Below are 115,343 nucleotides of genomic sequence, written 5' to 3'. Positions count from 1 at the left end.
TTAAGAGTCTCATATATGTTTTATGGTTGTTTTTCTAATAAAGCACTACAATCCTGCGCGGTTGCTACGCTTGCTGCCGTGAGGTCCTTATTCTCGCGTCCGTTTAAACACAGGTATAGACAGGATGGCAGTAAATCTAAATAAAATTCCTACACAATAGCCACGTAAATACACCTGTTTTAAACCTGTAGGTAGATTCTCCACCACAGCGCAATACTATCATGTGGGATAAAAAAACTTACCTTAGCGCAATGAACCCAGAAGATATAAAACGATATTTTCAAAAGAACCCGCCCCCGCAAGAAGTGGCATGGAAGTCATGGGCTTAGATTACCGATACGCAAAAATTGCTGTAAAGTTGTTACGTAAGCATTGCCAACTTCAAGGGCAATATAGAAACCTGCCCAGCCTGGTGGCACCTCAGGGAATTCCATACCGATATGCTTAAAAATGTAAACCAAGAATAAAGGGGCGCCTTCACGCGCACTCCGCTGTATCTTTTCTCACGAAAGGATGCCGCTGCGGTGACGGGCGCAAGGTAAAGAGACTTCCTACTTTTACACCCGATGACGCCAGATTAATTTCTATCGCCAGACCAGACGCATTAGCCGCCTTTAATAGGGCACAAAGATAGCCCCGCGGAAATGTGGTACTAGCGGGCTTGCTTTTCAGCGGAGTGACTGTTGCCGTTTAAACGGTATTTTCACAACTAAGTATACTCTCGACTTCCTCCATAGTAAGGTTAGGGTTATTCATAATTATAGCAATGACTTTATCCATGTCTCCCTTTGCCAAAATGCTGAATTGTTTGATAATGACCTCTTTTACTTCCGGGTCAGAGGTCATTTTAGCAAATTCTTCAAAACTCGGCTTTTCAATGCTTTCAGGCATAATATTTATCATAACTTCATAAAACTCCAGGTTCAGGTTCTGAATCTCTTCGTCAGAATTTTGGTTGGCCAGGTAAGCTATCTTCTCGTCAATTTTTTTCGCAGTATCCCGCGAAATCTTCTTTGCCGTCTCGCGCAGGTGTTCTTCGATTTCGTTAAGCAATCGGTCCATAAATTGCCTGTTGATACCATTACCGAAGTCTGAAGGTCTGTGGCTTTGCAAATAAGGCATAACATATACCGACTTAAAGTAATCGTAGCGTTTTCCAAGGCCTTCCAACTCGAAATAGCTTACAGCATCATACCGCTTCAGGAGCTTTATATTCTCGTCCAGTTCACGAAAACACACGTCATTTAGAAGTCCGGACCTTAAGGCGAGGAAAGGTAAATATTCCCTTGGGAAAATTAATTTATCCTCCTTGGCCTCGAAATAGCTCAAAACATCACTTAATTTTAAAAGGTAATGCCATGTGTTTAACATATCCGACAATACCGTATTAAGTTCTTTTACCTTTTCAATATCCACTTCAACACGCTTACCTCGATTTCCCAAGAGGTAAGCAATGTAAGCCAATAGTATAGGTAGGCCAAATTTTTCCAAAAAGTCAACAATCATCATGAAGGTAATTTTTATAAGTCGTTTATATACTTATCTGTGTTATTATTTATGAGACTATATTGGTTTGGTAAACATTCTTTGGCGCTCCCAATCGGCGCTTGCTATTGCGCTTTCAATTCTCTGGTTCAGGAGTTTATTGATAGGCAGCAGCTTAAGCCCCAAATTGAGTTTATTTACTAAAGCCTGTATGTTCCGCCATTCAGCGGCTTCTATATCGCCAAAAATAACATCGCCTGCAACAAATCCACCGCCATTACCACGCCAACGGATACTTGAAAACAGCTCAGCATCCTGACTAAGTGTAACATGCTGGTGTACCAATCGCTCAAAAACCTCTCTTAAGGAGTGCCGGGCTACATCTACCGCTATATTCATGCGTCTTTTGTCTTGATAATTATCCCTCGCATAGGCCAGGATAAAAGTAATTGCTGCTTCCCGTTCTTCAGGTTCCTTTATTTTCTTAAAAAACACGTTACAAAAATGTTCGCTAAGTCTTATAAAAGGATCCTTTGTGGTGATCGTATTAAATATACTCGCTAATACCTGATGGGAAACAGGCAATGACCAAACCAGGCTAAGGTCTTCGCCTCGTCCATTGTATTGTCCCCGTTCATCGGAATACAGGCTATCAACGTAATCCTTCAGAAAGTTCTGGTCCCGCAGTAATATGTTTTTAAGCCCGGAACAATTGTAATCAAAATGAGATTGTATTTCATCTTGCTGTAGGTAGGTGGCCTTGATCAGCTCAAGGTCATCACCCAAGTAATCAAAAAAAGAACTAAATGTATTCATCCATAGGTACAGGCGGCAGCCTTCCTCTCTATTTTTAATGAGGATCAAATGAAGAAGCTCCCTGGTAAAGGATGTATCATTTGTGTCTTTGATAAGGTTTTCAAGGTGGATTGTAAGTTGCCTCTGGCTTTCGCTGATGGTCCTGAGTATATACCCATTTCGTTTGCCTTCAAAGGGATCCGCCTTTTGCCGCTCATAGAAATTCATCTCCCATACATCTTTATCGGGATACTCATATGATGCTATAACATCCCAGAGCTGATGTGCCTTTTCCCGGGTTTCTAGATGATTGCCGAAAGCAAGCCATGGCTGATAGCCAAGCACGTTACGATTTTCCAGGATACAGCGAATTAGTATTATCCCAAGCTGAAAATCATTCTTAAGATTTTCGTCCACGATGATATCCAAAGAACTACCATAATGGTAATTCTTAACCGGGCGGTATCGCGTTAGTTCTAGATATGATGTGTGAAAATCTTCGACAGCCCTCTTATCTTTAAAGCAGTAGGCCGAACGTATCTCCTGTTCTTTGCGTATATTAAATTTGTCATGGTCAATATTGCCATAGTCTTCACGCCCCCTGAAATAGTCCCAATCAAGCAATAGAAACATTTTGTAAATCGGGTTAGTAAAGCGTTTCTTCAGTCTCGCTGTCTCTAAAGTTCCGATTTTCTTTCGACGCAACGACCGTAACTGGTCCTGGACGTATTTGCAGTGCCTGAAATTATTTGGATCCAGGTGTTGATCGATAAGCTGAGCGACATAATCAAGGTCAAAGCTTAATAATGCCTTATTCGTATGGAACGACCTCTGACCACACGATTTCAGCATCTCGAAGCCCTGCTCTGGAAAGAAGCTAAAATATTGCAATGCCGCATCCCAAATCCTTTTCCTGAAATTTCGGGTTGTCGCATTGTTAGGTAAAGGCACCCGATAGAACTGAATTGTAAGCTTCCGGCCGCCTCGGTGCTGGTCAAAGCTATGTTGAAGGAAAGACCCGGAGAGTTCATAAAAAGCCAGCGATGTAATTTCATCGCCACCTTGCAGACCGGCTATGAGAAAATCAAATAGTTCCCCCTGTCTGTAATAATTACTATAGAGGTCCTCGAGGTCGACAGAGAGGTGTTCCCTAATAGTATAAATTAGCTCGGAAAGCTTATCAGGCCTTTTAAAAACGTATATAAAAGAAAGTTCAATGGCCTGCTTAAGATAGGTGTCGGGATGATGGAAAAAGTTGCTGAGTAACTCAAGAACCGTATCCTTTTCATAAGCAAACTCATTCGTTTCATAAGTAAGTTTATATACTTGCCGCGGTGCATTTTCAGATAGGTTAAGCTCGCTGTACAGGTATTCTAAAGTCTCAATTTTAAGGTAAAACCAGTAATCTTTAAAAAAAGGCATCACAGGTTTTCCCTGTAATTCAAGTTTTTGCAATTGCCCTTTGAGCACCGGACGTAGGCGATCCATCACTTTCTGTGCCCCGAAGGTGTTGTTGGCGGCAACGATACACTCCTTTAGCCTTTCACGCTTACTTTCGTAAAAATGTTCTACAAGAAGTGAGGGCGATAAAATTTCTGTATCAATAAAAGCCCTGTAAAAGAAAAATGTAGCTAAATTTTGTTCCGGGATTTTAACATGGTCAAACTGTATCTCAACAGCCTCAAGACGGTCCAGGTATTCTATACTGTCCGCAAATTCATCGTATGTCAGCTCGAAAAGCGCTAACATCGGGGTTAATAGGGCTCGGTCCTTATAAGGAAGTGCATAAAAAAGCGCTATAAGCCCAAGTACCTTTGTATTTACTACACCGGATAATTCATCTTTATCCTTAACGAATGTCGAAAAATAGTTCTCAAACAAAGAAGACACATCATGCAATACCGTGATATCTTTATGTGCAAGTGCCAGTTGTGCAGCCATGATGGCAAGCCTGGGATTGCCATCCGCTATCTCCGCTATGTTATCAAGGTAAGCAGGGTTGCTGATATTCCATGGCTTGCCCTTAATGATATCTTTGATTTGGTCGTCAGCAAGCTTTTCTATGTTTACTTCACAAGTCGAAAAGCCAAGACACATTTTCCTTAGGTCGGCCAAGGCATAGTCCCGCACCGTCATCACTACTTTAAGGGCACCCGTGCGCAATTCTTTCAAAAAGCCCAAAACCTGCCCGAAAGCGTCAATACGGTTGGCGTCGTCTACGAAAAGTATATAATTGCCCGATTTGTCTAAATGGGTCTGGAGGTCATCAAAAAGGGTTACATGTTTATAGGAAAGACAAAACGATGCATATCCGGGATTGCTCGCCTGAAACACGGCAATAGCCTCCAGGGCAAGTTTTGTCTTGCCCACCCCGGCTGGACCACAAAGGATAACCAAGTTTTCCCGGCCCACAACCTGGGTCAGTAACGCAAGTTCTTCCTCCCTGTGCAGGAAGGGGTTATTTAACGGTGTAGCTATAGAGTGGTTCGCTTTATTATATTCCTTAACAAAACGGTCTGAACTAATGAGCTGTCCCGTATCAATTGGGATATCAAGATACCGGTGGGCAAGGTCGCGATGGTTCAGGTGTAATTCAAGAGAGAGCGCATCAAGATTATAAAGTGTCAGGCGGATGTCTAAATGCTCGACCAAGCCTTTAAGCTTTTCAATATCTTCATTGATAATATTGAAATTGAATACCACCACAATTTCTGTAATCTTCTCAACGGGAATTTTTACAAATTCCGCATTCAGGCATTTTTCTATGTCCTCAGCAAGCTTTTTTACGCCCCTGCTCACATTAGTGGAATATTCCAGGCAGATGTAGTGTCCGCTATGTAAAAGCAAAAGGGAGTCCGGGGTACCTTTACGGCTCTTCTGTTTGCCGCTTTGGCTTCCTACCCGTGAGAATGTCGCATAATCCGGATACCTCCGTAGTATGAAACCATCACACAATTCCTGGAATACCATGTCATTTATTGCCGCGAGTTGCTTTTCGATTATCTGTAGCCTACCCATAAAAATAGCTGTTTTTTTAAACCTTAAATGTAAGAAAATGTGAGTGTAAAACTACGGTAAGGGTACCGTAGACTTTTAGATATGGACTGCGTAAAACTTAAACCTTTACAGTCACGCTGGAGCTCTTAGCCTTCTTGTAATTGCAATGTGGATAGTTGGAACAACCCATAAATGTGCTGTAGGGTCCTTTACGCTCCACAAGCCGGCCGCTGCACTCCGGGCATTTGGCAGCCAGGGATTCAGCTGTGTCCGGCTCATTCATGATCTCTGCCAGGAACTTACTGGGGCTTAGTGTATTGTACAAAATGAAGTTCTTATGCCGGGCACGGGTGATCGCTACATAAAATACGCGGCGCTCTTCTGCATTGTCAAAACCATCGCCCTCATGTAATAAGTAGTTCAACAGCGGGTCGTCAGCCATCTCTGAAGGGAAACCCAGTGTACCGGAATTCACATCCAATAGGATAGCATAATCGCAGGTCATACCCTTACACCTGTGGGCGGTGTAGTATTCAATTTTTAAATCTGGAAACTCTTTCTGCAAGGTTGTAAAACCCTGCGGTTTATTATGGTGATAGCGACCGATTAAAAATACTTTGGCTTTTGTATTGAGGCCATTGACCTCCTCCAACACCGAACGAATCGCCAGCCCCTTTGCCTCCTGGTGCGCTTCACGGCTACCGGCAACCTCCGACCCGATAAAGGCAAAACTCTTAGCCTCGGCCTTGCGGTCAGAAAACAGTGTTTTACGGATCTGGCTCGGATTTTTCTGTATGTAGTTACTTGAGACCTGTAGTATCTCCTCATTAAATCGGTAAGTGCGCAAAATAGGCGTCATACTGGTAAAGCCGAAGTGTTTCTCAAATTCGGTAATGATTGATATATCGCTGCCCGTAAAACGAAATATCGACTGCCAGTCATCACCAACAGCATAAAGCTTTATACCCGGATTTTGTTTTTTCAGGCTCTTTAGAAGTTCATACCTGCCAAGGGACATATCCTGGAACTCATCGACAAGGATATATTTATATGGCCTTGTAAAATCACCCTGTCCAATATGTAAGGCTGCCTGGTTGACCATATCATTAAAATCAACCGCGGATGCCCCGCGTAGGCGTCCTTCATAGGCGCGATACACCGGTTTGAACACATCAAGGAATACCGAGAGGCGGCGGTCGCCCATTTTGGATACGATAGTCTCCGGTGTTTTGGCATTGGACTTCATAAGGCCAAGGAAAGTATGCATAAGGTTGATGAAGTCTTCATAGTAAGCGGACTGCTTTACCATGGGCAGAATGTCTTCAGGCTTTTGGGGGTTTAGGGTCACGCCAAGCTCCAGTAATCGTTTTTTAAGGTTGTTGATCAGGCTTCCTTCCTTATTTTCATACGAATAGGTTTCAATTAGCTTTGAACCTGTTTTATGATGTATGTAGCGCTTCCATTGCATTCCTGCAGTATAATATGCCTTGGCACTCGGATAGGGATGTTTAGTCGCAAACCAGTCCGGGACATTACCCTCGCGGTCAATACCGAAGTGCTCATGCCAGATATCATAATCGGTAAGGAAAAAATCAGGGTGGTAACTGCCAAAGTCCGCATTACGATCCTCAGGGGCAAGCGGAAAATGCTTTTCGTACTCGTAGTTGATACCAAACAAACAAAAGAAATTGCCGATCTGCATTTCTTCCTTACTGCTCACTGTTTTTCCATCCAGGGTTACATTCTTAAAACTTTGCTCATATTTTAGATAGTCATCTTTCGTTTCAAACTTAAACTCATCCCGCTCGGGCCTGTTGAAAAAAGCAAGGAAATTGACCGCTTTACGCTGAAAGTCCGTATCTGTCAAAAACAATTCATCGAAGATCTCCTGCAGGCAGGCCTTGGCCGCCTCTTCATCGCCTTTAAAAGCCAGGTGCATTTCATCGTTCGAGCAGTGGCGCTTGACTAGGTAGCCATAGCTGTTAAAGGTACGTACATCCAGGTTTTCTACACCCGGGATGTCTTTACAAAACTTTATACAACGCTCCTTCATCTCTCTAACAGCATTCTTGGTAAAGGAAATGATCAGGAGCTCCTCCGGCTTTGCCAGCCCCTTTTCCAGGATATAGGCCGTCTTGGCTGATATTGTTGTAGTCTTTCCCGTACCGGCGCCGGCAATGATCAGGTTATTGTCCTCATCGCGGATAACCGCCTCAATCTGGTCATCGGACAAGGGGTATTCTTCTAAAGAGTCAAAAAGGTAGCGGTAGGCCGCTGATTCTTTTTTGACAAAGGCATCATTGTAGTCCTTCCTGATTGCAATTATAGAATCATACGTTGCTATAAAAGTCCGAATTGCGTCCTCAAGGCGCAGATCCAGTCCCAAACGCTCATAGTTAGGAACTATTGATTTGCGCAAAGCTTCAAAGTTCTTGCAGTACTGCTGCTCGTCGTAATAGGCAAAATAGCGGCTGAAGTCAACTAAACAAGCACCGTAACTATTGGCTTCATTCAATTGCTCTTCTAACGAGAGTAACAGCTGTCGTTGCTTTTTCTCAATAACGTATTTCTTATACAGGTACCAAATGCCAATAATCGAAATGCAGAGCAATACGATACTAAGTATTGATAGGGAACTGGTTTTATGTCGGCGGGGCATATAAGGTTGTAAGGTTTATTTGATGCCAATTACGTAAAAAATTGGATTTTAAACAAATAGATGATATTTTTTGTTTACTGGTATTAAATGTGAAACTTCTTTATAGAATATACCAGAATGCCGTTGTAATAAGGTGCCTTGGCGTGCTTTTCGCTCTATCTTTTCCATGAAAAAGTATGCCGCTGCAATCACGGGCGCAATTTCCGAACTTTCTTCTTATTTTTATATTTTATAAATACCTTACTATAATGACAGAGATTAATTGGAATAGTTTCAAGGCGAAGTTTAATAATCGGGAATCATGGGCTTTTGAAAGTTTATCCTATCACTTATTCTGTCACGAGTTCGAGCTACCATTAGGAATATTTCGTTTTAAAAATCAAACTGGCATTGAAACAGAACCTATTAAAAGTGAAAATAGAGTTATTGGATTTCAATCCAAATATTACACTACACCATTATCAAAAAATAAAGGTGATGTTCTTAGTTCCATATCAAAAGCAAAACAGAAGAATCCCACAATAACTGAAATTTATTTATATGTAAATCAGGAATTTTCTGAAAGCCCTTTAATTGACAAAAAAGACCCTGATTACAAAGTAGAAATTGAACGAGAAGCAGCTAAAATTAATGTTACAATCGTTTGGAAAGTACCAAGTCATTTTGAGATACAACTTGTACAGCCAGCTCTGTCTAATGTGACTGATTTATATTTTTCTCTAGGGTCTACTATATTTGATCTCATAGAGGGACTGAATAAACATACCGAACATTTACTTTTATCAATACAGAGTCAGATAGTTTTCGGCGATGATATAATTAAAATCAATAGGTCCGAAACGGTCTCTTTAATAAAGCAGTTATCAGAACCTGACAACGTGATAATTTTAACGGGGGATGGCGGATGCGGCAAGAGCGGCATTGTAAAGGATCTATATTCTGAATTAAAGGAGGTACCATTCTATTTCTTCAAAGCTCGTGAGTTTAACGTTAGGAGTATTGGCAATATATTAAAAACATACGGTAATTTTACTTTTGAACAGTTTTTAAACGTTCATTCCGAACATAGCCAGAAGATAATCGTGATAGATTCAGCAGAGAGCCTTGCTGAAATCAACGAAAACCAAGAAACTTTTAAAGAATTCTTAGCGGCAATCCTCAAAGAAAATTGGAAAATTATAATAACTACGCGACAAAGCTATCTGGATAGCTTAATATTCCAGTTTGTCGGAATTTATGGGGTCAGCTATAACACTATTCCAATCGAAAACTTATCACAAGATGACCTGAAAAACTTGTCAGTCCAAAATTCTTTCACACTACCTGATAATGAAAGAGTAAAAAAAATACTATGCAATCTTTTTTACCTCAAGGAATTTCTAAACAGCTATAGGCAAATCGACCCTAATGTCTATTATTCAAAGTTCAGGGAAATTTTATGGCAAAAAAAAATACAGAATTCTTCCTACACTGCAAGGAATACTCATGTTATGCGGGAAAAATCTTTTATGGAGATTGCAAAACTGCGATCCAATAGTGGAAAATTCTTTGTTATGCCTGAGCAATGTAATGAGTCAATCGTTTCATTACTTGTTAAAGATGAGATTTTATCTTACGACACAATCAATGGTGGGTACTTTATTACGCATGATGTCTATGAAGAATGGGCACTAGAATTAATCATCACTCGTGCCTATAAAAACACGACAAACTTAAGTAACTTCTTTCAGGATATTGGCACCTCGCTCCCGATGCGAAGAACATTTCGGAAATGGCTTTCCTTAACCTTACAGGAATCACCAGGGGACATAGATGATTTTATGTTCAGCGCAATTGGCGATTCAGAAACTGAGCACTTCTGGAAGGACGAGATTTTTATTGCTATTCTATATTCAGAAGTTTCAGAGTTATTTTTCGAACGTCTGAAGTCAAAATTGTTGGAAGACAATCTTAATTTACTCAAAAGATTTGTGTTTTTATTACGCATAGCGTGCAAAGAGCCGGATGAGGTACATAACAAATTGTATGAGAAGGACACCTTTAAATATCTTTTTACAAAGCCAAGCGGGAATGGATGGAAGTCCACCATTAAAATCATATTTCAAAATCTAAGTCTTTTCGATGAAGAAAACAATAATTTTTTTATCCCTCTATTATTAGAATGGGTACAAAAAAATATTGAAGGAAATACTACTCGCATGGCGGGGCTTATTGCGCTGGAGTTATATAAAAAAAATGAGTTTAGAAATCATTATCGCCATATCGACAACGAAAAGGAATTAGTAAATATAATACTGTACAGTAGTGCAGAAATAAAAAATGAACTTGAAAAAATATTTTCTGATATTATACAGAACAAATGGGTTTATCCTAGCCAACCATACTATGAACTAACAGAAGCTATACTTAAATCGAAATTTGAGAGTATAATATTATTAAAGACTTTACCCAAGCATGTAATACAACTCTCAAACCTTTTTTGGTGCCATGAAGATGATCAAGACGAACCGTTTCATTACCGCCGCAAAAACGATGCAGAATATGGTATTAATGAGAGAGGGCATAACGACTATTTTCCTCCTAGTGCCTATCAAACTCCTATTTACCACTTACTACGGTTTGATTTCTACAGTACCATTGATTTTATAATTAGTTTTACAGATAGAGCAATTAGACAATACGAGAAGTCAGCATACGGTAAACAAGGAGAACATATATTAATCAGTATCGAGGATGATGTTGAAAACAAACAATACGTAAGCCAAAATGTATTTCAGATATACAGAGGTAGTGGCTCTCCTGTGACGCCCTATCTTTTGCAGTCAATACATATGGCGTTGGAAAAGCGCCTACTAGAAATTGCAAAATCCGAACCACCAGCTGTTACAATAAGTTGGCTAAAGCATATTTTAAAGTCTTCCTATAGCGCTTCTCTAACCGCTGTTGTAATTAGCGTTGTGTTGGCTTACCCAGATAAATTCTTCAATATAGCACTGATTCTTTTCAGCGCCCCGAGACTATTCGTATATGATCGATTACGCTCATTCGCGGAAAAAGAAGCCTATAACCTCACCGCAATGGGATATGGACTTAACTACGCGACCAAGTATTACGAGGACGAACGGTTGGAAACTATGTCAGACGAATTTAGAAAAACATCGTTGGAAACCCTCATCATTAGTTACCAATTTTTCCATTCAAAAACGGTATCTGAGCAAGAAGCACTGCATAGAGAGGAATCAATCCAATCAGTTTTGGATAAACATAACGCAAAGCTCTGCGATATAGACACCTCTAGTGAGGAGTCTTTGTACCAAAGGCTTTTACTTACAAGAATTGACAAAAGAAAAATAAAAGTGGAAATGAGGACTGAAGGAGAAAGTACTTTTATAGACTTTAATCCATTAATAGAAGAAGATGTTGAACAGCACAGACAGGAAGCGCTTGCTGCTACAGAATCATTTACGAGATACCTCGAACTAAAACTATGGGCAGAAAATAAATTTACGAACCCGAGTGAAGTAAAGTACATGAGATACGAAAATGATCCCCTTCTTGCATTGGCCGAAATGAAAGATATACTTGCAAATTGGTCTACAGTCCGAGAAAACGACGACGATGATGAAAATATGGGCAAGGAGGATTGGGGCTATCTTTCCTCAGAAGCTACTATTCCGGCTTTCGTAAGCGCGGCAATGGTAATGCATTATCATAGCCTGCTGGCAGAAGATGATTTAAAACTATGCGCAGAAATACTACTAGAAAATGCAGGAAGATTATTTTCGTCGGATTATGATTATCAAATATCTGATGGAACTGAAGTTTCAATACATTCTTTAGCACAGCTTTCACAAACCTTTCCCGAGACCCATGCTGTGTCGAAGATTATTTTGTTACTTACATTGTTTAACGATTATAACTTAGGTTCCAAACGTATCTGTGATTATGCTTTGGATACAATTAATAATGAATGGTTTGCTAGTCATGGCGACTATACTTCTGATTTTATCTATGGTTTTCTGAAATTTCAACCCGCTTACAAGGAAATTCTACAAAAAAATAGACGGTCGGGAAATCCTCTAAATGCTTATGAAGAATTTGAAAAACTTCATCAAAAAGAATTAGAATACTTTGCAAATAACCGCGTTTCCTTTAGCGAAGACGTAATGGAGCAGTACTCGCTTAATACACTTGAAAATTTATTTTCACTTATCCCTACTGATACTTCAAATCCAGAATTAATAATCCTTGTCTCAAAAATAATTCCAAATATCTTAAATCGAATTTTAACAAGCGACCGTGACCGTGACCGCGATTATCATATGCAGGTTAGATTTTTTAAAAGATATGGAGAATACTTAATTATGAGGTCTAGTGACGATCTTCAGACTCATAGTAAAATTATTTCAGATTATTTAATTCCTACAAGAGAAGGCTCACAGCTTCTTGAAGGTATAATTTCTGCAGCGTATGTGAAAAAACGGTATGAATCTTTCTGGGCAATTTGGAAAAATTTAAATGACGCAATAGTAGCATTATCCCATACTGATCGTGGAAATTATTTTGAAGAAGTACTTTTGAGTTATATGCTGGCAAGTAATATATCTTATTCAAGTATTGAGGACTGGCCAGAACTAGATAAAGATCAGAAGAATTTTTATCAAAAATTAATTAATGACATAGCAAACCATCAAAGTATGCTGTATATCGTTGTTAAAATACTTTTGGGAAAAGGTAAGAATTATATTGATGATGGTATTATATGGATGTCAAATATTGTAGCAAACAATACTCTTAAAATAAATAGACGCCATGAGGAAGATACAATTTATTACATGGAAAATCTTTTAAGAAAATATATTTACTCGAATAGATCGAAAGTAAAGCAAGACGTAAAGTTAAAGAACCGTATACTAACTTTACTAACTTTTCTTATTGAGAGAACATCTGTAACTGCGTATTTGCTAAGAGAAGATATTATTTAAAAAGAATAAAACTTCAATACTAAGCTTAAAATTTGTCAATCAATGAATAATCTGAAAAGAAGTAACTATTTACTTTAAGAATCCGCAAAGTTAAAATCAAAATCAAATAGCTCTTTCGGATGAACGCCCAAGCCGCGAGCTAGCTCATATAATGTCTGTACTTTAAAATTTATTTCACCTTTTTCATATTTCCCTATATCACTAAAATCCAAATCACAATTTTGAGCAACCTCTCTTAAACTCAATCCTTTGATAGATCGTATTTTAAAAATACGAGCTCCAACAAGCTTTTGAAAGTCTATTTTGTAAGGATTGTCAGGCATATAAAAATTTAAACTGCAATTTCCTTAGTTTTCAAATAATTAATGTGGGTTCCAAAGCCCACATTAATTTTATATTATTATATTTGTTTTTGTTAATTTATATTTGCGAAACTTCACATAGATAATATATATGAAGCATTCGCTTTGAATCTCGCCCTCAAAACTGGTAATTTTAGCACGCGAGAAGATAAGTGCCAATGCTCACGCCACATATGGCGTGGGCTCACTTATTTGCGTGCAGGTATACCAGTACCCGAGGGCAAAAAGTGAGTTTAAACCCACGCCTCCTTTTAGGAGGAACACTTCACTCGCTGATTCTTAGCAGCTTCTTAAAGTTTCGCAATCCATTTTTGATTTTTGGCCTTCGTGGCTTTTGGAATAGTCCTGCGCCGGACCCCGTTTGAATTCACAATTGGGTTAGTAGCCTTGGAGGGGAATGGTGCAGGACATTTTTAAATGATTGTAAAACTAATACCGTAAAATTTATGGGGAAGGAAAACCTACAGACTTACTAGACTATTTAACAAGAAAAGCCTTCTGATTTCCACTTGGCGGTCGAATCACAGAAGGCCTGAGCGATTAACAAACTATGTTTTATTAACCTTTACCAATATTATGAAAATTTCCGTATTGGGCAAAGGCGGAGCTTTCATTTTCTTTTTTTTGACGATGATTTGCCTCCCCCTTAATGCCACAGCAAACAGCAAACCTGGTATAAGCGCAGGTTTACAACAGCAAGCCGTTTCGGGCATTGTAGCAGATGCCAACGGGCCAATGCCCGGGGTGAGTGTCATATTAAAAGGCACGAACATCTCAGCAGTGACCGACCTGCAAGGCCATTTTTCGATACAGGCACAAACGGGCGATACCCTGGTTTTTGAATACCTGGGATATAAAAGCCTAGAGGTCATCATAACAGGTGACAACCTTGGAAATATTGTGCTGACTGAAAATGCGACCAACCTTAAGGAAGTCACGATAAATGCAGGCTACTATTCGGTATCACAGCAGAAAAGCACGGGAAGTATTGCCAAAATAACGGCAAAAGATATCGAAAAACAGCCCGTGACCAACATACTGGCGACGCTTCAGGGCCGGATGCCCGGTGTACAGGTCACCCAGGAAAGCGGGATGCCCGGTGGGGCATTCCAAATAAAAATAAGAGGCCAGAACAGCTTACGCCCCGATGGCAATAACCCTTTATATATTATTGACGGGGTACCCTATGCATCAGACCCTATCGGCTATAGCCAGACATCCTCTGCCACGCCAAGTGTCACCAGCCCGCTCAACAGCATTAATCCCTCCGATATACAAAGCATAGAAGTACTTAAGGATGCCGATGCAACGGCTATTTACGGCTCACGGGGTGCAAACGGCGTAGTCTTGGTGACCACCAAAAAAGGAAAGGCAGGCAAGACAGCAGTAAGTGTAAATTCCTATACAGGTGCCGGTTCCGTGGTCAACTTCGTAGACCTTATGAAAACCGGGCAGTACCTGGCTATGAGAAGGCAGGCCTATGCCAATGACGGCATCAGCAGCTATCCCGCGAACGCATACGATGTCAACGGTACATGGGATCCCAACCGCTACACCGACTGGCAAGAAGAGCTTATAGGCGGGACAGCACACATAAACAGTACCCAGGTGGCGCTTTCCGGCGGCTCGGAATCGACACAGTTTTTAATCAGCGGTACGTATTACAAAGAGTCGACAGTATTCCCCGGCAATTTTGGCTACCAAAAGGGAAGTTTGCACTACAACCTGAACCATACCTCGCAAAATGGCAAGCTCAAAGCAAGCCTTACCGGCAGTTACATTGCCCAGAATAATCACCTGCCTTCAACCGACCTCACCAGTATATCGCGCAGCATTGCACCAAATGCCCCTGCGCTTTACGATGCTGATGGGGAGCTAAACTGGGAAGGCGGTACTTTCAACAATCCCTTAGCCGCATTGCGCAGCCAGGTCTTTACAAGAACCTATGATGTAATAACAAACGGCCTGATTTCATATACGCTTCTAAAAGGGCTCGAGGCTAAGGTCAGTATGGGGCTTACAAACCTACAGACTACCGAACTCCGCACGCTGCCCTCCACTATGTATGACCCTGCCTACGGTGTAGGCAGCGGTGATTCCATGCTGATGTCAAACCTGACCAACCGCCGTTCGTGGATTGTCGAACCGCAATTGAATTATCAGCTGGCAATTTTAGGCGGTGAGTTAACCGCACTTGCCGGAGCTACCCTCCAACAGCTAAACAGTAACGCGCTATACCAACGTGGTTATGGCTTTACCAGTAACAGCCTGATCAAAGACCTGGCCTCTGCCAACCAGACTTTAGTATTGGGAAGCAACCAGGGTATATATAAGTATGCTGCAGTATTTGGCAGGCTCAATTACAGCTGGGCTGACAAATACATCCTGAATTTAACCGGAAGGCGTGACGGCTCGAGCCGTTTTGGGCCGGGCAGGCAGTTTGCCAACTTTGGTGCTGTTGGAGCAGCTTGGATATTCTCACGCGAAAATATCTTTGGAGCGGATAACAGGATTTTAAGTTTCGGCAAGCTGAGGGCCAGCTACGGCACCACGGGTAACGACCAAATTGGTGACTATCAGTTCTTGAATACCTATGCGTCTACGGGCATTCCTTATCAGGGGACAATCGGCCTTACCCCGACAAGGCTCTACAATCCTGATTTTGGATGGGAAATCAATAAAAAACTGGAGTTTGCCCTGGAGGCCGGTTTTCTCAACGACCGCATTTTTTTAACAGCTGCGTATTACCGCAACCGTTCTTCCAACCAGCTGGTAGGCATACCCTTACCGGGCACTACCGGTTTCACATCCATCAATGCCAATCTGGATGCTACCGTACTGAATAAAGGTTTTGAATTTACCCTGCGGACAGAAAACATAAAGTCAGCGTCCCTGGAGTGGACATCAAGCTTTAACGTTGCCATGGCACGAAACAAGCTGCTTTCCTTTCCGGGCCTTGCAGGTTCCTCCTACGCCAACACCTACATTATAGGCAAGCCGATTACCATATCAAGGCTCTACAATTACACGGGCGTGAATCCTACTACTGGCCTGTACACCTTTTCAGACGTTAATGGGGATGGGGTAATCAGTTACGACAAAGACCGCTCGGTTGCCGCCGACCTTACACCGGAATTCTTTGGGGGATTTCAGAACCAGCTACGTTACAAGTCGTGGAGCCTGGATTTCCTGCTGCAATTTACCAAACAGAAAAATTATGATTTCGATGCCGGTGTTCCGGCAGGCCAAATGTACAACCAGCGTAATGATGCCGACAATGCTTATAACCCCTCCACGGGTGTAGGCCAGCACCAGGTCCTGACTTCGGGGGCTAACGGTGATGCGATCCAATCCTACTACAATTACACCTCAAGTAATGCGATGATAGTGGACGCCTCATTCATACGCCTTAAAAACATCTCCTTGAGTTACAGGCTTCCTTCAGAATATATTCCGGGGATCTCCTGCAGGCTATACCTACAGGGGCAAAACGTACTGACTTTTACGCCGTATAAAGGTGCGGATCCCGAATTCAGGACCTCAGGTTTTCTTCCACCACTAAAAGTATACAGCGCAGGCATTGATATTTCATTTTAAAAGAACTACTTATGAAAAAAATAAATTTTAAAATAGCAGTAACATCTACGGTATTCTGCATGATGCTATTGGTTTCGTGTAGCGATTTTGTAGAGGTCGGGCTTCCGCCCTCACAACTAACCAGCCAAACAGTCTTCGAAGACCCCACTACGGCAAATGCAGCAATCGGTTCCATATATGCGGGAATGCGTGATGCGGGCCTCTTTAGCGGTAACCTTGGCGGCCTGAGCAACAGCATGGGGCTCTATGCAGACGAACTTGATTATTACAGGCAGGATATTAACTACCTGTATCAAAATGCATTGTTTGCCTCACAAAGCGATGTCAAATTCTACTGGAATCAGGGGTACGGTTTTATATTCTCAGCCAATGCGGTCATACAGGGCGTTACAAACGCCCAGGCGCTTACCCCTGCCGATCGGAACAGAATGTTGGGGGAAGCCTTATTTATAAGGGCATTTGTACATTTTTACCTCAATGAAATCTATGGAGGCGTACCCTATGTAACAACCACCGACTACACCGTGAACCGCTCGCTGGGCAGGTTGGGTTATCAGGAAGCCTTATTAAAAGTCCGTGAAGACCTTTCTAATGCCATCACCTTATTTGATGGTAATGGGATGCCTTCTGGGCGGACAAGACCCGGAAAAACAGCTGCAATGGCGCTATTGGCCCGCGCGAGCCTGTACGCAGGCTTGTGGGAAGAAGCCTCGTCCTATGCTTCAGCAGTCATTAGTGACCCTGATATGCAATGGGTGGATGATCTAAGCCAGGTATTCCTAAAGGATAGCCCCGCAACGATTTGGCAGTTCAGCCCGGCAACTTCAGCGTTCAACACACTGGAAGCGGACCTTTTTATATTTGAATCCGGCCCACCTCCAACTATGGCAATCACTGCATCTTTAATCGCTGCTTTTGAAAGTGGCGATCAGCGCAGAAGCCTCTGGGTGCGTGAGGTGACCGCTGGTACTTCGGTTTGGTACCACCCTTACAAGTACAAGCTTCGTACAGGGTCCGGATCCCAAATGGAACATTCAATTGTGTTACGGCTTTCCGAACAGTTTCTCATCCGGGCGGAAGCACGGGCGCATCTCGGCGATGTGGTGGGCGGTCTTGAAGACCTAAATAAAATCCGTACAACAGTAGGCCTGCCCGTAGCAACCGCGCAGGATCAGCAAGAGCTCGTAGCCAAAATAATTAAGGAACGCCGTGTGGAATTCTTCACCGAATTCGGGCACCGATTCTTTGACTTGAAAAGAACCGGCCAGCTCGACAGCGCCCTTCAGGGTCTCAAACCCGGTTGGAACAGTACTGATGCGCTCTTCCCAATACCGGCAGATGAGCTTTCATTAAATCCAAACCTCAGTCCCCAAAATCCCGGATATTAAAATGCTTACCCTAAGAAACATTTTATTACCTGTTCTATGCTGCTTCCCCTTATGGGGGGAAGCACAGCAGGTAAAATCCAATGCTACACCAGAGGATTATCGGCAATTCAGCCGTCTCTCCCTCTCAGCGGTCGCTCCTCAGGGCGACTGGGTAAGCTACCATCTGGCATATAAGGAGGCCGACACCTTGTTTTTAAAGTCATCCCGTAGCAAGGCCCAGTATGCCCTGCGGGGTGGACGACAGCCCTCATTCATCGATGCGGAAACATTCATAGCACAGCTACCTGAAAATCGTTTACAGATTATTAACCTTAAATCAGGGAAAACGTTCACAACGGAGCACATTACCTCTTATGAACCTATACCGGGTCGCAGCTTGATAATAGGCTTCGAAGCCGAAACAGATAAGAGTAATTCCCTGCATCTGGTTAATTCCAAAAATGGTGGGCTCCTTACAACACTCAAAGGTGTCTTGGACTTTAAGTACAACGAAAAGAATGACATACTGGCTTATATCTGCTCTGCGGGTACTACCCAGTCGCTGAAGCTATTAAACCTTCATGGAAATGCGGAACAAACCCTGTATAGTAACAGCGCAGAAATCTCATTACTTTGTTGGCAGCAGGACGGCAAATACCTTGGCTTTGCATCAAAGGCAACAAACGGTACGCCGGAAGTGCATCGTTATGATCTGGTTCAACAAAAACTTTATTCAATAAACCCGGCAGCAGACGCTGAACAAAGAAGCTCCGTTGAAAATGTAAATGTCGGTCCGCAGGGCACCCTGCTGTTTACTACCATACCACAAGGCAATACCGGTCAACGGTCACAGCCTGAGGTATGGCACGCTGCTGACAGCATGCTGGTACCCTTGCAAACCAGGATGGGAGACTATTCTAAAAAGGAGTTGTTATCGTGGATCCCGGGTAGTGACATCATCAGGATAAATTCTCCGGCCCTTCCGATCTACCAATATACCGGCAATCGCGATTATGTATTGCTGCGAGGCACGGGAGCTAACCCTGCGGACTCGCTGCTGTATCCCATAACCGACTTTTACATAGCTGATGTCCTTTCAGCAAAGAAGAAGCTCCTTGTAAAAGGCCTTTCTACTGATCCTGGTTTTCTCTCGGCATGTCCAATAAATAATAACATAGTATTTTACGCGAGGGGCAACTGGCAGCTCTACCACCCCGAATCCGGCGCATTCCTTAACCTGACAGGCCAGATGAATACCAAATGGGATACTAGCGGGACCAATGCATTACCACCGGCACGTCCCTTTGGGCTTGCAGGATGGACAGCCGACGGCAAGGGTGTCTACCTTTACGATGAGTACGATATTTATCTGGCGACCGCTGAGGGGAAATGTAATAGGTTAACCCATGGGCGCAGCAAAGGGATTGTATTCCGGCTGATCTCACAGGGATCTGTAAATAGTTTTGATCCTACAAAGGTACTATACATTTTGGGTACCTCAGAAAAGGATAACAGCGAGTCGTACTATAGGCTTTTGCCAACCGGTAAACTGAAAATTATAGATTCGCAGAAAGGTCATGTGCGACAGCCTGTATGTTCCCAATCAGGTATTGCGTATCTCTTTGAGCGGTTCGATACGCCACCCTGCATTAAAATGGCAAGTGGGCAAAGTACTGCCCAAACAATTTTTAAGTCCAACCTGGTACAGGATAAATTCCTGTGGGGAAAATCAGAGCTTATCACATACCAGAATACCAGCGGGCAGCAAATGAAGGCGGCGTTATTTTATCCTGCCGGTTATATACCGGGAGTCAAGTACCCGGTTGTCACATTTGTGTATCAAAATATGTCCGATCGGTTACATCACTATGAAGTGCCGTGGGATGAAAATGGGATAGGGATAAACATAACACGCTTTACCTTAAACGGATACATGGTATTGCTTCCCGACATTTATTACCGGACGGGTGCTCCCGGAATTTCAGCTCTTGAATGCGTTACTGCGGCAACCCAAAAGGTAATTGATATGGATATCGCCGATCCCGGGCGACTGGGCCTAATAGGGACTTCTTTTGGTGGGTATGAAACCGCATACATAATCTCCGGGACAAACATGTTTGCAGCCGCTGTGAGCGGGTCTATGATAAGCGACCTGACAGCATCATACTTTTCAGTTGGTGAGCAGATTTTACTTCCGGAGCTTTGGCGCTACGAAACACAAATTTTCCGCATGGGAAAGTCCTATTTTAAAGACAAGGAAAACTATCTGCTGAATTCGCCCCTGCACCATGCCGATAAAATTACTACCCCATTACTGGTATGGTGCGGAAAAGATGATCCCGTAGTACCTTGGACACAAAGCTTATCACTCTATTTGGCACTAAGAAGGTTAAAACGGCAGTCAGTTATGTTAGCCTATAGCGGGGAATCACATGCTCTGGTCGATGCAAAAAACCAAACCGATCTATCAGATCGCGTTCTTTCATGGTTCGGTTACTACCTGAAAAATGAACCGGCAGATTGGATTACAGATAAAAAAATGTAAAATAAAACAGGCAGCTTTAAGCTGCCTGCCACTATTATGGACGATATAGAAGTATGCTACAATCTGTCGCTGATGCGGGCCTGTTGTAGACCTGCCAGTTGGTCGTACCATCATTAAACATGCACGGCTGCCCCGGCGTGGTGGTGCAATTCACATTCACCGCCTGGCAACTTGAAGCCAGAGGTTTGTGTATATAATAAGTAGTTTGCACTTTTTCTGCATCACTCTTATTGTTACTTGTCGCTACTGCCCCGGCACTGGCCAGGACAAATGCTGCTGCTGAAAGCAGCGCAGGTTTTAAAAAAGTTTTCATAATAATAAAAAATTAGTTGAGATCTACTCTGTTTCAGGTTTTCGATCATTCCCCTGCTACCGGCCGATAGTTTTTTGCTTGTATATTCATTACTTTTTTGATGGGCTTACCCCATGGATAGAAGTGCAATTTGTTCCCTGTGATAGTATAAAGGCCATTGTGGTCCGCTATAAAATACTGGAAAGGTTTATCCTCGATATTATACACATAGAAACTGGAAACATATTCGTTCTTAGCAATATCATATACATCAATTACAGATGCCTGGCGCCACACCTCGGGAGTCTCATAACGGCCCCTAAGACCCGACCGTACAAAGAGCAGGTTACCGCAGACTGCTGTAGTTTTATTTACCGTTAGCGGGGGGCTAGCTAATTTGACATCGCCCGTACTCTTAATCTTTACGATCTTAAGTTGGGCTTTGCTGACCGTATCAATGGTTTTACCTCTATAAAGGAGGTTAAGCGCACCATCAGCCACCAGGAATTGGTTGCGGTAATAATAGGTGTAGACAAACCGGTCCAAAGCCTGACTGTAAAGCAGCATCCCTTCGGTATCAAAGACCCCATCAATTTGCTTTTCTAAGAAAGCATTCCTGGGAATAATTTCTTTGCCATTTTCGTGGTTTAAAAACAGTAACTGGTGCTCACCCGACCTTGGCAACTGCCCACGAATCGCGAAGGTATTATCCCTTAAGGCAGCCGCTTTAGTGAACTTCCGTGGTCCGTTATATACCTCCTTGGTAAGGCCATCTTTCAGGTTCCCTTTGTAGATTGTGGGAACACTGCCGTCAAAAAGATAAAAGTAGGGCGGTGCAACACTTAAGCTAAGGGACTTAAAAGTATGCCCGGCATCTTCGATGGAAGCTTTAAAATCCTGCCGCTGTAATGTATTGTTGTACGCAAGAAAATAAAGGGGAGAATCAATATTACCCAAATACACTTTCCCATTGCCAAAGCCTGAGAAATAAAAGTTAGGATTTGGCAACGATACTTCCCGGCCCTCTGCGATCGACAAGGGTATAAAACGCCTTACAAAGGGATTTTCCCTTGCAATAAGTTCACCAGATAACATGTAACCGCCAATAACCATAAGTGTTCCGGTAATGGCAGGTGCCCCAATGCGAAGCATGATTTTTTTTACACTGGCACCCAGTACTAATGCGAAGGCGGCGGCTGCAACGAAGGCTAAATTAAAAATAAGGTGTTCATTCCAGCCCAATCCTTCCAGGACACCACCACACGAACAAGGTACATAGGGGCTGTAAGTCAATATGAAATAAATGTAAGTACTAAACATTACCATAATTCCAAAACCTAGACTAAGTGCCGTGATGCGGGTCTGCCTAAAAGTAAGGAACAGCGCAACAAGTAGTTCCGTTCCGGGTACCACCAGCGCCAGCCAGTGCGCAAAAGCGCTCAGTAGCGGTGATTGTCCTAGCTGGGCCCTGAAATTATCAAAATCCAGTAGCTTTGAGACTGCAGCATAAACAAAAAGCAGGATGTATAGAAAGCACACTGTTTTTACGGTAGCTTCCCGTAGCGTGGGTATACGGCTCATGGCATGTCAGTTTTAGTGTGGTGAAATTGGCAAAATTCACAACCTATTCAACTGACATTCAGGAATAAAAAAGGGTCAATCAGGAATTATGCTCATCGATTGTCTCCCGTGCCTTGGCGGGGCTGATGCCATACCGCTTTCTAAATGCCTTGGCAAAACCGGAATAATCTTCAAAACCGCATTGGTGTACAATCTCTGAAAGTGGTAATGCTGTCTGCTTCAAAAGCACGATAGCCCTTTCAAGGCGCACGTGCGAGTAGTGTTGGTAAATGCTGGTCCCAAAGCGCTTTTTAAATTCCTTTTTTAATTCGAATTCATTAGTCCCAAAGCGCCTGGCGAACTCATGCGCTGTGGGCAGCATTCCCTCCCGGTGCCCCAGGATAAAATCATATACCTGCTGTGCGGCCATAACGCTTTTTGCAACAGGTTCCACATTATCCTGCATATGCGCTTTCACTACAGGTTTTAGGCTGAAGAGACTGACTATAAAATCATACTTGCCATAGCGCAGCAGATCAATAAAGCAATCTGCAATAAGTTGCGTTTTCTCCGGCGTCTCAAAGGTAAGCTTCAATAATTTTGGATGGCTTTTTTTGTCTTGCCTCATGGCACTAACAGCTTTTAGAAAATCAATTTGTGAGGAGGGCGCTAAATAGGAGTTGAAATCGCTTCGGTACATGGATACCTCTGAGCGCCCGAAATAGGCAGCCGTTGTGCTTCCCATCGCCTGAATTATAAAGTCAGCATCCAACACAATTATGCCATACTGTATAATTCCAAATCTTTTGCGCGGGTGCACCAGCGCCTTATGCACTAGCAAAGTGCGTAGCTCCTCCGAAAGCAATTGGGCAAGATCACCGATGGGGCCGGAAGTCTCTTCAATTGTGTTTACTTTGAAACTTTTCAGTTCAGGGGCTACCGCATTCCATTGCCCCAACACCAATTCCAAAAGGAATTTAAATAACAATTCGTTCTCATCTATTCTTTCCGCTTCCATACCGTTACCATTAAGTTGCAGCCCGGGTGTAAGGGCAGCGCGTCCTGATGGTGTATTATGTTAGATAATGCACCGCCGATGATGCGCCCCCAACCCAAACAGCAAGGGATTAAACAATCCGCAAGGGTATAGATAAGGTGATTAATATAGCAGGCGATTACGGAGAAAAAGAGGGAAAATCAGGACTTAGGGACCGGGCTGTTTACACTGATGAATTTTGCATTGAAAGCCGTCAGGGAAGCCTTATCTAAAAAACGTTCACCGAGTTCTTTCATGTTTTCAAAAAATGTGGCATCAATGTGCTTTAAAAGCTCTGAGGCCGTTGTCAGTCCCGGCAGCCCCAAAATGTGGTTGAGCAGCAACAGGTGTTTCCTGGGAATCCTTATGTCAACCCTTACTTCATCTTCCATTCCCGGTGCACTCAAAAGCGTGTCGTACACGCGGCTTACTTCTTCTGCATTCATAACGATTAATTTAAGTTAATATTCTATTACAAAGGTACAAAGCCATCGATAAACGATCCTCATCGAAATTCAGCGGGGATTGGAAATGCCTTATCGTGCGCAGTAACTTTGTAGTACACTGTCGGTATCAACAGATCATTCTGTAGGAATTTAAAGCATCGATAACTTTCACCGGGACATAACCAGCATGCTATATTTTAGATTGAAACACTTAAGCCAAAACAGTTTTCATTCTCCAAAGTTCTTTATGCTGTTAAATCTGTCTGCAAATAGTCTTTGATATTCGATAAAAACCATTCCCTCCTGAGAGTCTGTTTTTGGGATTGCAGTGTCTTTTTGCAATCGGCCAGATGTACGGTTGTGATACAACCGGATCTGGCTGCCCTCACTCGGAACTCGTGGGCAGGGGCTGCTAAAGGTGTTCTTAATGATGTTGTAAAGATTTAAAATGATGATGATGAAAGAACCGAATTCCAAAACCTCGCGAAGCCATTGGCTACACCTCAGGCTGCGTGCCGAGGAGCATGAAAAACTTGTAAGAAAGTGGAAAGCTTCAACCTATCGAAAACTGAGCGAATATGCCCGCCGGAAATTGTTTGAAAAGCCCGTTGCAATCACCCAGCGAAATACCTCCCTCGATGATGGACTGCAGGCTCTCACCTTGCTGCGGGAAGACCTAAAGGCCATAGGCAATAACCTCAACCAGCTCACCCGGCAAATTAATGCCAACCCACCGGATGCGAACAGCAGGCACTGGCAGTCCGCTTTTTTGTCTGTGCGTAGTGAACTCTCGGCTAAGCTGGAAGAAATCCACAACCTGTTAACCCAACTCTCCCTCACATGGTTGCAGTCATAAAAGCATCTCATTCATTAAGCCGTATTTTACGCTACAATGAGCAGAAAATAACACAAGGCGTAGCACGGGTGATTGGTGAAAAAAATTGTCCGTTCCCTGCGGCTAAGGTTGGGCTTTTGGCCAAGCTGAATTTTCTTGAAAGAATGGCAAGCCTCAATACGCGCGTAGCGCACCCGGGTGTACATATTTCACTGAATTTCCCACCGGCTGAGGACAAGCTATCCGATGCACGCCTTTCGGAAATTGCAGCAGCCTATATGGAAGAAATTGGCTTTGGGAGCCAGCCTTGGATGGCATATCGCCACATGGATGCAGGGCATCCACACATACATATTGTAAGCCTTAAGATACGCACCGACGGTAGCCGCATTGACATGCATAATATGGGACGTAACCAATCGGAGCACGCAAGGAGAACGATAGAGAAAAACTTTGGGCTGCTTCCTGCTGAGAAATCGGGTAAAGTAAAGCAATACGAGCCAGAGGCGGTCGCAATTGCAAGGGTGACCTACGGCAAGGCTCCTGCCAAAAAAGCAATGTCGGGGGTATTGCAGTTTGTGATCTCTAAATACAGCTATACTACACTTGGAGAACTCAATGCAATCCTGGGGTTGTATAACATGACAGCAGACCGCGGAAAGGTGACCTCACGCACCTATGTAGGCGGAGGACTTTTATATCGGGCGATAGACGCTCAGGCACTGCCCGTGGGGGTGCCGATTAAGGCCAGTGACTTTGCCTTTCCGGCCACATTAAAAACACTCGAAAAGCACTTTACTGCCAATAGAGTTTCTCAGGCTAAATCCGGTGCTGCTATACGTCTGGCTATTGACAAAGCGATCACGCTTCAAAAACCGCAGTCGCTTGATGCTTTGCAAGAAATATTGAGGCAATCGGGTATTGACCTTGTGATACGAAATGCCTCCAATGGACAGGTATACGGCCTAACCTTCGTGGATCACCGTGAACGTTGCAGTATTAATGGCAGCACCCTTGGAAAGCCTTATAGTGCAAAAGGTTTATCAGAACGCTGTGCGAAAGGCCTGCGGGAAACTGCCCCCGGGCAGCAACCCTCAGCATCCATTGCACCGAAGCACCGCACTGGCGTGGATGCACCGGCAAGCGCTATAAGTGGCCTTAAAGATCATACATCACCGTTAAATGCGCTTTTGAACCCTGAATACACTACCGATTACCAAGGAAAGCCCTTGGATAAAAAGAAGAAAAAGAAGAAAAGAAAAGGAGGCCAATAGTAAAGTACGAACTTAAAAATAAATGAAATGGGAACAGGAGAAAACGAGCAGGCACTGCGCAAAATAGCAGACCTCTCAAGACTAATTAGCATCACCCTGCTGGTGCTGCACTTTTACCATAGCTGCTATGTATTTTTTTACCGGCTAAACATCTATAGCAGCTTTTCAGACCGGATACTGGGACACATATCGGAAACGGGCCTGTTCAAGCATTTTATATATGCCAAAATAGCCAGTTTAATTTTCCTTATAATTTCCCTATTGGGTGTAAAAGGCCGAAAGGATGAAAAGATGCGCTACCCCCGTGCGTTTAAGTACATCGTTGCGGGGCTGTTATTATTCTTTTCAGGTTATTTTTTATTCAGCATCTTAAGCAGCTTGAATGTTCTTGCAATCTGCTATATGGTTGTTACAAGCATGGGATATCTCCTCATGGTTAGCGGAGGGGTATGGCTCAGCAGAATTATTAAAGACGGCCTGGATGACAGCGATGTCTTTAACCGTGAAAATGAAACCTTTCCCCAGGAGGAACGGCTGCTGGAAAACGAATATTCAGTCAACCTTCCGGCGCAGTATCAGCTGGGAAAGAAAACAAGGCGATCCTATATAAATATTATCAATCCCTTTAGGGGCATATTGGTACCCGGAACCCCAGGTGCCGGTAAAAGCTATTTTGTGATCCGCCACGTGATCACACAGCACCTTGCCAAAGGGTTCACGATGTTCGTATACGATTTTAAGTTTGACGACCTCTCACGCATTGCCTATAATGCATGGCTAAAGAACCGCCACCGCTATGCCGCAGAATGCAAATTCTACCTTATAAACTTTGATGATCTCTCCCGTACTCATCGTTGCAATCCGCTGGAACCTTCTGCAATGACCGATATTACCGATGCCTCGGAATCGGCCCGCACTATACTTATGGGGCTCAACCGCGAATGGATAAAAAAACAAGGGGATTTCTTTGTGGAATCTCCTATCAACTTTGTAACAGCCATAATATGGTACTTAAAGAAATACAGGGACGGTGAATTTTGTACCTTACCTCATGTAATTGAACTTATGCAGGCGGACTATAATGACCTCTTTACGCTGCTGCGCACGGAAAAGGAAATTGAGGTGCTCATCAATCCATTTGTTAACGCTTACCTCAACGATGTAATGGAGCAGCTGGAGGGACAAATTGCCTCAGCAAAGGTCGCCATGGCACGGCTGTCATCACCACAGCTGTATTTTGTGCTGTCAGGCAATGATTTTACCCTTGACATCAACAACCCTGAAGAACCAAAAGTGGTGTGTATGGGAAACAACCCGCAGAAGATACAAATATACGGAGCAGTACTGTCTTTATATGTGACGCGTCTGGTAAAACTAGTCAACAAAAAAGACCGTCTGAAGAGCAGCCTGGTTTTTGACGAGTTTCCAACATTATACCTCAATAATATGGACAGCTTAATCGCCACGGCACGCTCGAATAAAGTAGCAACCTGTCTGGGTATACAGGACTTTAGCCAGCTCCGTAAAGATTATGGGCGTGAACAGGCAGATGTTATTGTAAACATTACCGGTAATATCATATCGGGCCAGGTCAATGGAGACTCAGCAAAGCAACTCTCAGAACGCTTTGGAAAGATTATGCAAAAACGACAAAGCCTATCTATAAACAGTAACGATACATCCGTAAGCCATTCGAGGCAACTTGATTCGGCGCTGCCGCCTTCGCGTATTGCTACGCTGAGCTCCGGAGAGTTCGTTGGTATCGTTGCAGATGAACCCGCCTCCCCAATTGACCTGAAGGCTTTTCATTGCAGGATACAAAATGACCATGAGGCGCTTAAAGCTGAGGAAGAAAATTATAAAGAAATTGAAGCGGTACGCAAAATATCTCAAGAGCAGGTACAGCAAAACTATCTTCAGATCAAACAGGATATACGCGAGATAATTAACAGTGAAATGCAGAGGCTTTTAGATGATCCATCATTATCGTGGATGATCGTAAAAAAATAAAAAATCACCGGCATTAGGCCTATTTAAATCCTCCCGAGCAAAACCATGAATTTTCACTTGTAGTCCTGTATAACGCTGCTTGCCATGAATTTTGATTATAGGCACCGCGACAGCGCGCCTCGTCCTTTAAGTATTTACCGAAAGTAATGGAACGCATTCCCAAAGTAATTGAGCATTCATTGATAGAGAAAATACATTATATATGACAGTCTACTTTCTGTTCGTCGGCTTTGATCCATGCCCCATAAAATAGGCATCTGTAGCACTTGATGTTTTGTTCAATTTATAACCTGACACCTTACCTAGCACATTTTTTTCAACTAGAGTATAATTATCAAGAAAGAAGCCAAAAAAATCAATTTCATCTCCATCGACGAATCCCGCCACTGTAACACTGCTGGTAAAATTCAGGGAGCGCTTTTTACCCATTGCCTTTACCCATGTCGCTCTCTTCTATCTTGAAAATGAAATTACGTACCTATATACTTAAACTGGCAGGACATATTGTATTACAGAAACCCTTCAGGAACTTGAGAAGAAAGCGGGATTAGGCTTTTTTCGTATGAACAGGCAGTAACTTTAGGCAAGTCATTATAGTTACAGAAGTTTACGAATCCTGAAAATTAGTCATTAACTGAATTTTATATTCACGAAAAAAATTATTGTCAGTAAAGAAAAGAAAAAGAAAGTAATGGAGTAGCTTGTTACACAGACCGGCAGTTAAACTGTTTCATATAATTATTTCGTCCTTCTATTTTTGATACTTTTTCTGTATTACTATTTCAGGAAAAGACAATTTTATGAATATTGAATCGATTATACACTTTACTTGGTCTACAAAAAACACGTATTTATCTATTTTAAAGATTTTTTTCTTTTTTAATAAGTACTTTGTAGTAATAATTAATGAGAATTTATCTTAAAACGAAGGAAGATATAGTATGAAAATAATTTTGATAACCTGCTCAGCAATTTTACTGACAGTAAGCGCCTGGGCACAAAAAAAAACGTATTCCCTTGATTTCAATGCTGCAAAGTATGACAAACAAACGCTGGAATACAACGGTAAAAAAATATCCGTAAGGGCGTATGAAAACATTGTGTATGTAGCAAACCCGATAGATACAACCTATCAGGTTATGAACATTTATGTACCGGAAGCGTTTTTTAAAAACAAAGAGGTTCATGGGTATAATGCCGCCACTGCTCCCATTTTTTTCCCAAACCAGGTAGGGGGCTATATGCCTGCCAAACCTGCATCTACAAAAAATACCGGTTTTTCGGGTCCTCCGGCTAACGGAATACCACCGCAAGGAATGCCCGGAGGTATGCCACAAGGTGAACAACCCAAGGGAGACAGGCCTCAGGGCGGTGGACCAAATGATCCCGGCAAAAAAGAAAATACCGTTGTAGCAGCACTGGCCCAGGGTTATGTTGTAGCATCGGCCGGAGCCCGAGGACGTACTAACAAAGATGCTGATGGGTTATTTTACGGTAAAGCCCCAGCCGCCATTGTTGACCTTAAAGCCGCTGTACGTTACTTAAAATTTAATGACAAAGCCATACCTGGCGATGCTAATAAAATTATATCAAACGGAACCAGTGCGGGTGGCGCCATGTCTGCACTGCTGGGGGCTACGGGGGATAATGCAGATTATTTGCCTTACCTTAAAGCACTGGGTGCTGCCAATACCAGCGATGCTGTTTTTGCATCTTCAGACTATTGCCCCATAACCAATCTGGATAATGCCGATGCTGCTTATGAATGGCAGTTTAATGAGATTAATACCTATAAAAAAGGCGGTTTTGGTCCACAGGCAAGCGCAGCAGCAAAAACATTGACAGATGCACAAATAAAAGTATCTGATGATTTAAAAACCCTTTTTCCCTCTTATGTAAATTCTCTACAACTAAAAGACAGCAAAGAGAATACACTACATTTAGATAAAGAAGGAAACGGAAGTTTTAAAGACTATATAAAAGATGTAGTCATTGCCTCAGCTAATAAGGCACAGAAACAAGGTACAGATCTCTCCGTTCATAAATGGCTTACTATTAAAAACGGTGTGGTAACCGCATTAGACTGGGACGGCTACATTACATATATGGAGCGCCAAAAAACACCTCCTGCATTTGATGCCCTTGATCTTACTTCTGGTGAAAACAATGAATTTGGCACTGAGACAATAGATAACCAACATTTTACAGATTACGGCGTGCAACACAGTAGCGTAGCGGGTACTACAAAAGCCGACAGCCATATTGTAAAAATGATGAACCCTATGAATTATATAGGTGCACAAGGCACTAAAACGGCTAAATACTGGAGAATCCGCCATGGGTCTAAAGACAAAGATACCGGCCTGGCAGTTTCGGCTATACTCGCGTTATATCTGCAAAATCATGGTGCCAGCGTAGACTATGCCTTACCCTGGGATAAACCGCACAGTGGAGATTACGATTTAGATGAATTGTTTGTATGGATAAACAGTATTGCAAAATAAGACGTACCGTTTATTTACCTGCTAAAAATAAAAAGAGTGCCTGTTTATTATTTTAAACAGGCACTCTTTTTATGTTCAAAACGTCTTTTAAACCGTTGTGGCTTTTTCAAATATACGCCAATAGTTTCCTCCGGTAATCTGTAAAATTTCCTTTTCAGAAAACCCGGTCTTGAGCAACGCATCTACAACATCATACATAAAACCGTTAGTACTTTCACCCCAACTGAAATTTGTTTTTCTGCCAAAACGTTCCTGCTGCGCATTACTTGGTGGTGCCATTTTAGTGTCGGTACCAATACATACATGCTCTGTACCCACCACATCGGTAAGTGCACGTACGTTTTGTGCAAACTCTAAAGGAGTATCAGCTAAATGGGTCCAAACTCCAATAACTCCGCCGGCCGACGCAAATAGTTTAGCCTGCTCTTTGCTAATTAGCCTTGGCTTCATCATCTTAGCCATACGCGGGTCTTTACCTAGCTGGGAATCCAGGCCGGTATGCGAAATTACCATGGGCTTAGTTGATACCTCTATCGCTTTGTTTATGGCCGCATTGTTACAATGGGCAAGGTCTACCAAAATACCTTGTTTGTTACACTCCTTCACAGTGTCAATACCTAATTGGGTCAACCCGTTAAATTGCGGTTCATCGGTATAAATATCGCCCATAGGAGGTGTTGTTTGTCCGTCGTGCATCAGTCCCAAATGACGTACTCCTCTGTCATATGCCACTTTTATACGCTCCAGTTTACCCTCTATAAAGTGCCCGCCTTCAACTGACTGTACTACAAACTTACTCTTGCTTTTTTGTCCCGCTTTTACATCCTTGTAGGTTAAGGCACGTGTCATATTGTTAGCCTTAAGCATTATATCCATTTCGTCAAGGCTGGTAATAAACCTTTGGAAGGCGTCTCCTTCGTTTTCTAACCTGGGACGGTCTACCTGAAAGGTCATACAAATCGCGGCAAGCCCAGAACTTTTCATTTCGTCTGCAAGGGCGTATTGTTGCTTGCTGAATTCCCCGATATTAAATGGCACATCCATATGGTTGTGCGTATCAATACCCATAGCTTTAGCTACGATCTTCTTCACAGAATCATCTGTTTCAGGCATTGCCCATGAAGCAAGCGGATTCAACGTTAAAGCGGCACCTGCACCAGCACTGATAATAATAAATTTCCTTCTCGACCAATTGTTATTCATAGTATTCAAGAATTTTTAAAGACTTTTATTAGACATTTACTTTTAGTAACATAATACTCCGTAGGCTGTAAATTCCTTTCGTCACTTTGGTGGAGCCAAATACTATATCATCAGTAAAAGTAATCAGAGTCGCTTCCTTACCCCGTTTTCCACACATCTTGGTAGGGTACAAAGTATGCCCTATGATTCAGCCTTTAAGCCAGGAGGGCTATACGTTAATTCCACACTACCTATAGCAAATTCCTATTTCATCGGGTGCTGTATTACTCGTTTTTGCAGACACCTTCAAGCACCTTCTATTTGGGTAAAAAATAGTTGCGGTTTTCAGTGTGTAATTGTTGATACTTTTTTCCCTGAAATATGTCTAAGGAATCTAAATGCTTATTTTTTGTACGTTGTACCTAACGGATTGCTTCCTCAAAAGATGTTTTCATAAGCTTTCACTTCAAAAGATTTTCCTTAAAAAGTTAGATTTTTGGATTGACACTCCTTGCTGCCGAATTTTTTGATGAATAGCATTTTCATTTGCTTGCATTAAGCTAATAACCCATAAAATGAGTAAAGAAACACTTAATATTTGTTTATAACTACGCTCTTTTTAACTTTTGCATAAAGGCACCAATGGCAGGTTTTAAATCATCAAAAAGAGGATTTTCTGTATTTCTCAAAACTACTTCGGTAAAAAGTTTTAAACCTAAAGCAAATTCTGTTGCCTGCTTCTCGTCGGGGAAAATATTTTTAGATTTTGCCATTTCAATGATTTGAAATAAATCGTCGTGGTTTACTATTTCAACCTGCAAATTTTTCCCAGTGCTGCTGCCATCTTTCAATTCAATTTCTTCTACAAGAATTTTGTATTTATTGTTTCTTTTTTCCATCGGTTATTTAATTTTTGTCCGGATGATTTTATACGGCCCTTTTCGTTGATTACCAAAACGTGGCTCTTCATCAATCCTTGAAAGACTGATGTACAACCAACCGTCTTTAGTGATGTGATAACTATCTGGCCAAGCCAATTCTTCGTTATTCGGAAGAACGATTTCTGTTTTCAACTCGGGCGTTAATCGAATAATTTTTCGTTGCTCCAAGTCACCCAAATACAAATTGCCCTTTTTATCAAAAGCCATTCCGTCGGTAGTGGTAAAAGCACCCAAAATTTCCACTTGCGTCAATAGTTGAGTTTTGCATAACGTCTTGTCGTTTAAAACGTCTGTTGACACACGATATAGCTTATCATCCGTCAACGATTTAAAATATAAAAACGAGCCATCAGGATGTAAAGCAATACCATCTGAATGCACTATAAACGGTTTTCCGTTGCTCAACAATTCTTTTCCGTTGCGTTGCATAATATAGTTAGGATCTGCTTTTGTCACTTCCGTTTCTAACAATACTTGCCGCACATTTCCAGTTTTCAGATTTACTATCACAATACCACCTTCGCCAGAATTGGTAAGATACGCTACTTGTTTTTTAGTATCTATTCTAATGTCATTGGCATAACTTTTCGCACCCAATGTTGGGTAAAGAGAATACACTTTTTCTACTTGGTTTTTGCGAAGATTAATCTTTACCAATTTTTGTCCTTTGTTATCGCCTTCCGCATTTTTTTCATAACCAGCATCTACCACCCACATCACATCTTTATCATCAATCACTACGGCTTGTACTCCCAAAAAATGCGTATTTTTATCGCCACCTTTTATTACATCCCAAGTGTTCCATTCGGCATTAGGGAATGGTTTAACTTCGTTATTTTTATCTACTTCTACCAAGGCATAACGATACGGTTCGTGCCAACGAGGGTAATTGGTAAAAACTCTTCCGGATTTGGAAACCGCAACACCTGTAAGTTGATAGGTATTGTCTTCAAAAACGGTCTGAAATGACTGAGCGTTTGCAAAATTTGCAAACGCCAGTAATACCAAGATGATATAATTTTTCACGAGCTTATAATTTATTTTTTGCTGCTTCTGCCAATCCGTCCAACCAATCCTGGTGCCCGTTAATCATTGGATTTGGCTTTTGTTTTGCAAGGTGTTGTGCCGGTTTACCAATCTGACTTTCTTGTGTTAGAATACGAACTCTTCCACCCGATAAATCTTCAATCAACCAAGCGTGGATGACATCTAAACGCGTTTCTTCATCGCCTTCTGCCCAACCGTGCCAAGCCAATCTTGCAGCTTCGCCGGCTGCTGGAGGAACACACTCTGTTACCTGTGCTTCAATAGGAAATCCAAAGGTTTTAAAACGGAATCGTACACCCTCGTATAATTCTTTGTCTTCTGGATTTAAAAATTCAATGTCAGATGAATTGGAATAATAACTTGGCCAAGCAAATGGATTAACCAAATATTTCCAAACCTCTTCGGAGGTTAAACCTACAACAATGACTTCGTTAGAACAATAATTGTCTGTTGTACCTGGCGTATATTTTTCTGGCCAGATGATTGCATTTTGTTTCATTTTTTTAAAATTTAGTGTTTTATTTCTTAAGGAATTTTACTAAACCAACTACGTCTTGCTGGCCTAATCCAGCTTTTTGTGCGTTTAGATACGTTTCAACCAAAGGTTGCGTTAACGGAAAATCAGCACCATTTTCTTTGGCAAGTAATATGTCTTTTAGCATTAAATCCAATGCAAACTGTGGTGGATATTCATCATTGATTAATAAAGGCGTTTTCAGTTTTGTAGCGCCGCTTCCCAAAGCACTTTCGTTCAGAATTTCAAGAAAATCTTCGCGTTGAATGCCTTTCTCTTCGGCAAACAAAACAGTTTCTGAAAGACTTTGATACGTTAATGCAACATAGTAATTGATGGCTAATTTTGCAGCAATACCCTTTCCGTTTTTGCCCAAATGCTGTACCTTTTTTCCTAGCTTTTCAAAGTAAGGCAGTACGGTTTTTAAGGTATCCTCTTCGCCACCAACCATAATAATCAACGTGCCGTCTGTTGCAGGTTTAGTACTCCCTGCAACGGGTGCATCAAGAAAAGAAGCACCTTTGGCTGCCAATTGTTTAGAAATTGCTTCAGATAGTTTTTGTGAAATCGTACTCATATCCACAAAGATTTTTCCAGCGATATTTTCTAGCGACAGTATTTCATCATACACTGATTGTACTGCCTTGTTATCGCTAATCATTGTAAAAATGATATCTGAATTTTCCGCCAAATCCTTTAGACTGCTGGCAATTTTAGTATTGCTATTCTTAAAAACTTCAGTTTTTGCAACCGTACGATTATATACTTTTAATGGAAATCCAGCTTTCTCAAGATTCTTCGCCATTGGCCTTCCCATTGTTCCAAGCCCTATCCAACCTATTTTTTTCATATTAAATTTGATGTTTTATTTTTTTTTTAAATGATTAGCTTTCCTGCGTTACTTTTATTTTGAAATCATTTTTTGGCACCAAGATAGCTTCTTGTTCCATTCAGTAATGGTTTTGTAAGATGTTTCACTTTGATAAGTGAATTTTATGATCAATTTATAATGACAACTTTTTAGCTATAAAAATTATAGTTGCAAAACTAATTATAGCTTTATACTTTTGCAAGACCTATCAAAATAGATAGGCTTTCAATTATGGAAAAAGGCATAGAATTAAACGGCAAAATTTATCCTTGCACAGTAAGCCTCGCAATGGATTTGGTAGGCGGAAAATGGAAAACCGTTATTTTATATCATTTAAAGGATAGTGAAAAACGTTACAATGAATTAAAAAAGGAAATTACTAATATTACAGAAATGACGCTTAGTTTACAACTAAAACAGTTAGAAGGAGATGGCTTGATTTCTAGAAATGTATATGGTAATAAACCGCCCATAAAGGTTATTTATCGATTAACAGAGTTTGGCAAAACCTTTATTCCGGCACTGGAAGCAATCAACAATTGGGGACATCAAATTGTAGAAGAAAAACTGAATCTATCTACAAACACAATTAAATGATAATCAAACTTTATAGTTAATCATGTATTTTACCCGCCATACTGTAGAAATTAATAAACTTTACAACTGACTGCACTCAGGTTTTAAATAAGATATCACTGCAAAATAGTATTAGATTTAAAACTTATAAGATAAAATACAGAAGCAACCTGTGAGCTACTTCTGTTTTTTTTATAGCTACTGCGCATTGTAATTTATAGCACTAGTAAAATAAATCCATTTGTTGTGATCACCTTTACTGCCATCCACCCCCTAAGGCACGGTAAAGATCGACTACTGATTGCAGGCGTTGCAACTTGTCGCCAACACCGTTTAGTTTAGCACTAAGTAGGTTTTGTTCGGCTGTAAGAACATCGGTATAGTTTGTAGCCGATGTATATTTAAGAAGCTCCTTAGTAAAATCGGTGGCTTTTTGTAAATCTGCAATTTGCAGTGCCCTTGTTTTTTCTTTTTCAAGAGCCATTTGATGAGCATATAAAGCGTTGCTTACCTCTTGTCCTGCTGTGAGTAATGCCTGCTGAAAGTTGTAATAAGCTTCTTGCTGAGTGGCTTTAGCAGCCTTTAACTTTAGCCTGTTTTGCCCTTGGTTAAATATGGGTTGCGTAAGCCCGGCAATTATATTACCGTAAAACCTCTGCGAAAAAAAGCTTTGCAGTGTGTTTGCCGTAGCCCAGCCTCCCGTGGAAGATATAGTAAGCGATGGATAAAAATTAGTACGCGCTACATTAGTAAGTTCAAAGGCGTTTTTAAAAGCAAACTCCGCCTGCTGTACGTCTGGTCTATTGGCCAATAGCTGTGCTGGCAAGCCTGTTTTTAAAGCTAAGCTGAATTCTTGTTTATCAATTGTATTACGCGCTATACTGTCGGGTGGAACTGCAAGTAATATGCTTAAGGCGTTTTCTACTTCCCGCCTTGATTGTTTAAGATCAGGTAACTGCAATATGGCAGCTTTAAGGTTTGCCTCGCTGTTAGCAACATCGGAACCTGTTAGAATCGCAGCTTTTTTTAACTCTTTAACTATTTCAACATCCTTACCCCTATTTTCAATGGTAGACTCTACAATTTTAATTTGCTCATCATAAGCAGTAAGTTGGTAATAATTTGTTGCAATATCAGCTATTAGCTGTGTTTGCACCACCCTACGATACGCATCACTCTCAAGATACGCAGCTACGGCAGCCCGTTTATTACTACGTAACTTACCCCAAACATCTAGCTCCCAGCTTGTGGTACCCGTTAGGGCATACAAATTATAACTGGATATACTGGCCGCGTTTACTCCATTTGCCCTTATCTGTGCGGTAGAAGGCTTGCTGTGTGTTACATCGGCATCAGCGGTAAGAGTGGGTAAAAAGGCAAGCTTGCTTTGCTTCAGGCTGGCACCGGCGCTTTCCATGCGTGCCAGTGCAATTTTAAGGTCATAATTATTTTGCAAGCCTTTTTCTATCAGGTCTTGCAACTTATTATCCGTAAAAAGCTCCTTCCACGGCGTTGTAGCCAGTGTTGTGCTATCGGTTACTGTCACACCCCTGTATAGATTATTAGTCTTAAGATCTTCAGGGCGCTTATATTTTTTTGTAATACCACACGACACAAGCAGCAAGGCTGTACCGCCGTACACAACTGCATATTTTATAATTTTCATAATTCTTTTTAGTTTAGGCGGTTACTTCTTCATAATCGTCATCTTCGTTGTCATAATCCCTTGCCGGGCGCAGCCTTTCCTGTAATCCCTGGAAGATGATAAACAGTACCGGTATAAAAAATACTCCAAGTAGTGTACCTGCAAGCATACCTCCAATAGAGCCAACGCCAATGGAAATGTTACCGTTAGCCCCGGCTCCTGTAGAAAACACCAATGGCAGCAGACCAAATATAAAAGCAAACGAGGTCATGAGTATGGGGCGAAGCCTGGCTATAGCACCTTCTTTGGCCGCTTCATATAATGATAGCCCATGCTTGCGCCGTTGAAGTGCAAACTCTACTATAAGTATGGCGTTCTTGGCCAACAGACCTATGAGCATTACCAGAGTTATCTGCACATAGATGTTGTTATCAAGACCCCATAGGTTGACGAATAAGAACACCCCAAATAAACCAAACGGCAACGATAAGATAACAGCCAATGGCAGCAGATAGCTTTCATACTGGGCACTAAGCAGAAAGTACACAAACACCAAGCAGAGGCCAAAGATGTAAACCGATTGTGTTCCGCTTTTTTGTTCTTCGCGGCTAATGCCCGAGAACTCATATCCATAGCCCGCAGGAAGCGTTTGGGCAGCAACTTCTTCTATGGCTTTAAGTGCTTCGCCACTACTGTAGGCAGGGTTTGGGGCACCGTTAACCGACATAGAACTGAACAGGTTAAACCGTGAAATACTTTCTGGACCATACACCCTTTTCATGCTTACAAACTCGGTTATAGGTGCCATGCTTTCACCATCATCAGTACGTACAAATATTTTGTTCAATCCCTCTACATTGGCTCTGTAAAGCGTATCGGCCTGTACCATAACACGGTACTGCTTGCCAAACTGGTTAAAGTTACTGGCGTATGATGCCCCGTAATATACCTGCATGGTAGAGAGCAGCGAGCTTACGCTTATACCCGCCTCCTCGGCCTTGGCCACGTTTACATCCATCTGGTACTGCGGAAAGTTAGGGTTAAAAGGCGTTGCCGCATACTGTATTTCGGGACGCTTGCCCAGAGCTACCAAGAAGTTTTGTGCTACCTTGTAAAACTCATCAGTAGTATGGCCGGCCTTGTCCTGCAACTGGAACTCGAAACCACCACTTACCCCAAAACCGGTAATGGTGGGCAACGATATAAACAGCAGTTGGGCATCTGTTATACCGGCAGTTTTTTGGCGCAGCTGTGCGATAATATCTTCATTAGAAATACCTTTACGGTCGTCCCAGTGTTTTAGTTCCAGTATTTCCATGGCATAGGCACTGCCCGAACCGGCGGTAAAGTTTTGCCCCACCATGCGTAGCGCGTTGTTTACCTGTGGTATGGTGCGTGCTATGCTGTCTACTTTATTGGCAACTTGGGTAGTACGCTCCATAGACGATGCCGGTGGCAGGCTTATGCTTACAAATATGGTTCCCATATCTTCATTGGGCACAAAGCTCGACGGTGTTTTTTTCATCATAAAAAACAATCCGCCGCCAAAAAGTACCACACAACCCAGCGCTACCCATTTTTTAGCCGAAAGGAAATGGAATACCCTTACATAGCGTGACAATACTTTGTCATACCCGGCGTTAAACGCTACACCAAAGCGGTACATAAAACCTTTCTTTTTGTCATCTGCCTGCTCAGTAGCGTGGTGCGGCGGCTTGAGGAATAGCGCTGCAAGAGCAGGACACAGCGTAAGTGCGTTTAATGCCGAAATCATGATGGCAACTGCAAGCGTAATACCAAACTGCTGGTAGAAAACCCCTGTAGAACCTCCTATAAACGATACCGGCAGGAACACCGCAGCCATAACCAGCGTGATGGACACAATGGCCGTAGAAATTTCCCCCATGGCATCTATTGCGGCTCTACGCGGCGATTTATAGCCGTTTTCGAGCTTGGAGTGTACGGCCTCTACCACCACAATGGCATCGTCTACCACTATACCAATGGCTAATACCAAAGCAAACAATGTAAGCAGGTTGATACTGTAGCCAAAAAGATACAGGAAGAAGAACGTACCCGCTATACTTACGGGAACCGATATGCCGTGTATTATGGTACTGCGCAAATCCTGAAGAAAGATGAATATTACCAAAAACACAAGCAGGAAACATTCTATAAGTGTATGTATAACCTTACTGATAGACGCGTCAAGAAATTTGTTGATGTTTACCAAGTTAGTATTGTGCAATCCTTTAGGGTAGGTTTTTGCTACGTCTTCAAATACTTTTTGCGCGGCTTCTATAACATCCTGTGCATTGGCACCGGCCACCTGGTTTACCGATATGTTTACCGATGGCTTACCGTTTACCGTAGCAATACTGCTGTAGCTTTGTGCACCGAGTTCTATACGGGCTATGTCCTTGAGGCGAAGCAGCTGGCCGTTGCCTATAGATTTAATGATAATGTTTTCAAACTCGGTAGTAGATTGAAGCTTACCCTTGTATTTAATAACATATTGGAAGCTTTGCCCGCCGTTTTCGCCAAACTTACCGGGTGCAGCTTCTATGTTCTGGTTCGCAAGCGCATCGGTAACATCGGCAGGTACTAATTTATATACCGCCATAACATCCGGCTTCAGCCAAATGCGCATAGAGTAATTGCGTGACCCGAAAGCTGCAGCATCGCCCACACCATTAATACGTTTAAGCTGGGGTATAATATTTATCTCGGCATAGTTTTGCAAAAAGTCCTGGTCATATTCCGGGTTATCGCTATATACGGAGGTTATAAGCAGGTTACTGCTCTGCCTTTTCTTAACGGTAACACCCGCCTGGGTAACCTCCTGTGGCAGCAGGCTGCTGGCTGTAGAAACGCGGTTTTGTACGTTAACCGCAGCCATATTTGGGTCGGTACCCACTTCAAAATATACGCTTATGGTTGCTGTACCCTCATTAGTGGCTGATGAAGTCATGTACGTCATGCCTTCTACACCGTTTATCTGCTCCTCCAGCGGAACGATAACACTTTTTAGTACCACATCGGCATTGGCACCCGTATATGATGCTGAAACCTGTACTGTAGGAGGCGTAATATCTGGGTACTGCGCCACCGGTAGCGACAACATACCCAGTATACCCAGCAGCACTATAATTACCGAAATTACAGTACTTAGCACGGGCCGGTCTATAAATACTTTTAAAACTGATGGTTTCTTTTTCATTACTCTTTAGCCTTTAGGTTTGCATAAACATCTTTTGGGTTAACCTGCTGATATTGTATTTCGGCACCGTCTTTAAGCGATGCAAGACCGTTTAGCACCACGCTCTCGCCGCTGGTAAGTCCGCCGGTTACCACAAAATACTGGCCGTCGTTAGTCGGCGTTACTGTAATAGCCTTGCTTGCCACCTTGTTATCGGCACCAAGGACATATATCATGCGTTTGTTCAGCAGCTCATAGGTAGCGCTTTGTGGTATTACCAGTGCCTGTTTGATATTGTGCGGCAACCTTACAGAGGCGCTTCCACCGCTTTGCAGCAAAAACTCGGTGTTTGGGTATATAGCCCTGAAGTTAACCGAACCCGTTTCGGTACTTATAAGCCCGCTGGCTGTTTCTATTTTACCCTTGTGGTTATACAAAGAACCATCGGCCAGTACCAGCTGCACCTCGGGGAGCGAGAGTAATTTTTGCTGTAAAGTGCCGCCTTTAAACTCACGGTTAAAATCAAGTAACTGTTTTTCGTTCATAGAAAAGTAGGCATACACGTTGCCATCTGCCGAGAGGCTGGTAAGCGGGCTGGTAGAGGTACTGCTTACCAGGCTGCCCTTTTTATAAGGCAGTGTGCCTATAACACCGTTTGCAGGTGCTGTAATAAGAGTATAGCCCACATTAGCGCGGGCATTGGCCAGGATAGCCTTAGCCTGAGCCAGTGCTGCCTTTTTAGACTTAAGCGTATATTCTGCCGACTGAAGTTCATACTCGCTTATAATTTCTTTTTCAACCAGGGGGCGGGTTTTGTTTACCGTCATCTGGGCGGCATCTACATCGGCCTGGGCGGTGTTAATACCGGCTTCGGCACTGCGCAGTTCCTGTTCGTATTGCGGACTACTAATGCGAAACAGTTTTTGCCCTTTGTGCACGGCAGCGCCTTCGTCTACAAAAACCTCTTCAAGGTATCCTTCTACCTTAGGGCGTATTTCTATTACCTCCTGACCCTGCAGCGTAGCCGGTAAATCGGTATATATACTTACCGATTTAGGCAGCACCTGCACTACATTATACTTTTGTGCACCCTGCGCCTGCTGGGGCGCTTGTTGTTTTTTGCCATTGCAGGCCATAAATGCAGTTGCCAGAACCACCAAAGCCGCAATTTTTTTAATTTCGATTTTATACATATCTGTCAGGGTTATTTCTATTGATCACCATGCAAATAAAAGACGTATATCTGCACGGGATTTTTTAAATAGACCCTGCCATATTCACAATAGACCTACAGCCCGCAACAACCGATAAAAGCCTTAATTTAGAGTTTAAAGAGTCGTATACAGGCTTTGTCGACTGTAGTGCCCTTTTGGTTGCCTTATTGCATATGCTTATCTATTACTGGGCTAAGGGTAATTTATTCCCACTATTTTTGTACATTAATTAATTCAACGTATCTCATGAAACAGATTAAAGGCCAGCAACATCCGTATATTTCATTAGGCATACACTTGTTAGGATGGTTCATTTTGGGATTTATGATGTTTATATATATTCCCCTTACCTGGGATATAGAAATACCCTTGTTCTTCTGGATATGGCACTCAGTAGTGTTGCTTATGATGGTGGTTTTGTTTTATGCAAATGCAAAACTCGTGGTTCCTAAAACCATTGTTAAAGGTAAAATGGGCCTCTTTCTTATATGGGTTATCTCAGCCATACTACTTACACAGATTATTGCCCACTACTACACAAGCCTTACTGATTTTCATATTAAGATGGCAACACTTTTTGATGACAGGCACCATAAAAAACGCCTTATAGATACTTTTGTTTTTAGTATGAGCCTGCTGGTTTTGGCCTTTAGTACCGGCTGGGCCATGCTTATGCACTGGCAGGAAGCTGCCAGCCGTGAAAAAGAACTGATACAGGACAAGACCGATACCGAGCTCGCCATGCTGAAAATGCAGATAAACCCGCACTTCTTTTTTAACTCGCTAAACAGCGTTTACTCCCTAACGTATATAAATGTAGATGATTCACGGTCGGCACTGCTTACCCTGAGCCGCATGATGCGTTACCTACTGTACCGAACCGGTGACGAAATGACCACAATTAGTAAAGAAATTGAGTTCCTTAACGACTATATTGCTGTAATGCGCATGCGCGCTACCGACCGTCTAAAGGTAACGGTAAACATAGCCGAAACCGAGCGCGAATATAATATTGCCCCTATGCTGCTGCTGCCTTTTGCCGAAAACGCGTTTAAGTATGGTATCGACGCATCTGAAAAATCGGAAATTGTGGTGAAATTATGGCTGGAGGGTTCGCAATTACATTTAAATTTGCTTAACCCGGTTTTTGCCCTGCCGGATAAAACATATGGCGAAGGCGGCGTGGGTATGACAAACACCCGCCGCAGGCTACAACTGCTGTATCCTGGCAGGCACAAACTGGAAACCGGTATAAGGCCGGATGGGCTATATGAAGTAAAGTTGCAAATAGATTTGTAAGTATGAAAAACCTAAAGTGCATAGCAATAGATGACGAACCATTGGCCGTTAAACTCATAGAGACGTTTGTAGCACAAACGCCGTTTTTATATCTGGCAGCAACGTCTGACAATGCGCTCGATGGTATGAAATTAATAAAGGAACACAACCCCGACCTTGTTTTTCTGGATATAAACATGCCGCAGTTTACCGGTATGGAAATGGCACACTGGCTGCAACAGGCTAACACTGCCGGTATAAAAATTATTTTTACAACAGCTTATAATCATTTTGCCATAGAAGGCTATAAGGTAAATGCTATAGACTACCTGCTGAAACCTTTTGGTTACGACGAATTTTTAAGGGCAGCTTCAAAAGCATTGCGCCTGTCTCAGCAGGAAACAACCACACCCGAAGTAAACCAGGAACAGGACGCCCTTTTTATAAAAGTAGAATATCAGTGGATTAAGGTTCATTTTGATGATATACTGTATATTGAGGGGCTTAAAGACTATGTTAAGTTCCACCTGCGCTCACAAGACAGAGCTGTACTATCACTTACTTCGCTAAAAGCGCTTGAAGAGCGACTACCGTCGACACAGTTTCTACGCATACATCGGTCTTTTATTGTTGCCCTTAAGAAAATAGACAGCATTACCAAGAGTTCTATAATAATAGGCAATAAAGAAATTACTATAGGCGAACAATACAGGGAAGCCTTTAAGGTAATAATAGCGAAGTGGATTCTGTAGCTCCGATAAATATTAACAATTTCACTTCAAAAAAAGGGATAAACCGGTCGTTTTATCCCTTTTTTTGACCAGCAGTCATTAAATTTAGGCAACAACCCGATATTACATAGCTACTATATTATACCATTCTTGGCTTTATATTGTCATTTAAATTTACTTGTTATTTTAACAACAATATTTGTTATCCCATTATACTTAGTCATTATTGCAAATTACCTGGTTACTACCTGGCTACCTAATTTCCACTTTTGATACGATTTACATACTATTATGATAGATACCAGTAAAGAATTTGTAATGTAGCTCCAAGGAATGAATTAGAAATGGTTTTTTAAAAAGTATAACGCATCATAAGTCGGGCATTAAAGGGCGTTCCTGCCGTAAAATGTATCTCTTCAACTGGGGAAGTTTCATTATACAGCCTACTTTGGGTAAGAAACTGGGTTTCTTTCCATTTTACATTAAAAATATTATCAATATTTGCACCTAATGAAACACCTCCCAGCTGGTATGAAATTGTAGCATCAGTAACCATATAGCCTTTTGCCGTTACACTATAGCTTTCATTTGCAGGACGATTACCTAACACACGCGAACGGATACTGCCCGAAAATCCCTTCAGGCCTTTTACACTTAAACCGGCGGTTAAAGTAGTAATGGGTGCCAGTGGAATATAATCTTCACCTGTTGGCGATTCAGTGCTGCGTGCATGTGTATAAGTAAAGTCAGAATTAAAAAACAGCCACGGGGCTAATTGCCAGCGTAAGCCGAGGTCAGCACCTTTGCGAAAAGTTTTACCGCTGGGTTCTACAACCGCCTCATCGCCCACATAGACAAATTCCTGTTCAAGATAAAGCACCCATATCGCAGCATTAATAATAACATTAGGAAATGGTTTCCAAACCGTACCCAAATCACTGCTATAGGCAGCAGGCAGAATTTTCCTGCCCTGCTGGGAAACCACTACACGGGTATCGTTACTATGAAAACCCTTACCACTTTTCAGGAAAAACTGTACCTTATCTGTTGGCGTATACATAACGTTTAGTTTTGGGCTCAGGATTCCTTTCTTCACTCCTGTGTTATTATAAGTTTCTATAAGTTCATTCTCGTATCCAAACTTAAAATAATCATAACGCAGCCCTGCATTCATAAGCCAATTTCCAACCGTATAATCAGCCGATGTATAGCCAAACATATTGGCCTGGCTAATGTCACCAAGGCTTAGCCGTTCCAGTACTGTAGTACGGTTTACGGTATGTGATAATTCAGTATCATTTGTCTGGTCACTGCGCAGGCCTGTACCTAATTTATAGGCAATTCTTCCGTCGCCAACATTCCATAATTTCTGATATTCCGAGTTAAACCCACCCAATATACGTCCTTCCTTTTGGCGAATTTGGTCACCATTCACCGGGTCGTTCAGATAGAAAGTAAAGTTGGAATACAATTCAAATCCGTAATGGCTCAAATAGGCATTACTTTTTATAGACGAACTGCCATCAATAACTTTTGTGTGCTGTAAAATAAAATTGCTTCTTGTGGTGTTCCCTCCTTCAGTTGGGTCTATAGCTCCGTAAAAAGATATTTGCCCATCTTCAACAGCACGTAGGGGGATTTGGCCGCTGGCATCCCACTTACTGGTAAAGTGTGAAGCAGAAACGGAAAAGCTGTCGCCGTTATCAAGTTTAGAAGAATATTTTGCAAACAAGTTAATGCGACTGAAGTTTTGTGGGGCATCAAAATAATTATCTGTAAAAAGGTACTCAGAAGCAAAATATGCCGATTGGTTGCCGTTATTGAGCAGGTTAAGCATCCCTAATAAACGATATGTGTTGTATTGGCCTATATCAAGGCCTATGGTGCTTTTATCTAAAGCTTCTTTGGTGGAAAAGGCTACGTATCCGGCAGTTGTAAGGTCTCCCTTGTCTGCAAAATAAGGTCCTTTGTCAAAATCAATATTACTGATGGTTTCCGGTATCAGGAAGTGGAGGTCGGCATAGCCCTGGCCATGGGCATGCGATACCATATTGACCGGCATACCGTCTGTCGAAATATTTATATCTGTACCGTGGTCAATATCAAAACCCCGCAAAAAAATCTGCTCTGCTTTGCCCCCGCCTGCATGCTGGCCAATAAACAGCCCCGGAACCTTTCGTAACAAATCTTGCGATGAAAAAACCGGCTGAGTGGTAAGGTCTATTTTTGAAATGGTATTTAAGTGCTTAAGATTGTTAGAAATCACAACTTCCTTCAACATTAATCTTTCTTCTTCTAATGTAATTTTCAGTCCGTTTACGGCTATTACCTTTAGGGATTGATAATGCTCTGCGGTTACTTTTAGCGTGTCGCCCGGCGTGGTAGTTTCTATTAAAAAACTCCCTTTACCATCAGTATGCGCATGGCTGCCACTGCGCAAATTTGTTACCTGTGCATGATGTATTGGCTTACTTTCATTACTAAATACAGTACCTTTTACCTGCTGTGCCGGTGCTTTTACAACAGTAAGTAGAAATAAAAAGTAAATTAAGTATCTCATAGAAGAAAAATTAAAAAGATTGATTTTTGTCAAAATAAATCAAATTAAGCACATGGTATTAAATCCTGCGATAAAGAAACTAAATTCTGCGATAAACAAACACAAACTACTCGCAGACCCCTACAAAATGCTATTTTTTTTAGCTATAAAAATACCCTCATCAATAAGTGTGAGCAACAATATTATCGCTATCAAAAAACATTACCATTTTTTAAAATTTTCAGAAAACTTTTGCGGGATATTCCTCTAAAAACAGGGTCAAAGGCAGTAAATAATACTTAATGTTTATCTTTGTAATATGAAAAAGTACATTATCTTATTGTTGATACTGGGATCGTGCAAAATGAATGACGCGCCGCAGCTTCCTTTTTTAGGAAATAAGGTAAAGCAAAATGGAACAACCGATTATCCTAAAATTGCCGACTTTAGTTTTACAGACCAAAATGGCAGAACAGTAACTAATAATACTTTTAAAGGCAGGATTTATGTGGCAGACTTTATATTTCTTTCCTGTCCGACTATTTGCCCCAAGATGAACGCTGAGATGCTAAAAGTGTACACGGCATTTAAAAATAATAATCATGTAGGCTTTTTATCTCATACTATAGACCCTGAGCATGATACTGTAGAAAAACTTAAAGCTTATACAGACAACCTTGGTATTAAAGGCAATTGGCATTTTGTAACAGGAAACAAAGACAGTATTTTTGCCATCGCCACTAAAAGCTATTTTACCACAGCTTATCCGACTGCAAAAGAGCCTGGCGGTTACATTCACGGAGGGGGGCTTTTACTGATAGATAAAAATCGCTATATTCGCGGAGTTTATGACGGGACAAATCCAAAAGAGTCTGAACGACTTATTAACGATATAAATATGCTGCTAAAAGAGTAGTTGAGTCTATGATGAACAGGCTTTTCACATACTTACTCCTTACTCTGTTTGTAATACAAACTACAAGCAGTGGATGGATTATAGCCTCTTTTTATGCAAACCGTGATTACATAGCATCGAATCTGTGTATTAACCGTTTTGATAAAATACCGGTATGCCGGGGTACCTGCTACCTTAACACACAACTCGAAAAAAACGATAAAAAGGAACAAAAAATCCCTAATGGTAAAGAAAAAGAAATACAGCTCTTTTTACAGCAGCCTGTAACCTTTTCCGTAGGTACAGCACATACAATAACGGTTATTAAAAAAGTTCCTCTTTATAGACAACAACCTGTAAAATCATCACTTCTGTGTTGTGTTTTCCAACCTCCCGAAATGGCATAATACCTTAACGTATTATTCTTTAATCAAATTTATTTCACCATATGCAAACAGGATACATACCCGTATGCAGCATGGATATGTTTGATGATGGCCTGCTACATTTCAGGATAGGACCACTGCAACGACTGGAAGAGTATTTTCCCATGCTGGAATATCCGCATAAAAATGCTTTTTACACACTACTGTTTTCAGACAACTGGCAGGGCAGTATCAATATTGATACCCATACACTGCAACCATCGGGCACAGGCATCATCATAATAAAACCCGGCTGCATAAATGCAATACATACAAACAATATAACATCAGGAACAATTTTGTGCTTTTCTGAAGACTTTTTTTCGTTACGCTATAACAATAACGTGCTTAACCAGTTTGGTTTTTTACATCGCGAAAGCTATCCTTTTATAAGAATTTTGCCTAAATCAACACCAAAGATTACGAGTATACTAACACTCTTACAAGAAGAATTTGCAAATGCACAAACTACTTCGGTAAACATCTTAAGGTCTTACCTTAATATACTACTTGAAGAACTTGAACGGACTTACAGTCCGATACCTGTACCGCGCACCCGTAATCTTGCACAAGATAAGATAGCAGCATTTGAAAAGCTGGTTGCTGAGAATTTTATAGCCCAAAAACGTCCTTCGGGCTACGCAGCGTTGTTAAATGTAAGCACCAATTACCTTAATAAGCTGTGTAAAAAAGAAACCGGCCATACGGCGGGAGACATTATCCGTAAGCACATAATTATTGAAGCACAGCGCTTGTTGCATTATACCCGACTTAGCATAGGAGAAATTGCGGTAAAACTGGGGTTTGAAAGCACATCTTATTTTGTTACAACATTTAAAAAACATACACAGCTTACCCCTGAACAGTTTAGGAAAAGCCAAAACATTTAAATTAATCTTATGAAAAAAGCAATTGTAGTAATCATGCTTATGATGGTAGGCATAGTAAGCGCCCAAACAAAAAATACCGAATGGTCGGAACTGAAAGCATTCCACACGGTAATGAGCCAAACCTTTCATCCGAGTGAAGATGGTAACTTAAAGCCTGTAAAAGAGCGGTCTGGCGAACTTGTAGAAAAAGCCGAAGCACTTAAAGAATCAGCTATTCCGGCGCAGTATAATACAAAAGACATTAAAATCGCTTTATACGAGCTTGTTGCCGAAAGCAAAAAACTTGACAATATGGTAAAAGCAGGAAAAAGTGACAAAAAAATTACAAAAGAACTTGAAGCCCTGCACCACGTATTCCATAAAATAGCCGGGCTTTGTAACGATAAACACTAATGCGTATGAAAAAAAATATAATACTGCTCATTGTGGCAACCCTAACGGCTGCCTGTAAACAAAAAGACACGCAAATACGGCCCGATAGGCTAGCGGAAACTGAAAAAGTTAAAGAAGCTACACACCGAAAAACCTTAGCCGGGGACGGTCCTTACAAAGGACTACCCCTTGACAATGCAAAAGACTTTTACTGCGGTATGGATGTGCATAAATACGGCATTAGCGACACCCTGCACTACAAAGGAAAAATATATGGATTTTGCTCTAAAATGTGTAAAGAAGAATTCGCAAAGGCGCCAGACAAGTACCTTGCAAAGCAATAAAACTGTTTACAATTGATAAACAAATCATTTGTCCGTTTTATTGATACAATTAGTACTGATTTTATAAATACATTGCCACATGTTTTGCAGTAAATAATCTGGATTTGTTACATTTTTGCGATGATAAGTTTTAGGGCAGAACATACAGTTTTGATTTTTTTAAAAACCTTAAACTTTAACAATATGGTAAAAGCACTTTTGATATTACTGGGTGTAATGGTAGTAATAGCTACAATTGTACTTATAAAAACCAACAATTTCTCTAAGAAGCTTGTTAAAGCCTACCAGGAAAGAAACAATACAAAGAGCGTTTCTGAGAATACAGATGCATAACAGAGTTAGTCTGGTTATGTTTTCAAAGTGTCCCGTAACTTCTGCACGGGGCACTTTTTTTTGTTATTACGTTATTTTAAACGATACTTTTAGTAGAATATTTTTCCTTTTTTTTAAAATATACAGTACTGTTTTTTGAAATATGAAGCCTTTTATTTTGCTTCGTTTTCAGGATTATGACCTGAAATTTGTAATGCAAAAAATACTACAGAATATGGATTTTCCAATGTTTCACTTAGACTGGCTAAACAACAGGATGCTAATAGCTGCCATAGCCACGCTCCACGTTATTATAAACCATGGGCTGGCCGTGGGATTTATTCCTTTTGTAACATGGCTTGAACAAAAAGGAGTTAGTAAAAGTGCCTCAGGCGATATTACGGATATAGAATGGGACAAAATGGTCTATAAAATGATGAAAGTAGCTTTTATCATTACCACAACTATAGGTGCCATGACCGGGGTAGGCATTTGGCTTTCTGCCTCGTTAATAAGCCCTGCTTCTATCGGAAGCCTAATCCGCGTTTTTTACTGGGCCTGGTTTATAGAATGGATTGTATTTGTTACCGAAGTAGTACTTATATCTATTTATTTCCTTACGTGGAAAAACAGTAATTCTTCTTTAACGGCTAAGTTAAAACACATTCGCTTTGGATGGATATTAAGTGTTGCTTCATGGATTACAATGGCACTTATCGTAGCTATACTAGGCTTTATGATGGATCCCGGAAACTGGAACAACGACCATACCCTTATCAATGGTTTTACAAACCCACTATATCTACCTCAGTTGCTTTTCAGAACACCTACAGCCATGTTGCTGGGAGGGATTTTTGGAATGATGCTCATTACACTGTTCTCTAAATCCGGAAGTGAAATACGCAAAACAGCCATTAAAAAAGCTTCAAAATGGATTTTATTCTGGGCTCCCATTTCATTAATTGGGGCAATAGTATACTACAAAGTAATACCCGATGCTATGACGGCAAATCTTAGTACCGCAGTAGGTACTATGGATTTTGAAAAGTATTACAATCTGATGAAGTATTTCATAGCAGGTGGCATAGGGCTAAGCGTCATTGTAGCCATAGTAGGATTATTCCGTGCGAAGTTGCTAAAACCGTATATGGTGGTAGTCCCTGTATTTACCGCATTTGCCTTCCTTGGTTTCTTTGAGCGTGTGCGCGAATTTATACGTAAGCCTTATGTTATTGGTAAGTATATGTACTCAAATTTGCTTTTGGAAGATGACTATGTAGCCTATCAGCAAGGGGGAATCCTGAAAAATGCCACATATACCAGCGTTACCGAAATTACTGATGATAATAAAACAGAAGCCGGAAAAAATATTTTCATTCTTGCATGCAGCCGCTGCCATACTGCACAGGGTGTAAACAGTGTGGTCGATGTTTTTGAACGTATGTATGGTAAAGACAAGACTCTGGACATAAATTCTATGGCAGCGTACATCCCCAATATGCACAACGGACGAACCTATATGCCACCATTTCCGGGTACACCACAGGAAGCCGAAGCATTGGCGGCTTATATACAGGAACTACAGCAAACCGGAGAAATCCTTGAAGGTGCGCAAACTGATGGGATAACAATAAATCCTGAACATACTGCAAAGGCATTGTTACAGCAAACATCTAAGCAATAAACACGAATAATTATCATGATTCATTCTCTTTTAATAGCATTACAGGCTTCAGTCACCCCTGTACCCAAAGATATTCCGTTACCCCTGCCCTTACCCCATTGGCTGGCTGTAACACTTTTAATAGCATCATTTTTAGCTCACATTGTTTTTGTAAACCTGATGTTGGGAGGTTCTATACTCTCACTTTGGTCAGAAATCAAAGGCCTGAAAGACAAACGGTATGATTATCTCGCCAAAGAAATTGCTACTACAATTACAGTGAATAAAAGCCTTGCTGTAGTGCTTGGCGTAGCACCACTACTTAGTATTAATGTGCTGTATACCATTTATTTTTACTCGGCTAATGCCCTTACGGGATTGCTGTGGATATCTATAGTACCCCTGGTAACTACTGCATTTTTACTCACTTATCTGCACAAGTATACATGGAAGGCATTAAAAGATAATAAGGCCATACACATATCAATTCTAGCCCTTGGTGTAGCCATATTTCTATTTGTGCCCTTTATTTTCCTTACAAATGTAAACCTGATGTTGTTCCCGGAAAAGTGGTCTGTGGTAAAAGGCTTTATGGATGCTTTATTGCTGCCAAACGTTTTCCCAAGGTACTTCCACTTCATATTTGCATCGCTTGCAGTTACAGGATTGTTTCTGTTTTGGTACACCAGCCGTAAGAAGTATCCATTTGAAGAAAAATTACCGGGCTTTACCCGTTATGATATACAACGAAAAGGTTATGCACTTACTCTCACGGCCACTATCGGTCAATTTCTACTGGGACCATTAGTATTCTTTACACTACCGTCTAAAGGTATTGGCATAAACCTGGCACTGGTTATTGCTGCCGGTGCCGCGATAGCACTACCCGCTATGTGGATGATATGGAAAGCCCTTACCGGTGAAAAAGAATTTATAGCAAAAGACTTTAAAAAAGTGGTGGTATTACTGGGCATTACAGTGGTATTTATGGGATCAGGCAGACACATATACAGGGCCAATGCGCTGGAAGACCATCAACGATTGGTAGCCCTGCGTACCGAACAGTTTAAAAAACAGAAAAAAGAAGCCATAGCAGCATTAAATAAGGCAAAGGCTGAAGAAAATAGTGCTGCCCTGTCTCCGGCTGATAAAGGCAAAGCCATTTTTACGCAAAACTGTTCTTCGTGCCACAAACCACAAGAAAAACTGGTAGGGCCGCCGGTAACTGAGATGGCTTCTATTTACAAAAATAACCGCGATGGGCTAAAGAAATGGATAAAATCACCCGGTAAAAAACGTCCGGATTATCCGCAAATGCCTGGATTCCCTCAGATTCCTGAGACAGATTTACAAAACCTTACAGAATATATACTAACAATAAAATAAAACTATATGGCTACCGGACTCGTGATAACGCTCGTTGCGTTGGCATTCATCGCAATATCAAAGCTCATTGAATTTAATAATCTTACACTAAGGATTAAAAAGGATAAAGACGTAAATAACAAACCGAATAACCTTGATAAGAATTACCAGTTTATAAAGGGGCTTTTTTAGGTTAAAAAGTAAAGCCCTAACTGGATATTGCCAATGCCCCGTAACTGCTGCAACGGGGCATTTTTCTTATTCTATAGGCTATAATTTAGAAAATCAATCCAATGATTACGCAAAAGCGGAAAGATTGACCCTGTGGCTTTTGTAAACCTTCAGGTTTACTAATTTTGCGCCGTGAAAAAGTTTGCCATTTTTTTTGCCTTGTTTTTATTCTTGAGGCCGTTACTGCCCTTAGGTGAGTTTATAATTAACTATGACTATATAGTTAACAAACTCTGCGTTAATAAAAACAAGCCGGGGATGCACTGCAACGGTAAGTGTTACCTAAAAAAGAAACTTTCAAAATACGCTGCAAAGGAAACATCAGAAGCAGAAAAAAAAGTGGCTGAAGACAATCCTGAATCCATTGCTATTTTACCCATTGTCACTGAATTTTGCCTCAAAAAAAATGTAATTTATACCCATAGTCTACAAGTACTGTATACATTACAACAATACAACTTTTATTTTTCTGACATCTTTAAACCTCCCCGTAAAGTAGTGTAGTAACCTTTATTTACACCACCATAAATATTCTTGTCAAGATAAAAATTATCCTAAATCTTTACTATTTAAAAAATGAAAAAATCAATTATACTTAAGTCTGCATTATTTATTACTATATCTTCGTTATTCTTCTCATGCTCTGATGATGATAATTCAACAGCAACTGTTAGCGAGTCAGCTACAGGCGCTCTAGCACTTACATTTGACTCAACAGTAGGAAATACAGATTTTGCAATTAATACTCCCTTTAGCATTAATGGTAGTAGTTATTCCTTTGATCATTTAAGATACTGGGTTTCTAACGTGCAGCTAATAAATGAAGATGGGGTGGCTTACAGTGTTCCACAATCTTATTACCTGATTGAAGAAACCGGAGCGGTTGACATACAGGATGGTACATTTACCTATCCTGCAAAAAAAAGGGAACTGGTTAACATTAACGATATCCCGGCAGGGCATTATACTAAAATACGATTCTCTGTTGGTGTGGATTCAGCTTACAACGATAATATGAGCCTGCAGGCAGGAGAATTATCGCAGTTAAACGGCATGACTAATATTTCATGGATGTGGCATACCAGTTATATTTTTTCTTCTCTAACCGGTACTGATGCTAGCGGAAATGCAATTCAGGTTGAAACAGGGTTAAATTCCAACTACAGAAGTATCGAACTTAGCCTTACAGATCATATACACATAGGGCAAACAGCTGCTGAAATTAACCTAAATGTAGATGTTGTTAAGATATTGCAGGGCTTAAATCTTGCTACAACCCCTGTTGTTTCTGCTTCTACCCCTACAGAAATGACCGTTGTTGCAGATAACTTTAAAAACAATGTGTTTACAATAAAAAGCGTTAAGTAATGACGTTACAAAAAGTAAAAGCTTTTGCCTGCCTAGTGGCAGGCATTACTTTATTTTCTTGCAGTACAGACGATTCTGAAAACTATCAGCAGCTGATAAAACTACCTAACGGCTTTCCTAAGTTTGAGGACTCAGAAACCAATCCACTAACTACAAGTGGGATAGAACTTGGAAAAAAGCTTTTTTTTGATGTACGTTTGTCTGGTAAAAATACTGTCTCTTGTGCCACATGCCATATGCCCGAACGGGCTTTTTCAGATGGCGTAGCCTTAGCACGGCACGGTGTTTCCGGAAATCAGCTTCACAGAAATGCACCTGCGCTAATTAACCTGGCCTGGGCAACTAATGGCTTGTTTTGGGATGGTGGATCTGCCAACTTGGAATCTCAGGCCTTCGCGCCACTGGCACATGCTGACGAAATGTACCAAAACCTGGACGAACTGGTTGCCGAACTTTCAGCCGACGAAACCTATAAAGTGCTCTTCGAGAAAGCTTTTAGTAGTGGTATTACTCAAGTCAATATAGTTAAGGCAATTGCGCAATATGAGCGGACACTTATTTCAGGCAACTCTAAATATGATCAGTATTTAAGAGGACAGGCAGGGGTAGATCTTTCTCCGGAGGAGCAATATGGAAAACAACTGGCTGAAAAGTTTTGTTTTAGTTGTCACTCAGGGGCATTGCTTACAGATAATGATTACCATAACAATGGGCTTGATGATGATTTTACAAATCAGTCATACGACAGAATATATCAGGGAAGGTACAGGGTTACCTACAATTTGGAAGATTTAGGAAAGTACAAAACCCCTACATTAAGAAACATTGCGTTAACCGGACCCTATATGCACGACGGAAGGTTTGAAACGTTAGAAGAAGTGGTAAATTTTTATGCTGAATCAATTAAAGATTCACCTACCTTAGATACGCTGCTAAAACAAAATAGCACTCCAGGATTTGCTCTTAATGAGAACGATAGAAAAGCATTGGTACGTTTTTTAAAACTACTTACGGATGATGACTTTGTATCGGCATCCCAACAATAACCTTTACAAGATTTATAGTTACTGCATTTGAAGTAAGATATAAATTTCCATCTGGCTAAAAGGTCTGAAACTACATATGGAAGTATCTGAAACAGATAAGCAACGGAACAATGCACTATGATAAAATGCCCTTTCTAAAGACTTAGATAAGGGCATTTAAAACCAACCAACCAAGGAATTCTATCAGAGAATTCCTAATGTGCTAAAATAGTGCATCCTTCTTTAAAACGGCTATATTTTTTATTTTTTTTACCTTTGGATTATTACATTACAGTCCCACAGTTTGCTCCCCTTGTTTCCGACAACACCAATAACTAAAAATACCAGAGGTAGGAAAAGGTCAACCTCATCAAGCAATAATTTCCCGACTATCCCTCTAAAAAAAAATGTAATCGCGGATAAGAAACCTAACCAGACCAACCGGAATCGTCATTGTTAACTTTTAAGGGACATAACTCTCCAAAAAGTATTCTAAACTATCCGTGAGTAATAATTACCATATCTACACTACTTCTAAAACCTGGGTGATAAGAGGGCTTATAGACAATCAGACCCTTTTATATTTTCTGATAAGATGAGCCAGCAACGCGCCCTCAATATATAACTTTTCATCTAATTATCGCACAGGATCAGGTTGCTTCCAGTCCTGAGTTGATCCTTCAAATTATATAGCTCCTTAAACCAATAACCTTCAAAATTTAAACCCTCTATTTGTCTGCTTAAATCATTTACCATATCTTCCAATGGTCCATCTTTCTTTTTACCATCTGTGGCCAATACGTAGATCATGTAATACAATAACTCAAAAAGAGTACTTTTCCCACTTCCATTTTCACCAACTACAGCTGAAATACTAACATGTATCTCATTTTGTAATGTGTATAAATTAATTTCAGGCTGCTCTTCCGGATCAACTGATATTGATTTTACTCGGTCGTCGACTACTGATATTGTATAGCCTTTGTAAAAATAATAGGGCTTGCCAGTTTTTAGGTTTTTTGAAAACTCCCCATCATTGTCCTTTAAGGGAACTATAGCAATTAGTTTAAACGAATTCATTGGTTTGGATTTATCTATTGATAGAATTAGGCATTTAACAAGGATTAAACCTACACTATTATAATTATTTTTTTGCTGACTGCGGCCCTTTCATATCCCTTTTTCAATAAAAATCTGAATAGCAAAATATGCATTGATGGATCTTAATACCATCACAAGATTTAAGATGTAGTAGTGCTTTTCCAGTGCAGAAAAGGGCTAAAAAGGGCAGCTAAGCTAGCGGGGCCACTTGGCTGCATGCGCATAATGGCACCTATGGGCGCCACCCGTTGGGACTTATAGCACTCCGCCTGTGCTGGTCTCCCGCATTACACTTGCTTTCTTTTTTTCCCTTTTTTCTTTTGGAAAAAACTTGTGGGATTTGGGAAAGACACTGACGTAAAATTTAAAAGAGTCATTATGGAAATCACCGGAAGGCTTACAAGGGATGCGCAGGTGCGCAATTACAATGGCAGGGATGTGGTGCAGTTTGCACTGGCTGTAAACGAAAGCTACAAAAACAAAGAAGGCAAAAGAACAGTGAAAACAGAGTTTTTTAACTGTTGGTACTACCTCACAACAAAGGTTGCCCAGTATATGGTTAAAGGCGGTGTTGTGGAGGTGACAGGATGGGTAAGCGCAGGGGCATATACCGACAATGAAGGCAAGCCCAAAGCATCACTCAATGTAAATGTAAACCGCATCAAATTCCACGGGGGCGTGGCAAAAGACCCTGTGAAAGATGCGTTGGTATACAAGGCGGAAATAGTACAGGCGGGTGGGCAATACGCAGAACAGGGACATGACGACCTGCCCTTTTAAATCATTCTTTAATTTTTAATATCAAGAAATCATGGGACACAATATTAATTTCAACGAGCAGACCGGAAAATATTCATTTTTCAGCGTACAGCAAAAAGCATGGCACAACCTTGGGCAAATCGTTAGCGATTATCCCACCAGTGCAGAGGCAATTCAATACGCAGGGCTGGATTTCACCATTGCCAAACAGCCCAATACCCATAACCTGCCCAGCGGTAAAAGCATCGAATCGAAAACGAGCTTCTTTACCTACCGAACCGATAACGAAGCTGTACTGGGCGCAAGTGTGGGCAAAGACTATCATATCGTACAAAACCGTGAAGCATTCGCCTTTTTTGATGCTATAGTGGGCGGTGGCGATGGTATCTTATACGAGACCGCAGGGGCGTTTGGGCAAGGAGAGCGCATCTTTATAACCGCAAAACTGCCAGGTTACATTAGGGTAGGCAGTGGCGAGGACGTTACCGAGAAATACATTTTCCTGACCACCGCCCACGACGGCTCGGGCAGCATCACTGCTGCCTTTACCCCAATACGTATCGTCTGCCAGAATACACTCAACGCTGCCCTGAAAGGGATGTCGAATGTAGTGCGCATCAAACATACCGCAGGGGCAAAACAACGCCTTGAGGATGCCCACAAAGTAATGGGCTTAGCCGACAGGCTGAGCGTTGAGCTCGAAGGCATATTCAATAACTGGGCTTCAGTGCGGGTATCGGATAACGAAATGAAAAAGCTTATCGAACTCGCCCTTTGTCCCAACAAAGAAACCTTTGACCTGTTGAAAAAAGGTGCGCAGGACGAACTCTCTACCGTCTTTAAAAATACAGTTCAGGATGCCTTTGCCTATGCGATGATGAGCGACACCCAACAAATGGAAACTACAAAAGGCACGCTCTTCGGTGCATACAACGCCGTGACAGGCTATTACCAAAACGTGCGCAGTTACAAGGATGATGAAGCCAAATTGCAATCCCTTATTATGGGCGGGACAGCACAGGGTAAAGCACAGGCAGCCTTTGACCTGTGCAGGGGGTTCGCTGATGCAGGGGCAGACATTTTCAAATTCAATTAATCATTACAGGCGGTTGCCTCACAGGGCAACCGCTTTTAAAAAACTAATACTATGGCAAATTTTTGCAGTAACAGGGTTGCTTTTGAAGGAAATACAACAGCAATCCAACAATTGCAGGCACTCTTCGAGGGCATGCGCAAAAAGGAAGAAGAAACGGGAAAAGGGCAACTACCTGAATTCACAGGCCTTGACCATGGCTATTTCCTTGACCTGTATTGCGAGGAAGGGGATATTGGTATATTCCAGTATGAAACCCGATGGACACCCAATACCGAAATACTTAAGGTAATCGCAGACCACTATGCGGTGGGTTTTACATTGGAATATGAGGAACTGGGCAACCTGGTATACGGCAGGACTACATACCTCAAAGGGGAATTGGTTGACATTTACTTAGAGCCTGAAGACTTTGACTCCTATGAACTGGACTTCGATACCGGTACATACCGTTTCGAGGGGCAGGAATACGAATACGATTGTGACATACTGGAAACCCTGCTCGAGCGCAGGATACAAAGGGACAACCGTTTAACCCAAAATCATGCACTGTGAAGACGCTAAGGCAATTGACAAACGTAGAAAAAGCGGGTATCCTGCACAACTGGTTTCCCGAGGAGATAGCACCAATAGTAGATGCCATGCGCGGTATGAGTGAAAATATTGTACAGAATGACCAACAGGAACGGGAAATCTGGACAGGAGGCTTGCTGAATTTTGACTTCTGGCTACAGCTTGCCCGAAATGCAGAAACGATAATTAGCAAATACCAAAAAAAGTTGGCTACAAGCAAAAGGCTTTTTGCCGACCAGCTCTTTGGTGGCTACCAGGCAATTTTCTCAGTGCACTGCATTGTAGCTTATGCCAAGGCAAAAAGGCTTGAAAACTGCGAACTCTTTTTAGCAATAGAATTACTGTTTAACTTAATCGGGGAAATGGATTTTGTCGCAAATTTAATAATTATTTGCGACAAAATTTAATTTAAAACACTATGTAAACAACTAAAATAAAGACATTTATATAGATTATAAGTGGAGATAAATTCACAAAAAAACTGACAGTTTTATTCAATTCATAAAAGGGAATTTGTAAAAGTACAAAGGGTTGCCTAAGTTGAGGCAACCCTTTGTACTTTTTAGCAAACCATATGCCTTATTCCAGTTTTGCATATCGCTGCTCGACTAAATCAAGGTACGCCTTTTGCAGCTGCGGCGATAAAAAGGACTTACTTAGCCAACTATCAATTGAAGCTTTGTTTTTAAATAATCTTCGGAAGGATCCTTCAATCTGGCGTGGGGTTAGTCCAAGTCCCCCGCCAAACTCCTCGAAATGCTTCCGGCTCAGTTTTCTTTTCTTTGCGCCTAATGTAAGGGCGAGTTCCTCATTATCGTCAGGGTTTACAATAGCAACATTGAGCAAGTCGTACCCCGGGGCAAGTTTCCACCCTGAACTGGTCCTGATCAATGAGAAATTCTTCAGGTGCATATCATTGTTGCCCGTCACAAAGCAGAATAAAGTAAGGTCAAAAAGAAGTGTGAGGTCGAAAAGGGTATTTTCAGAATAATCCGCAACTGCCTTGCCTACACGTTCCATCGAACTTCTGTATTTATCAAATGCCTCGGTAATCTGGAACATATCAAGCATGTGTATTTTAGTATTGTCAGGAGCCCTGTCAATCCTCTTAGTTATATAGGCCAGTTCCCCTGACTTGAGGCGTAGTAGGCTTGAGGGGACAACCGGAATACCAAATGCCTCGGCGAGCCTCATTGTCACATGCTCGTTCGCAGGCATCTCCTGGTAATCAGCAGAGGGCGGCTTTAAGATAAAATTACCTCCCAGCGCCCCGACCACTGTTAGTCTCCCGTCCGTCCGGCCCGCTGCCTCAGTAACTACCGTCATCGATAGCTTGGGCTGCACCCCTGGTACCGAAACACTTCGCTCTACAACCTCTTTTGCAAGGGAAGCCATATCAGCCACTGTATAAGGCAGTTCAGGTGGAACTGCTGTACCAAAAAAAGCCTGTGAGCACTTTTGGTGAAAATCACCTTCATCCTCTAAGGGCTTGTAACAATATAAACATCTATGCGCCATACTAATCTGTTTTAGGTATTACACTCACTGCACCTATGCAGTTTTTGCAACAAGCCAGGACGAGCCCCATACGGTCATTGCGATTGATTTTCCAGTTCTTGCTCGCAATCTCAAGTAGCCAGCCTTCAGGAATCAGCCCTTCAAAAAATGGGAACAGGCGTTTTTCCCTATAGACTTTGTCCGACACCGGCAGCGAGAATGTGATAAAATCGCGTGGATGGTACTTTATATACGCTGCATCGTACGCAAACTCATATTCACCCTCGTCAGTTTCAGTCAATATACCGGCCAGGATGTCCTGATAATAAACATAGCCGCTTCTCATAATTTCAGGTAGTTAAGCCTGTCGGCATCATAAAGATTATTCTGCTCCATAATACGCCTGATCTCATCAGCTATAAATGTGCCCCTGTTATCTTTGAATAAACCATTTGTATTAAATTTTTTACCGCTGATGTGTTCCTCTAAAAGCCCTTCCAATTCTTCTTTATCAATAAGGCCACGGTCATAAAGGTTACCCAGCACGGCACTGAAGGTTTCAGGGCGGAATCGGTTTATTTCCTGAACGCCCAGTTCATGGCCAAACATCTTTAGTACAAGATTAACCTTATCCATATTAAGGTTTGTTTTACCCTGTTCGATTTTACGGATAACTGTCAGTGCCACACCGGAACGTTCAGCGAATTCTTCCTGGGTAAGGCCAACGGATTTTCTTCTGGACCTTACAAAATCGCAAATAGATTCCATATTATATTTATTTGCATATAAAAGTAATGAAAATTTATTAATTATATGCTTTGAGATATAATTAAATTAAAATAGCGTTTTTTATATCTAAAAACATATAATTATATCATTATATTAGTATATTTGTGTGGTACTATAGTACCAAAAGTAGAGTTGCAGATTTTCAGGATACCAAACAATGTAACTGTTTAAAAAACAGTATTTTATCAATGAAATAGTATAGCGATATCTAGGACTCTCGCCTTTCGTGGCACTTTTAAAATTGAAGTTGGAATAGCCAGGTTTTACTGGGCTTTCAGAAATAAGTTCGAATCCCATTGTGGTCACGAATAAATAAAAACAGGACTAAAATAGACAAAGCTTGCTTTAGGATATTTTAGTCCTGTTTTTATTTTCAAAGCGGAGCTTTGAGGGAGAGCCGGACGCAATCCAATTCGTAAGGATCAATACTAAAACCCGTGGGATTTGTATTTTAAGCGTATTTCTTAATTATAAAACGAAAACTAAAAGCAACAAGATATAGTAATATTTTCTTCGTTAAATGATAAAATTCAATTAAAATTCACTATTTTGCAGTAAATTTATTTAATTTTTAATTTAAAAAAATAGAAATTATGGCCAGATGTACAGCACCAGTTCATGGGCATCGCACAGCGAGTGGGGTAGCGGCGTGCCCAGCATGCAGTAGTAGGAGCTATAGTGGCAGCTACTATAATTACCCTTCATATTCTTCGTATCCATCTTACACACCACCATCCACAAGCAGTTCAGGAAATCGCAGTAGTGGACAATCAAGAAGCGTAAAGGCACGTTGGTCTTCTCCAAACTCGAGTATATTATATACTCCTACAGAAATCCAGACTCTTACGCCAATACGCGAAAATGTAGAAAAACGAGCAGAATTACCTGACTTAAGAGATGTTTTCCTCTGTCATGCATGGGACGATAGAAGAGATGCAGCGAAAGAATTACATGACTTATTAGAATCAAAAGGCGTATCTGTTTGGTTCAGTGAAAAAGATGTTTTGCTTGGTTCATCACTACTTCGTGAAATCGACAAAGGTTTAGCAAAGTCAAGAGTTGGTATTGTATTGGTTACCCCTTCTTTCATAAAACGTATCAAAGGCGAAGGAATTGCAGATAAAGAACTTTCCGCTCTTCTATTTCGTGATTTGCTTGTTCCTATCGTACATAATACTACATATGAAGCGCTTCGTGAAGTCAGCCCTTTACTCGGCTCACGAAGCGGACTAAGTACAACAGAAGAATCGATGTCTGACATCGTAGATAAGCTTGCTGAGCTAGTTACACTTGAACCTGCATAAATTATCGTTCAGATATAATAACACTTATAATCTCTAACGACCATGATTATAACATGTCATCTATTTTGACATGAAAATTAAAAAGCACAAAAGCTCTGTGATTATAGAGCTTTTGTGCTTTTCCATGATATTTAATTTCAATTAAAACTCTTCCTGAACTCCACCGGACTTACGTTCGTTTTGGTCTTAAACAGTTTACTGAACGACTGTGGGTGTTCAAAACCAAGGCTGTAGGCAATTTCAGAAACCGAAAGACTGGTGACTGATAGTTGTTCTTTAGCTTTTTCTATTAGTTTGTTGTGTATGTGCTGTTGGGCGTTTTGCCCGGTAAGGGAGCGCAGCATATCACTAAGGTAGCTAGGCGATATGTGCAGCCTGTCGGCGAGGTACTGCACTGTAGGTATGCCGCTGCTCAGCGATTGCTCGTTACCAAAATACGCATCCAGTATTTCTTCAAGGTTTTGCAGCAGGTCGTTACTCACGGCCTTTCGGGTAATGAACTGACGTCGGTAAAAACGGTTGGCATAATTTAGCATAAGTTCTATTTGGGAGATAATCACATCATGACTGAAATCGTCCAGGCGGCCGGTGAGTTCCTGCTCTATGATTTCGAAAATAGAAATGATAACCGCCTTTTCCTTATCGGAAAGATGCAGTGCCTCATTGGCCGAATAGGAGAAAAAACCGTACTGCTTTATCTTCTTTGCCAGCGGGTACGACAGTAAAAAATCAGGATGAATGAGTAATGTATATTGCGAGCATACGCCTCCGTGCTGCTCATCGGCACCTATAATTTGGCCCGGAGCAGCAAACAGTAGCCCGCCCTCATCAAAATCATAATAATGCTGTCCGTACTTTATACGCCCGCTGAGCCGTGGCTTGTACGATATTTTATAAAAGTTAAGCACATGGGTTTGCGGCACACCCAACTCTACTATATTATTGCTTTCGGCGCCCAGTATGGTTATCAGCGGATGGTTTGGCTCCGGCAGGCCAAAGGTGCGTGCCGCCTCTGTAAGCGATGTAAAACTATAGGGTGTGTTATCTTCCTTTTTCATACTACCTAAATTTATGCGTAAACTTTATATAAAGATAACCGATAATCAGCAGACTACCGGTTACCTTAACGTAATTGAATTGATGTGTGTAATTATCCCTGCGCGGCTACGGCCACATCTTCCCAGGCCTCCCATTCGGCCATACGGCTGGCATAAGCACCGCGTACCCATGGAAGATTATTACTACCTAACGACAGGCGTAGCGGAGGATTTTCGGCATCTACCGCGGCAAACAATCCGGCTGGAGTAAACTCAGGGTTGCCACGCTCCAAATCTTGCAGCTGTTGGAAGAAGTTGTTCTTAAAGTCATTATAAATATCCATGCCCGGAGCAAACTTAAGCGACTCCTGGCTGCCAAACTCGGTAGCATACGCGCCCGGCTCTATAATGGTCACCTTAATATTGAAGTCCTTTACCTCCAGGGCAAGGCTTTCGTGTATGGCTTCAAACGCCCATTTAGACGACGCGTAGTAGCCAATAACCGGCAGGGTTACGTGCCCCAGGTTACTGCTGGTACCCAGTATGTGTCCGTAACCCTGCTGGCGCAATAATGGCAACGCAGCCTGGATTACCGAAAGCGCCCCAAAAATATTAGTATCGTACATGGCTTTAACATCGGCGGCACTGGCTTCTTCGATGGTTCCTACCAGCGAATACCCTGCATTGTTCAGCACTACGTCCAGCCTGCCAAAGTGTGCATAGGCTTTTTCTACTGCTTCTTTAGCCTGTGCTGCATTAGTTACGTCGAGCTCCAGCGTAAGCACGTTGTCGCCAAACTGCTCGTTCAGTACGGCTATACTTTCCAGCTTACGGGCTGTTGCAGCTACCTTGTCGCCACGCTTTAGCGCTGCTTCTGCCCAAATACGCCCAAAACCGCGTGATGCGCCTGTTATAAACCAAACTTTTGTACTTTCTGTTGTTTTTTGATCTGACATGATTAAATGTTTTAATTTGATAGTACAAAGTTCGGCAGGTAGTGCGTGGTGTACGTAGCCTAAATGAGTGGGTACGTAGCCGAATTGAGGAAAAGTATTATTTAAGACATTTATTTTACTCAATTCAGAATTATAAAAAAACCGGGCTTGTAGAGCCCGGCATCCTTATATCTTTTAAAAGCTGTAACTATCTACCGCTGTACCTTAAAAGCCCAAACCTATATCGGTATTCGGGTATTTTTTCATAGTAGCTATATGTCTTTTCTGGAAACTGATAACCGCCGGCATACCCCACTCAAAGTAGCGGTGCCCTTCGCTGGCCTGTTCTTTCGGATCCACATTAAGGTTAAACACCCACGGGGCAGTGCCTATATTACTTAACAATGTTTGGTCAAGGTTCCTTCTTGGCGCCATGGTCTGGAAAACCTTAAAGTGTACTTTATAATCTTTCCAGCGTACGGCGCAAAAATCAGTATTGTTCCACATAAACTCACACTGCCTCCTCGACCTGCCATTCTCAGCTAAAATAAAAGACGTTTGGTCTATACCGTCAAAATACAAATTGTTTGGCAGCTTGTTTAGCGCACCACCCAGGCGTAATGATACCATATAAATATCGGTAAGATCTATCAGTTCATTCGATTCTTGTCCCGGCTCTATCATGCCTTTCCAGTACGCTATACCCGGTACGCGTACACCGCCTTCCCAGGTAGTGCCTTTCCCGCCGCGCCAAGGCTGGTAACCGGCATCAGGGAATACATCTTCATTTGCTCCGTTATCCGACGTAAAGAATACAAAAGTATTTTCCAGCTCACCGGTTTCCTCCAGTACTTTCATAATTTGCCCTATAATATCGTCTACCTGTACAAAGGCATCCTTAACAGGCATGGTAGCCGGACTCTTGCCTATGTATTCTTTACCGCAATAGGTATCATTGTGTATACCTGTAAACGAATGCACCAGGAAGAATGGCCCCTTGCCCGAGTTTTCCTTAATAAACTTAATGGATTCGTCCTTTAGCCTGCCTTCTATTTCACGCAGGTCGTCCAGGTTTTTTATAGGAAACCCCACTTCACGCTTACCTCCTTTTTTACCTTTTATAAGCCCCTCGGGTTGCATGGTAAATGCTTTATCGTGAATTTCCTTATTGTAATACATATCGGCATACTCACGGTCTACCAGAAACTGTGAATAGTCCGACTGTACGGCAGGCAGTCCGTAGAAATAATCGAACCCTACCTCGTGCGGCAACATGTTTTCGCCTTCGCCAATGTGCCACTTGCCTATCAGCGCCGATTTGTAGCCAGTAGCAGCCAGTGCTTTTCCTTCAGAAACCTCAACCGACCACGGGTTAGTAGTTACCTTGTCGCCGCTTAGTAACGGACGTGTAAGGCCACTTCGAATGGGCAAACGCCCCGTCATTAAAGCCGCACGCGATGGTGTACAGGTAGGTGTAGCATAAAACGACGTAAACCGTTTCCCTTCGCGCGCCAGGCGGTCTATATTAGGTGTGGGTGCCCCTATGGCTATGCCCCCACCGTAGCAGCCCGGGTCTCCCCAGCCTAAATCATCTACAAGAAAAATAAGGATGTTTGGTTTTTTCCCTTTTTTGGCTTCCAGGTCTTTCAGCCTTTTAGCTGCAACTTTTTCCTGTTCGGGCCTAGGGATGGCTGGTTCCATATTGTCTTTCTCGACAACCGTTTCATCAAAAACACTAATTTTTTGAGCATTAATATTGCAATACATCAAAAAAATAAAAATACTGAAGATAATTTTTTTCATAAGTACGCTATTTTGATTAAGGTTAAATCCGGAAGTAACTTTAGAAAGAATTCTCTGTATTAAATGTATCAAAAAAAAATGCAACAAACTGAATTTAAACACACTAAATTACAATTACATATATTTCACAAATAATAATTCACATTATTAATCAGTAAATTTGTGTTTAGCTAATAAATAGCTGGTGTGCATCTTAAAATTGGATACCGTATTTCTCTTCAAACTTATTTAAATGATTTAAGCCAGTTGCAGCCGGGATTAATACCACAAACGTGACAGCCAAGAAAAGCGGCCGTAATGGTAATTTTATTGAGGCCCCCACCTCCTTGGTGCTATGACGTCATTTTATAAATCCCCCCTGAATTTACTACCAATTACATCCTTCCCCTTAGCATTACCTTAAAAAAATCTCACCATTACATTTAATACACACTAAAATATTATATTTACGCCCTTTTCCTGTAAAAAAATCACAATCCTTTACAGCGCTAAAAGCACCTAAAAAATATAGTATACCAAATGCAAAAAATGAAGACCCTTATCATGCTCGTGGCCTTATTAGGCATAAGCCTGCTGCATGCACAAACCACCATCCTGAATGAAACCATGCTTACCGAAAGCAGTTTTAACACCTTTACACCTGTAAGTGTTACCGGTGCACAAACCTGGTCGTTTAGTTCGTCTTACGGCGCAGTGTGCAGCGGATACTCAGGTGGGCAGAATTATGCTAACGAAGACTGGCTGGTGAGCGCCCCCATAGATCTTTCGGGTATGGACAACGTGCAGCTTACCTTTAGCCACACGCGCGGCAATGCTGCCGTAATGAACGTAGGCGTAACCGAAGGCTGGTACAAAGTATATGCAACAGCCAACTATACCGGCGACACAGCAACCACCACCTGGACAGAACTTACCGGGCTTAATCAGAATGTTGCTACCGCATGGCAGTACATTTCGTCGGGCAGCCTTACCATACCCGATGCTGCAAAGTCGGCCAATACACGCATTGCATTTAAATATATATGTAGTGACACACAAAGTGCTACCTGGGAAATAAAAAATATAAAAGTTACCGGAGACGTACAGGTAAATCCTGAAACCAACACACTGTTTACCATAACCAACTGGAATGCCGAATGGCTGGGCTGCCCTGACTATGGCCCGGATGATGAAGCACTGCAACTACAAAACGTAGCAAACGCTATGCTGCTTATGGACAGCGACATTTACTGCCTGCAGGAAATAATAAACACCCCTACTATTACTACTGTAGCCAGCCTTGTAGCCCTTATGGGAAGCAGCGAATGGGACGGCACCATAGTTCCGGCAGATACAGGCTACTGTAACCAGAGGCAAGCCATTATATACAAAAAATCGAAGGTGCAGCTGGTAAGTTCATTGCAACTAAGCAGCGGAAACTATGCCCAGGGCGGCAGCTATTACTACAACTGGTCTAGCGGGCGCTACCCTGCCGTATACAATGTAAACCTTGTATCGGGCAGCAACCTGGTTCCGGTAACGCTGGTAAACATACATGCCAAGGCCGAAGACAACTATAACAGCTACACCCGCAGAATGGGCGCCTCCGAGGCACTTAAAACCATACTGGACGGCACCAGTTATAACACCAAGAATGTTATACTTATAGGAGACTATAACGACTATCTTATAGGCACACAGAGTACTAACCAGTGCAGCTGCGATGTTTCGTCTTTCCAAAACTTTATGGATGACACTACTAATTACACCGCACTTACACAAAACATAACATCGGCTACAAGTGGATGGGATCCTCACCCGGTTATAGAAAACATTATCATTTCAAATGAGCTTGTGGGTAACTATGTAGCTAACTCGGTGGCTCAGGAAGTAACCGTACCTCAAAACATAACCAGTTATTATAGCACCACATCAGATCACTTACCCATAAGTGCCAGTTTTACATTCCCTACGCTTGCTACACCACAGTTTAGCACTAATCCGTTTACCTTATACCCTAACCCGGTGAAAGATGTACTGTACGTGAATACCGACGCATCTTTAAACAACTATGCTGTAGCCGTATACGACTACACCGGCAGGCAGGTATTATCAGGCAGCATTAGCAACAACAGCATTAATGTAAGCAGTCTGCCAACAGGTATATACATTATGAAGATAGCCAACACAACAGCTAAATTTGTAAAAGAGTAACAGCTACCATATAATAGTTGTTAAAAACGCTTCGGGAGTTCACCGGAGCTTTTTTTATGCTTTAAAATTTCCAACAGCTTCAACTTCAGGTTTATTGCAATTTTGAAGATTTACGAAAAACAGGTTTCGTAACGAAATATTTTCGCAATAAAGCTTTACGAAAAATCAACTTTTAGATGTAATTATCAGAAAATCAATTAAATTAACGTATACCTCCCCATAGGTTAACATATTTAACAATACCATTCCTTTCTGTTAAAAAAAGCATAAGCAGGGCATTACCTAAATGCAATCTACGAAACATCTGCCCGATGAAAGAGGCTTATAAATTTGTAACACACTGATTTATAAACCATTTTTTACATCTTATGAAAAACAATTTACGCAAGGCATTCTTTAATGCTTTTTCGGTTGCTTTAGCTATGGCAGCACCGGCAGTTTGGGGTCAGGTTTCACTACCGGCCACATCACCTTACACAGAAAATTTCAACACTACCCCGGGTGCCAGCGGTACTGCCTACCCTACCGGATGGGTGGCGTACAACAACACTACTGCCGATGCCAGCATGACTGTGGGCACTAACGCCTCTACAGCAGGAGCTAACTACAACTACGGTTCACGTATTGGTATCCTTGGCTCAGGCAGCGCTTTTGTACCTTCTTCAATAGTGCTTGCTATAAGTAACACTACGGGCAAAACCGGCCTTTCTATTTCTTATGATGTTATCAAGATAAGAGAGCAGGCGCGCAGCAACTCTTTTAACCTTGAAATTTCTACTACTTCGGCTACTTCAGGCTTTACTGCCATACCGGCCGGTGCTTATGCTTCAGCAAGTCTGGCCGAAGGTACAGTAAGTAGCTTTACTAACATCGATCTTTCTGCCCTTGACAACATTTCAGGTACAGTATTTATCAGGTGGAGTTATACCGAAATCAGCGGGTCGGGCAGCCGCGACGGTATCGCCCTTGACAACGTTTCGCTTTCATGGGGTACGGCTCCGTCTTTAGCTACACCGGTAGCTACTGCCGCTACAGCTATTAACCACAACAACTTTCAGGCTAACTGGGATGCTGCTGCAGGTGCTACAGGCTACAGGCTCGATGTAAGTACTTCATCTACCTTTGGTACTTTTACAGCTGCTACAGACCTGTTTTTTTCTGAGTACGTAGAAGGTTCGTCTTCTAACAAATACCTTGAAATTTACAATGGTACAGGCGCTACCGTAAACCTTGCCGACTATAGGGTAAGGCTATATGCTAACGGTGCCACCACTGCAACTACAGATACCCAACTTTCGGGTTCACTGGCTAACGGTGCCACTGCGGTAGTTAAAAACAACCTTGCTACTATTTACACAGGTACTGCTGCTGTTGTAGCTGCTGTAAACTTTAACGGAGACGATGCTGTAGCGCTTTATAAAATATCTACAGCTGCTAACGTAGATATCTTTGGTGCAATAGGCGAAGATCCGGGTGCTGCCTGGACAGGTACTACAAACACTACAGTAGACAAAACCCTGGTACGTAAAGCCAGCGTAAGCGGTGGTGTTACTGTATCTGCCGCAGGTTTCCCTACACTTGATACTGAGTGGGATATGTACAACCAAGACGACGTTACCCACCTGGGAAGCCATACCTATGGAGGCCTTACTCCTATCTATGTAGCAGGTTATGAAGACCTTGCCGTAAGCGGTACTTCAGTTGTAGTAACCGGCCTTACAGGCTCTACAAACTACTACTACAGGGTTAGGGCCACAGACGGTACTACTACCACTGCAAACTCTAACGTAATATCGCTTACTACTGCTGTTAACACAGACCCTACCCTTACAATTTCTGCTCCTCTTGCAGGTTTTGGCGACCAGTGTATTGATACTTTAAGTGGTGTACTTTCGTTCAGTGTATCGGGCATCAACCTTACCACTGCTAATGTTGAAATAGGTCCGCTTACAGGTTATACCTTCTCAGAAAGTGCTACAGGCCCTTTTACGGCTTCACTTACACTTACTCAGGGTGGTGGCACTTATACCCATGATATCTATGTGCGTTTTGAGCCAACAACTGTAGCCAGCTATGATGGAAACATTAGTATAAGTGGTGGTGGTGCTACTGCTGTAAACGCTGCCGCTACTGCCGAAGGCGTTAGTACTGTGGCTACTGTGGCAATTACTGCTGCAACAGGCCTTACTACCTCTACTGCCGAAGTACAAGCAGATATTACTGAAGAAGGTTGTACAACCGTTTCGGAAAGAGGTATTGTATACGGTACGTCTCCAGCTCCTGAATTCGGACAACCGGGCGTACAATTTATAGATGCAGGTACAGCCGGTACAGGTGCCTATATAGTTTCTATAGACAGTCTTTTAGGTGGAACCACTTATTACGTAAGGGCATATGCAATAAACGATGGTGGTATTGCATACAGTGCTGATTCCAGCTTTACAACAGAAGGTGTAGCTGCTCCTCTAGCTGTTAGCGCTACAGCTGTAGGTACTACAAGCTTTACTGCAAACTGGGAACCTGTAGAAGGTGCCGAAAGCTACAGGCTTGACGTAAGCGAAGAACCTACATTTGGTACACTTTCTCAGGCTACAGACCTGTTCTTCTCTGAATATGTTGAAGGTTCTTCAAGCAACAAATACATAGAAATTTACAACGGTACAGGTAACGACGTAGACCTTTCTGACTACAGGATAAGACTGTATGCTAACGGAACTACTACCCCTACAAATGATGTACAGCTTAGAGGTATCCTGGAAAATGACAACGTGATTGTACTAAGGAACAACCTTGCTACTGTATACACCGGTACTACTACTGTAAACGCTGCTATTAACTTTAATGGTAACGATGCTGTAGCTCTTTTTAAAATATCTGCTGCTGATAACGTAGACATTATAGGTAACATAGGCGAAAACCCTGGCACTGCCTGGGCAGGAGCTTCAAACTCTACCCTAAACAAAACTCTTGTAAGGAAACCGGAAGTAAGCGGCGGTGTTACTGTAAATCCTGTATCAGGTTTCCCAACACTTGAAACTGAGTGGGATGTACTGGATCAGGACGATGTAACTAATCTTGGCGCACATACTTATGCCGGACAAACCCCTTCGTTTGTTGCAGGTTATGAAAACCTTACTGTAAACGATACACTGCAGGCTGTAAGCGGCCTTGCTGCAGGTACTACTTACTATTACAGGGTTAGAGCCGTAGCAGGAAACACCAGCGCCAACTCTAACACTATTTCTGTAACTACTACCGGTACAGCTAAAATGGTAAAAGGCGGTAAAGATAAAGGTGCAGATGTAGCTAATGCAAATGGCCTTATGGTATACAAACAAAACAATGTACTTACTGTAAATTCTTCTAACAGCAATATTAAATCTGTTACTGTATTTGATATTACAGGAAAGCTTGTATTTAATGGCGATTTCGACCAGAAATCAGTAGCCATAGACAACATTACTGCTGCTAACCAGATACTGATTGTAAAAGCAATTACTGCAGACAACCAGCTTCAGGTGAAAAAGGTGATCTTCTAATTTCTGTCGCTTTATACTACCCGATACCCCTCCATTCCCCGGAGGGGTATCTTGTTTTATGTATTATCTTATTTTTTGTTTTGTCATTAAAATACTTTTGGTACTTTTGACTATAAGTAAATTTGAAATTTATCACTTTACTAATTATTCACCCAAGCTATAACCATGACAATAAAAAAAACTGCTCCAAATTTTCATTCAGTCAAAAAAAAGACTAAAACAGCCATAGTATCCACTATGCTTGCTTTGGCTGCAATTACCGCAAATGCACAGCAAAACCGTAACATTTCGGTAGATTATAACAATGTAAAAGGTGCATTGAACACCCAGTTTAAGCAATGTATAGGTGCCGGACGTGCCAATGAAGGACTACGTGCCGACTGGCAGCAGCAGTTGGCTTACGTAAAAAAAGAATGCGACTTTAAATACATCCGTATGCATGGCCTGCTAACTGATGATATGGCGGTGTATCGTGAAGACAAAAACGGAAATCCTGAATACAACTACCAGTACGTAGACGCTCTTTTTGACTACCTGCTTAGCATTGACGTAAAACCATTTGTAGAGCTGGGTTTTATGCCACAACAACTGGCCAGCGGCAGCAAAACCATTTTTTGGTGGAGGGGTAATGTAACACCTCCTAAAGATTATGATAAATGGGAAGGCCTTATACGCAACCTTACACAACACTTTACCGAACGCTATGGTGCTGACGAGGTGAAAACCTGGTACTTTGAAGTATGGAACGAACCTAACCTTGATGGTTTTTGGGCTGGTTCCCAGGAAGAGTATTTTAAACTGTATCGCTATGCTGCCAAAGCCATTAAAGAAGTAAATAAAGACTATAAAGTGGGCGGGCCTGCTACAGCCGGTGCGGCATGGATACCCGAAATGATAAGCTTTTGCAGCAAAAACAATGTGCCTATTGATTTTGCAAGTACGCACTCGTATGGCGTAAAGCAAGGTTTCCTTGATGAGTTTGGTAACTCGGGTACGGTATTGAGCAAAGACCCTATGGCGGTAAGCGGCGATATTATTAACTCGCGTAAAGAAATTAAAACATCTGCCCTGCCAAACCTGGAACTGCATTATACCGAATGGAGTGCATCATACACACCCGCCGACCCGATACACGACAGCTACCATGAAGCAGCTTATATCCTAGAAAAGGTAAAACAAACCGGTGATGCTGCAAACTCTATGAGCTACTGGGTATTTACTGATATATTTGAGGAAGCAGGACCACGATTCAAACCATTTCACGGTGGTTTCGGATTGCTGAATACTCAGGGTATCAATAAAGCGGCTTTCCACTCTTACCGACTACTAAACAAGCTTGGCGCTACCGAGCTGGTAAATAAAGACAAAGAATCGTGGGCTACCAAAGATGCCAATGGCGGTGTGCAGTTGCTGTTTTGGGATTTTACAAATACCCACCCCGGCGATACCGTAAACAACCAGGTGTACTATACTAAAGACCTTCCTGCAAAAGACAAAGGTACCGCCACAGTATCCTTAAAAAATCTGCCGCAGGGAAGCTACAAACTGGAAGTTTACAAAGTAGGTTACCGTGCTAATGACCCGTATACCAAATACCTGGAAATGGGCGAACCGGCAAACCTTACCAAGGCCCAGGCCGAAGAGCTTAAAAAGTTAAGTGACGGCACCCCGGTAAGCACCGAAACCATAACCATAGGCAAAGACGGCACTTTTAAAAAACAGTTGCCACTGCGCGAAAATGATGTATACCTCATCAATATCATAAAAGGATAAAAATACAAACGCCTCCATAACGGAGGCGTTTGTGTTTTCTATTGGGGTTTACTGCACTTCATAGCGTACCGTAAGCGTTTCACTCTTAATGCCGCCGTTACCCAACTTGTCACGGGCGTTTGAATATCTTACTATTGAAGCAATACCACCAGCTTCGTCGCCCTGTTTTATAGAAAGCTGGCGCCCCAGTTTCATACCACTCACTGTGGCAATAACTTCGGCTCTTTTAAGCGCCTTATCAAGTAGTTTCTTTATCAGGGCGCTATCATAAGCTGCTTCATCACCGTATAATGTACCCGATTTTATGGCTCCGGCATAGCCCAGCTTGTTTACTTCATCTACAAACTTATCGGCTTCTGCCTGGTTTTTCAATGTTACCACAAAGCCCTCTAAACGGGTAAGCACCGCACCAAACGGTGCCGAATTTTCATCGGCTGGTTGTGGTTTATATCCCTTTTTACTCAGATAGTCCTTTAGTACTATTTCTTTTTGCTTTCTGGTTTGTTCATTTGCCTTATAAGCATACTCATCCTGAACGGTATTTTCATCTTCAATTACATAAACCAGGTATTTTATCCCTACGGGTTTCATCATTATAGTATCGGCTACCTGTACCTCTATAAAACGCTCCTGGGCAAATCCGGCTATGCCTGATATTATCATCAGGGCAAAGAGTATTTTTCTCATAATTCAATTGGTTTTGATATTGTTTAAGGTTAAAACTACAAAAACACAAATAAAATTGTTGTAAAAACGGCCAAATATTTACGGAATAGATTATTAAACCTCAATTTGTATATCATAAAAAAACAGCGTACTCCCCTATTGTTTACCTTTGTTTTGCAAATACAAAACTCATGGCACTAAAAGTAATCATTACCGGAGTTACCGGCATGGTGGGCGAAGGCGTATTGCTGGACTGCCTTCAAAATGAAAAAGTTTCGGAAATACTTATCATAGGCCGTAAAGCATACAGACTGCAACACCCTAAGGTTACCGAATTAATAGTTCCTGATTTTTTTAGCCTCGACGCGCATGCCGATACTATAACAGGATATGATGCATGCCTATTTTGCGCCGGAATCAGTTCAGCGGGTATGAGCGAAGAAAAATACACCTATATAACCTACGATACCACACTGGCATTTGCACACAGTGCACTAAAGGTAAACCCTAATATGACGTTCAATTATATATCGGGGTTATACACCGATGGTAGCGAAAAAGGACGTATAATGTGGGCACGCGTAAAGGGTCGCACCGAAAATGCCCTGACCAAGCTGCCTTTTAAGGGAGTTTACAACTTCAGGCCGGGTGGTATGCTTCCTGTTAAAGGGCAGAAGAACAGCAAGGCCTTGTATAAAGGTATAGTGCTAATCATAAAACTGTTTTCCCCTAAATCAATACTTACCCTTACTGAACTGGGCAGAGCTATGGTGAATGTTTCACTTCTGGGTTATGAAAAACCTGTTTTGGAAATCAGCGATATTAAGTTGATGGCCAAGGACTAGTCTTTTAATTATCCTTACCATTTTCGATTACCCTACTATTTTCAGCATGTCTATAGCGTCATAAAAAAAATCTATTTAATTTATTTAATACCGATTGGTATATTTAATTACATTTGCCTCAGATAAAAATACCAATCGTTATAATTTAAAAATATTAAAAATGAAAACAACAGGAAATACCGTACTTATAAGCGGTGGAAGTGCAGGAATCGGACTTGAAATTGCCAAATTATTAGAAGAAAACGGCAATAAAGTAATCATTACAGGCCGCAGCAAAGAACGTCTTGATAATGCATTGACCCAACTGAAAAATGGAATAGGCATAGTAAACGACTTTAGTAAAGAAGCCGATGCAAAAGCACTCGCTGAAACATTAGCTAAAGACTTCCCCGAACTGAACATTGTAATTAACAATGGCGCGCATGCAGTAGTACACGATATTGTAAACGACACAGACAACTATGCGGCAGTAGAAAGCCAAATGGCTACAAACTTCTTCTCTATTGTAAGGCTAAACGAACTGCTTGTAAACCAGCTTGCAAAAAACAGCAATGCCGCTATTGTAAACGTATCATCGGTTGTAGCGTTTGTACCCGGCAGCCTTGTGGGATATTCAGCAAGCAAAGCAGCACTGCATTCTTACACACAGGCATACCGTTTTGCATTAGCACAAAACAACATTCCGGTAAAAGTATTCGAACTTATGCCACCCCTTGTTAATACAGAATTTTCGGCAGTAATAGGCGGCGAAAAAGGTATACCCCCACGCCAGGTAGCGGAAGAATTTTTAGCCGGACTTGAAGCCGATACTTATGAGATAATGGTAGGCAACACCCAACTGCTTTTTGATCTGTATCGTAAATCTCCGGAAGAGGCTTTTGCGATACTAAATGCCGCTGAATAATTTTTTCACTATAAAATATACCAATCAGTACATAAAATAGGTGACGGGATTTTCCCGCCACCTATTTTATAATATGTAATGGACTTTACATTAAATCCATTTTAATAATCACCGGCGGCTCCTGTAGCTTATCGGGAATAATATCTACAAAAGCCTTAATATAAGGCTGCTCATTATGATGCACCAAAATAGCCTCGTTCTCCCAGATCTCATAAAAAACAAAAGTGTTTTCATTGGTCTTATCACGGTGCAGGTCATATTGCAGGCAACCGGTTTCGGCACGGCTTTGCCTAACCATACTTTGCAACAGTGTTTGTACTTCGCAGTTGTGTTGCGGCTTACTTTTAATAATTGCAGTTAAATATACTTTCATAATTTATATTATAACGGTAGAATCAGTAAAAATGGTTTCAAGATGCTGGCGGTACAATTCCATATCACGCTCAACCTGCGGATTCTTCTCTACATCGTGAAAATGAAAACTCGGCAGCGGTTCCATGCCTGTAAAAGCATTCATGCGGTGGAAACCAAACATTATACCCTCATCTACGCTCTTTTCATCAAAAAACTCTCCCGGTAGCGTAAAAGCCGTTTCGGGTGCATTCCAGCTGGTAGTTATCATATACTGCCTGCCATGAAGTGCGCCGCCTGTGCCGTAACCCACCAGTGGTGTTGCAGCATGGCGGCCATCGCTATTGTACATGCCTTTTTTATGGCCCGCTGTAAATACCTCGTCTATATACTTTTTTAGGCCAAACGGTACCTGGAACCACCATACAGGGGTATGGTATACTACCACATCGGCCCAGATGAATTTCTCCACTTCGGCAGCCGGGTTATAGCCGTCGTCTATATGGGTTACCTTAAGTTCAAAGTTAGGATTATTAACGAAAAAATCCTCAGTTACAGTGGCTACAGTTTTGTTGTAAGCACCACCCGAATGGGCAAAATTTTGCCCCCCATTTATTACAAATATTTTCTTCATAAATACATTAGCTTTAAATACAGGGCAAAGTTATTGCGGGCACATCTATTATAAAAATAATATAATTTATACCTTTGTATTATAATTTTAATAGTTAAGTAATGGTAAACCTGGAATGGTACCGCACCTTTAAGGCCATATACAACACCGGAACACTTACGGGTGCTGCTGAGGCATTGTTCATTTCGCAGCCCGGGGTAAGTGTGCACCTTAGTGCACTGGAAAGCTACGTGGGCTACAAACTCTTTGAACGCACCGGGCGCAAAATGCTGCCTACAGAGCGTGCCAAGGCATTATACAACGCCGTATACGAACCGCTGCTTAAGCTGGAAGAAGCCGAAAAAACCTTTCAGAAAAGTACCGAAAAGCATAAGCCTACTATTACTGTAGGTATGTGTTTTGAGATGTTTCAGGCCACGCTGGAAAAGCACCTGAGCAAGTTACCTTTTAACGTAATTGCCTGTTTTGGGCAATACCCCGAAATGCTGGATAACCTTGATAAAGGTATCATTGACCTGGTAGTTACCCCGCAAAAAGGCGATGCGCAGGGTGTGGTGCACGAACCTTTTTCATACGAAACCATAGTACTGGTGGGCGGAAGCGAAGTAAAAGCAACCGAACTGCATAATCTGCTATACCATAACGATAAAGCCGCGGCCGAACGCTGGCTAAAAGCCCACAAATGGTACGGCACAACCGGCGACATGGAACACCTTTTCCGGTTTTGGGAGCTGAACTTTGGGCACAGGCCCGACTTCAGGCCAAACTTTATAGTGCCTAACCTCAACTCTATTGTACGCTGCCTTTCGGATGATACGGGGCTGGCGGTAATGCCCGACTTTTTGTGCCACGAAGAAATCAACTCGGGTAAGGTAAAACTGGTGTGGGGCGGCGAAAAGAAACTGCAAAACACCCTGTACTTTGGCTGCCGCAAAAACACGCTGTACCATGACGAAATAGCACAGCTAAAAGACATTTTAAGGAATGTTATGCCTGTGGTGGAGCTGGTGTGAGTTTTTTGTTTATAAGTCGATTCGCCACAATGTTGTGGATTATCACATTAATAAAAATTATATCCTACCGAAAGCCCCATTGTCAACTCAGGTTTCCAGTGCAGCTGGCTGGGGAACTGTAGCATAGGAGCCACCCTGAAAATAAGCCCTCCGTTTTCCCAATAGCGGTAGCCAAGCCTTAGGAATACCACATTTTCCAATCGGTTAAAATGCACTGCCGGATAGCGAGTAGTATCGGTAACCTCCTTTCCGATACAGGGCGTAATGCCCATACTGGCTTCAATATTGTTTGTACGCCCGTACATAGCAGTAAACTCTACCGGGAAGTTGTAGCTGGATATAGAATCGGAAACCCTGTCGCCAAAGCCTATACCTACCCTTGCAGCAACCCGCAATGTGGCAATGTCAGGCTTTTTAACGGCCGAATACAATACACGCTCATAGTTGATACTGACAAACCCGTAACTATTCCCAAAAAGCTCAGCGATAACAGAGTTTTTATACTCATATGGCGTGTCTTGTGCATTGGCAAAAGCAACATTAAATAAGAGGAAAAGTATATACTTTTTCATGGTTGGTTTTCGTAATAGGGATTAAGATTGGTAGCGCAGTAATATTTCAGGAAAATTATACTGTTTACAGATGTGTTCTAGATAAGATTCAAAAAATTCAGTTTGATCTTTCTCCTCAAGTATTAGTGCCGGTAAATATTCCATTTCATCCAATAATTTTGCCAGGGCTAAAGCTGGATAATTTTCGTATGCTAAGGCTCTGGTTTTAATTATTAAATCGTGAACTGCTTTTATAGCATTATTTAGCTTTTCTTCTCTAACCATAAGACCTTAATCTGAGATTTTAACATATTTTATTACTTCACTGCCTTCAACAACTAAAACAAGGCTGTCTTTGGTTGCCTTTTGAATTTTCCATGAGCTTATATGGTGGCCTTCTTCCAGTAGTTCTACTGTGCTGTTTTGTAGCTTCAGTTCTTGCGCGATTTCTTCTTCAAAGTAAGTTATCGTATTACCCTCAATGGTAAAAGCCGCGTTTTCATCTTTAGATGGTGCCCAGGTTCCCTGTAGGTCGTTTAAGGAAATTTGCTTAGGTGTACACGAGGCCATTGCAAGGATACATAAAACAGCAAAAAGTATATTCTTCATGGTATATTATTGGTTTTGGACTAAGGTATAAAAAAGGAGTTTATAGTAAGATTTTTTTATCTTCGCTTAACCTCGACGATACGGGTTAAAAAATATTTTCAATGCGTAAATTTGTATTAGGATATAATTTCATAGTTTTTGCATTCGTTTTTGTGATTGTATTATTGAGTCTGAACAGACCTAATCCAGAGTTAATTGCCTTACTGGTAATTAGTTTGATAGGAGTAGTTGCTATTATTAGTTTGTTTCTAAAAAAGAACATGTATGCCAGTTTGTTATCACTGGTTTTGTTATTTCTTTTTCAATCTATTAGCGGAACAATTTCGGGGATGTACTACAAGTTTATAATAGGTCCTACGCTGTTTTTTGCCTACTTTAAAAATCCCGAAGCCATAACAAAGTTTGGTGCTACAATAAATTTTTCGTGTGACGTATCAGCAACAAAACAGGACGACCCTGTTTTTGTAATAAACATCCTTCATTTACTAATGTTTATTTACTTTATTCGGTGGCTAAACAAGGTTGAAAAAATTAAAGCATAGATATAACTACAGTTTTTACCCCCACAAAGTAACATTTTGTTAATCCGTACTTTAACTTAAAATAACAAGCTCAGGGTTATATTTGGGGAAACTGTTTTAGTTATGAAACTTTTCCGATTCAATATTATCACTTTCCTTAGGGAGCGTCTGTTCCTTAGGACGATGCAGTCGTTTTTCATTCACTAAAAACAAGGATTTTTAACTGGATGAGCAAAAGACATATTGAACCCGAATTGCACAAAGGGCAATTTGGCCATGATTTTATGTGGGGTGTGGCTACAGCCGCGTTCCAGATTGAGGGTGCCCACGATGCAGATGACAAAGGGCTTTCCATCTGGGATGTTTTCACCTCTAAAAGCGGACGTATTAAGGGCAACCACCACGCCCGTACCGCTTGCGATTTTTATAACTCCTACCACATAGACGTAGCCCTGATGAAGCGGATGGGCATACCTAACTTCAGGTTCTCGCTAAGCTGGACGCGCATTATGCCTTCGGGTACGGGCGAGGTTTCGCAAAACGGCATTGACTACTATAACCGTCTTATAGACCACCTGTTGGAAAACGGCATTGAACCCTGGGTTACGCTTTACCACTGGGACATGCCCCATGCGTTGGACGTTCGCGGTGGGTGGACCAACCGCGAAAGTATCGACTGGTTTAAGGACTACGTGGAAGTATGTACCAAACACTTTGGCGACCGCGTAAAAAACTGGATGGTAATGAACGAACCCTCGGTATTTACCGGGGCGGGCTACTTCCTGGGCATACACGCACCGGGGCGCAGAGGACTGGCAAGTTACCTCAAGGCTGTACACCACGTTACCCTGAGTACCGCCGAGGGCGCTCGCATAGTACGCGCCAATGTACCCGATGCACACTTAGGCACTACATTTTCCTGCACCCAGATAGAACCGTATACCCAACATGAAAAAGACATTGCCGCTGCTAATCGTGTGCATACCCTGCTGAACCGCGCTTTTGTAGAACCGATACTTGGGCTGGGTTACCCCGATGCGGCCGATCTTCCGGTTATCCGCAAAATGGAGCCATACATACAGCCGGGGGATATTGAAAAAATGGCATTTGATTTTGACTTCGTTGGTATACAATGCTACACCCGCGAAATTGTAAAATCATCGTTCCTTACCCCGTATGTGGGGGCAGCGCTGGTAAAAGCCGAAAAACGCAGGGTAATGACCACCGAAATGGGTTGGGAAGTACATCCGCCGTCCATTTACCACATGATTAAACATTTTGATGCCTATCCGCAGATAAAGAACATTTTGGTTACTGAAAATGGCGCCGCTTTTCCTGATGCTGTTGTTGAAGGTAAGGTGTACGACCTGCGGCGTAAAGACTACCTGCAAAGCCACCTGCGCCAACTACTGAAAGCTAAAGAAGAAGGTGCACGCGTAAATGGCTATTTTGTATGGAGCCTTACCGATAACTTTGAATGGGCTGAGGGTTATCATGCTCGTTTTGGCCTGATTTACGTAGATTTTGAAACACAACAACGTATAGTAAAACACAGTGGCGAGTGGTTTGCCGAATTTTTACAACTTAACTAACCTATGGCATCTAAAAAACTGAAGATATTGTACGCAGTACAGGGCACCGGAAACGGGCACCTGAGCCGTGCTATGGACGTAATTCCCTGCCTGCAAAAGCATGGCGAGGTAGACATACTGGTAAGCGGTATTCAGGCCGACCTGGAGCTGCCTTTTAAAGTAAAATACAAGTTTAACGGGCTGAGCTTTATATTTGGTAAAAAAGGCGGTGTAGACCTGGTAAAGACATTACTGAAGGCCAACCTGCCCAAGCTGATAAAGAACATACGCCGTGCCCCTGTAGAGGAATACGACCTGGTGATTAACGATTTTGAACCGGTTACGGCATGGGCGTGTTACTTTCGTCATAAAACGTGCATATCGCTGAGCCACCAGTGTGCGGTGCTGGATAAAAACTTTCCGTTACCGGATGAAGAAGACCGCAAAGGAAAGCTTATCCTAAAAAACTATGCCCCGGCAGACCATCATTACGGGTTTCATTTTTACCCTGTAGGCGATACTATTTTTACCCCGGTTATCCGTGGACATGTACGCAAACGCGAGGTTACCAACAAAGGCCACTACACGGTGTACCTGCCGTCTTATGACGACAAAACCCTGCTAAAACGGCTTTCGGCATTCCCTAATGTAAAGTGGGATGTGTACAGCAAGCACTGCAAAAAGAAAAAAGTAGACGGCAATATTACCATACAGCCCATAGATAACGAAGGATTTACAGCCAGCATGGCAGCCAGCACTGGAGTATTGTGCGGTGCAGGATTTGAAACCCCTGCCGAAACCTTGTTCCTGGGTAAAAAGCTGCTGGTTATCCCCATGAAAAACCAGTACGAACAGCAGCTTAATGCCGCCGCCCTTAAAAAAATGGGTATACCCGTTATTAAAAGCCTTAACCCTAAGTATACCGATGTGATAAGCAACTGGCTGGTAAACGGCACCGTAATACCCGTTAACTACCCCGACCAGACACAGGAAATTGTAGACCGCGTTATAGAGAAATACGGGAGGTAATGCAGGATTAAAGCCAACCCTTTAACTATATTATCTTCACGTAACTTTATTCACGCACCGTCATTGCGAGGAACGAAGCAATCTCTTAAAGAATAGCTCCCTATGAGATTGCTTCGTCATGCCTCCTCGCAATGACAGAACCTGAAAAACGTTGTGGTTAAATAATAACAGACAACTACAATTTACTGATATAACTGCCAAACGGATCCTTAAACTGGTAGCCGTCGCTAAAGCGGTCTTTGTTCAGTTTCTTGTATTCCGCAAGGCCCCACAGTATAAATTCCTTCATGAACAATTGGTCTTCCTTGGCAGTATCAGGCTGGTATTTTTGTACCAGCTGCTTCAGCGGGATAATTTTGTCCAGTTCCTTTTGGTATTCCCTGTCGGTAGCATCATCGGTAATTTCCAGTCCACCGCTTTCGTTAAAGAACCAGTCTACCACATCCTGATAGAATGCTTTTTCCTTATTCTTTTCCAGCTTTTCTATTTTCGGGAAGTACTCGCTAAACAGGGTTTTCACAGCACTACTTATCAATATCTCCGCTACAGCCGAGGCTCCCTCCTGCTCACCTTCATACACCAGCTCTACCTTACCGGTAATGGCAGGTATAATTCCCATAAAATCACTAAGGCGTACGCTGGTTTTTTCCTCACCGGCACGCAATGCTCTACGTTCGGCAGTACTCAGCAGGTTCTCAAAAGCCGTGATGCTCATACGGGCGCTTACCCCACTTTTGTAATCTACAAACTCACTTTCGCGGGCTTCAAAGCCTATCTGTTCCAAAAGGTCTTTGGCTAACGATGGCACATACACCGTATCGCTCTGGCGGCTGTCCAGTCTTGCCTCATGTTCGGTAATGGTACGGGCAATTTTTATATCCTCAGGGTAATGCGTAAGGATTTGCGACCCTATCCTGTCCTTCAGCGGCGTTACTATGCTACCACGGTTGGTATAGTCTTCAGGGTTTGCGGTAAAGATAAATTGCAAATCCAGCGGCAAGCGTACCTTAAACCCACGGATTTGGATATCGCCTTCCTGAAGAATATTGAACAGCGACACCTGTATGCGCGCCTGTAAATCAGGCAATTCGTTTATTACAAAAATACAACGGTTAGCACGCGGAATCATACCATAGTGAATCACGCGGTCATCAGCATACGACAGCTTTAGGTTAGCCGCCTTAATCGGGTCGATGTCGCCTATCAGGTCGGCAACGGTAACATCAGGGGTAGCCAATTTTTCGAAGAAGCGTTCGCTGCGGTGCAACCAGCTAATCGGGGTATCGTCGCCTTTGGCAGCAAGTACCTCAACAGCATAACGCGAAATCGGGCTAAACGGGTCGTCATTTATCTCACTCCCCTCCACATAAGGAATGTACTCGTCCAGCAAATTTACCATAAGGCGTGCCAGGCGTGTTTTGGCCTGCCCGCGAAGCCCCAGCAGGTTAATGTTATGGCGGCTTAGTATGGCCTGTTCCAATTGTGGGATAACGGTATGCTCATAGCCATACACCCCTTCAAAAACGGTTTGTTTCTTCGCTATTTTACTACGCAGGTTTTTACGCAGTTCGTCTTTTATACTGATGGGTTGGTAACCCGAGGCTTTTAGTGCGCCAAATGTTTTTATATCTGTTATAGTCATTCTTTTATTTTCTATGTTCTATTTTTTATTTTCTATGTTCTATTTTTTATTTTCTATTGCCGGGTGCATCAATAATAAATTGAAAATAATCAATATCAAATTACTTCACCCTCTTCTTCCTGTTCGCTTCATAATCCTCAAAAATCATTTCGCCCAGGCCTTTCAGCCCTGTGTAAAACGCCTTGCCTTGGTTGGCCTCGGTAAACTCCCGCACAAAACGTTGCAGGTAACTGTCCTGTGCTATCATAAACGTGGTAATGGGGATGTGCAGCTTGCGTGCCTGCGATGCCATGGTGTAGCATTTCTCTACAATATAATCATCCAGCCCGTAGCTGTTCATGTAGTAGGTACCATCGCTTTCGCGGATGCAGCTCGGCTTACCGTCGGTAATCATAAAAATCTGCTTGTTGGTATTGCGCTTACGGCGGAGCAAATCCATGGCCAGTTGCAGACCCGCTACGGTATTAGTATGGTACGGCCCCACCTGCAGGTACGGCAAATCCTTAATGGCAATAGGCCATGCATCGTTACCAAAAACCAATATATCAAGCGTGTCCTTAGGGTAACGCGTGGTAATCAGTTCGGCTAAGGCCATGGCTACCTTTTTAGCAGGTGTAATCCTGTCTTCGCCGTACAGTATCATACTGTGGCTGATGTCTATCATCAGCACCGTACTCATCTGCGCCTTGTGGTGGCTGTCCTCTACGACCAAATCATCTTCCGTAAGCCGGAACGCATCTACGCCATTGTTTACCTGCGCGTTCTTAAGGCTTTCGGTAAGCGAAATCTTTTCCAGCGCATCGCCAAAACGATAATCACGAAACTCACCGGTATGCTCGTCGCCCGCACCGCTGTATTTGGTACGGTGGTTGCCCGAGCCATTACGCTTCAGGTTCCCGAAAATCTGCTTTAGCGCCTGCTGGCGGATGTTCTGCTCCAGCTTAGAGCTAAGGGTAACGCCATCACCACTGCCATCCGGGCGTATTTCCTCGCGGATGTAGCCTTTCTTCTTCAGGTCTTCAATAAAATCGTCAATGGTATATTCGGGTGTGGTAAGTTCGTATTCCTTATCCAGTTGGCGCAGCCAGTCGATGGCCTCATCAAAATCACCCGAAGTGTGGGTAATCAGCTCCGTAAAAATCTCCAGCAGCTTATCAAAAACCGACTGTTCCGGGGCCTGGTAGGTACTAAACTTAAATCCCTTTCTTCTTCCTGTTTCCATACCCATAAAATTACTACATAAATAAACGCGCACGGCACGCAGGACATGAGATTTTCGTTAAAGTTTGCGTGCAATAGCCCGCTGCACGTCCTTTAAAAATGTAACTTTGGTTCAAACCATTATCTCAAGCCAAATTATAATGCCCGTAAATAGAAATATAGTATTCATATTCCTGTTACTGTTCAGCTTTGCCAAAGCGCAAAACCTGTTACCCTACGACTGGAAGATAGCCGTTGCCCCTAAAAAAGCAACCGAAACAGGCTCTATCCCGCAAAAGGATTGGAACAACGTAAGCCTGTTGCTGTCATGGGAACGCCAGGGTTACTTCGGGCGCGACGGCCATTGCCTGCTAAAAACGGATTTTAAAGCACCTGCCAAATCCACCGTAAAAAACTGGGTGCTTAGTGTAGCGCTGCAATGCCAGGTGGAGGATATTTACATTAACGGCAAGCGCATTGGCGGCAACATCCCGAACTACTTCTGGAGCGAGCGCGGTAAGGTAACCGAAATCATTTTGCCCAAAGGCGTACTGCTGCCCGGCAAAACAAATAGTATTGTGATTGCCGTAAACGACCTATCCTATACCGGCGGACACAGCCACAACCGTGTACTGCTGATGCCACAGGGCGCTAAGTACGAGGCCGGTTTCTCATTGCGTACAGACGACATTGACCATATCCTTGATCCAATCGGGGCTTCATCGGTGTATATTGCGGCGGGAGCCAAAAGCGGTACCATAGCCGTAAAAATAACCGACGATTTCCACCACGTAGTTTTGCAGGATACCATTTCCCTTGACAAAGACGAAATAAACCTCATCGGCATTATGCCCCCAACACTCAAACCGGGTTTTTATGAATGCACCGCCGTAATGCACGACGGCAAAGGCTATTCCGCACAGGTGATACAGTTTGGCATAGCGCCCGAAAAAATCCCTGTTAACAACGATACCATTAAAGGCCACAGTACCTATTGGAAAACCGCTAAAGCCGGACTTCAAAGCATAGCGCCCAACTTCAGGGTGCATAAGGTAGACAGCCTGTGTTCGCCTTACCGCGATGGCTATATCGCCGAAATGCAGTCGGCCGGCAACCTTACCATCCGCGGGTATTATTTTGTACCAAAGGCCGCAGGCAAGTACCCTGCCATACTACACGTACCAGGCTATGGTTACGGTTTCCAAAACCTGAAGCCTTTCCTTGAAAGTAAAGAAAATGTAATAGAACTGGCACTTTGCGTACGCGGCCACGGCATCAGCGCCGATGTGTTTAACCCCGGTTTCGACATACCCGGTATCTGGGGGTACAACCTGTGCAGCGAAACGGATAACGCCTACCGCGCCATTTATATGGACTGCGTGCGCGCTGTGGATTTCCTTATTTCCCGCCCCGAAGCAGATACCTCGCGCATCGGTGTGGAAGGCGGCAGCCAGGGTGGCGGTCTGGCTTTGGCTACAGCCGGGTTGTGCGGCGCCAAAATCAGTGCACTGGCGTATTTCGACCCGTTCCCGGCCAACATCCGCGACCATAAGCAAATCCGCACCCTTATGGATAAAGAGCTTATAGCTTACCTTAAATACTATAACAATGCCTGTGCCATGGAGCAGGTGCTGCACGTACAGGATTTACTGGACTCTGCCGGTTTTGCACATTATATAAAATGCCCGGTACTGTTTGCTTCGGCGTTGTACGACGATGACTGCCCGCCCCACGTGGGATTTACCGCCTACAACCGCATGAAAACCGATAAGCGCTATGTGGTGTACCCTGACGACAGCCACCTGAGTGAAAGCAATTACCAAACCGCATTTATGGCATTCTTTAAGGAAAAACTGAAATTTTAGCCCATGTACAAACCCATACAACTCCCGAAACGTAAAAACCCGCTGAAACCCTTAGCCCGGATATTACTGGTTGTTTTTATACTGATGAACATTATAGCAGCATTACAGGCGTGGTCGTTTACCCACTTTGACGATACCGTAGGCGAACGGATAAATACCGACAGCCTTAACACTGCGCAAAAAGCCAAGATGCTGTTGTTTGGCGCCTCATTACCCAGGCCGGTTAATACCGCAGTACCGTCGCAGCAGTACGAAACCGTAACATTGCAAAGCAATGTACAACTCAGTGCATGGTACATAAAAACATCCAACCCGAAGCCGAAAGGCACGGTACTGCTGTTTCACGGGTACCAAGGCACAAAATCTACCCTGATTAATGCTTCAGATGAGTTCCTGGCTATGGGCTACAATACGTTGCTTACTGATTTTATGGGTTCGGGTGGCAGCGAGGGCGACACTACTACCATTGGCTTTACCGAGGCTGAAAACGTAAAAACCTGCTATGCTTACATCACCGCAAAAGGTGAAAAGAACATTTACCTGTACGGCAGCAGTATGGGGGCCGTTTCTATAATGAAAGCACTGAACGATTATAAGCTCACCCCGAAAGCTATTGTTATTGGCGCGCCGTTTGGCTCTATGTCCAAAACCGTGTCGGCACGTTTTGAAATTATGGGCATACCCAAGTTCCCCATGGCGGGGCTGCTGGTATTTTGGGGTGGTGTGGAAAACGGTTACTGGGCATTTGGGCATAACCCCGAGGAGTATGCCAAAAACATAACCTGCCCTACCCTGCTGCTTTGGGGCGAACAGGACAACCGCGTAAGCTACGAAGAAATTGATACCATATACAAAAACCTGAAAGGCCCTAAGGAGCTACATACCTTTATCCACTCCGGTCACGAGCAGTATGTAAACACCGAGCACGATGCGTGGGTGGCGGCCGTACAACCTTTCCTTATGCTGCATCCGTAAAAACAATACCTTTACCTAAAAACCACGATTATGGCTTTCCGAATAGAAACCCCGCGCCTTGTCATCCGTCTGTTCCGTGAAGAGGATATACCACTTTTTGTGGCAGTACACCAAAAGCCCGAGGTAATTACCTACCTACCCAAACGCAGTGCAGAAGAACACACCAAATTTTTGCAGGACACTTTAAGCTATGGTGATATTCCGCTGAACCGATGGGTGATTGAAGAAAAAAGTACGGGTAATTTTATAGGCAGCTGCCTGCTACGGGAATTTGACAAAGGAAATCCCGAAGTGGTAGAAATAGGTTATAGTTTTGACACTCCCTATTGGGGCAAAGGCTACGGCACAGAAATGGCTTTGGCAATAAAAGAATATGCCTTTACCCTACCCAATGTAAAAAAACTGGTAGCCGTAACCGAGCAGGAAAACGTAGCTTCTAAGTCGGTATTGCTCAAGACCGGACTTGTAGCCAAAGGCACCGTGGTACGCTACCCCGAAACGCTGGAACTTTCATATTTTGAATATGAACCACCTATATCTTTAACTTTTGAATAAACAACCTCGAGCTTAAATAATTACCTGATTCACAACACCGTATTCATCTTTTTTTTCATAACTTTAGGTACCAATAGCACCGACCGATTTATCCTGATTAGGGATACTGAGGCCTCAACCAATTTTCTATGAAAAAAAGACTATTCTTCACATTGTTCATCTTTCTCTCCTTTGGAGCCATTGCAATTGCACAGGTACAAAAGGATAAAGAGAACCAAAAGAAACGAAAGGTTAGTTTTACAGGACTCCCTTTTGTAAGCTATAACAGTTCCTACGGTTTTATAGGAGGAGTCAGGGGAATGGCTTTTTTCAATACTAAAAAGAATGACACCATTTCTCCACCAAGTATGGCAGGTGTTATGGGAGCGTACAGCGAAAATAAATCATGGTTCGGATCCGCTTTTACACAGCTGTACCTTAACGAAGACCGCTGGCGGGTAACTTTTGCTGCCGGACTGGGCCATATTAATTTCCAGTATTTTGAATCCGGCGGCGACTTAGACGAAGGCAGCTTTTTAGACTATAGTAATGTAACCCGTTTTTATTACTTAAAAGGCCTGCGGCAGATTATACCTCACCTCTACGGCGGTGCACTGGTAAAGCTGCAACACTCTGAAGTGGAGTTTGATGTACCGGAAGACAGTATCTCTAAAAACGATGCAAACGGAGTAGGTATCAGCGCCCTGTACGATACCCGCGATTATATATATTACCCCACAAAAGGATGGCAGGTGGGGGTAAATTTTTTAACCAACCCTAAATGGATGGGCAGCGACGAAGTGTACAACTCCATTAGAGCGTATGCTAATTACTACTATAAGATAAATGACAAAATGATACTGGCTAACCGTGCCAGTATATTCTCTGGGCTGGGCAGCGTACCCTTTACTGCACAGCACGCTATAGGCGGTAAAGACATTCGAGGCTACACTGATGGCAAATACCGGGGTGAACAGGCATATGCCCTGCAAACGGAATACCGCTATACCTTTTACAGGCGCTGGGGCATGGTAGGATTTTTAGGCGCTGCCTTTACCGAAAAACCTTATAGCGGCATACTACCCGGCGGAGGTGCCGGTGTGCGCTTTAAAGCCATTACATCGCGAAATATAAACATAGGTATAGACTACGCCGTAGGTAAAGGCGACAACGGTATTTACTTCAGGATCAACGAAGCTTTTTAACTCCGATTTTTACACCACAAAAGCTATTCTGTTTTTAATGTAATAACTGCTGATTTCACCGCATCTGAATTCGCGGTTAATTCCAACGGTTTGCCGCTGCCGTCAGGTTGTACTATAATTTGGGCATAACCGTTAAATAGTTTGCGTTTCCATTTTGGAGCAGGGGTTATCACCTGCACCGTACCCGGATCGGCATTAATAACATCCCAGTCCTTAACCTTATGTAACGGTGTGGCAAAAATGTTTATGGTATTTACACCCTGTTTCAGTATTTTAGCATCCAGGATAAACTTCTGCGCATCCTCTGCCGAAGCGTTAACTTTAATACCATTTACAAACACCACAGCTGCTACCCCTATCTTTTTATAGAAGTATGTTACGTTTACTCCATCCACTTTTTCTAATGTAAATGAGGCTTTGTAAGTGTAAAGAGGAGCCAGGTTTTTATAGTCCCGATCTTTAAACGCTTCTTTCCAGGCTGCTTCGTCATACTGTGGCAATGCTTCAGGTAAATCGCTCAAACTAAGTGCCTGCTCCTGCAAGCCCGTTACAGGCACCAACTGTATATCATCTATAAACGTATCATTTTCAAGAGAGGTTGGGTCGCCATTGCCTACGCCTAAAATAACCCCATTTTTTATCCCGAAGTTAATTTCGTTACCGGCTACCGGCACGTGCAGGCCTTTTTTGTCGAATACTTCCACAGTCACCACCGCCACGTCAGTTGCTCCATTAAGCACGGTTTTGTGTGGGGTAAGTTTTATTAAGGCAGGTTCGCCTGTCGTTTTTTGTACATCGCTCAGCACCTTTTTACCGTTCTTGTAGCCTACCGCTTCCAGTGTACCTGGCTGGTAAGTAACCTTCCATTCCAGGTGGCTGTATTGTTCGGGTTTCTTTTTGCCAAGGCTTTTTTTGTTGAGGAACAGTTCCACCTCATCGCAGTTGGTATGTACCCAAACGTCTATTTCCTTTCCTTCTTTGCCCGGCCAGTTCCAATGTGGTAGCAAATGTACAACAGGCGCTGTTCCCCACCATGCCTTAAGGTAATACACATTGTCTTTAGGGAAACCACACAAGTCCATCATTCCGAAATACGAGGTAACCGACGGCCACCCATACGGCGTAGGCTCGCCACGATAGTCAAACCCGGTCCAGATGAACATCCCGGCAAGGTACGGGCGCGTGGCGTAGAACTTCCAGCCCTCCTCTATACTATAAAACGACGGGCGTGGCTTACGGTCGTATGCGCTTTGGTAATGTTTAGCATCATCGGTAACGTATACGCCACGGGTAGCAAAGGTAGAACCCTCCTCGGTGCCCATACCCGGTTGGTTTTTAAACTGGCTGCGGTGTGCATCTATATCGCCATTCCCCAGGTAATTGTACCCCATAACCTCAACTACCGACGAAATCCCACTCCTGAAACCGCTGCTGATGCCAACGGTTACCGGGCGCGTAGGGTCTATGCTGTGGGCGTATTCCTGCATTACCTGTGTAATGCGTTCACCCGTTATATTACCCTCTATGGCCCACTCCTCATTACCTACCGACCAGCAAAAAACACTCGGATGGTTACGGTCGCGTTCTATCAGGCGCTTAAGGTTACCCAAATGATAGTCGTTTATGCCCATAAGACGGGTTTCATCGATAACCAGCATACCCAGTTTATCACAGGCTTCGAGCAGCTCGGGCGTTGGCGGGTGGTGCGAACAACGGTAGGCGTTGCTGCCCATGGCTTTCAGTTGTTTTATACGCCAGTATTGCAACTCATCGGGAATGGCAGTACCCACCCCGGCGTGATCCTGGTGGTTGTTTGTCCCTTTTAGCTTTAAAGGTTTTCCGTTAAGAAACAGTCCTTTTTCGGCATCAAACTTTATATCGCGGATGCCAAATGTAGTTTCGTAACGGTCAATGGCTTTACCCTCGTGCACCACTTCAGTAACCAGCCTGTACAGGTTAGGATGCTCTATGTCCCAAAGTTCAGCACCCTTTATAGTAATGTACGATGTTGCCTCAGCCGTTTTGTAGAAACCCGGTGCAGTTACATTTTCATCGGCTGCAGCTACAACCTTTCCAGTGGGGCTATATATCTTATGGCGCAAGGTTGCCTGTCCTTTATAATCGCTTTGGTTCAGTAATATAGCCACTACACTCACCTCAGCATCGGCACCTTTAATTTCAGTAGTTACATACGTGCCGTTAGTGGGTATGTGTAGCGGATTGGTCTTTTGCAGGTATACGTGGCGGTAAATGCCCGCACCCTCATACCACCAGCCTTCTTCCATAGAAGCATCAACACGCACAGCAATAGTATTTTGTTCGCCGTATTTTACATACGAAGTTACATCGTACTCAAAACTGTTATAGCCGCTTTCTTCCGTACCGAGGAAATGCCCGTTAAACCACACTTTGCAGTTACGGAACACCCCATCAAACTTTAGCGTGATGATACGCCCCAAATCCTCTTTGGAAATATTGATTTGTTTGCGGTACCAGCCCACACTGCGCTCCGGGAAACCTTTACCCGCGGCATGGAAACCATGACTGTAGCTCGCCTTTTCACTAAAGGGCTGCTCTACAGCCCAGTCGTGCGGCAGGTTTAACTGGCGCCACGCGCGGTCGTCAAACACGGTTGCAGCAGGCCCATCCGCACTGCCTGTTTTGGCAAGGTATGAGAAATAGGCTTCGGCATGGCCAAAGTCTTTGGCAGTATCGTAAGGATGACCGTAGGCAAAGCGCCAGCCGGCATCGATGTTTATTTTTTCGCGGGAAGTGTTTTGGGCAAAGCCAAAAGCAGTGGCAATAAGCAGCAGGCAACAAAGGATGCTGTGAGTTTTCATAAAAGGGTTTGGTTAATGCTATATAACCTGCTAAGTTACGCCTTTGCCCAAAAACCCGCTGATACTATTTTGTAAAGAATTGATAAAATAGTATCAGCTTATTCGGTTTTACGATAGTTTTTAACCACGAAATCCAATCCTATTTCGGCTATATCGCCCATGGTCTGGCAATTGCGGAATTTGGAATTGTAGGTAAGCTTTTGTAATGCCGAACGCAGTTCCACCACATGCTCTTTCGGGGCAATGCTATCCTTCTTGATAATGGCAACCAAATCAAGGTAACGCTCGTGGCTATTCAGCAGACGCTTGGCAATTACCGAGCGTACTTCTTTACGGTACTGCTCTATGGAGTTGGTTTTCAACTTGTCCATAACCAACTTTACCATCCGGAAGTTTTCCTTGAAGTACTGCGGCAGGTAAATTTTCAGGTTGCCTTCGTAGCACTGCTGGTCAAAATCTATGGCGCGTATACGGTACACCACATGATCATAATCATGCGTAGGTATCACTACGTAGTTATACGAACGCATATCGCCCAGCAGCCCCACCATACAACGCTCGTTAAACTTTACAAACTCCTTGGCTATCTGTGATTTTTCCAGTTCGGTGCATTTGTCCAGGTGTTGTTTTATAAACACATCGCCGGGTATTCCCAGTATATGCTCCTCTATAAGCGTATCTTTATACACCAGGTAGTTTACACGGTTTGGCGACAGCAGGTCTTCCATTTCCAGTCCGTAAATACGCGATGCATCTGCTTTTTTTATGTAGAAATTGGTATAGTTATCATTCAGTATGTTTCGCACCCTTATGCGAAAGGGCTTAGAGTTACCAAAGGTGCAAAACTCTATAGAGTCGACTGTAAGGTACGGCAGGGTATCTTCATCGCCATCTGAGTGTAGCAGGGTATAAATCTTGTTCAGCCCCGCCTCTATTTCCCGCTGCTCGGTCTCTGCATAAAACACGCTTAGCCACAGGGTATCGTTTCCGTCTTTATCGTAAACGGAAATACCGCCCGAAAAACGCAGCAGGTCGTCATACAACAGGGGCGACTTAGTAGTGCGGTTGTATTTTTCCAGGTAGCCCATAAGCTCGGGTATTATAGGATACGCCGGCTTACGAAAGGCTATTTTTACGTCTTTTTTAGGCTCCTTTATCATGCTGAAGTTTTACGTACTATAAAGATAGGGCAAACGGCTTTGTTTTGTAAATTAGCCTGTATAAATTTTAATTAAACCACCGATCTTTTAAAAATGTATTCTGAAGTATCAAAGGAACTATATAACCGGCTTATAGATTTTGTACTGGAAACAACTGAAGGGGCTGCTGACAGCTTTTATGTTGACGACATTGTAGAGCTCAAAAAACACTATAAAGTTGTTTTCTTTATCCGTCCTGCAGACTTTAATTTCAAGAAATCTTTGGGGATAGATTATGTTATAATACCGGGGCCATTTTTGTACGATTATAAAACAGACCGTTTCGAAATAAGCAACGGCTACCTGTTTGCCGTAACATATGGTGAAGACGAAGAATGGCTGAAATACATGGAGAGCCTACCAAAAGAACCAATCATTACCTACAATGATATTTTAGACTTTCTTGATAAACGCGGTTACCTTACGATGGATGATTTTGAGAAAGTATTTGAAGCTACCGGAAATCGTGTGGCTTTCGGTTTCCAATATACCAACAGGGAAATGAAAGAAGGTGTCCTGTCATACTTACCGCCGGAAGCCATTACCATTAGCGAAAAATTCCTGAAAGATGTAAAAGCAGCATATTACATCGAAAACTCGTCGATACACTTTAAAATAGAATTACCACAATCCTATTCTTTTTACGACAATAACACAAAAACAGTAATAGTACGGCAAACAAAAAAGCCCTCAGGCAGAGGGCTTTTTGTATTATACGGCATCGTTATATTGCTACTACAGTAGCTATAAGTTGCTCGGCATCCTTCAGTTTTTGTTCCTGCTCCTCCAGGTTCTTTTCCACCTTGGTAAGGAACAGCGGGTTGTTACTTTTTTTTACCCTCGAAAGGTATTTATCCGAAAGGTTAGAAATATGGTTACTTTTCATCTGCCTGTAAAAATCGGCAAAGGTAAGCTCGCCATCAATAGGGTTTTTACCCGTATTACCTTCCAGCAGGTAACCACTCATGGCGGTTTGCAGATCTATCGACTGCCTGCGCAGCCTGCTATAACGGCTTAGTATATCCTCCTTCTTCTGGCGGAATACAAACTTTATAACAACAGTAGCTAAAACATACATAAGCGCGGCGGCAAGAATAGCCCCCACAGCGGTTAAATCATTTACAGGTAACATACAGTAAGGAGATATTAGTACCGCTAAGCTACTCATAAACAATATATGACTATTTTTTTTTCGACAAAAGGCAATAAAAAAAGGTGAACCGCAATTGCAGGTTTAAAATATGACTAAAAAAGCCTTAATATAAGTATTTTTTTAACTACATCTCTTAAAATCGAAGCATTGAGCTATAACTATACACATAAAATTAAGAGCACAACCACCAGCGGCGCAACGCACCTGTTGGCTTTGGCACTTTGGGTTGGTTAAGCTATTAAAACAACAAAGACAACCCTAAGGTTCCTTTGTTACTATCTACAATATTAAATTTCGTTATCTGTTTCACACTATTAAAGGATCATTTTGTAAAAGCACCTAATCTTAGACACTACCTCTTACTAACATTACTTGAATTCTTTTGGTATATTTTTCATCTGTTCTTCTAAGTTCCAATTACTAGGTTTTTCTCTCGAATTAAACCATTTATATCCTTGTTGAGCCCACACACTTCTATAATCTTTGGCTGACTTTACGGTATAATCTTCATTTCCAAACTCTAATCCACAGCATGGACATATTTCATACGTGGGTGATTTCCCATCTGTACCCCAAGGTAAATTATCTATAAATAATCCACATACTCTACAAAAGTTCATAATGTATAAATTAAATTTTATTGTCGATTCCAATAATCTATTCCATCATTAGGTCTAAACATTGTTCTAGGGGTACCACTTCCCGTAGTAACTCCAAAAGTGTTAGTAGCAGGATGATATTGTAAAACATCTCCATTTCCTCGTACTTTATTAAGTACGCCTGAAGGAGGATTGTGAAAAAAGTCACGTACTCCTTCAACATATTGTTTAGCATTTGAAAATTCTGGAAATTCTGCGCCATGTTTTTTCCAATGATTAAATGCATTTTGTACAGGGCTTAATTTATTTGTGGAAGTCCACAAATCAGCAACTTTACTACCCAATTTTCCAACGGTAGCACCCATACCTGCTAATGGTATCATGGCAGCGGCACTTATTGCGGCACTCTTGTAATCTCCTTGTGCAGCATAAATAATAGCATTTAAACCATCTGCTACTTCTCCAAGGCCAGGTGCTAATCCTCCTATATCTAAAGCCGTATGGATTCCACCCATTACACCGCTTTCACTATTACTACTTGCGCTTGATGCAGGCTCACCTCCAATCACTAATTCTGGTAATTGTGTTACTCCTTGGTCAGTATAATTCCAACTACCGCCGTCGTGTAAAGCTACAGACCGTCCATTCTCAGCAATATACTCTGCCTCTGTACCAATAGCTTTTGCCCCAGCATCATTGAATTCAGCAGCTGCATCAGCATTTGTTTTTGCCGTATTACTCCATTTTACACTATTATCACTTAATACTACCCAATCGTCCGCTTGCATACCATCTGGGTCAACAAAATAGTTTGGATTATTATAAGCATAGTTATACGGTGTCCACCTCCTACTTTGTTCCGCCAACGGGTCAATATTCATCCACCTGCCCAGCGCGGGGTCATAATTACGAGCCCCATAGTCGTACATGTTAAGCCCCAGCTCGTCTTGCAGCTCCTTGCCATTGTACTTATACTTATAAGCCTAATTTTATCAAACCAAATATAAAACAAAAAAGCCTCTCCGTTACCGGAAAGGCTTTCTGTATATTAGATTACGTTAAGTCTTAGTTAAGAGCAGCTACGTGCTTAGTAAGTTTAGACTTAAGGTTAGACGCTTTGTTAGCGTGGATGATGTTTTTCTTGGCAAGTTTATCAATCATAGAGATAACACCTGCAAGTTTCTCAGCAGCTTCAGATTTCACAGTAGCTAAACGTATAGCTTTTATAGCGTTACGTGTAGTTTTGTGCTGATACCTGTTAAGCACCCTCTTCTTTTCGTTGCTTCTTATCCTTTTTAAAGCTGACTTATGATTTGCCATTTTATATTCTTTCTTAAAAATTATTTTAATTGTAGTCCGTACGGGAATCGAACCCGTGTTACCAGAATGAAAATCTGGCGTCCTAACCCCTAGACGAACGGACCAGTAAACTTTCTTTAAACTAAAACCAGCCGTGCTGATTGTTGTTTTGTAGCCCGTGAGGGAATCGAACCCTCCTTACCAGAATGAAAATCTGGCGTCCTAACCGATAGACGAACGGGCCATTGAATTTGTTTGTTCCTCTAATGCGGATGCAAAAGTACAACTAATTTCGAATTCTGCAAGAGCAGGAACAAAAAAATTCAAAAAAAATTCTAGTACGCTTTAGCAAAAAGCACCCTTCCGGCACTTGGCGCACCCGTAAGTACACATATACCAACCTCTTCCTTTCTATCTAGAGGAATACAGCGAATTGTAGCTTTTGTAAGCTCTTTTATCTTTTCTTCGGTCTCCGGGGTACCGTCCCAGTGCGCAGACACAAATCCGGTCTTGTTATCCAGCACATCTGTAAACTCATCCCAAGTGTTTACTTCGGTAATATGAGCATCCCTATAAGCAAATGCTTTATCAAAAAGGCTCTGCTGTATTTGCTCCAGCAGGTTCTTTATATAATCAGCCATACCCTGTGCAGGTACGGTTTCTTTGGTAAGCGTATCGCGCCTTGCCACTTCAAAGGTTCCGTTAGCCAGGTCGTTCGGTCCTATGGCTATACGCACCGGCACACCCTTAAGCTCATACTCGTTAAACTTCCAGCCCGGTTTTTGGGTATCGCGGTCGTCATACTTCACGCTTATGCCCAGTTTGCGCAGTTGCGCTACCAGTTGTTTCGCCTCAGCCGAAATAGCCTCAAGCTGTTCGTCATTGCGGTATATAGGTACAATAACTACCTGTATAGGCGCCAGGTTTGGCGGCAGTACAAGACCGTTATCATCTGAGTGCGTCATTATAAGCGCGCCCATAAGACGGGTACTTACCCCCCATGATGTAGCCCAAACATACTCCTGCTTACCTTCCTTGCTGGTAAACTTCACATCAAATGCCTTGGCAAAATTTTGCCCCAGGAAGTGCGATGTACCTGCCTGAAGCGCTTTACCATCTTGCATAAGCGCCTCTATACAGTAGGTTTCTATAGCACCTGCAAAACGCTCATTAGGGGTTTTCACACCCTTAACAACCGGCACCGCCATAAAGTTCTCTGCAAAATCAGCATATACGTTCATCATTTGTTCTGCTTCTGCAATAGCTTCTCCCTGTGTAGCGTGGGCGGTATGCCCTTCCTGCCACAGGAATTCAGAAGTACGCAGGAACATACGCGTACGCATTTCCCAGCGCACTACGTTTGCCCACTGGTTTATAAGCAGCGGCAGGTCGCGGTAGCTTTGTATCCAGCCGCGGTACGTATCCCATATAATAGTCTCAGACGTAGGCCTTACAATAAGCTCTTCAGTAAGCTTTGCATCAGGATCTACCTCTATTGTTTTTCCGTCTTCTCCGGTTTTTAGCCTGTAGTGGGTTACTACAGCACACTCTTTAGCAAAGCCGTCTACGTGACTGGCCTCTTTGCTAAAATACGACTTGGGTATAAACAGCGGGAAGTACGCATTTTGGTGGCCGGTTTCCTTGAACATCCTGTCAAGCTCCGCCTGAATTTTTTCCCATATTGCAAAACCGTATGGCTTAATAACCATACATCCCCTAACCCCTGAATCTTCAGCCAGGTCAGCCTTCACAACCAGTTCATTATACCATTTGGAATAATCTTCTGACCGCTTTGTTAAATTCTTACTCATCGTATTATAATTGGCACAAATATTGTTTAACTTTATACAGTAAAATAGTTTAGCAAAACTAACCTATTTTTGTAAGTTCAACAATAAAAAAAATTGCAGAGATGAAAAGTGAATACTTAAATATACGCCGGATCTCCCTCTATACCTTAGTGGGCTTCCTGGGCTTGGCTGTATCTTCGTGCAGTTCGTACCAAAACACATCGAGTTACGACTCAGATGGTGTTTATGGATCGGTTCCGCGCGATGCTAATAACCAACCCGTATATAAATATAACGACGGTAATGTAAATAATTACCAAAACGGGCAGCCTGCAGGCCAAAACAGTAACGGATATACAGCATACTTCCAGTCTCTGCAGGATGAATATGCTCCTATAACAGACGAAAACAGCTACACTACTTACGATACCGTACAAAATGCCAATGCACAGCAGGCATACACTACAAGCTATGGCGGATGGGGCGACAGCACCGATAACGTAAACGTAAATGTTTATGGCAGTTACGGATATGGTGGTTATGGCGGATGGGGTTACCCTTATTATGGCGGCTATGGCTGGGGCGGCTATCCTTATTACGGCGGCGGCTGGGGCCTTAGCTTCGGTTGGGGCTGGGGCGGCTACTATGGCTACCCTTACTACGGCTACGGTTATGGCTGGGGTTACCCTTACTATGGTGGCTACTACGGCGGATGGTATGGCGGCGGCTATTATGGCAACCCGCACTACCACTACGGCAACGGCTACTATAGCGGAAACCGTGGCGTAGGCTACTATAACGGCACACGTGGTAATTATTACGGCAATACCGGGCGTTATGCAGGCGGCAGCAGGCGCAGCATTTACAACACAGGCGGCAGAGGCACCTACCAACTGGGCAACAGCCGTAGCGGATACAACAACGGCTCGCGCAGCGGATACTCTACAAGTCCTGGCAGAAACTATTCTAACAGCACTAATTACAACAACGGCAACAGCCGTAGTTATTATAACAATTCAACAAGGAGCAACAGTAGCCCAAGCTACTCACCTTCTCAATCTACACCATCACGCAGTTCATCTCCATCATACAGCACACCGTCACGCAGTAGTAGCGGTGGTGGTAGCTTCGGCGGAGGATCGCGCGGTGGCGGAGGCGGAGGCTTTGGTGGCGGTTCTCGCGGCGGAGGCGGCGGAGGCGGTGGCCGAAGGGGCTAAGCTGATACTACTCAAAACATACAGCCCCATGTTTTTTTCTTTTTCAAAAAAAACATGGGGCTTTCTTTTTACCACACATTCACTACCTTTCATGCTATGAAAAAATTACTTTCTTCGGCAGCTATTGTACTGGCAGCAATCAGTGCGCATGCACAGCAAGACATTAACACAGCACAAGATCCGCTACGCTACAGCACAGACAACCTTACCGGCACGGCACGCTTCCGCGCTATGGCAGGAGCCTTTGGCGCTGTAGGCGGAGACCCTTCAGCCATAAACATTAACCCCGCAGGTTCGGCTATATACAATTACAACTCGGGCACCTTTACCCTAAGCAGCTATAACATGAACAACGCCGCCAATTATTTTGGCGACCGCACCACAAAAAACGGCAACGGCTTTGACCTGAACCAACTGGGGATGTTCTTTGTATTTAACAACGGTAAGGAAGATGCCATAATGAATAAGTTTACCTTAGGCATTAACTACGAAAACACTAAAAGCTTTAACAATACCATGCGCCTGGCAGGCGTAAACCCTACCGGCAGTATAACCGATTACTTTTTGCGCTACGCAAACGGCATTGGTAATGAGGGTGGTATAAACCTGGGCTACCTTAACGGCAGTAGCATATACGATTACCCAAACATGAACTTTATAGACCAACAGGCCTATTTAGGGTACAACGCATACGCCATTAACCCGGTTACCGATGCTTCTGACAACACACAATATGTAGCAAACCTGCCTGAGGGCAGCGCAAACCACTACCAGGAAAGCTACATATCTACCAGCGGATACAACGGTAAAGTAGCACTAAACTTTGCTGCCCAGCTGAAAAAGAGGCTGTATGTGGGCGCTAATGTAAACATCCATTTTACAGACTACATTAACCGCACCAGCTTTTATGAAGACACTAACAACACTACCGGCGAAGGACTGCAGGCTCTTCAACTGGACACCAAACGCTATACGTATGGCGGTGGCGCATCGCTTAACGTAGGAGCCATACTTAAAGTAGCCGAACCTGTACGCATAGGCCTGGCATACGAGTCGCCTACGTGGCTAAGGCTACAGGACGAAATAACCCAAGTGGTAAGAAGTACCGCCGGCGGGCAGGATTACTACACTAACCCGGGCGTAACCATGGTGGGCGACGATTACGGTATACGCACACCCAGTAAATATACAGGTAGCGCAGCGTTTATTTTTGGCAAAGCCGGACTTATAAGTGTAGACTACGGTATGCGAAACTATGGCAACACACGCTATACCAGCAACCGCTACAACGCCCTGAACGCAGAACTGAGCAACAACCTGGACTGGGCAGGCGACCTGCGCGTGGGTACCGAATGGCGTGTAAAAATGGTGAGCATAAGGGGCGGTTACCGCTACCAGCAAAGCCCATATAAAAACGGCAATACCATAGGCGACCTGAATAGTATTTCGGGGGGGCTTGGTTATAGTTTTGGCGGTTCCAGGCTGGACCTTGCCTATACATGGCAGCAACAAAAAAACAACATATCATTGTTTACCCCCGGCCTTACCGATGCCGCACAGGTAAAAACCACCAGCAATAACATAACGCTGTCGTACACCTTAGACCTGTAATTTTTCATCTTACTTTTATATATAAAAAGCCATCCCTTTAAAAGGATGGCTTTTTGGTTTTATTGAAAAATCAAATTTAAAACTTAAACTTAGACATAGGGTCTAAAAACAGTTCGGGGTTTTCCTGTGCAATTTCGGTTAAAACCTGCTTCCACATATCCTCACCTCCTTCCGAAAAAAGAATTTTCCTTTGCAAATCATAAAATGGCCCATTGTCTCTTATACATTTGACGTTAAGCAAAAGCATATCGGCATACACCTTATTGGCCTCTTCAAGGGTTTTAAAATTGGTCTTACTTAAATTTGCTGCCGCCCACTTATCCATACCGGCAAGCACATCAATCTCCTTCGAATACAACGAATAATTAATAGATTGTTTATACTCTTTCAAGGCTTCATCACTTATGGCGCAACTTTCACACTTTTGTCTTTTGATGTAAAGCGCTTTATATACGTCATGTATAGAATCATTTAATATCAAGCCATTGGTATAATTATAACCATTATTATTTTGGGCATAGCCTGTAATTGAAACAAAAATCAAAAAAAGGACGAGATAAAATTGGTTTTTCATTTAAAACTGGATTGATTGGATAATGATAGGCGAAAGATAAAAATTTTAATTATTAATACTATTAAGTAAAACATCATCTCTGATAAAAACACCAAAAAAACCGTTCAACCCCTATTTAAAATTTTTAACGCATCCAGTTGTTTGAAAACCAATAAAAAGCGTACTTTTGCACCTCATTTTTTCTGAGTATTATGAGGACTAAATCTTTAAAAAAGAACAAGATAAACGTTATTACCCTGGGGTGTTCTAAAAACGTATACGACAGCGAAGTGCTTATGGGCCAGCTGCGTGCCAGCGGTAAAGACGTTACCCACGAAGCTACCGGCCGCGACGAAGGCAACATCATTGTTATAAATACCTGTGGTTTTATAGACAATGCCAAGGAGGAGTCGGTAAACATGATACTGAATTATGTAGACAAAAAAGAGCAGGGTATTGTAGACAAGGTTTTTGTTACCGGATGCCTTAGCGAACGCTATAAACCGGACCTGCAAAAGGAGATACCCGATGTAGACCAGTACTTTGGCACTACCGAGTTGCCATTGCTGCTTAAAGCACTGGGCGCCGACTATAAGCATGAGCTACTGGGCGAACGTATAACCACTACCCCAAAAAACTATGCTTACCTTAAAATAGCCGAGGGTTGCGACCGTCCGTGCAGTTTCTGCGCAATACCGCTTATGCGTGGTAAGCACGTAAGCCAGCCTATAGAAAAACTGGTTAAGGAAGCAGAAGGCCTTGCCCGAAACGGTGTTAAGGAACTTATACTTATAGCACAAGACCTTACCTATTACGGCCTTGACCTGTATAAAAAACGCAACCTTGCCGAGTTGCTGGAAAACCTTGTTAAGGTGGAAGGCATTGAATGGATTCGCCTGCACTATGCGTTTCCGAGCGGGTTCCCGATGGATGTGCTGGAGCTGATGAACCGCGAACCCAAGATTTGCAACTACATAGATATTCCGCTACAACATATTTCAGACAGTGTACTGAAATCGATGCGCCGTGGTACTACTAAAGAAAAAACCACAAAACTGCTTAAGGAGTTCCGCCAGGCGGTTCCGGGCATGGCCATACGTACTACGCTGATTGTAGGCTACCCGGGTGAAACCGAGGAAGATTTCCAGATACTGAAAGACTGGGTTACCGAAATGCGTTTTGAGCGCCTGGGTTGTTTTACTTACAGCCATGAAGAAAACACTCATGCCTACCTACTGGAAGACGATGTTCCGCAGGAAGTAAAACAACAACGTGCCAACGAAATTATGGAGATACAAAGCCAGATTTCGTGGGAACTGAACCAGGAGAAAATAGGCCAAACATTCCGTTGTGTGATAGACCGCAAAGAGGGCAACCACTTTGTAGCCCGAACCGAGTTTGACAGCCCCGATGTAGACAATGAAGTACTGATTGATGCCACAAGCATTTACCTGAAAACAGGCGAGTTTGTAAACATCAACATAACAGATGCTACCGAGTTTGACCTTTATGGCGTTCCGGCGGTAACAGTATAATTAGCATGTAACGATAAAAAAATAATGCCTGGTTTTATATCAGTCATTATTTTTTATATAAATTTAGGAGGTTCTCAATCAACCTTCTTATGAAAATAATTACACTGCTCTTTTTACTGCTAAACAGCCTGGCTTTTAGCCAAGATGTTTACATCCCCGATGTGGCGCTCAAGGCCAAACTGGTATCTTCCAATCTGGGCATAGATATAAACAGCGATGGCGAGATACAGGTTTCTGAAGCATTAAGTGTTACCGACACCCTCTATGTAGGCGGAAGCGCAACTGTTAATGGTACAATTAGCGACCTGACGGGTATTGAGGCTTTCACAAACATTACCGGCTTTAAAGCCGCATTTAACCATATTGAAATATTAGACCTTAGCCAAAACCATGAGTTGCTTTATATAGATATAAGCCATAATAATCTCACCAGTATAAATGTATCTGGATGCCCAGCATTAAACAACATCAATTGCTATAACAACCAATTGACAAATTTAGATATAAGCAATAACCTGTTGCTCTCGGTATTGTACTGCGGCAAAAATAACCTGGCCGGCCTTACTGTAAACACTAATACAGCGCTCGAAATATTAGATTGTGCTACCAATAAACTTACTGAACTGGATGTCACCCAAAATCATAATTTGCAAAGTCTGTATTGCTTTGATAATAACCTTACATCGCTAAACTTATTAAATTCGTCTCAACTGGAGCTTCTCTCATGTGGCACCAATCCACAACTTACCGGGCTTAATTTTAGCAATACTCCTTTGCTCGTACAGCTTAACTGTGTGGCTACAGCAGTACAAAGTATAAACCTTAGCATGTGTCCTTATGTGCAGTTACTGATTTGCAATGGCTGCCCTCTGCTTGAACAAATCAACCTTAAAAACGGCAATAACGCCTATTTCAATACCGCATACTTTAACCTCACAAATTTACCCTCATTGCAAATAGTATGTGTAGACTCGCAGGATTCTGATTTTGCCCAATGGGTGCAAAACCAGGTAAACCCGGATGTATCGGTATCTGATGTGTGTGAACTGGCAACTGAAGTAAATAATACTCATGCAATTACAGTTTACCCTAACCCCACAGGAAACTCCATATATATTACCGGTACCGGCTTATTTGAAATTTATATTTACAACTCTTTAGGCCAGCTGGCCGGGTATTATAAGAATGTAGCAAAGCTGGATTTTTCGAAATTTTCACAAGGTTTGTACATTCTGTACATACAGGATGCATCGGGTGCTGTTACAATTACAAAAGTGCTAAAAAACTAGTCAATAGCAAATGTTTCTTAAGCAGGGCATCTAATTAGCAATAAAAAATTTAAGAAAACCGAAGCACAACGCTCCGGCTTTTTTTGTATGTTTGGTTCACCAAATAACATTTTACATGAAACGTATTACCTTTATATTCACAATGATTTGCCTGATGTTTGCAGCAGCCGGCCATAGCCAGGTAAACCGCCGCATAGCACCACAGCAGTATAGAAACTCCAGTCCCAGCAAAGAACAGAAGAAATACGACTTTGTAGAAAGCAGTGTAGAATACTACACCAAAGAACTGAAACTTGATGATTTTCAGGCAGCAGCGGTAAGACAGGTATACGAATCGGAACGCGATAACATTGAAGCACTGCGCGAATCGGGCGAAGATGTTACTACCGACGAAAAAAAAGAAAAGGCATATGCCATTACCGAACGTATAGATGCTAAGGTATTAAAACTCCTGAACCCTGAACAAACGAAAAAGTTTGAAGAGCTTAAAGCAAAGAGGAAAACGCATTAATTTTTTCCATTTGCTTCGCCAGTTCGGGTATAGCACTTGGGTCGATCGAAATGCAATGGTGCCGAGGAATCTCAGTATTTAACAAAACTAACATAGAGATTTCTCCACTTCGCTACGCTACGGTCGAAATGGAAGACAGATAAACTACATACTACAATACAAGGAGCCCATATTCACGTAAGGTGTTTACGGGTTTGCTGTACCAGAAGGGTTCAAACTCTTCCAGTCCGGCAGCTTCGTAATCTTCTTTTACTTTAGCAAAGGTCAAGGGTTTTTCGGTAGCTGAGATTTTACCTAACAGTGCAGCAAGCCATTGCCCCTGCTCCTCACCTACCTGTACTGAAAAACTATCGCGCTTACTATGGAAGGCAAGCGTAGCCATAGGGAATGAACGCCCTTTTTTGTTTTTGGTAAAAAGTTCAACAACAGGCTTGGTTCCTGTCCATACTATTTTTGCAGTGGGTTTTATACTGAAGTTATCTTCATCTAACAGCGCATTGTGAATGTAATCGTGCGGCACTTTTGTACGTGGTATTTTAAACTCGAACCAGTCCTGCAACGGATAGTCAAAACATATACCGTGCATAAAGTTGAACAACGATTTCTTTAAACCAAAGCTAAACTTATCATGGTTGGCACCGGTATTATCGGTAAACATAATATCGTTATTGGCAAAGGTGCCCACAATATCACTGTCCTTAACCACCCCAAACTTATCAGGCTCTATACCCACAGGACTGTGCGCCGTCATGGCAAACTGGTGCCAAAAGCCGCTTTGCAGTATGCCCAACTCAAACATTTGGCGTACCATTTCTAGTGAGTCGATGGTTTCCTGGGCGGTTTGCGTTGGGAAACCGTACATCAGGTATGCGTGTACCATAATGCCCGCTTCGGTAAAGTTGCGTGTTACGCGAGCCACCTGGGCCACGGTAACACCTTTTTGTATCAGTTCCAAAAGCCTGTCGGAAGCCACCTCTAACCCACCCGAAACGGCAATACACCCCGAAAGCTTGAGCAGTCGACACAGGTCGGCGGTAAAGCTTTTTTCAAAACGGATGTTTGTCCACCAGCTTACGGTAAGGTTACGACGCAGAATTTCCAGCGCCACCTCACGCATCAGTGCCGGTGGTGCAGCTTCGTCTACAAAGTGGAAACCGTTTTGCCCGGTCTGGGCAATGAGTTCCTCCATTCTGTCAACCAAAAGTTTGGCAGCCACAGGTTCGTATACTTTTATATAATCGAGTGAAATATCACAGAAAGTACACTTGCCCCAGTAACAGCCGTGTGCCATGGTAAGTTTGTTCCAGCGGCCATCGCTCCACATACGGTGCATGGGGTTTACGACTTCGATTACCGAAATGTATTTATCCAGCGGTAGACCTGTATAATCAGGCGTGCCGACTTCGCTTTGCTTATAATCCCTGCAGCCCGAATTGTCTATGTACTTTACCTCGCCGTCTTTTAATATAAAAGTACGTTTCAGCTGGCTGATGTCGCGCTTGCCGTTTACCTGTTCTATAATGCATTCTATAGGCGCCTCGCCATCGTCGAGCATTATATAGTCGAAAAACTCCATAACGCGCGGGTCGCTCAGGGAGCGCAGTTCCGTATTGGGGAAACCGCCGCCCATAGCCGTTTTCATGTGCGGGAAATGCTCCTTAATATATTGCGCCGAGCGGAACGCCGCGTATAAATTACCCGGAAACGGCACCGAAAAGCCCACCAGCTTCGGGTCGGTATTAAACAAAAGCTCATCGAGCAGGTCGATTAGTATTTCGTCTATAAAGGTGTAAGGTTGTTGCAGGCTTTCGTACAGCTCGTCAAACGAATTGGCCGAACGCCCCAGCCTTTCGGCATAGCGGCTAAAGCCAAAATGCGGGTCGGCGCACTCCACAATCAGGTCGCTTATATCCTCCAGGTACAGCGTTGCCAGGTGCTTGGCCTTATCCTGCGTACCCATGGAGCCAAACGCCCAGTCCAGTTCCTCCAGCTGTGCAAAGCGCGAAGCCTCGGGCAGGAATTCCTCACTGCATATAAGGTGTGCCAGCGTGGGGTTTTTACCCTGCAAAAACAGGATAACCGGGTCTATGGTTTTTAAGTATTCGTTTTTAAGGGCGAGGATGCGTTCACTGTTGGTTGACAGTTGTTGGTTGTTGGTTGTCAGATGCTCCTCTACGCGGTTAAATAGCTGCGTAAGCCCTTCTTTAGAGAACAGCTTTAGTATTACGTCTATGCCCAGGTCGGACTGCGCGGCGGCGATACCTTTGGTATTCAGGAAACCTTTCAGGTAGGCCGTGGCGGGGTACGGGGTGTTCAGCTGGGTGAACGGCGGGGTTATAAGTAATACGTCTGTGCTCAAAACTACAGGGTTTAGGGTGCAAAAGTACGTGTTATTTGGCAGACGGCAAACGGGAGGGATTTTTGGGTATATTTGAGAATAAAAATGGATTGTATGGATAAGCTACAAATGAGAAATGAAGCTGTAAGACTACTCCGTTCTGAAACTCCAGATGCAGTTAAAGAATTATTATCAATTTATATTGAATTCCTATTAATGGTAATCAATAAAAATCATCATGACAAAATTGAAGTCACAGGAGGAAACTATGCTCCTATTATATTACAAATGATTACTACAAAATTAGCTCATTTGAATGAAACGATTGATGGAGTTGATTTTAATGGGGTGTTGAAAAACAAAATAATAGACTTAACTGTTGTAGCGACAATATCAAGAAGTATTTTTGAAATGATAGGAGCTTTTAATTTGGTATTTATAACTCCAAAGAACTATGATGAACAGAAAATTATGTTTAATTTATGGGCATTATCAGGACTAAATTATCGCCAAAGATTTAATAATGTTGCTAGAACACAAGATAGCAAAAACAAAGTTATAGATGAACTAAATCAAATTGAAATTCTTACCAAAGAGATTACTGAAACAGAGTTGTTCAAACAGTTATCCGAGAAAAATCAAAGTAAAATTCTATCTAAAATTAAGGCTAAAGATTATAAAATAATATTTGAAACCAATAATGTCGCTTTTTTGGATTGGAAAGATTTAATCCCTGTTATAGGAATGAAAGAAGACTTAATGGAACATTTGTATACTTATTTTTCATTATATGCTCATCCCTCTTTTGTATCGGTTTTTCAATATGGCGATATGTATAAAGATGACAAATCTTGGATAGAGTTAACAATTTTTAATTTAAAAAATGTATTTTTTTTAGTAAGCTCATTTATTGCTGATTACATAAAAATATTTCCTAATGTACTATATACATTTGAAAATTTATCTTTACAAAAACAAATTGCGATTGATTGGCAGAATACATTTGCAAGAGGTGAAGCCAAATCAATTAATAATTGTATTCGGAAGTTAGATTAATATAATAGTTCATCATTTTTAGCCGTAATAATCATTATGAAGAAAAACCTTTTAGCAGCAGCGTTCATGCTGCTTTCATCATACATATTTGCCCAGGTAAACAGTTGCCAATGCCCTGAAAATTTAGATGCCGGCACCACTGAGGGCGATGCCCCACAAAAGGTATTTACCTTTAAAAACGGCAGGCAGATTATTTTATGCGGCTATGAAAACGAAGAAGACGGTAAGGCAGTGTATTCGGAATTTATATTACAGGAATGCGACAGCCCCGATATTATCGGTTTTTGGGAAGCCATGTTTACCGGTACGGTAGAGTTTAAGAACAACGTTATTTTTATTAAAGAGGAAATGCAGCTACCCGTGGGGCCAAACCGTAGTTTTGTAGCCACCACATGGAGCACCGAAACCATACAATACCTGGACAAGTCGCTGGTGCGAAAACGCGTAATAAACCGCAGCATCCGCAAGTATACCGAGGCTGAGATTAAAGCCACACTTCAAGAATTTGAAGAAGGAAGTGCTAAATATAAAGGCGACGTGGAAGACCTGATGGGCAAGCTGTTTATTGCCGCGCTTTCGGGTAGTACTAAGGCCAAAACCTACTTTGACGATTTTGACAGATTTGCTACTTTAGACGGTGCCGTGGCAGAGCAGTATAAAGACCTGAGTGCTATGCTGAGCGAGTTTATAAGAAATTAAAAATCAAAAAAAATCTAATTTTGTACTAAAACACTATTAATTTGTAAGGAAAGGCGGCATTAAGTTTTCTTAAAAAAGCTTTAAAAGGTGTATATTTACGCCTGCCAATTACAAATTATAATGATACGAATATTTGCCACGCTGTTCTTTATATGCCTTATTGCCCCATTACATGCCCAAAAGCTTACGCTGAGCGAACTGGTTTCGCTTGTAAATAAGCCAAATACCGAGCAGGTAAATACGTTTTTGCAATCTAAAAACTGGAACTACTCCGGTGCAAAAAAGGGCCATACCGATGCAGATGAAATTACCTCCTGGCAAATTACCACCGACAAAAACGAAACGGCTACAGTAAGCCTTTTTGCCTTTAGCGGTACTCCGGCTAAAATAACCTATACATTGCCTAATAAAGATGCCTTTGCCCTGATTCAAAAAGCCATACCTGTGCTGAACTTTAAGCCGGCAAACAAAAAACAGGAAGAAGACAGGGAAATAGCAACTTTGTACAGTAAAAATTTTATTCTCCTGGCCGAAACTCCTGCCGATAATACCACGGTGCCGTATACCGTTACCCTAATAAAAAAGCTTAGTGCATACGACCCCGCTAACGGTGCTAAAAAAGACTACTATGAAGACAATACCCTTGCTGCTGAATATACGCTGAAAGATGGGAAACTTACCGGGGTACTGCGTACGTATTATGAAAACGGACTACTGAAACTAAACGGGCATTACCTTAACGATGTAGCCGAAGGCCGCTTTGAGGAATACGATTCGCTAGGCTTTAAGTCGATGGAATACCAAATGAAGAATGGACTGAAAACCGGGCTGCTTTCGGTATTCGAGCGCAACAGGCTGAGTGCTACAACAAACTATGTAAACGGACTGAAAAGTGGTCAGTACAATGAGTACTTTTATGATAATGAGTCGGGCGACTTAAAACTGAAACTGTACGGCCAGTATGTAAAGGACGAAATGGAAGGCACCTGGAAGATTTTCCTTGTAGAAGCTGATAAGGAAACCCCTATTAGCTATCGCAATTACAGTAAAGGCAAAGCTGAAGGTGAGTTCCAGGAAACCACTAAAGACAGTGTAATTACCGGGAACTACCGTAACGGACAGATGGATGGCGTCTATAAAATTTATTGGGACATGGAAGCCTCTGCCATGGGTGGTTATGCCAAAAGGGGCATTGCCGGCCTAAAACTGGTTACTGAAGGCAACTATACTGCCGGAAAACGTGCCGGAAACTGGAAATACTACGACCATAACAACACCCTGATTACCGAGGGAGATTTTGCCGAAGATAAAGAAATAGGTACATGGCGTTACTACTATCCGCGCTACTACAACCGTAAGGGTACAGAGGTATCTTATGCCGGCGAGCTGTACCTTACCCGTACTTATGCTAACGGTACCCTTAGTGGTAAATCGGTGCGTTTTTCATACCTGGAAGAAAAGCAATTTCCGTGCGAAAGCGGTGGTGTATGCTACGAAAGTATTTATCATAAATTCCTGGAAACTGCTAACTACGATAACAATATGCTGAACGGCCTGTATGAGGTAGTAAACCCTCAAGGTGGCGTGGTTGTAAAAGGCATGTATGCCTCAAACCTAAAAGAAGGCCAATGGCTGGAACACCCTACCGGAGAGTACTTTAGCAAAGGCAGCTACATTCACGATAAAAAAACCGGCACCTGGATAGATACTGATATGTCCGGTAGCGTAATACGCACCTGCACTTACAATGAAAACGGCTTGCCTGAAGGCGAAGAAGTAATCTACAAAAACGGACGTATTATAGCTAACAATATGTTTAGCAATGGATTGCTCACCAAATCTATTGAGTACGACGATAAGGGTAAACCGCTTACCGAATACACGTTGCACGATTTTAAGCCTGAAAGCTTCAGGATAACGATTACCAATTATTTACCCAACAAAAACAGGGAAACCCAGGAATACACGTTTATAAAACAGGAAGAAATCGATTTTGAATATTTCAAAGCGATACTAAAACCTGTACTAAATACTGATAACTGCTATAAAGACGGCGCATATACCCTTACTGATGCAAAGAACAATTTACTGGTTGGCGGCACCTATCTTAAAGAAGCTCAAACCGGGCTGTGGCGTTATTTCTATTACGATCAAAAAGTAAAGCTGGAAAGCAATTACACTGATGGTAAAAGGGTCGACGAAACGTATTTCCTTATTGGCAACGATAGCCCTTACAGTGGCAGGTTTACTTATATAGATGAAACAGCCGGAACCAAAGAAATACGCAAAATAAAAGATGGCCTTAAGCACGGCAATACCTTTGTAAAAGACCTTAAAACAGATGAGTTGGTTCGTAAAGAAAAATATGAGGCGGGTGTTTTTGTTACCAATGAATAATATTTAAACACAGAATTAAATACACTATTTATAGAAAAGCTTCGATGAATTTATTTTTGCGTACCTTTGCTTAAAATATAAACGCAATGCCCACGGACTGTATCAGCTATCAAAATTCAGGTTACTTCACGCCACTAATGGTAGATTACCTTAAACAGAAAGACAACCTGAAACCGCTGTATCACCGTTTCCCTACCCTGCAAAACTTTGAAGCGCAGATTACTGAAAAGCAACAGAACTTTTCGCAACACAACCGCAATGTGTTGGTAAATGCTTTGCTGGGACAATATAAAAATGTTGACGCCTCTCCGTACACACTAGAAAATATACAGCTGCTTACACAAGGCACCACCTTTACTGTAACCACCGGCCACCAGCTTAACCTGTTTACCGGCCCGCTGTATTTCCTCTACAAAATAGTTTCGGCCATTAACCTGGCTAAAGAACTTAAGGCAGCTTATCCTACTTATGATTTTGTGCCTGTGTACTGGATGGCAACAGAAGATCACGACTTTGAGGAGATAAACTATTTTACGTTCCGCGATAAAAAAATTCGTTGGAACCGCGAAAGTACGGGGCCTGTAGGCCGTCTTTCTACCGAAGGGCTTGCAGCAGTACTTGAGGTTTTTATCCAAGAACTGGGTCCCGGCATTAATGCAAAATGGCTTACAACCCTGTTTGAAAACGCTTACCTAAAACATGAAAATCTGGCTGATGCTACCCTGTATTTGGCCAACGAATTGTTTAAAGACTACGGCTTGGTTATTATTGACGGTGACAAGCCGGAACTGAAAAAGCTGTTGGCTCCTTATGCAAAAGAGGAACTGTTACAGCAAACCAGCCATAGCAAAGTTGCCGAAACTACGGCATTGCTTAAAAACTACAATGTTCAGGTAAACCCACGCGATATTAACCTGTTTTATATAGAAGACAACCTGCGTGAACGTATTATCCTTCAAGATAACACCTATTACATAAACAATACTCAACTGAAATTTAGCGAAAGTGAAATCATGTCAGAGTTGGAAAACCACCCTGAGAAATTCAGCCCTAACGTGATTATGCGCCCGCTGTACCAGGAAGTGATTTTGCCTAACCTTGCCTATATAGGCGGTGGTGGCGAACTGGCCTACTGGCTGGAACTGAAATCGTTTTTCGATTCGCAAAACGTTACCTTCCCCATGCTGCTAATGCGCAATTCGGTATTACTTGCAACAGAAAAACAGGTTTCAAAACTGGATAAACTCGGGCTTACCTGGGCCGATTTATTCAGCAAGCAACAAGACTTATTGAATAAAAAAACCGAGAAGCTTTCAGACTTATGCCTTAATTTTTCAGGCTTACGCGAAACTATTGAGAATCAGTTCTCTTTAATGCGCGAAATGGCATCTAAAACTGACAGTACTTTTACCGGAGCCGTAAAAGCACAGGAGCTAAAGCAACTAAAGGGACTCGAAAATTTAGAGAAGCGGCTTTTAAAAGCAGAAAAACGAAACCACAGAGACCAGCTGGAACGCATAGCAGCACTGCAAAACGAACTGTTCCCTAACCGCAGCTTACAGGAAAGACGCAACAATTTTAGTGAGTTTTACCTCGATTACGACGGCAAGCTTATTACCGAACTTTTCGCGCAACTAAAACCTCTGGAGCAGGAGTTTAACATCATTGTTCTGTAATTTTCTGTATATTTACGGTAAACGTTTTGCCCAATGGATATCGCAGCCGAGAAAGCCCGTCTTAAAGAAGAAATCGACAAAGTAACCGATCCTACTGTTTTGTTGCAGATAAGGGAATTACTGGAACATACTGAAGATACATTGCTTACACCTGAACAGATAAAGATGGTTGAGGAACGTAGGGCAGAATATTTAACAAATCCTGAATCAGGTATAGATTCTGAGGACTTAGACGAGGAAATCAGAAAGAGATATGGCTTTTAAAGTCATTGTAACCACACCTGCAAAACATGACATCTTCAAGGCTTTAGACTGGTATGAGAGCAGGCAGCCCGGACTCGGCAACCGCTTTTATCAAAGCTATTCGGATGTTATTTCATACATCAAAACCAACCCTGAACTTTTTAATATCAAATACAACAATTATAGAGAAGCAAAACTACAGGATTTTCCTTATGTAGTAATTTTTGAAATAAGCTATGATGTGGCTTATGTTTATGCCATATTCAACACCCATAAAAATCCCGGCAAAAAGCCCAATAAATAAAATTCTCTAAATTTTGGTAAAAAACGGTTTCGCTATTGAAAGATATCCAACAGAAATAGTAATTTTGCCAAAAATCTAAAACGAATTATGGCAACAAACAGGACCTTTACCATGATTAAGCCGGATGCAGTAGAAAAAGGGCACATCGGCGGTATTTTATCTATGATTACTGAAGCTGGTTTCAGGATTGTATCTCTTAAACTTACCCAACTTACTGTAGCTGACGCTCAGGCATTTTATGCTGTACACAGCGAAAGGCCTTTTTACGGTGAGCTTGTAAGCTTTATGTCGCGCGGCCCAATAGTTGCTGCCATCCTTGAAAAAGATAACGCAGTAGAAGATTTCCGTAAACTTATCGGCGCTACTAACCCTGCTGATGCTGCCGAAGGTACCATCCGTAAAAAATACGCTACTTCAATGGGCGAAAATGCTGTTCACGGTTCAGATAGCGATGAAAACGCTGCTATCGAAGGTAACTTCCACTTTGCCGGAAGGGAACAGTTCTAATAAAAGAATACCTTAACAAAATACCTAAAAGCCATGCATTCGCGTGGCTTTTTCATTTCCATAAGCAGCCCACAAAGCGCCATTTCATTACCCTCGTACCCGCTGTCCGCTGTATCTGCAAGCCCAACAGGCTCACAGGATGCCGCTCCCATCGGGGCTAAAGGCATACTCCGCTTTCTTATCCGTAAACGTTCCTTCTCTCACAATACATAAAACAACAAAGGCAGCCAATGGCTGCCTTTGTTGTTTTATGTATTATCTTTTGTTCTTAAGCTATAATCCCCGCCCCAAAACTTGGAACCTGAAACTTTAAACCTTTAAACAAATTCTTATCGTTTCATCGCAAAGTGTGCTTTAAACTCAAGGCGGTGACCGTTGTAGGTGTACTCTACCGTAAACCAGTAGTCGTCACTCGGAAGGGCTGCACCGTTGTAGGTACCGTCCCAGCCTTCTCCGCTTGGTGAGATTTGTTTCAGCAGCTTGCCGTAACGGTCAAAGATGAAGATGTTCGTATCTGAGTAGCCCTCTTCCATACCGTGGATGTTCCAGGTGTCGTTAAAGCCGTCACCGTTAGGGGTAAAGAATCTTGGGTAGTCAATCACACTTACGTTTTCTATAATTAACGTACCACATTCTACTT

General features: G+C 42.4%; 97 protein-coding genes, 2 tRNA genes and 1 pseudogene (1 of these 100 running past the window's edge). 54 read left to right on the top strand and 46 right to left on the bottom strand.

All coding sequences use genetic code 11. The features are described from left to right. The 4 genes from ACLI1A_RS12540 to ACLI1A_RS12525 form a co-directional block, all read right to left on the bottom strand. Nucleotides 1–13, bottom strand: partial view of a hypothetical protein gene (locus ACLI1A_RS12540; protein ID WP_411409019.1) — the 5' end (the start) only. It extends 716 nt beyond the left edge of the window; only the first 13 of its 729 coding nucleotides appear in the window; the start codon lies at nucleotides 11–13; its stop codon lies beyond the left edge, outside the window. Nucleotides 14–690: 677 nt separating this feature from the next. Next, a complete protein-coding gene (locus ACLI1A_RS12535) occupies nucleotides 691–1,509 on the bottom strand; it encodes a hypothetical protein (RefSeq protein ID WP_411409018.1) in 819 nt (272 codons plus the stop codon). 54 nt (nucleotides 1,510–1,563) lie between these two features. Beyond that, complete coding sequence (locus ACLI1A_RS12530; protein ID WP_411409017.1) at nucleotides 1,564–5,298, bottom strand: hypothetical protein; 3,735 nt, start codon at nucleotides 5,296–5,298, stop codon at nucleotides 1,564–1,566. A gap of 97 nt (nucleotides 5,299–5,395) precedes the next feature. Further along, complete coding sequence (locus tag ACLI1A_RS12525) at nucleotides 5,396–7,936, bottom strand: UvrD-helicase domain-containing protein (protein ID WP_411409016.1); 2,541 nt, start codon at nucleotides 7,934–7,936, stop codon at nucleotides 5,396–5,398. A gap of 248 nt (nucleotides 7,937–8,184) precedes the next feature. Here ACLI1A_RS12525 and avs4 point away from each other — a divergent pair, with 248 nt between their 5' ends. Then, nucleotides 8,185–12,921 (top strand): AVAST type 4 anti-phage nuclease Avs4, encoded by a 4,737-nt coding sequence (gene avs4, locus ACLI1A_RS12520; RefSeq protein ID WP_411409015.1) that lies wholly within the window; start codon nucleotides 8,185–8,187, stop codon nucleotides 12,919–12,921. Nucleotides 12,922–12,995: 74 nt separating this feature from the next. Here the strand turns inward: avs4 and ACLI1A_RS12515 are convergent, their stop codons facing one another. Further along, nucleotides 12,996–13,244: a helix-turn-helix domain-containing protein gene (locus ACLI1A_RS12515; RefSeq protein WP_411409014.1), complete on the bottom strand. Its 249-nt coding sequence runs from the start codon at nucleotides 13,242–13,244 to the stop codon at nucleotides 12,996–12,998. Nucleotides 13,245–13,859: 615 nt separating this feature from the next. Between ACLI1A_RS12515 and ACLI1A_RS12510 the strand changes: the two genes are divergently transcribed. The 3 genes from ACLI1A_RS12510 to ACLI1A_RS12500 are packed head-to-tail and all read left to right on the top strand — an operon-like array spanning nucleotide 13,860 to nucleotide 20,792. Continuing rightward, nucleotides 13,860–16,880, top strand: coding sequence for a SusC/RagA family TonB-linked outer membrane protein (locus tag ACLI1A_RS12510; protein ID WP_411409013.1), 3,021 nt, complete (start codon nucleotides 13,860–13,862; stop codon nucleotides 16,878–16,880). Nucleotides 16,881–16,891: 11 nt separating this feature from the next. Then, the gene (locus ACLI1A_RS12505; protein WP_411409012.1) at nucleotides 16,892–18,268 is read left to right on the top strand and encodes a RagB/SusD family nutrient uptake outer membrane protein; all 1,377 of its coding nucleotides are present in this window, start codon (nucleotides 16,892–16,894) and stop codon (nucleotides 18,266–18,268) included. 1 nt (nucleotide 18,269) lies between these two features. Continuing rightward, entirely contained in the window at nucleotides 18,270–20,792 is a 2,523-nt protein-coding gene (locus tag ACLI1A_RS12500; protein WP_411409011.1) for an alpha/beta hydrolase family protein, read from the top strand. A gap of 34 nt (nucleotides 20,793–20,826) precedes the next feature. Here the strand turns inward: ACLI1A_RS12500 and ACLI1A_RS12495 are convergent, their stop codons facing one another. From ACLI1A_RS12495 to ACLI1A_RS12480, 4 genes are all read right to left on the bottom strand, one after another. Beyond that, the gene (locus tag ACLI1A_RS12495; protein ID WP_411409010.1) at nucleotides 20,827–21,105 is read right to left on the bottom strand and encodes a DUF6520 family protein; all 279 of its coding nucleotides are present in this window, start codon (nucleotides 21,103–21,105) and stop codon (nucleotides 20,827–20,829) included. A gap of 45 nt (nucleotides 21,106–21,150) precedes the next feature. Further along, nucleotides 21,151–22,665 (bottom strand): DoxX family protein, encoded by a 1,515-nt coding sequence (locus tag ACLI1A_RS12490; RefSeq protein WP_411409009.1) that lies wholly within the window; start codon nucleotides 22,663–22,665, stop codon nucleotides 21,151–21,153. Nucleotides 22,666–22,744: 79 nt separating this feature from the next. Then, nucleotides 22,745–23,662: a helix-turn-helix transcriptional regulator gene (locus tag ACLI1A_RS12485; RefSeq protein WP_411409008.1), complete on the bottom strand. Its 918-nt coding sequence runs from the start codon at nucleotides 23,660–23,662 to the stop codon at nucleotides 22,745–22,747. Between the two features lie 179 nt (nucleotides 23,663–23,841). Next, nucleotides 23,842–24,126: a hypothetical protein gene (locus ACLI1A_RS12480; protein WP_411409007.1), complete on the bottom strand. Its 285-nt coding sequence runs from the start codon at nucleotides 24,124–24,126 to the stop codon at nucleotides 23,842–23,844. Nucleotides 24,127–24,574: 448 nt separating this feature from the next. On the opposite strand from ACLI1A_RS12480, the gene ACLI1A_RS12475 reads away from it, so the two are divergent. From ACLI1A_RS12475 to ACLI1A_RS12460, 4 genes are all read left to right on the top strand, one after another. Then, complete coding sequence (locus ACLI1A_RS12475; protein ID WP_411409006.1) at nucleotides 24,575–24,982, top strand: plasmid mobilization protein; 408 nt, start codon at nucleotides 24,575–24,577, stop codon at nucleotides 24,980–24,982. Further along, nucleotides 24,967–26,235 carry a relaxase/mobilization nuclease domain-containing protein gene (locus ACLI1A_RS12470; RefSeq protein ID WP_411409005.1) on the top strand — a complete coding sequence of 423 codons (1,269 nt, stop codon included), beginning with the start codon at nucleotides 24,967–24,969 and terminating at the stop codon, nucleotides 26,233–26,235. The genes ACLI1A_RS12475 and ACLI1A_RS12470 overlap by 16 nt, the downstream gene beginning before the upstream one ends. A 27-nt stretch (nucleotides 26,236–26,262) precedes the next feature. Then, complete coding sequence (gene mobC, locus ACLI1A_RS12465) at nucleotides 26,263–28,245, top strand: conjugal transfer protein MobC (RefSeq protein ID WP_411409004.1); 1,983 nt, start codon at nucleotides 26,263–26,265, stop codon at nucleotides 28,243–28,245. Between the two features lie 941 nt (nucleotides 28,246–29,186). Further along, on the top strand, nucleotides 29,187–30,749 hold the full coding sequence (locus ACLI1A_RS12460; RefSeq protein WP_411409003.1) for a subtype B tannase: 1,563 nt from the start codon (nucleotides 29,187–29,189) through the stop codon (nucleotides 30,747–30,749). Between the two features lie 87 nt (nucleotides 30,750–30,836). On the opposite strand, the gene ACLI1A_RS12455 is transcribed toward ACLI1A_RS12460, so the two are convergent. From ACLI1A_RS12455 to ACLI1A_RS12435, 5 genes are all read right to left on the bottom strand, one after another. Further along, nucleotides 30,837–31,952, bottom strand: a complete 1,116-nt coding sequence (locus ACLI1A_RS12455) for a dipeptidase (RefSeq protein ID WP_411409002.1) — start codon at nucleotides 31,950–31,952, stop codon at nucleotides 30,837–30,839. Nucleotides 31,953–32,539: 587 nt separating this feature from the next. Beyond that, nucleotides 32,540–32,830: a DUF3861 domain-containing protein gene (locus ACLI1A_RS12450; RefSeq protein ID WP_411409001.1), complete on the bottom strand. Its 291-nt coding sequence runs from the start codon at nucleotides 32,828–32,830 to the stop codon at nucleotides 32,540–32,542. Nucleotides 32,831–32,833: 3 nt separating this feature from the next. Then, entirely contained in the window at nucleotides 32,834–33,898 is a 1,065-nt protein-coding gene (locus ACLI1A_RS12445; RefSeq protein WP_411409000.1) for an SMP-30/gluconolactonase/LRE family protein, read from the bottom strand. 4 nt (nucleotides 33,899–33,902) lie between these two features. Continuing rightward, entirely contained in the window at nucleotides 33,903–34,418 is a 516-nt protein-coding gene (locus ACLI1A_RS12440) for an SRPBCC domain-containing protein (RefSeq protein WP_411408999.1), read from the bottom strand. Between the two features lie 19 nt (nucleotides 34,419–34,437). Further along, nucleotides 34,438–35,283, bottom strand: coding sequence for an NAD(P)-dependent oxidoreductase (locus ACLI1A_RS12435; RefSeq protein ID WP_411408998.1), 846 nt, complete (start codon nucleotides 35,281–35,283; stop codon nucleotides 34,438–34,440). Between the two features lie 252 nt (nucleotides 35,284–35,535). On the opposite strand from ACLI1A_RS12435, the gene ACLI1A_RS12430 reads away from it, so the two are divergent. Beyond that, nucleotides 35,536–35,901: a winged helix-turn-helix transcriptional regulator gene (locus ACLI1A_RS12430; RefSeq protein WP_411408997.1), complete on the top strand. Its 366-nt coding sequence runs from the start codon at nucleotides 35,536–35,538 to the stop codon at nucleotides 35,899–35,901. Nucleotides 35,902–36,136: 235 nt separating this feature from the next. On the opposite strand, the gene ACLI1A_RS12425 is transcribed toward ACLI1A_RS12430, so the two are convergent. Genes ACLI1A_RS12425 through ACLI1A_RS12415 form a run of 3 tightly spaced genes read right to left on the bottom strand, consistent with a single transcriptional unit; the run spans nucleotide 36,137 to nucleotide 41,917 of the window. Then, nucleotides 36,137–37,546: a TolC family protein gene (locus ACLI1A_RS12425; RefSeq protein ID WP_411408996.1), complete on the bottom strand. Its 1,410-nt coding sequence runs from the start codon at nucleotides 37,544–37,546 to the stop codon at nucleotides 36,137–36,139. Between the two features lie 13 nt (nucleotides 37,547–37,559). After that, entirely contained in the window at nucleotides 37,560–40,745 is a 3,186-nt protein-coding gene (locus ACLI1A_RS12420) for an efflux RND transporter permease subunit (RefSeq protein ID WP_411408995.1), read from the bottom strand. Beyond that, entirely contained in the window at nucleotides 40,745–41,917 is a 1,173-nt protein-coding gene (locus ACLI1A_RS12415) for an efflux RND transporter periplasmic adaptor subunit (RefSeq protein ID WP_411408994.1), read from the bottom strand. Before ACLI1A_RS12415 ends, ACLI1A_RS12420 begins: the two co-directional genes overlap by 1 nt. A gap of 267 nt (nucleotides 41,918–42,184) precedes the next feature. On the opposite strand from ACLI1A_RS12415, the gene ACLI1A_RS12410 reads away from it, so the two are divergent. Further along, nucleotides 42,185–43,237: a sensor histidine kinase gene (locus ACLI1A_RS12410; protein ID WP_411408993.1), complete on the top strand. Its 1,053-nt coding sequence runs from the start codon at nucleotides 42,185–42,187 to the stop codon at nucleotides 43,235–43,237. A 2-nt stretch (nucleotides 43,238–43,239) separates the two neighbouring features. After that, nucleotides 43,240–43,968 (top strand): LytR/AlgR family response regulator transcription factor, encoded by a 729-nt coding sequence (locus ACLI1A_RS12405; RefSeq protein WP_411408992.1) that lies wholly within the window; start codon nucleotides 43,240–43,242, stop codon nucleotides 43,966–43,968. 331 nt (nucleotides 43,969–44,299) lie between these two features. Here the strand turns inward: ACLI1A_RS12405 and ACLI1A_RS12400 are convergent, their stop codons facing one another. Then, nucleotides 44,300–46,507 carry a TonB-dependent receptor gene (locus ACLI1A_RS12400; protein WP_411408991.1) on the bottom strand — a complete coding sequence of 736 codons (2,208 nt, stop codon included), beginning with the start codon at nucleotides 46,505–46,507 and terminating at the stop codon, nucleotides 44,300–44,302. Nucleotides 46,508–46,805: 298 nt separating this feature from the next. On the opposite strand from ACLI1A_RS12400, the gene ACLI1A_RS12395 reads away from it, so the two are divergent. The 12 genes from ACLI1A_RS12395 (at nucleotide 46,806) to ACLI1A_RS12340 (ending at nucleotide 55,397) form a co-directional block, all read left to right on the top strand. After that, nucleotides 46,806–47,402, top strand: coding sequence for an SCO family protein (locus ACLI1A_RS12395; protein ID WP_411408990.1), 597 nt, complete (start codon nucleotides 46,806–46,808; stop codon nucleotides 47,400–47,402). Nucleotides 47,403–47,410: 8 nt separating this feature from the next. After that, nucleotides 47,411–47,788 (top strand): hypothetical protein, encoded by a 378-nt coding sequence (locus ACLI1A_RS12390; protein ID WP_411408989.1) that lies wholly within the window; start codon nucleotides 47,411–47,413, stop codon nucleotides 47,786–47,788. A 41-nt stretch (nucleotides 47,789–47,829) separates the two neighbouring features. Then, entirely contained in the window at nucleotides 47,830–48,696 is an 867-nt protein-coding gene (locus tag ACLI1A_RS12385; protein ID WP_411408988.1) for a helix-turn-helix domain-containing protein, read from the top strand. Between the two features lie 9 nt (nucleotides 48,697–48,705). Beyond that, nucleotides 48,706–49,089, top strand: coding sequence for a hypothetical protein (locus tag ACLI1A_RS12380; protein ID WP_411408987.1), 384 nt, complete (start codon nucleotides 48,706–48,708; stop codon nucleotides 49,087–49,089). Nucleotides 49,090–49,094: 5 nt separating this feature from the next. Further along, nucleotides 49,095–49,412 carry a YHS domain-containing protein gene (locus ACLI1A_RS12375; RefSeq protein WP_411408986.1) on the top strand — a complete coding sequence of 106 codons (318 nt, stop codon included), beginning with the start codon at nucleotides 49,095–49,097 and terminating at the stop codon, nucleotides 49,410–49,412. Nucleotides 49,413–49,595: 183 nt separating this feature from the next. After that, entirely contained in the window at nucleotides 49,596–49,745 is a 150-nt protein-coding gene (locus ACLI1A_RS12370) for a hypothetical protein (protein WP_411408985.1), read from the top strand. A gap of 142 nt (nucleotides 49,746–49,887) precedes the next feature. Continuing rightward, complete coding sequence (locus ACLI1A_RS12365; protein WP_411408984.1) at nucleotides 49,888–51,408, top strand: c-type cytochrome; 1,521 nt, start codon at nucleotides 49,888–49,890, stop codon at nucleotides 51,406–51,408. A gap of 15 nt (nucleotides 51,409–51,423) precedes the next feature. Continuing rightward, nucleotides 51,424–52,773, top strand: coding sequence for a c-type cytochrome (locus ACLI1A_RS12360; protein ID WP_411408983.1), 1,350 nt, complete (start codon nucleotides 51,424–51,426; stop codon nucleotides 52,771–52,773). A 6-nt stretch (nucleotides 52,774–52,779) separates the two neighbouring features. Next, nucleotides 52,780–52,944: a hypothetical protein gene (locus ACLI1A_RS12355; protein ID WP_411408982.1), complete on the top strand. Its 165-nt coding sequence runs from the start codon at nucleotides 52,780–52,782 to the stop codon at nucleotides 52,942–52,944. Between the two features lie 171 nt (nucleotides 52,945–53,115). After that, nucleotides 53,116–53,487, top strand: a complete 372-nt coding sequence (locus ACLI1A_RS12350; RefSeq protein WP_411408981.1) for a hypothetical protein — start codon at nucleotides 53,116–53,118, stop codon at nucleotides 53,485–53,487. Between the two features lie 72 nt (nucleotides 53,488–53,559). Continuing rightward, complete coding sequence (locus ACLI1A_RS12345) at nucleotides 53,560–54,351, top strand: MbnP family protein (RefSeq protein WP_411408980.1); 792 nt, start codon at nucleotides 53,560–53,562, stop codon at nucleotides 54,349–54,351. Next, complete coding sequence (locus ACLI1A_RS12340) at nucleotides 54,351–55,397, top strand: cytochrome-c peroxidase (protein ID WP_411408979.1); 1,047 nt, start codon at nucleotides 54,351–54,353, stop codon at nucleotides 55,395–55,397. Before ACLI1A_RS12345 ends, ACLI1A_RS12340 begins: the two co-directional genes overlap by 1 nt. 612 nt (nucleotides 55,398–56,009) lie before the next feature. Here the strand turns inward: ACLI1A_RS12340 and ACLI1A_RS12335 are convergent. Continuing rightward, nucleotides 56,010–56,456: a hypothetical protein gene (locus ACLI1A_RS12335; RefSeq protein WP_411408978.1), complete on the bottom strand. Its 447-nt coding sequence runs from the start codon at nucleotides 56,454–56,456 to the stop codon at nucleotides 56,010–56,012. A 399-nt stretch (nucleotides 56,457–56,855) separates the two neighbouring features. Here ACLI1A_RS12335 and ACLI1A_RS12330 point away from each other — a divergent pair, with 399 nt between their 5' ends. Genes ACLI1A_RS12330 through ACLI1A_RS12315 form a run of 4 tightly spaced genes read left to right on the top strand, consistent with a single transcriptional unit; the run spans nucleotide 56,856 to nucleotide 59,309 of the window. Beyond that, entirely contained in the window at nucleotides 56,856–57,257 is a 402-nt protein-coding gene (locus tag ACLI1A_RS12330) for a single-stranded DNA-binding protein (protein ID WP_411408977.1), read from the top strand. 31 nt (nucleotides 57,258–57,288) lie between these two features. Then, nucleotides 57,289–58,332: a DUF932 domain-containing protein gene (locus ACLI1A_RS12325; RefSeq protein ID WP_411408976.1), complete on the top strand. Its 1,044-nt coding sequence runs from the start codon at nucleotides 57,289–57,291 to the stop codon at nucleotides 58,330–58,332. Nucleotides 58,333–58,383: 51 nt separating this feature from the next. Then, entirely contained in the window at nucleotides 58,384–58,884 is a 501-nt protein-coding gene (locus ACLI1A_RS12320; RefSeq protein WP_411408975.1) for a hypothetical protein, read from the top strand. After that, entirely contained in the window at nucleotides 58,881–59,309 is a 429-nt protein-coding gene (locus ACLI1A_RS12315) for a hypothetical protein (protein WP_411408974.1), read from the top strand. The genes ACLI1A_RS12320 and ACLI1A_RS12315 overlap by 4 nt, the downstream gene beginning before the upstream one ends. Before the next feature lie 172 nt (nucleotides 59,310–59,481). Here the strand turns inward: ACLI1A_RS12315 and ACLI1A_RS12310 are convergent, their stop codons facing one another. From ACLI1A_RS12310 to ACLI1A_RS12300, 3 genes and pseudogenes are all read right to left on the bottom strand, one after another. After that, complete coding sequence (locus tag ACLI1A_RS12310) at nucleotides 59,482–60,297, bottom strand: HipA domain-containing protein (RefSeq protein ID WP_411408973.1); 816 nt, start codon at nucleotides 60,295–60,297, stop codon at nucleotides 59,482–59,484. A gap of 124 nt (nucleotides 60,298–60,421) precedes the next feature. Beyond that, on the bottom strand, nucleotides 60,422–60,745 hold the full coding sequence (locus ACLI1A_RS12305; RefSeq protein ID WP_411408972.1) for a HipA N-terminal domain-containing protein: 324 nt from the start codon (nucleotides 60,743–60,745) through the stop codon (nucleotides 60,422–60,424). A 245-nt stretch (nucleotides 60,746–60,990) separates the two neighbouring features. Then, nucleotides 60,991–61,167, bottom strand: a pseudogene (locus ACLI1A_RS12300) (type II toxin-antitoxin system Y4mF family antitoxin); the annotation flags it as partial. A 614-nt stretch (nucleotides 61,168–61,781) separates the two neighbouring features. Here ACLI1A_RS12300 and ACLI1A_RS12295 point away from each other — a divergent pair. Next, nucleotides 61,782–62,492, top strand: coding sequence for a toll/interleukin-1 receptor domain-containing protein (locus ACLI1A_RS12295; RefSeq protein ID WP_411408971.1), 711 nt, complete (start codon nucleotides 61,782–61,784; stop codon nucleotides 62,490–62,492). A 137-nt stretch (nucleotides 62,493–62,629) separates the two neighbouring features. On the opposite strand, the gene ACLI1A_RS12290 is transcribed toward ACLI1A_RS12295, so the two are convergent. From ACLI1A_RS12290 to ACLI1A_RS12280, 3 genes are all read right to left on the bottom strand, one after another. Next, nucleotides 62,630–63,550, bottom strand: a complete 921-nt coding sequence (locus ACLI1A_RS12290; RefSeq protein WP_411408970.1) for a helix-turn-helix domain-containing protein — start codon at nucleotides 63,548–63,550, stop codon at nucleotides 62,630–62,632. Between the two features lie 92 nt (nucleotides 63,551–63,642). Beyond that, the gene (locus ACLI1A_RS12285) at nucleotides 63,643–64,485 is read right to left on the bottom strand and encodes an SDR family NAD(P)-dependent oxidoreductase (protein ID WP_411408969.1); all 843 of its coding nucleotides are present in this window, start codon (nucleotides 64,483–64,485) and stop codon (nucleotides 63,643–63,645) included. A 204-nt stretch (nucleotides 64,486–64,689) separates the two neighbouring features. Then, complete coding sequence (locus ACLI1A_RS12280; protein ID WP_411408968.1) at nucleotides 64,690–66,267, bottom strand: sulfatase-like hydrolase/transferase; 1,578 nt, start codon at nucleotides 66,265–66,267, stop codon at nucleotides 64,690–64,692. Between the two features lie 528 nt (nucleotides 66,268–66,795). Between ACLI1A_RS12280 and ACLI1A_RS12275 the strand changes: the two genes are divergently transcribed. From ACLI1A_RS12275 to ACLI1A_RS12265, 3 genes are all read left to right on the top strand, one after another. Continuing rightward, complete coding sequence (locus ACLI1A_RS12275) at nucleotides 66,796–68,460, top strand: T9SS type A sorting domain-containing protein (RefSeq protein WP_411408967.1); 1,665 nt, start codon at nucleotides 66,796–66,798, stop codon at nucleotides 68,458–68,460. Nucleotides 68,461–68,828: 368 nt separating this feature from the next. After that, complete coding sequence (locus tag ACLI1A_RS12270) at nucleotides 68,829–71,999, top strand: beta strand repeat-containing protein (RefSeq protein ID WP_411408966.1); 3,171 nt, start codon at nucleotides 68,829–68,831, stop codon at nucleotides 71,997–71,999. A 165-nt stretch (nucleotides 72,000–72,164) separates the two neighbouring features. Next, nucleotides 72,165–73,772: a GH39 family glycosyl hydrolase gene (locus ACLI1A_RS12265; protein ID WP_411408965.1), complete on the top strand. Its 1,608-nt coding sequence runs from the start codon at nucleotides 72,165–72,167 to the stop codon at nucleotides 73,770–73,772. 48 nt (nucleotides 73,773–73,820) lie between these two features. On the opposite strand, the gene ACLI1A_RS12260 is transcribed toward ACLI1A_RS12265, so the two are convergent. Further along, nucleotides 73,821–74,459 (bottom strand): hypothetical protein, encoded by a 639-nt coding sequence (locus ACLI1A_RS12260; RefSeq protein ID WP_411408964.1) that lies wholly within the window; start codon nucleotides 74,457–74,459, stop codon nucleotides 73,821–73,823. Nucleotides 74,460–74,629: 170 nt separating this feature from the next. On the opposite strand from ACLI1A_RS12260, the gene ACLI1A_RS12255 reads away from it, so the two are divergent. Then, a complete protein-coding gene (locus ACLI1A_RS12255) occupies nucleotides 74,630–75,283 on the top strand; it encodes an epimerase (protein ID WP_411408963.1) in 654 nt (217 codons plus the stop codon). Between the two features lie 160 nt (nucleotides 75,284–75,443). Beyond that, entirely contained in the window at nucleotides 75,444–76,187 is a 744-nt protein-coding gene (locus ACLI1A_RS12250; RefSeq protein WP_411408962.1) for an SDR family oxidoreductase, read from the top strand. An 85-nt stretch (nucleotides 76,188–76,272) separates the two neighbouring features. Here ACLI1A_RS12250 and ACLI1A_RS12245 read toward each other — a convergent pair whose 3' ends face one another. Both ACLI1A_RS12245 and ACLI1A_RS12240 read right to left on the bottom strand, forming a co-directional pair. Beyond that, nucleotides 76,273–76,560, bottom strand: a complete 288-nt coding sequence (locus tag ACLI1A_RS12245; protein ID WP_411408961.1) for a putative quinol monooxygenase — start codon at nucleotides 76,558–76,560, stop codon at nucleotides 76,273–76,275. 3 nt (nucleotides 76,561–76,563) lie between these two features. After that, complete coding sequence (locus ACLI1A_RS12240; RefSeq protein ID WP_411408960.1) at nucleotides 76,564–77,172, bottom strand: NAD(P)H-dependent oxidoreductase; 609 nt, start codon at nucleotides 77,170–77,172, stop codon at nucleotides 76,564–76,566. 101 nt (nucleotides 77,173–77,273) lie between these two features. Here ACLI1A_RS12240 and ACLI1A_RS12235 point away from each other — a divergent pair, with 101 nt between their 5' ends. Then, nucleotides 77,274–78,185, top strand: coding sequence for a LysR family transcriptional regulator (locus ACLI1A_RS12235; protein ID WP_411408959.1), 912 nt, complete (start codon nucleotides 77,274–77,276; stop codon nucleotides 78,183–78,185). A gap of 47 nt (nucleotides 78,186–78,232) precedes the next feature. Here the strand turns inward: ACLI1A_RS12235 and ACLI1A_RS12230 are convergent, their stop codons facing one another. From ACLI1A_RS12230 to ACLI1A_RS12220, 3 genes are read right to left on the bottom strand one after another with little or no spacing between them, the layout of a single operon-like run. Beyond that, a complete protein-coding gene (locus ACLI1A_RS12230; protein WP_411408958.1) occupies nucleotides 78,233–78,757 on the bottom strand; it encodes a hypothetical protein in 525 nt (174 codons plus the stop codon). 21 nt (nucleotides 78,758–78,778) lie between these two features. Beyond that, on the bottom strand, nucleotides 78,779–79,021 hold the full coding sequence (locus ACLI1A_RS12225) for a GTP-binding protein EngB (protein ID WP_411408957.1): 243 nt from the start codon (nucleotides 79,019–79,021) through the stop codon (nucleotides 78,779–78,781). A 6-nt stretch (nucleotides 79,022–79,027) separates the two neighbouring features. Further along, nucleotides 79,028–79,345, bottom strand: a complete 318-nt coding sequence (locus ACLI1A_RS12220) for a hypothetical protein (protein WP_411408956.1) — start codon at nucleotides 79,343–79,345, stop codon at nucleotides 79,028–79,030. A gap of 101 nt (nucleotides 79,346–79,446) precedes the next feature. On the opposite strand from ACLI1A_RS12220, the gene ACLI1A_RS12215 reads away from it, so the two are divergent. From ACLI1A_RS12215 to ACLI1A_RS12205, 3 genes are all read left to right on the top strand, one after another. Then, a complete protein-coding gene (locus tag ACLI1A_RS12215; protein ID WP_411408955.1) occupies nucleotides 79,447–79,887 on the top strand; it encodes a hypothetical protein in 441 nt (146 codons plus the stop codon). A 206-nt stretch (nucleotides 79,888–80,093) separates the two neighbouring features. After that, nucleotides 80,094–81,458: a GH1 family beta-glucosidase gene (locus tag ACLI1A_RS12210; RefSeq protein WP_411408954.1), complete on the top strand. Its 1,365-nt coding sequence runs from the start codon at nucleotides 80,094–80,096 to the stop codon at nucleotides 81,456–81,458. A 3-nt stretch (nucleotides 81,459–81,461) separates the two neighbouring features. After that, on the top strand, nucleotides 81,462–82,466 hold the full coding sequence (locus ACLI1A_RS12205; RefSeq protein ID WP_411408953.1) for a glycosyltransferase family protein: 1,005 nt from the start codon (nucleotides 81,462–81,464) through the stop codon (nucleotides 82,464–82,466). Between the two features lie 175 nt (nucleotides 82,467–82,641). Here ACLI1A_RS12205 and ACLI1A_RS12200 read toward each other — a convergent pair whose 3' ends face one another. After that, nucleotides 82,642–84,108 carry an AAA family ATPase gene (locus ACLI1A_RS12200; protein ID WP_411408952.1) on the bottom strand — a complete coding sequence of 489 codons (1,467 nt, stop codon included), beginning with the start codon at nucleotides 84,106–84,108 and terminating at the stop codon, nucleotides 82,642–82,644. 100 nt (nucleotides 84,109–84,208) lie between these two features. Beyond that, nucleotides 84,209–85,330, bottom strand: coding sequence for a vWA domain-containing protein (locus ACLI1A_RS12195; protein ID WP_411408950.1), 1,122 nt, complete (start codon nucleotides 85,328–85,330; stop codon nucleotides 84,209–84,211). 139 nt (nucleotides 85,331–85,469) lie between these two features. Here ACLI1A_RS12195 and ACLI1A_RS12190 point away from each other — a divergent pair, with 139 nt between their 5' ends. The 4 genes from ACLI1A_RS12190 to ACLI1A_RS12175 all read left to right on the top strand — a co-directional run bounded on the left by ACLI1A_RS12190 (nucleotide 85,470) and on the right by ACLI1A_RS12175 (nucleotide 89,887). Then, a complete protein-coding gene (locus ACLI1A_RS12190; RefSeq protein WP_411408948.1) occupies nucleotides 85,470–87,173 on the top strand; it encodes an acetylxylan esterase in 1,704 nt (567 codons plus the stop codon). A gap of 3 nt (nucleotides 87,174–87,176) precedes the next feature. Beyond that, nucleotides 87,177–88,148 (top strand): alpha/beta hydrolase, encoded by a 972-nt coding sequence (locus tag ACLI1A_RS12185; RefSeq protein ID WP_411408947.1) that lies wholly within the window; start codon nucleotides 87,177–87,179, stop codon nucleotides 88,146–88,148. A gap of 30 nt (nucleotides 88,149–88,178) precedes the next feature. Beyond that, a complete protein-coding gene (locus tag ACLI1A_RS12180) occupies nucleotides 88,179–88,703 on the top strand; it encodes a GNAT family N-acetyltransferase (RefSeq protein ID WP_411408946.1) in 525 nt (174 codons plus the stop codon). Between the two features lie 128 nt (nucleotides 88,704–88,831). Then, entirely contained in the window at nucleotides 88,832–89,887 is a 1,056-nt protein-coding gene (locus ACLI1A_RS12175) for a BamA/TamA family outer membrane protein (protein WP_411408944.1), read from the top strand. A 23-nt stretch (nucleotides 89,888–89,910) separates the two neighbouring features. On the opposite strand, the gene galA is transcribed toward ACLI1A_RS12175, so the two are convergent. Both galA and ACLI1A_RS12165 read right to left on the bottom strand, forming a co-directional pair. Further along, nucleotides 89,911–92,727 (bottom strand): beta-galactosidase GalA, encoded by a 2,817-nt coding sequence (galA, locus tag ACLI1A_RS12170; protein WP_411408943.1) that lies wholly within the window; start codon nucleotides 92,725–92,727, stop codon nucleotides 89,911–89,913. Nucleotides 92,728–92,825: 98 nt separating this feature from the next. Then, a complete protein-coding gene (locus ACLI1A_RS12165; protein WP_411408942.1) occupies nucleotides 92,826–93,887 on the bottom strand; it encodes a hypothetical protein in 1,062 nt (353 codons plus the stop codon). A 93-nt stretch (nucleotides 93,888–93,980) separates the two neighbouring features. Here ACLI1A_RS12165 and ACLI1A_RS12160 point away from each other — a divergent pair, with 93 nt between their 5' ends. Next, nucleotides 93,981–94,670 carry a hypothetical protein gene (locus tag ACLI1A_RS12160; RefSeq protein ID WP_411408941.1) on the top strand — a complete coding sequence of 230 codons (690 nt, stop codon included), beginning with the start codon at nucleotides 93,981–93,983 and terminating at the stop codon, nucleotides 94,668–94,670. Here ACLI1A_RS12160 and ACLI1A_RS12155 read toward each other — a convergent pair. From ACLI1A_RS12155 to proS, 7 genes are all read right to left on the bottom strand, one after another. Further along, the gene (locus ACLI1A_RS12155; RefSeq protein ID WP_411408940.1) at nucleotides 94,651–95,058 is read right to left on the bottom strand and encodes a hypothetical protein; all 408 of its coding nucleotides are present in this window, start codon (nucleotides 95,056–95,058) and stop codon (nucleotides 94,651–94,653) included. The genes ACLI1A_RS12160 and ACLI1A_RS12155 overlap by 20 nt on opposite strands. Nucleotides 95,059–95,447: 389 nt before the next feature. Continuing rightward, nucleotides 95,448–95,699, bottom strand: coding sequence for a hypothetical protein (locus ACLI1A_RS12150; protein WP_411408938.1), 252 nt, complete (start codon nucleotides 95,697–95,699; stop codon nucleotides 95,448–95,450). A gap of 17 nt (nucleotides 95,700–95,716) precedes the next feature. Continuing rightward, nucleotides 95,717–96,607: an RHS repeat-associated core domain-containing protein gene (locus ACLI1A_RS12145; RefSeq protein WP_411408937.1), complete on the bottom strand. Its 891-nt coding sequence runs from the start codon at nucleotides 96,605–96,607 to the stop codon at nucleotides 95,717–95,719. A 136-nt stretch (nucleotides 96,608–96,743) separates the two neighbouring features. Continuing rightward, complete coding sequence (gene rpsT, locus ACLI1A_RS12140; protein ID WP_411408935.1) at nucleotides 96,744–96,998, bottom strand: 30S ribosomal protein S20; 255 nt, start codon at nucleotides 96,996–96,998, stop codon at nucleotides 96,744–96,746. A 32-nt stretch (nucleotides 96,999–97,030) separates the two neighbouring features. Next, nucleotides 97,031–97,102 (bottom strand) — tRNA-Glu (locus ACLI1A_RS12135). 47 nt (nucleotides 97,103–97,149) lie between these two features. Then, nucleotides 97,150–97,221: transfer RNA gene (locus ACLI1A_RS12130), tRNA-Glu, on the bottom strand. 91 nt (nucleotides 97,222–97,312) lie between these two features. Beyond that, nucleotides 97,313–98,788, bottom strand: a complete 1,476-nt coding sequence (gene proS, locus ACLI1A_RS12125) for a proline--tRNA ligase (RefSeq protein WP_411408933.1) — start codon at nucleotides 98,786–98,788, stop codon at nucleotides 97,313–97,315. A gap of 101 nt (nucleotides 98,789–98,889) precedes the next feature. Here proS and ACLI1A_RS12120 point away from each other — a divergent pair, with 101 nt between their 5' ends. Both ACLI1A_RS12120 and ACLI1A_RS12115 read left to right on the top strand, forming a co-directional pair. Continuing rightward, nucleotides 98,890–99,984 (top strand): hypothetical protein, encoded by a 1,095-nt coding sequence (locus ACLI1A_RS12120; RefSeq protein ID WP_411408932.1) that lies wholly within the window; start codon nucleotides 98,890–98,892, stop codon nucleotides 99,982–99,984. 96 nt (nucleotides 99,985–100,080) lie between these two features. Then, entirely contained in the window at nucleotides 100,081–101,595 is a 1,515-nt protein-coding gene (locus ACLI1A_RS12115) for a transporter (RefSeq protein ID WP_411408930.1), read from the top strand. A gap of 76 nt (nucleotides 101,596–101,671) precedes the next feature. On the opposite strand, the gene ACLI1A_RS12110 is transcribed toward ACLI1A_RS12115, so the two are convergent. Next, nucleotides 101,672–102,169, bottom strand: a complete 498-nt coding sequence (locus tag ACLI1A_RS12110) for a hypothetical protein (RefSeq protein ID WP_411408929.1) — start codon at nucleotides 102,167–102,169, stop codon at nucleotides 101,672–101,674. A gap of 191 nt (nucleotides 102,170–102,360) precedes the next feature. Between ACLI1A_RS12110 and rimO the strand changes: the two genes are divergently transcribed. The 3 genes from rimO (at nucleotide 102,361) to ACLI1A_RS12095 (ending at nucleotide 105,483) form a co-directional block, all read left to right on the top strand. Continuing rightward, a complete protein-coding gene (gene rimO, locus ACLI1A_RS12105; RefSeq protein ID WP_411408927.1) occupies nucleotides 102,361–103,683 on the top strand; it encodes a 30S ribosomal protein S12 methylthiotransferase RimO in 1,323 nt (440 codons plus the stop codon). An 89-nt stretch (nucleotides 103,684–103,772) separates the two neighbouring features. Continuing rightward, on the top strand, nucleotides 103,773–104,972 hold the full coding sequence (locus ACLI1A_RS12100) for a T9SS type A sorting domain-containing protein (protein WP_411408925.1): 1,200 nt from the start codon (nucleotides 103,773–103,775) through the stop codon (nucleotides 104,970–104,972). Between the two features lie 115 nt (nucleotides 104,973–105,087). Continuing rightward, nucleotides 105,088–105,483, top strand: a complete 396-nt coding sequence (locus tag ACLI1A_RS12095; protein WP_411408924.1) for a hypothetical protein — start codon at nucleotides 105,088–105,090, stop codon at nucleotides 105,481–105,483. 151 nt (nucleotides 105,484–105,634) lie between these two features. Here the strand turns inward: ACLI1A_RS12095 and ACLI1A_RS12090 are convergent, their stop codons facing one another. Then, nucleotides 105,635–107,842 carry a B12-binding domain-containing radical SAM protein gene (locus tag ACLI1A_RS12090; protein WP_411408923.1) on the bottom strand — a complete coding sequence of 736 codons (2,208 nt, stop codon included), beginning with the start codon at nucleotides 107,840–107,842 and terminating at the stop codon, nucleotides 105,635–105,637. A 93-nt stretch (nucleotides 107,843–107,935) separates the two neighbouring features. Between ACLI1A_RS12090 and ACLI1A_RS12085 the strand changes: the two genes are divergently transcribed. The 7 genes from ACLI1A_RS12085 (at nucleotide 107,936) to ACLI1A_RS12055 (ending at nucleotide 114,703) form a co-directional block, all read left to right on the top strand. Then, a complete protein-coding gene (locus tag ACLI1A_RS12085; RefSeq protein WP_411408922.1) occupies nucleotides 107,936–108,877 on the top strand; it encodes a hypothetical protein in 942 nt (313 codons plus the stop codon). A gap of 36 nt (nucleotides 108,878–108,913) precedes the next feature. Further along, on the top strand, nucleotides 108,914–109,576 hold the full coding sequence (locus ACLI1A_RS12080) for a hypothetical protein (protein ID WP_411408921.1): 663 nt from the start codon (nucleotides 108,914–108,916) through the stop codon (nucleotides 109,574–109,576). A 120-nt stretch (nucleotides 109,577–109,696) separates the two neighbouring features. Beyond that, nucleotides 109,697–111,973, top strand: coding sequence for a hypothetical protein (locus ACLI1A_RS12075; protein WP_411408919.1), 2,277 nt, complete (start codon nucleotides 109,697–109,699; stop codon nucleotides 111,971–111,973). A gap of 86 nt (nucleotides 111,974–112,059) precedes the next feature. After that, the gene (gene bshC, locus ACLI1A_RS12070; protein WP_411408918.1) at nucleotides 112,060–113,649 is read left to right on the top strand and encodes a bacillithiol biosynthesis cysteine-adding enzyme BshC; all 1,590 of its coding nucleotides are present in this window, start codon (nucleotides 112,060–112,062) and stop codon (nucleotides 113,647–113,649) included. 33 nt (nucleotides 113,650–113,682) lie between these two features. Then, nucleotides 113,683–113,913 carry a hypothetical protein gene (locus ACLI1A_RS12065; protein WP_411408917.1) on the top strand — a complete coding sequence of 77 codons (231 nt, stop codon included), beginning with the start codon at nucleotides 113,683–113,685 and terminating at the stop codon, nucleotides 113,911–113,913. Next, entirely contained in the window at nucleotides 113,903–114,196 is a 294-nt protein-coding gene (locus tag ACLI1A_RS12060; RefSeq protein WP_411408916.1) for a type II toxin-antitoxin system RelE/ParE family toxin, read from the top strand. The genes ACLI1A_RS12065 and ACLI1A_RS12060 overlap by 11 nt, the downstream gene beginning before the upstream one ends. A gap of 87 nt (nucleotides 114,197–114,283) precedes the next feature. Further along, nucleotides 114,284–114,703 (top strand): nucleoside-diphosphate kinase, encoded by a 420-nt coding sequence (locus ACLI1A_RS12055; protein WP_411408915.1) that lies wholly within the window; start codon nucleotides 114,284–114,286, stop codon nucleotides 114,701–114,703. Here the strand turns inward: ACLI1A_RS12055 and ACLI1A_RS12050 are convergent. Together ACLI1A_RS12050 and ACLI1A_RS12045 are read right to left on the bottom strand one after the other, a co-directional pair. After that, nucleotides 114,700–114,870 carry a hypothetical protein gene (locus tag ACLI1A_RS12050; protein ID WP_411408914.1) on the bottom strand — a complete coding sequence of 57 codons (171 nt, stop codon included), beginning with the start codon at nucleotides 114,868–114,870 and terminating at the stop codon, nucleotides 114,700–114,702. The genes ACLI1A_RS12055 and ACLI1A_RS12050 overlap by 4 nt on opposite strands. Nucleotides 114,871–115,032: 162 nt before the next feature. Further along, the coding region (locus ACLI1A_RS12045) for a T9SS type B sorting domain-containing protein (protein WP_411408913.1) at nucleotides 115,033–115,343 on the bottom strand (311 nt) is incomplete at its 5' end.

This window comes from Flavobacterium sp. RHBU_3, assembly GCF_046613565.1.
Lineage (GTDB): Bacteria > Bacteroidota > Bacteroidia > Flavobacteriales > Flavobacteriaceae > Flavobacterium.
This window is presented reverse-complemented; position numbering and strand designations above follow the sequence as displayed.

What these genes read in the sequence shown, in the direction of transcription:
- ACLI1A_RS12255 (WP_411408963.1), top strand. Translation starts at nt 74,630, where the DNA reads ATGGCACTAAAAGTAATCATTACCGGAGTTACCGGCATGGTGGGCGAA.
- galA (WP_411408943.1), bottom strand. Translation starts at nt 92,727, where the DNA reads ATGAAAACTCACAGCATCCTTTGTTGCCTGCTGCTTATTGCCACTGCT.
- ACLI1A_RS12065 (WP_411408917.1), top strand. Translation starts at nt 113,683, where the DNA reads ATGGATATCGCAGCCGAGAAAGCCCGTCTTAAAGAAGAAATCGACAAA.
- ACLI1A_RS12215 (WP_411408955.1), top strand. Translation starts at nt 79,447, where the DNA reads ATGCGTAAATTTGTATTAGGATATAATTTCATAGTTTTTGCATTCGTT.
- ACLI1A_RS12075 (WP_411408919.1), top strand. Translation starts at nt 109,697, where the DNA reads ATGATACGAATATTTGCCACGCTGTTCTTTATATGCCTTATTGCCCCA.
- ACLI1A_RS12345 (WP_411408980.1), top strand. Translation starts at nt 53,560, where the DNA reads ATGAAAAAATCAATTATACTTAAGTCTGCATTATTTATTACTATATCT.
- ACLI1A_RS12485 (WP_411409008.1), bottom strand. Translation starts at nt 23,662, where the DNA reads ATGGAAGCGGAAAGAATAGATGAGAACGAATTGTTATTTAAATTCCTT.
- ACLI1A_RS12525 (WP_411409016.1), bottom strand. Translation starts at nt 7,936, where the DNA reads ATGCCCCGCCGACATAAAACCAGTTCCCTATCAATACTTAGTATCGTA.
- ACLI1A_RS12080 (WP_411408921.1), top strand. Translation starts at nt 108,914, where the DNA reads ATGAAGAAAAACCTTTTAGCAGCAGCGTTCATGCTGCTTTCATCATAC.
- ACLI1A_RS12415 (WP_411408994.1), bottom strand. Translation starts at nt 41,917, where the DNA reads ATGTATAAAATCGAAATTAAAAAAATTGCGGCTTTGGTGGTTCTGGCA.
- ACLI1A_RS12490 (WP_411409009.1), bottom strand. Translation starts at nt 22,665, where the DNA reads ATGAGCCGTATACCCACGCTACGGGAAGCTACCGTAAAAACAGTGTGC.
- ACLI1A_RS12250 (WP_411408962.1), top strand. Translation starts at nt 75,444, where the DNA reads ATGAAAACAACAGGAAATACCGTACTTATAAGCGGTGGAAGTGCAGGA.
- ACLI1A_RS12410 (WP_411408993.1), top strand. Translation starts at nt 42,185, where the DNA reads ATGAAACAGATTAAAGGCCAGCAACATCCGTATATTTCATTAGGCATA.
- ACLI1A_RS12515 (WP_411409014.1), bottom strand. Translation starts at nt 13,244, where the DNA reads ATGCCTGACAATCCTTACAAAATAGACTTTCAAAAGCTTGTTGGAGCT.
- ACLI1A_RS12500 (WP_411409011.1), top strand. Translation starts at nt 18,270, where the DNA reads ATGCTTACCCTAAGAAACATTTTATTACCTGTTCTATGCTGCTTCCCC.
- ACLI1A_RS12375 (WP_411408986.1), top strand. Translation starts at nt 49,095, where the DNA reads ATGAAAAAAAATATAATACTGCTCATTGTGGCAACCCTAACGGCTGCC.
- ACLI1A_RS12305 (WP_411408972.1), bottom strand. Translation starts at nt 60,745, where the DNA reads ATGAGAAGCGGCTATGTTTATTATCAGGACATCCTGGCCGGTATATTG.
- ACLI1A_RS12190 (WP_411408948.1), top strand. Translation starts at nt 85,470, where the DNA reads ATGCCCGTAAATAGAAATATAGTATTCATATTCCTGTTACTGTTCAGC.
- ACLI1A_RS12475 (WP_411409006.1), top strand. Translation starts at nt 24,575, where the DNA reads ATGATGATGATGAAAGAACCGAATTCCAAAACCTCGCGAAGCCATTGG.
- ACLI1A_RS12115 (WP_411408930.1), top strand. Translation starts at nt 100,081, where the DNA reads ATGAAAAAATTACTTTCTTCGGCAGCTATTGTACTGGCAGCAATCAGT.
- ACLI1A_RS12295 (WP_411408971.1), top strand. Translation starts at nt 61,782, where the DNA reads ATGGCCAGATGTACAGCACCAGTTCATGGGCATCGCACAGCGAGTGGG.
- ACLI1A_RS12055 (WP_411408915.1), top strand. Translation starts at nt 114,284, where the DNA reads ATGGCAACAAACAGGACCTTTACCATGATTAAGCCGGATGCAGTAGAA.
- ACLI1A_RS12340 (WP_411408979.1), top strand. Translation starts at nt 54,351, where the DNA reads ATGACGTTACAAAAAGTAAAAGCTTTTGCCTGCCTAGTGGCAGGCATT.
- ACLI1A_RS12260 (WP_411408964.1), bottom strand. Translation starts at nt 74,459, where the DNA reads ATGAGAAAAATACTCTTTGCCCTGATGATAATATCAGGCATAGCCGGA.
- ACLI1A_RS12195 (WP_411408950.1), bottom strand. Translation starts at nt 85,330, where the DNA reads ATGGAAACAGGAAGAAGAAAGGGATTTAAGTTTAGTACCTACCAGGCC.
- ACLI1A_RS12145 (WP_411408937.1), bottom strand. Translation starts at nt 96,607, where the DNA reads ATGTACGACTATGGGGCTCGTAATTATGACCCCGCGCTGGGCAGGTGG.
- ACLI1A_RS12245 (WP_411408961.1), bottom strand. Translation starts at nt 76,560, where the DNA reads ATGAAAGTATATTTAACTGCAATTATTAAAAGTAAGCCGCAACACAAC.
- ACLI1A_RS12335 (WP_411408978.1), bottom strand. Translation starts at nt 56,456, where the DNA reads ATGAATTCGTTTAAACTAATTGCTATAGTTCCCTTAAAGGACAATGAT.
- ACLI1A_RS12165 (WP_411408942.1), bottom strand. Translation starts at nt 93,887, where the DNA reads ATGATAAAGGAGCCTAAAAAAGACGTAAAAATAGCCTTTCGTAAGCCG.
- proS (WP_411408933.1), bottom strand. Translation starts at nt 98,788, where the DNA reads ATGAGTAAGAATTTAACAAAGCGGTCAGAAGATTATTCCAAATGGTAT.
- ACLI1A_RS12100 (WP_411408925.1), top strand. Translation starts at nt 103,773, where the DNA reads ATGAAAATAATTACACTGCTCTTTTTACTGCTAAACAGCCTGGCTTTT.
- ACLI1A_RS12510 (WP_411409013.1), top strand. Translation starts at nt 13,860, where the DNA reads ATGAAAATTTCCGTATTGGGCAAAGGCGGAGCTTTCATTTTCTTTTTT.
- ACLI1A_RS12285 (WP_411408969.1), bottom strand. Translation starts at nt 64,485, where the DNA reads ATGTCAGATCAAAAAACAACAGAAAGTACAAAAGTTTGGTTTATAACA.
- ACLI1A_RS12480 (WP_411409007.1), bottom strand. Translation starts at nt 24,126, where the DNA reads ATGAATGCAGAAGAAGTAAGCCGCGTGTACGACACGCTTTTGAGTGCA.
- mobC (WP_411409004.1), top strand. Translation starts at nt 26,263, where the DNA reads ATGGGAACAGGAGAAAACGAGCAGGCACTGCGCAAAATAGCAGACCTC.
- ACLI1A_RS12330 (WP_411408977.1), top strand. Translation starts at nt 56,856, where the DNA reads ATGGAAATCACCGGAAGGCTTACAAGGGATGCGCAGGTGCGCAATTAC.
- ACLI1A_RS12450 (WP_411409001.1), bottom strand. Translation starts at nt 32,830, where the DNA reads ATGGAAAAAAGAAACAATAAATACAAAATTCTTGTAGAAGAAATTGAA.
- ACLI1A_RS12095 (WP_411408924.1), top strand. Translation starts at nt 105,088, where the DNA reads ATGAAACGTATTACCTTTATATTCACAATGATTTGCCTGATGTTTGCA.
- ACLI1A_RS12435 (WP_411408998.1), bottom strand. Translation starts at nt 35,283, where the DNA reads ATGAAAAAAATAGGTTGGATAGGGCTTGGAACAATGGGAAGGCCAATG.
- ACLI1A_RS12270 (WP_411408966.1), top strand. Translation starts at nt 68,829, where the DNA reads ATGAAAAACAATTTACGCAAGGCATTCTTTAATGCTTTTTCGGTTGCT.
- ACLI1A_RS12460 (WP_411409003.1), top strand. Translation starts at nt 29,187, where the DNA reads ATGAAAATAATTTTGATAACCTGCTCAGCAATTTTACTGACAGTAAGC.
- ACLI1A_RS12205 (WP_411408953.1), top strand. Translation starts at nt 81,462, where the DNA reads ATGGCATCTAAAAAACTGAAGATATTGTACGCAGTACAGGGCACCGGA.
- ACLI1A_RS12220 (WP_411408956.1), bottom strand. Translation starts at nt 79,345, where the DNA reads ATGAAGAATATACTTTTTGCTGTTTTATGTATCCTTGCAATGGCCTCG.
- ACLI1A_RS12085 (WP_411408922.1), top strand. Translation starts at nt 107,936, where the DNA reads ATGGATAAGCTACAAATGAGAAATGAAGCTGTAAGACTACTCCGTTCT.
- ACLI1A_RS12440 (WP_411408999.1), bottom strand. Translation starts at nt 34,418, where the DNA reads ATGAAACAAAATGCAATCATCTGGCCAGAAAAATATACGCCAGGTACA.
- ACLI1A_RS12455 (WP_411409002.1), bottom strand. Translation starts at nt 31,952, where the DNA reads ATGAATAACAATTGGTCGAGAAGGAAATTTATTATTATCAGTGCTGGT.
- ACLI1A_RS12390 (WP_411408989.1), top strand. Translation starts at nt 47,411, where the DNA reads ATGATGAACAGGCTTTTCACATACTTACTCCTTACTCTGTTTGTAATA.
- ACLI1A_RS12210 (WP_411408954.1), top strand. Translation starts at nt 80,094, where the DNA reads ATGAGCAAAAGACATATTGAACCCGAATTGCACAAAGGGCAATTTGGC.
- ACLI1A_RS12395 (WP_411408990.1), top strand. Translation starts at nt 46,806, where the DNA reads ATGAAAAAGTACATTATCTTATTGTTGATACTGGGATCGTGCAAAATG.
- ACLI1A_RS12120 (WP_411408932.1), top strand. Translation starts at nt 98,890, where the DNA reads ATGAAAAGTGAATACTTAAATATACGCCGGATCTCCCTCTATACCTTA.
- ACLI1A_RS12355 (WP_411408982.1), top strand. Translation starts at nt 52,780, where the DNA reads ATGGCTACCGGACTCGTGATAACGCTCGTTGCGTTGGCATTCATCGCA.
- ACLI1A_RS12240 (WP_411408960.1), bottom strand. Translation starts at nt 77,172, where the DNA reads ATGAAGAAAATATTTGTAATAAATGGGGGGCAAAATTTTGCCCATTCG.
- ACLI1A_RS12495 (WP_411409010.1), bottom strand. Translation starts at nt 21,105, where the DNA reads ATGAAAACTTTTTTAAAACCTGCGCTGCTTTCAGCAGCAGCATTTGTC.
- ACLI1A_RS12325 (WP_411408976.1), top strand. Translation starts at nt 57,289, where the DNA reads ATGGGACACAATATTAATTTCAACGAGCAGACCGGAAAATATTCATTT.
- ACLI1A_RS12110 (WP_411408929.1), bottom strand. Translation starts at nt 102,169, where the DNA reads ATGAAAAACCAATTTTATCTCGTCCTTTTTTTGATTTTTGTTTCAATT.
- rimO (WP_411408927.1), top strand. Translation starts at nt 102,361, where the DNA reads ATGAGGACTAAATCTTTAAAAAAGAACAAGATAAACGTTATTACCCTG.
- ACLI1A_RS12430 (WP_411408997.1), top strand. Translation starts at nt 35,536, where the DNA reads ATGGAAAAAGGCATAGAATTAAACGGCAAAATTTATCCTTGCACAGTA.
- ACLI1A_RS12420 (WP_411408995.1), bottom strand. Translation starts at nt 40,745, where the DNA reads ATGAAAAAGAAACCATCAGTTTTAAAAGTATTTATAGACCGGCCCGTG.
- ACLI1A_RS12275 (WP_411408967.1), top strand. Translation starts at nt 66,796, where the DNA reads ATGAAGACCCTTATCATGCTCGTGGCCTTATTAGGCATAAGCCTGCTG.
- ACLI1A_RS12365 (WP_411408984.1), top strand. Translation starts at nt 49,888, where the DNA reads ATGAAGCCTTTTATTTTGCTTCGTTTTCAGGATTATGACCTGAAATTT.
- ACLI1A_RS12425 (WP_411408996.1), bottom strand. Translation starts at nt 37,546, where the DNA reads ATGAAAATTATAAAATATGCAGTTGTGTACGGCGGTACAGCCTTGCTG.
- ACLI1A_RS12050 (WP_411408914.1), bottom strand. Translation starts at nt 114,870, where the DNA reads ATGCCTTTAGCCCCGATGGGAGCGGCATCCTGTGAGCCTGTTGGGCTT.
- ACLI1A_RS12405 (WP_411408992.1), top strand. Translation starts at nt 43,240, where the DNA reads ATGAAAAACCTAAAGTGCATAGCAATAGATGACGAACCATTGGCCGTT.
- ACLI1A_RS12150 (WP_411408938.1), bottom strand. Translation starts at nt 95,699, where the DNA reads ATGAACTTTTGTAGAGTATGTGGATTATTTATAGATAATTTACCTTGG.
- ACLI1A_RS12360 (WP_411408983.1), top strand. Translation starts at nt 51,424, where the DNA reads ATGATTCATTCTCTTTTAATAGCATTACAGGCTTCAGTCACCCCTGTA.
- ACLI1A_RS12320 (WP_411408975.1), top strand. Translation starts at nt 58,384, where the DNA reads ATGGCAAATTTTTGCAGTAACAGGGTTGCTTTTGAAGGAAATACAACA.
- ACLI1A_RS12380 (WP_411408987.1), top strand. Translation starts at nt 48,706, where the DNA reads ATGAAAAAAGCAATTGTAGTAATCATGCTTATGATGGTAGGCATAGTA.
- ACLI1A_RS12535 (WP_411409018.1), bottom strand. Translation starts at nt 1,509, where the DNA reads ATGATGATTGTTGACTTTTTGGAAAAATTTGGCCTACCTATACTATTG.
- ACLI1A_RS12160 (WP_411408941.1), top strand. Translation starts at nt 93,981, where the DNA reads ATGTATTCTGAAGTATCAAAGGAACTATATAACCGGCTTATAGATTTT.
- avs4 (WP_411409015.1), top strand. Translation starts at nt 8,185, where the DNA reads ATGACAGAGATTAATTGGAATAGTTTCAAGGCGAAGTTTAATAATCGG.
- ACLI1A_RS12505 (WP_411409012.1), top strand. Translation starts at nt 16,892, where the DNA reads ATGAAAAAAATAAATTTTAAAATAGCAGTAACATCTACGGTATTCTGC.
- ACLI1A_RS12385 (WP_411408988.1), top strand. Translation starts at nt 47,830, where the DNA reads ATGCAAACAGGATACATACCCGTATGCAGCATGGATATGTTTGATGAT.
- ACLI1A_RS12180 (WP_411408946.1), top strand. Translation starts at nt 88,179, where the DNA reads ATGGCTTTCCGAATAGAAACCCCGCGCCTTGTCATCCGTCTGTTCCGT.
- ACLI1A_RS12400 (WP_411408991.1), bottom strand. Translation starts at nt 46,507, where the DNA reads ATGAGATACTTAATTTACTTTTTATTTCTACTTACTGTTGTAAAAGCA.
- ACLI1A_RS12470 (WP_411409005.1), top strand. Translation starts at nt 24,967, where the DNA reads ATGGTTGCAGTCATAAAAGCATCTCATTCATTAAGCCGTATTTTACGC.
- ACLI1A_RS12280 (WP_411408968.1), bottom strand. Translation starts at nt 66,267, where the DNA reads ATGAAAAAAATTATCTTCAGTATTTTTATTTTTTTGATGTATTGCAAT.
- ACLI1A_RS12530 (WP_411409017.1), bottom strand. Translation starts at nt 5,298, where the DNA reads ATGGGTAGGCTACAGATAATCGAAAAGCAACTCGCGGCAATAAATGAC.
- rpsT (WP_411408935.1), bottom strand. Translation starts at nt 96,998, where the DNA reads ATGGCAAATCATAAGTCAGCTTTAAAAAGGATAAGAAGCAACGAAAAG.
- ACLI1A_RS12060 (WP_411408916.1), top strand. Translation starts at nt 113,903, where the DNA reads ATGGCTTTTAAAGTCATTGTAACCACACCTGCAAAACATGACATCTTC.
- ACLI1A_RS12310 (WP_411408973.1), bottom strand. Translation starts at nt 60,297, where the DNA reads ATGGCTTCCCTTGCAAAAGAGGTTGTAGAGCGAAGTGTTTCGGTACCA.
- ACLI1A_RS12235 (WP_411408959.1), top strand. Translation starts at nt 77,274, where the DNA reads ATGGTAAACCTGGAATGGTACCGCACCTTTAAGGCCATATACAACACC.
- ACLI1A_RS12230 (WP_411408958.1), bottom strand. Translation starts at nt 78,757, where the DNA reads ATGAAAAAGTATATACTTTTCCTCTTATTTAATGTTGCTTTTGCCAAT.
- ACLI1A_RS12200 (WP_411408952.1), bottom strand. Translation starts at nt 84,108, where the DNA reads ATGACTATAACAGATATAAAAACATTTGGCGCACTAAAAGCCTCGGGT.
- bshC (WP_411408918.1), top strand. Translation starts at nt 112,060, where the DNA reads ATGCCCACGGACTGTATCAGCTATCAAAATTCAGGTTACTTCACGCCA.
- ACLI1A_RS12225 (WP_411408957.1), bottom strand. Translation starts at nt 79,021, where the DNA reads ATGGTTAGAGAAGAAAAGCTAAATAATGCTATAAAAGCAGTTCACGAT.
- ACLI1A_RS12290 (WP_411408970.1), bottom strand. Translation starts at nt 63,550, where the DNA reads ATGAAAAAGGAAGATAACACACCCTATAGTTTTACATCGCTTACAGAG.
- ACLI1A_RS12155 (WP_411408940.1), bottom strand. Translation starts at nt 95,058, where the DNA reads ATGTTACCTGTAAATGATTTAACCGCTGTGGGGGCTATTCTTGCCGCC.
- ACLI1A_RS12175 (WP_411408944.1), top strand. Translation starts at nt 88,832, where the DNA reads ATGAAAAAAAGACTATTCTTCACATTGTTCATCTTTCTCTCCTTTGGA.
- ACLI1A_RS12185 (WP_411408947.1), top strand. Translation starts at nt 87,177, where the DNA reads ATGTACAAACCCATACAACTCCCGAAACGTAAAAACCCGCTGAAACCC.
- ACLI1A_RS12265 (WP_411408965.1), top strand. Translation starts at nt 72,165, where the DNA reads ATGACAATAAAAAAAACTGCTCCAAATTTTCATTCAGTCAAAAAAAAG.
- ACLI1A_RS12370 (WP_411408985.1), top strand. Translation starts at nt 49,596, where the DNA reads ATGGTAAAAGCACTTTTGATATTACTGGGTGTAATGGTAGTAATAGCT.